The organism is Escherichia sp. KTE159 (assembly GCF_000408805.1).
Classification (GTDB): Bacteria; Pseudomonadota; Gammaproteobacteria; order Enterobacterales; family Enterobacteriaceae; genus Escherichia; species Escherichia marmotae.
Map to the genome: position 1 here is coordinate 53567 of NZ_KE137292.1, position 108993 is coordinate 162559.

At 48.3% G+C, this 108993-nt stretch carries 98 protein-coding genes, 1 tRNA gene and 8 pseudogenes; 57 read left to right on the plus strand and 50 right to left on the minus strand.

Annotated features, from left to right (window positions below; genetic code table 11):
• Both A31E_RS20920 and A31E_RS20915 read left to right on the plus strand, forming a co-directional pair.
• A partial coding sequence (locus A31E_RS20920; protein ID WP_016248339.1) for an RHS repeat-associated core domain-containing protein occupies positions 1-537 on the plus strand: 537 nt, incomplete at its 5' end.
• Between the two features lie 2 nt (positions 538-539).
• On the plus strand, positions 540-920 hold the full coding sequence (locus tag A31E_RS20915) for a hypothetical protein (RefSeq protein ID WP_001515772.1): 381 nt from the start codon (positions 540-542) through the stop codon (positions 918-920).
• 162 nt (positions 921-1082) lie between these two features.
• On the opposite strand, the pseudogene A31E_RS26350 reads toward A31E_RS20915, so the two are convergent.
• Positions 1083-1205 (minus strand): annotated as a pseudogene (locus tag A31E_RS26350) (toxin SymE, type I toxin-antitoxin system family protein); the annotation flags it as partial.
• Positions 1206-1290: 85 nt separating this feature from the next.
• On the opposite strand from A31E_RS26350, the pseudogene A31E_RS0122095 reads away from it, so the two are divergent.
• From A31E_RS0122095 to A31E_RS20900, 4 genes and pseudogenes are all read left to right on the plus strand, one after another.
• Positions 1291-1746, plus strand: a pseudogene (locus A31E_RS0122095) (RHS repeat-associated core domain-containing protein); the annotation flags it as partial.
• Positions 1747-1876: 130 nt separating this feature from the next.
• Positions 1877-2156 (plus strand): annotated as a pseudogene (locus A31E_RS20910) (hypothetical protein).
• Positions 2157-2263: 107 nt separating this feature from the next.
• A pseudogene (locus tag A31E_RS23755) lies at positions 2264-3472 on the plus strand (IS256-like element IS1414 family transposase).
• A gap of 94 nt (positions 3473-3566) precedes the next feature.
• Positions 3567-3884, plus strand: coding sequence for a hypothetical protein (locus A31E_RS20900; RefSeq protein WP_016248343.1), 318 nt, complete (start codon positions 3567-3569; stop codon positions 3882-3884).
• Positions 3885-4118: 234 nt separating this feature from the next.
• Here A31E_RS20900 and yafV read toward each other — a convergent pair whose 3' ends face one another.
• Positions 4119-4889, minus strand: a complete 771-nt coding sequence (gene yafV / locus A31E_RS20895; protein ID WP_001118059.1) for a 2-oxoglutaramate amidase — start codon at positions 4887-4889, stop codon at positions 4119-4121.
• Between the two features lie 180 nt (positions 4890-5069).
• Between yafV and ivy the strand changes: the two genes are divergently transcribed.
• Positions 5070-5516: an Ivy family C-type lysozyme inhibitor gene (ivy, locus tag A31E_RS20890; protein ID WP_016248344.1), complete on the plus strand. Its 447-nt coding sequence runs from the start codon at positions 5070-5072 to the stop codon at positions 5514-5516.
• 206 nt (positions 5517-5722) lie between these two features.
• Here the strand turns inward: ivy and fadE are convergent, their stop codons facing one another.
• Positions 5723-8167, minus strand: a complete 2445-nt coding sequence (gene fadE, locus A31E_RS20885) for an acyl-CoA dehydrogenase FadE (RefSeq protein WP_016248345.1) — start codon at positions 8165-8167, stop codon at positions 5723-5725.
• Between the two features lie 239 nt (positions 8168-8406).
• Here fadE and lpcA point away from each other — a divergent pair, with 239 nt between their 5' ends.
• Together lpcA and A31E_RS20875 are read left to right on the plus strand one after the other, a co-directional pair.
• Entirely contained in the window at positions 8407-8985 is a 579-nt protein-coding gene (gene lpcA, locus A31E_RS20880) for a D-sedoheptulose 7-phosphate isomerase (RefSeq protein WP_000284053.1), read from the plus strand.
• A 202-nt stretch (positions 8986-9187) separates the two neighbouring features.
• Positions 9188-9955 carry a class II glutamine amidotransferase gene (locus tag A31E_RS20875; protein ID WP_001515775.1) on the plus strand — a complete coding sequence of 256 codons (768 nt, stop codon included), beginning with the start codon at positions 9188-9190 and terminating at the stop codon, positions 9953-9955.
• Here A31E_RS20875 and dpaA read toward each other — a convergent pair.
• Entirely contained in the window at positions 9926-10666 is a 741-nt protein-coding gene (dpaA, locus tag A31E_RS20870; RefSeq protein ID WP_001225687.1) for a peptidoglycan meso-diaminopimelic acid protein amidase, read from the minus strand. The two genes, A31E_RS20875 and dpaA, sit on opposite strands and share 30 nt — an antisense overlap.
• A gap of 312 nt (positions 10667-10978) precedes the next feature.
• On the opposite strand from dpaA, the gene A31E_RS20865 reads away from it, so the two are divergent.
• On the plus strand, positions 10979-11731 hold the full coding sequence (locus A31E_RS20865) for a C40 family peptidase (protein WP_016248346.1): 753 nt from the start codon (positions 10979-10981) through the stop codon (positions 11729-11731).
• Between the two features lie 175 nt (positions 11732-11906).
• Positions 11907-12404: an REP-associated tyrosine transposase RayT gene (gene rayT, locus A31E_RS20860; protein WP_016248347.1), complete on the plus strand. Its 498-nt coding sequence runs from the start codon at positions 11907-11909 to the stop codon at positions 12402-12404.
• A gap of 115 nt (positions 12405-12519) precedes the next feature.
• Here the strand turns inward: rayT and A31E_RS20855 are convergent.
• Positions 12520-14238: pseudogene (locus A31E_RS20855) on the minus strand (flagellar biosynthesis protein FlhA); the annotation flags it as partial.
• On the opposite strand from A31E_RS20855, the gene lafU reads away from it, so the two are divergent.
• The 6 genes from lafU to A31E_RS20825 all read left to right on the plus strand — a co-directional run bounded on the left by lafU (position 14204) and on the right by A31E_RS20825 (position 19196).
• Positions 14204-14971, plus strand: coding sequence for a putative lateral flagellar export/assembly protein LafU (gene lafU, locus A31E_RS20850; protein WP_000207585.1), 768 nt, complete (start codon positions 14204-14206; stop codon positions 14969-14971). The pseudogene A31E_RS20855 and the gene lafU overlap by 35 nt on opposite strands.
• Positions 14972-15106: 135 nt before the next feature.
• On the plus strand, positions 15107-16162 hold the full coding sequence (dinB, locus tag A31E_RS20845) for a DNA polymerase IV (protein WP_001226159.1): 1056 nt from the start codon (positions 15107-15109) through the stop codon (positions 16160-16162).
• Positions 16159-16611 carry a GNAT family N-acetyltransferase gene (locus A31E_RS20840; protein WP_061090638.1) on the plus strand — a complete coding sequence of 151 codons (453 nt, stop codon included), beginning with the start codon at positions 16159-16161 and terminating at the stop codon, positions 16609-16611. Before dinB ends, A31E_RS20840 begins: the two co-directional genes overlap by 4 nt.
• Positions 16612-16852: 241 nt before the next feature.
• A complete protein-coding gene (locus tag A31E_RS20835; protein WP_024191835.1) occupies positions 16853-17992 on the plus strand; it encodes an RNA ligase RtcB family protein in 1140 nt (379 codons plus the stop codon).
• Positions 17989-18603 (plus strand): peptide chain release factor H, encoded by a 615-nt coding sequence (gene prfH / locus A31E_RS20830; RefSeq protein WP_016248349.1) that lies wholly within the window; start codon positions 17989-17991, stop codon positions 18601-18603. The genes A31E_RS20835 and prfH overlap by 4 nt, the downstream gene beginning before the upstream one ends.
• Before the next feature lie 62 nt (positions 18604-18665).
• Positions 18666-19196, plus strand: a complete 531-nt coding sequence (locus A31E_RS20825) for a metal-dependent hydrolase (RefSeq protein WP_016248350.1) — start codon at positions 18666-18668, stop codon at positions 19194-19196.
• Positions 19197-19198: 2 nt separating this feature from the next.
• Here the strand turns inward: A31E_RS20825 and A31E_RS20820 are convergent, their stop codons facing one another.
• Both A31E_RS20820 and pepD read right to left on the minus strand, forming a co-directional pair.
• Entirely contained in the window at positions 19199-19441 is a 243-nt protein-coding gene (locus A31E_RS20820) for a hypothetical protein (RefSeq protein WP_001515785.1), read from the minus strand.
• Positions 19442-19499: 58 nt separating this feature from the next.
• A complete protein-coding gene (gene pepD / locus A31E_RS20815) occupies positions 19500-20957 on the minus strand; it encodes a cytosol nonspecific dipeptidase (protein WP_016248351.1) in 1458 nt (485 codons plus the stop codon).
• 260 nt (positions 20958-21217) lie between these two features.
• Here pepD and gpt point away from each other — a divergent pair, with 260 nt between their 5' ends.
• The 3 genes from gpt to crl all read left to right on the plus strand — a co-directional run bounded on the left by gpt (position 21218) and on the right by crl (position 23472).
• Positions 21218-21676 carry a xanthine phosphoribosyltransferase gene (gene gpt / locus A31E_RS20810; protein ID WP_001291991.1) on the plus strand — a complete coding sequence of 153 codons (459 nt, stop codon included), beginning with the start codon at positions 21218-21220 and terminating at the stop codon, positions 21674-21676.
• A 92-nt stretch (positions 21677-21768) separates the two neighbouring features.
• Complete coding sequence (frsA, locus tag A31E_RS20805; protein ID WP_000189571.1) at positions 21769-23013, plus strand: esterase FrsA; 1245 nt, start codon at positions 21769-21771, stop codon at positions 23011-23013.
• A gap of 57 nt (positions 23014-23070) precedes the next feature.
• Entirely contained in the window at positions 23071-23472 is a 402-nt protein-coding gene (crl, locus tag A31E_RS20800; RefSeq protein ID WP_016248352.1) for a sigma factor-binding protein Crl, read from the plus strand.
• Between the two features lie 38 nt (positions 23473-23510).
• Here crl and phoE read toward each other — a convergent pair whose 3' ends face one another.
• Positions 23511-24566 (minus strand): phosphoporin PhoE, encoded by a 1056-nt coding sequence (phoE, locus tag A31E_RS20795; RefSeq protein ID WP_001515788.1) that lies wholly within the window; start codon positions 24564-24566, stop codon positions 23511-23513.
• Between the two features lie 287 nt (positions 24567-24853).
• Between phoE and proB the strand changes: the two genes are divergently transcribed.
• The 3 genes from proB (at position 24854) to A31E_RS20780 (ending at position 27413) form a co-directional block, all read left to right on the plus strand.
• Positions 24854-25957, plus strand: coding sequence for a glutamate 5-kinase (proB, locus tag A31E_RS20790; protein WP_001515789.1), 1104 nt, complete (start codon positions 24854-24856; stop codon positions 25955-25957).
• An 11-nt stretch (positions 25958-25968) separates the two neighbouring features.
• On the plus strand, positions 25969-27222 hold the full coding sequence (gene proA, locus A31E_RS20785; protein WP_000893291.1) for a glutamate-5-semialdehyde dehydrogenase: 1254 nt from the start codon (positions 25969-25971) through the stop codon (positions 27220-27222).
• 115 nt (positions 27223-27337) lie between these two features.
• A tRNA-Thr gene (locus A31E_RS20780) sits at positions 27338-27413 on the plus strand.
• A gap of 322 nt (positions 27414-27735) precedes the next feature.
• On the opposite strand, the gene A31E_RS20775 is transcribed toward A31E_RS20780, so the two are convergent.
• Entirely contained in the window at positions 27736-28938 is a 1203-nt protein-coding gene (locus A31E_RS20775) for a hypothetical protein (protein WP_016248353.1), read from the minus strand.
• Positions 28939-29458: 520 nt separating this feature from the next.
• On the opposite strand from A31E_RS20775, the gene A31E_RS20770 reads away from it, so the two are divergent.
• Complete coding sequence (locus A31E_RS20770; protein WP_016248354.1) at positions 29459-30118, plus strand: HNH endonuclease; 660 nt, start codon at positions 29459-29461, stop codon at positions 30116-30118.
• Here the strand turns inward: A31E_RS20770 and A31E_RS20765 are convergent.
• The 13 genes and pseudogenes from A31E_RS20765 to A31E_RS20710 form a co-directional block, all read right to left on the minus strand.
• Positions 30097-31167 carry a DNA cytosine methyltransferase gene (locus A31E_RS20765; RefSeq protein WP_016248355.1) on the minus strand — a complete coding sequence of 357 codons (1071 nt, stop codon included), beginning with the start codon at positions 31165-31167 and terminating at the stop codon, positions 30097-30099. The two genes, A31E_RS20770 and A31E_RS20765, sit on opposite strands and share 22 nt — an antisense overlap.
• Positions 31168-31566: 399 nt before the next feature.
• Positions 31567-31908, minus strand: coding sequence for a TA system toxin CbtA family protein (locus tag A31E_RS20760; protein ID WP_016248356.1), 342 nt, complete (start codon positions 31906-31908; stop codon positions 31567-31569).
• Positions 31909-31927: 19 nt separating this feature from the next.
• Complete coding sequence (locus A31E_RS20755) at positions 31928-32245, minus strand: type IV toxin-antitoxin system YeeU family antitoxin (RefSeq protein WP_016248357.1); 318 nt, start codon at positions 32243-32245, stop codon at positions 31928-31930.
• Positions 32246-32263: 18 nt separating this feature from the next.
• Positions 32264-32485 carry a DUF987 domain-containing protein gene (locus tag A31E_RS20750; RefSeq protein ID WP_016248358.1) on the minus strand — a complete coding sequence of 74 codons (222 nt, stop codon included), beginning with the start codon at positions 32483-32485 and terminating at the stop codon, positions 32264-32266.
• 8 nt (positions 32486-32493) lie between these two features.
• Complete coding sequence (locus A31E_RS20745) at positions 32494-32970, minus strand: JAB domain-containing protein (protein ID WP_016248359.1); 477 nt, start codon at positions 32968-32970, stop codon at positions 32494-32496.
• A 15-nt stretch (positions 32971-32985) separates the two neighbouring features.
• The gene (locus A31E_RS20740; protein ID WP_016248360.1) at positions 32986-33444 is read right to left on the minus strand and encodes an antirestriction protein; all 459 of its coding nucleotides are present in this window, start codon (positions 33442-33444) and stop codon (positions 32986-32988) included.
• Positions 33445-33529: 85 nt separating this feature from the next.
• A complete protein-coding gene (locus A31E_RS20735) occupies positions 33530-33766 on the minus strand; it encodes a DUF905 domain-containing protein (RefSeq protein ID WP_016248361.1) in 237 nt (78 codons plus the stop codon).
• A 77-nt stretch (positions 33767-33843) separates the two neighbouring features.
• Positions 33844-34254 (minus strand): annotated as a pseudogene (locus A31E_RS26550) (hypothetical protein).
• A gap of 66 nt (positions 34255-34320) precedes the next feature.
• On the minus strand, positions 34321-34758 hold the full coding sequence (locus A31E_RS20730) for a hypothetical protein (protein WP_016248364.1): 438 nt from the start codon (positions 34756-34758) through the stop codon (positions 34321-34323).
• A gap of 41 nt (positions 34759-34799) precedes the next feature.
• Positions 34800-35336 carry a DUF4339 domain-containing protein gene (locus A31E_RS20725; RefSeq protein WP_016248365.1) on the minus strand — a complete coding sequence of 179 codons (537 nt, stop codon included), beginning with the start codon at positions 35334-35336 and terminating at the stop codon, positions 34800-34802.
• A gap of 25 nt (positions 35337-35361) precedes the next feature.
• The gene (locus A31E_RS20720; protein ID WP_016248366.1) at positions 35362-36072 is read right to left on the minus strand and encodes a DeoR family transcriptional regulator; all 711 of its coding nucleotides are present in this window, start codon (positions 36070-36072) and stop codon (positions 35362-35364) included.
• 208 nt (positions 36073-36280) lie between these two features.
• On the minus strand, positions 36281-37105 hold the full coding sequence (locus A31E_RS20715; protein ID WP_016248367.1) for a DUF932 domain-containing protein: 825 nt from the start codon (positions 37103-37105) through the stop codon (positions 36281-36283).
• Between the two features lie 95 nt (positions 37106-37200).
• The gene (locus tag A31E_RS20710; RefSeq protein ID WP_016248368.1) at positions 37201-38064 is read right to left on the minus strand and encodes a GTPase family protein; all 864 of its coding nucleotides are present in this window, start codon (positions 38062-38064) and stop codon (positions 37201-37203) included.
• A gap of 249 nt (positions 38065-38313) precedes the next feature.
• Between A31E_RS20710 and A31E_RS20705 the strand changes: the two genes are divergently transcribed.
• The 3 genes from A31E_RS20705 (at position 38314) to A31E_RS20695 (ending at position 41622) form a co-directional block, all read left to right on the plus strand.
• Entirely contained in the window at positions 38314-39204 is an 891-nt protein-coding gene (locus A31E_RS20705) for a LysR family transcriptional regulator (RefSeq protein WP_024193551.1), read from the plus strand.
• Positions 39205-39353: 149 nt separating this feature from the next.
• Entirely contained in the window at positions 39354-40346 is a 993-nt protein-coding gene (locus tag A31E_RS20700) for a zinc-dependent alcohol dehydrogenase family protein (RefSeq protein WP_016248370.1), read from the plus strand.
• 313 nt (positions 40347-40659) lie between these two features.
• Positions 40660-41622, plus strand: coding sequence for a restriction endonuclease (locus A31E_RS20695; protein WP_016248371.1), 963 nt, complete (start codon positions 40660-40662; stop codon positions 41620-41622).
• Positions 41623-42213: 591 nt separating this feature from the next.
• Here the strand turns inward: A31E_RS20695 and A31E_RS0122115 are convergent.
• Positions 42214-42390, minus strand: a pseudogene (locus A31E_RS0122115) (integrase); the annotation flags it as partial.
• 678 nt (positions 42391-43068) lie between these two features.
• On the opposite strand from A31E_RS0122115, the gene A31E_RS20690 reads away from it, so the two are divergent.
• Positions 43069-43683: a YagU family protein gene (locus A31E_RS20690; protein WP_001019913.1), complete on the plus strand. Its 615-nt coding sequence runs from the start codon at positions 43069-43071 to the stop codon at positions 43681-43683.
• A 257-nt stretch (positions 43684-43940) separates the two neighbouring features.
• Here A31E_RS20690 and A31E_RS20685 read toward each other — a convergent pair whose 3' ends face one another.
• Together A31E_RS20685 and A31E_RS20680 are read right to left on the minus strand one after the other, a co-directional pair.
• Positions 43941-44633, minus strand: a complete 693-nt coding sequence (locus A31E_RS20685; protein WP_016248372.1) for a substrate-binding domain-containing protein — start codon at positions 44631-44633, stop codon at positions 43941-43943.
• Positions 44633-45685, minus strand: coding sequence for an ABC transporter substrate-binding protein (locus tag A31E_RS20680; protein WP_016248373.1), 1053 nt, complete (start codon positions 45683-45685; stop codon positions 44633-44635). Before A31E_RS20680 ends, A31E_RS20685 begins: the two co-directional genes overlap by 1 nt.
• A 209-nt stretch (positions 45686-45894) precedes the next feature.
• Between A31E_RS20680 and A31E_RS20675 the strand changes: the two genes are divergently transcribed.
• Positions 45895-46962 (plus strand): FecCD family ABC transporter permease, encoded by a 1068-nt coding sequence (locus tag A31E_RS20675; protein WP_001146466.1) that lies wholly within the window; start codon positions 45895-45897, stop codon positions 46960-46962.
• Positions 46959-47732 (plus strand): ABC transporter ATP-binding protein, encoded by a 774-nt coding sequence (locus A31E_RS20670; protein WP_016248374.1) that lies wholly within the window; start codon positions 46959-46961, stop codon positions 47730-47732. Before A31E_RS20675 ends, A31E_RS20670 begins: the two co-directional genes overlap by 4 nt.
• Positions 47733-47889: 157 nt before the next feature.
• Here A31E_RS20670 and A31E_RS20665 read toward each other — a convergent pair whose 3' ends face one another.
• The gene (locus tag A31E_RS20665) at positions 47890-48567 is read right to left on the minus strand and encodes a TetR/AcrR family transcriptional regulator (protein WP_001515802.1); all 678 of its coding nucleotides are present in this window, start codon (positions 48565-48567) and stop codon (positions 47890-47892) included.
• Between the two features lie 145 nt (positions 48568-48712).
• On the opposite strand from A31E_RS20665, the gene A31E_RS20660 reads away from it, so the two are divergent.
• From A31E_RS20660 to A31E_RS20650, 3 genes are all read left to right on the plus strand, one after another.
• The gene (locus tag A31E_RS20660) at positions 48713-49360 is read left to right on the plus strand and encodes an O-methyltransferase (protein ID WP_001515803.1); all 648 of its coding nucleotides are present in this window, start codon (positions 48713-48715) and stop codon (positions 49358-49360) included.
• An 88-nt stretch (positions 49361-49448) separates the two neighbouring features.
• Positions 49449-50744, plus strand: a complete 1296-nt coding sequence (locus A31E_RS20655; RefSeq protein WP_001143170.1) for a prolyl oligopeptidase family serine peptidase — start codon at positions 49449-49451, stop codon at positions 50742-50744.
• 59 nt (positions 50745-50803) lie between these two features.
• Positions 50804-51481: a tetratricopeptide repeat protein gene (locus tag A31E_RS20650; protein WP_016248375.1), complete on the plus strand. Its 678-nt coding sequence runs from the start codon at positions 50804-50806 to the stop codon at positions 51479-51481.
• Positions 51482-51575: 94 nt separating this feature from the next.
• Here the strand turns inward: A31E_RS20650 and ykgO are convergent, their stop codons facing one another.
• The 5 genes from ykgO to A31E_RS20625 form a co-directional block, all read right to left on the minus strand.
• On the minus strand, positions 51576-51716 hold the full coding sequence (gene ykgO, locus A31E_RS20645; protein ID WP_000866436.1) for a type B 50S ribosomal protein L36: 141 nt from the start codon (positions 51714-51716) through the stop codon (positions 51576-51578).
• Entirely contained in the window at positions 51716-51979 is a 264-nt protein-coding gene (locus A31E_RS20640) for a type B 50S ribosomal protein L31 (RefSeq protein WP_000812360.1), read from the minus strand. The genes ykgO and A31E_RS20640 overlap by 1 nt, the downstream gene beginning before the upstream one ends.
• Before the next feature lie 473 nt (positions 51980-52452).
• On the minus strand, positions 52453-52554 hold the full coding sequence (ykgR, locus tag A31E_RS20635; RefSeq protein ID WP_000662202.1) for a small membrane protein YkgR: 102 nt from the start codon (positions 52552-52554) through the stop codon (positions 52453-52455).
• Between the two features lie 317 nt (positions 52555-52871).
• Positions 52872-53123, minus strand: a complete 252-nt coding sequence (locus A31E_RS20630) for a YdgH/BhsA/McbA family protein (protein ID WP_000645741.1) — start codon at positions 53121-53123, stop codon at positions 52872-52874.
• Positions 53124-53248: 125 nt separating this feature from the next.
• Positions 53249-54031 (minus strand): SDR family oxidoreductase, encoded by a 783-nt coding sequence (locus tag A31E_RS20625; protein ID WP_000699099.1) that lies wholly within the window; start codon positions 54029-54031, stop codon positions 53249-53251.
• A 148-nt stretch (positions 54032-54179) separates the two neighbouring features.
• On the opposite strand from A31E_RS20625, the gene A31E_RS20620 reads away from it, so the two are divergent.
• On the plus strand, positions 54180-55073 hold the full coding sequence (locus tag A31E_RS20620; RefSeq protein WP_000910707.1) for a LysR family transcriptional regulator: 894 nt from the start codon (positions 54180-54182) through the stop codon (positions 55071-55073).
• Between the two features lie 34 nt (positions 55074-55107).
• On the opposite strand, the gene A31E_RS20615 is transcribed toward A31E_RS20620, so the two are convergent.
• Both A31E_RS20615 and A31E_RS20610 read right to left on the minus strand, forming a co-directional pair.
• Positions 55108-56097, minus strand: a complete 990-nt coding sequence (locus tag A31E_RS20615) for an aldo/keto reductase (protein WP_016248376.1) — start codon at positions 56095-56097, stop codon at positions 55108-55110.
• 26 nt (positions 56098-56123) lie between these two features.
• Positions 56124-56975: an aldo/keto reductase gene (locus A31E_RS20610; RefSeq protein WP_001195264.1), complete on the minus strand. Its 852-nt coding sequence runs from the start codon at positions 56973-56975 to the stop codon at positions 56124-56126.
• Positions 56976-57225: 250 nt separating this feature from the next.
• On the opposite strand from A31E_RS20610, the gene A31E_RS20605 reads away from it, so the two are divergent.
• Both A31E_RS20605 and A31E_RS20600 read left to right on the plus strand, forming a co-directional pair.
• The gene (locus tag A31E_RS20605) at positions 57226-58095 is read left to right on the plus strand and encodes an aldo/keto reductase (RefSeq protein WP_016248377.1); all 870 of its coding nucleotides are present in this window, start codon (positions 57226-57228) and stop codon (positions 58093-58095) included.
• A gap of 162 nt (positions 58096-58257) precedes the next feature.
• Entirely contained in the window at positions 58258-59304 is a 1047-nt protein-coding gene (locus tag A31E_RS20600) for an NAD(P)-dependent alcohol dehydrogenase (RefSeq protein WP_016248378.1), read from the plus strand.
• Positions 59305-59537: 233 nt separating this feature from the next.
• Here A31E_RS20600 and A31E_RS20595 read toward each other — a convergent pair whose 3' ends face one another.
• The 7 genes and pseudogenes from A31E_RS20595 to A31E_RS20570 all read right to left on the minus strand — a co-directional run bounded on the left by A31E_RS20595 (position 59538) and on the right by A31E_RS20570 (position 66350).
• Positions 59538-60602, minus strand: coding sequence for an alpha/beta hydrolase (locus A31E_RS20595; RefSeq protein WP_016248379.1), 1065 nt, complete (start codon positions 60600-60602; stop codon positions 59538-59540).
• 158 nt (positions 60603-60760) lie between these two features.
• The gene (locus A31E_RS20590; RefSeq protein WP_001515807.1) at positions 60761-61522 is read right to left on the minus strand and encodes a carboxymuconolactone decarboxylase family protein; all 762 of its coding nucleotides are present in this window, start codon (positions 61520-61522) and stop codon (positions 60761-60763) included.
• Positions 61500-61979 (minus strand): (R)-mandelonitrile lyase, encoded by a 480-nt coding sequence (locus A31E_RS20585; protein ID WP_001515808.1) that lies wholly within the window; start codon positions 61977-61979, stop codon positions 61500-61502. The genes A31E_RS20590 and A31E_RS20585 overlap by 23 nt, the downstream gene beginning before the upstream one ends.
• A 63-nt stretch (positions 61980-62042) precedes the next feature.
• A pseudogene (locus tag A31E_RS0122120) lies at positions 62043-63500 on the minus strand (heavy metal sensor histidine kinase).
• Positions 63501-63515: 15 nt separating this feature from the next.
• Positions 63516-64196, minus strand: a complete 681-nt coding sequence (locus A31E_RS20580) for a heavy metal response regulator transcription factor (RefSeq protein WP_016248382.1) — start codon at positions 64194-64196, stop codon at positions 63516-63518.
• Positions 64197-64236: 40 nt separating this feature from the next.
• Entirely contained in the window at positions 64237-65370 is a 1134-nt protein-coding gene (locus A31E_RS20575) for an alpha/beta hydrolase (RefSeq protein WP_016248383.1), read from the minus strand.
• Positions 65371-65417: 47 nt separating this feature from the next.
• Positions 65418-66350, minus strand: a complete 933-nt coding sequence (locus A31E_RS20570; RefSeq protein ID WP_016248384.1) for an AEC family transporter — start codon at positions 66348-66350, stop codon at positions 65418-65420.
• A 404-nt stretch (positions 66351-66754) separates the two neighbouring features.
• Here A31E_RS20570 and A31E_RS20565 point away from each other — a divergent pair, with 404 nt between their 5' ends.
• Positions 66755-67780 (plus strand): alpha/beta hydrolase, encoded by a 1026-nt coding sequence (locus A31E_RS20565; RefSeq protein ID WP_370567165.1) that lies wholly within the window; start codon positions 66755-66757, stop codon positions 67778-67780.
• Between the two features lie 242 nt (positions 67781-68022).
• Here the strand turns inward: A31E_RS20565 and rclC are convergent, their stop codons facing one another.
• The 3 genes from rclC to rclA form a co-directional block, all read right to left on the minus strand.
• Positions 68023-68610 carry a reactive chlorine resistance membrane protein RclC gene (gene rclC, locus A31E_RS20560; RefSeq protein ID WP_016248385.1) on the minus strand — a complete coding sequence of 196 codons (588 nt, stop codon included), beginning with the start codon at positions 68608-68610 and terminating at the stop codon, positions 68023-68025.
• Between the two features lie 11 nt (positions 68611-68621).
• Positions 68622-68858: a reactive chlorine resistance periplasmic protein RclB gene (rclB, locus tag A31E_RS0122125; RefSeq protein ID WP_000475158.1), complete on the minus strand. Its 237-nt coding sequence runs from the start codon at positions 68856-68858 to the stop codon at positions 68622-68624.
• A gap of 108 nt (positions 68859-68966) precedes the next feature.
• Complete coding sequence (rclA, locus tag A31E_RS20555) at positions 68967-70292, minus strand: reactive chlorine resistance oxidoreductase RclA (protein ID WP_016248386.1); 1326 nt, start codon at positions 70290-70292, stop codon at positions 68967-68969.
• A gap of 225 nt (positions 70293-70517) precedes the next feature.
• Between rclA and rclR the strand changes: the two genes are divergently transcribed.
• Entirely contained in the window at positions 70518-71381 is an 864-nt protein-coding gene (gene rclR, locus A31E_RS20550) for a reactive chlorine-specific transcriptional regulator RclR (protein WP_000339576.1), read from the plus strand.
• A gap of 168 nt (positions 71382-71549) precedes the next feature.
• Here the strand turns inward: rclR and A31E_RS20545 are convergent, their stop codons facing one another.
• Positions 71550-73103: an L-lactate permease gene (locus tag A31E_RS20545; RefSeq protein ID WP_024193552.1), complete on the minus strand. Its 1554-nt coding sequence runs from the start codon at positions 73101-73103 to the stop codon at positions 71550-71552.
• 493 nt (positions 73104-73596) lie between these two features.
• Here A31E_RS20545 and A31E_RS20540 point away from each other — a divergent pair, with 493 nt between their 5' ends.
• The 4 genes from A31E_RS20540 to pdeL all read left to right on the plus strand — a co-directional run bounded on the left by A31E_RS20540 (position 73597) and on the right by pdeL (position 78526).
• Positions 73597-74316 carry a (Fe-S)-binding protein gene (locus A31E_RS20540; RefSeq protein ID WP_001102096.1) on the plus strand — a complete coding sequence of 240 codons (720 nt, stop codon included), beginning with the start codon at positions 73597-73599 and terminating at the stop codon, positions 74314-74316.
• A 10-nt stretch (positions 74317-74326) separates the two neighbouring features.
• Positions 74327-75754: a LutB/LldF family L-lactate oxidation iron-sulfur protein gene (locus A31E_RS20535; protein WP_000023937.1), complete on the plus strand. Its 1428-nt coding sequence runs from the start codon at positions 74327-74329 to the stop codon at positions 75752-75754.
• The gene (locus tag A31E_RS20530; RefSeq protein ID WP_016248388.1) at positions 75747-76442 is read left to right on the plus strand and encodes a LutC/YkgG family protein; all 696 of its coding nucleotides are present in this window, start codon (positions 75747-75749) and stop codon (positions 76440-76442) included. Before A31E_RS20535 ends, A31E_RS20530 begins: the two co-directional genes overlap by 8 nt.
• A gap of 995 nt (positions 76443-77437) precedes the next feature.
• Complete coding sequence (pdeL, locus tag A31E_RS20525; RefSeq protein ID WP_010377096.1) at positions 77438-78526, plus strand: DNA-binding transcriptional activator/c-di-GMP phosphodiesterase PdeL; 1089 nt, start codon at positions 77438-77440, stop codon at positions 78524-78526.
• Positions 78527-78567: 41 nt separating this feature from the next.
• Here the strand turns inward: pdeL and A31E_RS20520 are convergent, their stop codons facing one another.
• On the minus strand, positions 78568-79500 hold the full coding sequence (locus A31E_RS20520) for a LysR substrate-binding domain-containing protein (RefSeq protein ID WP_001084382.1): 933 nt from the start codon (positions 79498-79500) through the stop codon (positions 78568-78570).
• 91 nt (positions 79501-79591) lie between these two features.
• Positions 79592-80089 carry a DUF1097 domain-containing protein gene (locus A31E_RS20515; RefSeq protein WP_001515819.1) on the minus strand — a complete coding sequence of 166 codons (498 nt, stop codon included), beginning with the start codon at positions 80087-80089 and terminating at the stop codon, positions 79592-79594.
• Between the two features lie 257 nt (positions 80090-80346).
• Here A31E_RS20515 and A31E_RS20510 point away from each other — a divergent pair, with 257 nt between their 5' ends.
• From A31E_RS20510 to A31E_RS20485, 6 genes are all read left to right on the plus strand, one after another.
• Positions 80347-80952, plus strand: a complete 606-nt coding sequence (locus tag A31E_RS20510) for an ankyrin repeat domain-containing protein (RefSeq protein ID WP_000023625.1) — start codon at positions 80347-80349, stop codon at positions 80950-80952.
• A gap of 39 nt (positions 80953-80991) precedes the next feature.
• Positions 80992-81855: an oxamate carbamoyltransferase subunit AllH family protein gene (locus A31E_RS20505; RefSeq protein WP_016248389.1), complete on the plus strand. Its 864-nt coding sequence runs from the start codon at positions 80992-80994 to the stop codon at positions 81853-81855.
• Positions 81845-83392, plus strand: coding sequence for an acyl-CoA synthetase FdrA (gene fdrA / locus A31E_RS20500; protein ID WP_016248390.1), 1548 nt, complete (start codon positions 81845-81847; stop codon positions 83390-83392). Before A31E_RS20505 ends, fdrA begins: the two co-directional genes overlap by 11 nt.
• Positions 83392-84810 carry a YlbE family protein gene (locus A31E_RS20495; protein WP_000083466.1) on the plus strand — a complete coding sequence of 473 codons (1419 nt, stop codon included), beginning with the start codon at positions 83392-83394 and terminating at the stop codon, positions 84808-84810. The genes fdrA and A31E_RS20495 overlap by 1 nt, the downstream gene beginning before the upstream one ends.
• Before the next feature lie 442 nt (positions 84811-85252).
• Complete coding sequence (locus A31E_RS20490) at positions 85253-86203, plus strand: carbamate kinase family protein (RefSeq protein WP_000661655.1); 951 nt, start codon at positions 85253-85255, stop codon at positions 86201-86203.
• 9 nt (positions 86204-86212) lie between these two features.
• On the plus strand, positions 86213-87595 hold the full coding sequence (locus tag A31E_RS20485) for an amidohydrolase family protein (protein WP_001515825.1): 1383 nt from the start codon (positions 86213-86215) through the stop codon (positions 87593-87595).
• 142 nt (positions 87596-87737) lie between these two features.
• Here A31E_RS20485 and A31E_RS23785 read toward each other — a convergent pair whose 3' ends face one another.
• Positions 87738-87905 (minus strand): hypothetical protein, encoded by a 168-nt coding sequence (locus A31E_RS23785; RefSeq protein WP_228943928.1) that lies wholly within the window; start codon positions 87903-87905, stop codon positions 87738-87740.
• 411 nt (positions 87906-88316) lie between these two features.
• Between A31E_RS23785 and zorA1 the strand changes: the two genes are divergently transcribed.
• The 4 genes from zorA1 to zorD are packed head-to-tail and all read left to right on the plus strand — an operon-like array spanning position 88317 to position 96644.
• The gene (zorA1, locus tag A31E_RS20480) at positions 88317-90872 is read left to right on the plus strand and encodes a type I Zorya anti-phage system protein ZorA1 (RefSeq protein ID WP_016248391.1); all 2556 of its coding nucleotides are present in this window, start codon (positions 88317-88319) and stop codon (positions 90870-90872) included.
• A gap of 11 nt (positions 90873-90883) precedes the next feature.
• The gene (gene zorB1, locus A31E_RS20475) at positions 90884-91621 is read left to right on the plus strand and encodes a type I Zorya anti-phage system protein ZorB1 (protein ID WP_000483326.1); all 738 of its coding nucleotides are present in this window, start codon (positions 90884-90886) and stop codon (positions 91619-91621) included.
• On the plus strand, positions 91618-93405 hold the full coding sequence (zorC, locus tag A31E_RS20470; protein WP_016248392.1) for a type I Zorya anti-phage system protein ZorC: 1788 nt from the start codon (positions 91618-91620) through the stop codon (positions 93403-93405). Before zorB1 ends, zorC begins: the two co-directional genes overlap by 4 nt.
• Positions 93405-96644, plus strand: a complete 3240-nt coding sequence (gene zorD, locus A31E_RS20465; protein ID WP_016248393.1) for a type I Zorya anti-phage system protein ZorD — start codon at positions 93405-93407, stop codon at positions 96642-96644. Before zorC ends, zorD begins: the two co-directional genes overlap by 1 nt.
• A gap of 388 nt (positions 96645-97032) precedes the next feature.
• Here zorD and A31E_RS20460 read toward each other — a convergent pair whose 3' ends face one another.
• Positions 97033-97665, minus strand: a complete 633-nt coding sequence (locus A31E_RS20460) for a LysE family transporter (protein WP_016248394.1) — start codon at positions 97663-97665, stop codon at positions 97033-97035.
• 133 nt (positions 97666-97798) lie between these two features.
• The gene (locus tag A31E_RS25150) at positions 97799-100435 is read right to left on the minus strand and encodes an autotransporter outer membrane beta-barrel domain-containing protein (RefSeq protein WP_024193553.1); all 2637 of its coding nucleotides are present in this window, start codon (positions 100433-100435) and stop codon (positions 97799-97801) included.
• A gap of 583 nt (positions 100436-101018) precedes the next feature.
• Here A31E_RS25150 and yahO point away from each other — a divergent pair.
• Positions 101019-101294 (plus strand): DUF1471 family periplasmic protein YahO, encoded by a 276-nt coding sequence (yahO, locus tag A31E_RS20455; RefSeq protein WP_000848012.1) that lies wholly within the window; start codon positions 101019-101021, stop codon positions 101292-101294.
• A gap of 110 nt (positions 101295-101404) precedes the next feature.
• Here the strand turns inward: yahO and prpR are convergent, their stop codons facing one another.
• Entirely contained in the window at positions 101405-102991 is a 1587-nt protein-coding gene (gene prpR, locus A31E_RS20450; protein ID WP_001515832.1) for a propionate catabolism operon regulatory protein PrpR, read from the minus strand.
• 236 nt (positions 102992-103227) lie between these two features.
• Here prpR and prpB point away from each other — a divergent pair, with 236 nt between their 5' ends.
• The 4 genes from prpB (at position 103228) to prpE (ending at position 108861) form a co-directional block, all read left to right on the plus strand.
• Positions 103228-104118, plus strand: a complete 891-nt coding sequence (gene prpB, locus A31E_RS20445) for a methylisocitrate lyase (protein ID WP_001515833.1) — start codon at positions 103228-103230, stop codon at positions 104116-104118.
• Positions 104119-104280: 162 nt separating this feature from the next.
• Positions 104281-105450 (plus strand): bifunctional 2-methylcitrate synthase/citrate synthase, encoded by a 1170-nt coding sequence (gene prpC, locus A31E_RS20440; RefSeq protein ID WP_001285922.1) that lies wholly within the window; start codon positions 104281-104283, stop codon positions 105448-105450.
• Positions 105451-105483: 33 nt separating this feature from the next.
• Positions 105484-106935 carry a bifunctional 2-methylcitrate dehydratase/aconitate hydratase gene (locus tag A31E_RS20435; protein ID WP_016248396.1) on the plus strand — a complete coding sequence of 484 codons (1452 nt, stop codon included), beginning with the start codon at positions 105484-105486 and terminating at the stop codon, positions 106933-106935.
• 39 nt (positions 106936-106974) lie between these two features.
• A complete protein-coding gene (gene prpE / locus A31E_RS20430) occupies positions 106975-108861 on the plus strand; it encodes a propionate--CoA ligase (RefSeq protein ID WP_016248397.1) in 1887 nt (628 codons plus the stop codon).
• Positions 108862-108993 lie beyond the last annotated feature (132 nt).

The window sequence follows — 108993 nt, forward strand, 5'->3', positions numbered from 1 at the left end:
CGACTGCCGGGGCAGTACTTTGACGAAGAAACGGGGCTGCATTACAATCTGTTCAGATATTATGCGCCGGAGTGCGGGCGGTTTATCAGCCAGGGCCCGATAGGGCTGGCGGGTGGGCTGAACCAGTATGCTTATGCGCCTAATCCTCTTAAATATATTGATCCGCTTGGATTAACTCCATGTGCTGTTAGCAACCAAAAAGCGAATCGTTTATTAGATAGTGGTGAAACCAAAGTTACTGTTAGGTCTAGAAGTGACGCTGAACAATTGTTTATGGATAGATATTTAGGTCATAACTATAAAAATATGACAGGTGAGTCAGGCCCAAGCACTAAGAACTTAATGGAATATCTTACTGGAAATAAAACAAAAGCAGGTTCATATCATTGGGATGATATAAAAGATCCTTCTGTAACAAAACCTCCATATAGAGTATCAGGTCATGGACCAGGAAATCCTGATGGTGATTTACCACATTTACAAGTTCATCAACATGATGGGAGTGTTATACATATATTTTTCCCGTGGGAGACATAATAATGAACAATCTCAATACATTGTTACGTGGAAAGGTTTTGCTCAAAGAAATTAGTCCATTAATGCCTGGATATAGAACATGGGTTGAAATTTCATTGATCGATGAATTAAAACCATCTTATCCTTTTAGATTAGATGAATATGCTATGATAGGGCATTCACCTTATGCTAATGAATGTAGTAAAGATGACGCTAAATTTAAACTACGAATATCATCATTTTTAGCTTCTGACATAGATAATGAATACGATCCATCATATGATTATGTTGGAAAATATGAAGTTATCGCTTCACTTAATGAGTTAAAAGCTAGGTTAAGTACTCTTCATGTAAACTTGGAGCAATTTATAAATTCATCGGAAGATGATGAGTATCCATTATAATAAGACAGAATAAAAAGCCGGGAAGGTTTTAAAACTTTGGACTGCACCCCAAAAGTTGGACACCCAACTGATTAAGGTGCAGTTTTTTATGGCAAAGCCAAAATATTCTCTCGAAACCAGATTCGCTGTCGTTAATCATTATCTTGTCGGCTTTTTTATTATTTAACTCTCGTTCAGCACACTAAACATCCTGTTCCGCATCCCCTTAACAGACGGTTTAACCTGATAACGTTCCTTCCTCAGTTCCTGCACTTCGTCGCTGTCAGCGATGATGGTCAGCCACCCAGTGGCATTAATGACAGGCTGCCTGGTGTTCAGCTATGACCGGAGCGGCTGGCTGACCGGTAGTATGGGGCAGAGGGAACAGCGGCGGACAACGTTTGTGTGGGAAAGATTCCGGCTGTTGCAGGAGACAACGTGGCAGGGAAAGCGGACGTACCTGTACGACGCGGAACAGTCGTACACGCTAGTGGCGGCAATCACCGGGCGTGGAGAAAGCCGGAAAATCTGGTATTACCACACGGACGTGACGGACACGGTGCAGGAGGTGAGCGCAGCGGACGGGACGCTGGTGTGGGCGGGCTACCAGGCGGGATTTGGTGAAAACCGGGGCAACATCAGCAACAGCGGGGCGTACTTTGAACAGCCGCTGCGACTGCCGGGGCAGTACTTTGACGAAGAAACGGGGCTGCATTACAATCTGTTCAGATATTATGCGCCGGAGTGCGGGCGGTTTATCAGCCAGGATCCGATAGGGCTGAAAGGTGGTTTAAACCCTTACACGTATCCATTGAATCCTATTACAGATATTGATCCTCTTGGTCTTATTACTTGTGGTGTCGATATAGGTGATCCTGGTGAGTTATTAAGGTGCAAAATGGTTGAAAATAATTGTATCAGTAAATGTTCATTTTCTTCCTTACCTACAAAAAGTAACGGATTTGCTTTCTGGAATTGTGTTAACGAATGTAAAGAAAATCAAGGTTGTTGATATTTTTTATTACAGGAGAGTGTATGGTTAGCGATAAAAATACAGCTATATTAATTAGTGAATTAATGTTGAAATTCGGTAAGGAACTTGATGAGTCCGTTGCTGTTGTTCAATCTCACTGTGATGAAGATGAATTTAAGGCATACCGGGATGCGGTTGGCTTTATAATGGGTGGAATGCTTATTAAAATAATGAATCCGTTATATGAAAAGCATCCTGAAATAAAACCAAAAGGATTAAATTAAAGCGTTTAAAAAACCGGGGAGATATTTAATCTCCCGAGCCTGTACATAGATTTGTGTAATTGCCTGATTTTGATATGTTCAATCCAGCATCAAATGAAGGTTAATTTATGGACGAAAAACAGTTACAGGCTCTGGCTAACGAACTGGCCAAAAACCTCAAAACCCCTGAAGACCTCAGTCAGTTTGATCGGCTGCTGAAAAAGCTCAGCGTTGAAGCCGCTCTCAATGCAGAGATGACACACCATCCTGGGTATGAGAAAAATCAGTCCAGACCAGGAGCTAACTCCCGCAACGGTTTTTCCACAAAGACCGTTATCACAGGCGACGGTCCACTGGAACTGCGTACTCCGCGCGATCGTGACGGTACCTTCGAACCACAACTTGTAAAGAAAAATCAGACCCGTATTACCGGGATGGATAACCAGATCCTCTCGTTGTATGCCAAAGGGATGACCACCCGTGAGATAGCTGCTGCGTTCAAAGAACTGTATGACGCAGATGTTTCACCGGCACTGATATCAAAGGTTACCGATGCCGTGATGGAGCAGGTTGTAGAATGGCAAAACCGACCACTGGATGCTGTTTACCCCATTGTTTATCTTGACTGTATCGTCCTGAAAGTTCGGCAGGACAGTCGCGTCATCAACAAATCGGTGTTCCTGGCACTGGGCATCAATATCGAAGGTCAGAAAGAACTGCCAGGTATGTGGCTGGCCGAAAATGAAGGGGCGAAGTTCTGGCTCAATGTGCTGACTGAACTGAAAAACCGCGGTCTGAACGATATCCTCATCGCCTGTGTGGATGGCCTGAAAGGCTTCCCGGATGCCATCAACACAGTATATCCGAAGGCCCGCATCCAGTTATGCATCGTGCATATGGTGCGCAACAGCCTGCGCTTCGTGTCATGGAAGGACTACAAAGCCGTCACTCGCGACCTGAAAGCGATTTATCAGGCTCCCACGGAAGAGGCAGGCCAGCAGGCACTGGAAGCGTTCGCTGCGGCCTAGGACTGTCGCTATCCTCAGATAAGCCGAAGCTGGCAGGCTAACTGGCCGAATCTTGCCACGTTCTTCGCTTATCCAACGGACATCCGCAAAGTGATCTATACGACGAATGCCATCGAGTCGCTAAACAGCGTGATCCGCCATGCGATCAAAAAGCGTAAAGTGTTCCCGACAGACGACTCGGTGAAAAAAGTGGTGTGGCTGGCAATCCAGTCTGCGTCCCAGAAATGGACGATGCCGTTGAAGGACTGGCGAATGGCAATGAGCCGCTTTATTATCGAGTTCGGTGACCGCCTGGACGGTCACTTCTGAGAAAAGGCATTTACACAGAATCTTAAACAGGCTCTATTCCAGCAGCAACTGGTAGAGTACCAAGTATAATATTGCCATAATTTGTGAGTTAACAATGAGTTACTATGATTTGTATGGATTTTCTGGAAGAGATTTAAATGAGGCTCGTGAATTACTGGAGTCGTCGCTGAATATATTTTTTATCGAAAGGGATAGTTCTTATCATGGTGTCTATTATATTTCAGGTGATAAGAAGCATGAACATTTTATCTTAAAGGAAAATATTGATTTATTAGATGACGAACCTGATGAGATGGATTATCCAGAACATAATTATCTTCTTTATATTAATGATACATCCAGACCTTCTGAATTAAAATACATCATATTGAAATCTGCAAAATTTATTTTACTTAGAAGTGAGCGAGTTTAATTTATAATGAGCCGGGATCATCTTCCCGGCTTTTTTATTATTTAACTCTCGTTCATCACACTAAACATCCCGTCCCGCATCCCCTTAACAGACTGTTTAACCTGATAAATTTCCTTCCTCAGTTCCTGTACTTCGTCGCTTTCTGCGATCAGGCTTAGGCATCCCTCCGAGATCTTCACGGTAAGGTTCGTGCCGATCTCAACTCCCGCTTCTCTCACCTATCTGGCGCTGATTTCACCACAACCTGAACTCATCCGCATCCTGCCATGCCGGGAATTTTTCGCGATACTCCCGTAACGCCACCATCGAAAGTTCAGCGTCTATACGCGTAGCCTGATGTGGTTCGGCGGTGGCGATAATCTCGCCTTGCGGATTAATCACCCGGCTGTCGCCGCGATAGTGGCAGCCGTTGCCATCGCTGCCGACGCGATTACATCCCGCGACATACGCCTGATTCTCAATCGCGCGTGCCGTCAGCAATGCTTGCCAGTGCAAAGAGCGCGGGGCAGGCCAGTTGGCAACGTAGATTGCGAGGTCATAATCATTGAGATTGCGCGACCACACCGGAAAGCGCAGGTCGTAGCACACCAGCGGCAAAATACGCCAGCCGCGCCATTGCACAATCACTCGCTCATTGCCTGCTTTATAATGCAGATGTTCATCCGCCATCCGGAACAGATGACGTTTATCATAAAAATGCACCGTGCCGCCTGGCTCTACCAGCAAAAATCGATTAACCGAACCAGCGTCCGTTTGCAATGCAACACTACCTGCAATCAGCGCATTGCACTGTTGCGCTTTAGCGGTCATCCAGTTCACAACATCATCTTGCGCTAGCGATGAAACCGCAGCTTCCATGGCAAAGCCGCTGGTAAACATCTCCGGTAGAACGATCACATCGCGCCCGGTAATACCTTCCAGTTGACGATCAAAATGGCGCAGGTTGGCAGGACCATCCATCCACACCAACGGTTGCTGCAAAAGCGTAATCTTCAAACCAGGCACGGTGTACAACTCCTTTATTTGAGGGGTTTTATAACTTTAACACTTTATCGGGTTATTACCTTACTGCGGTAGAGATTGATAACAAATGCTGATATTGGAAATATCTTATTTGCAAATTACTGTGTTATAGCCAATCTTTAGGGCGTTAATAACATGGGCAGGATAAGCTCGGGAGGAATGATGTTTAAGGCAATAACGACAGTCGCCGCTTTGGTCATCGCCACCAGTGCAATGGCGCAGGATGATTTAACCATTAGCAGCCTGGCAAAGGGTGAAGCCACCAAAGCAGCGTTTAATCAGATGGTGGAAGGGCATAAGTTGCCCGCCTGGGTGATAAAAGGCGGTACTTATACCCCCGCGCAAACAGTGACGTTGGGAGATGAGACGTATCAGGTGATGAGTGCGTGCAAACCGCATGACTGCGGCTCGCAACGTATTGCGGTGATGTGGTCCGAGAAATCTAATCAGATGACGGGGTTGTTCTCGACTATTGATGAGAAAACGTCGCAAGAGAAGCTCACCTGGCTGAATGTGAACGATGCGCTCTCGATTGATGGTAAAACGGTGCTGTTCGCCGCGTTGACCGGCAGCCTGGAAAACCATCCGGATGGCTTTAATTTTAAATAATTAGCGGATAAAGAAACGGAGCCTTTCGGCTCCGTTCTGATTGTTGACAAAGTACGCGTTGTTCATGCCGGATGCGGCGTGAACGCCTTATCCGTCCTACAAAATCGTGAAAATTCAATATATTGCATGAATCACGTAGGCCTGGTAAGCGTAGCACATCAGGCAATCTTACGTTTGTCATCAGTCTCAAATGAAACCTTTCGGCATTACGCGGCTTCAACTTTCCGTACTTTCTCCGGCAACTTTACCGGCTTCGTCGCCAGCTCTTCCGGGTCAAAGTCATCAACGTTAATACTGCGCAGACGGCTCTCTTCTGCTTTTACCAGAATGGCGGCTTCATCTTTATCAATCAGCCCCTTCGCCAGCGCGTTGTGCGCCAGTTCATCCAGACGGGTAAACGGCAGGTTTTTACCCAGCTCTTTACAGATCCGCTGATGAATCGGGTCGGCGGCAATCACATCCACCAGCGCCTCTTCCAGTAAACCAACCGGATTATGCTCGCTCGGCGTCAGGTACTGACCGCGACCAATGCGTGAACGGGTGGCGTTTGGCACTTGTAAAATCTTCGCCACTTTATGATCCAGCTTGTCAGATGGTGCCAGATAATGACGTCCGGTCGGGAAGATCACCACATTCAGCAACCCGGCAACCACGCGGTTCGGGAAGTTTTGCAGTAAATCATCCATCGCCTGTTCAGCCTGATACAGCGCATCCTGTACGCCCCAGTGCACCAGCGGCAGGTCGGCTTCATTGCGGCCTTCATCGTCATAACGCTTCAGAACGGCAGAGGCGAGGTAAAGCTGACTTAAAATATCCCCCAGACGTGCCGAGATACGCTCACGACGTTTCAGGCTGCCACCCAGCACCGCCATCGAGACATCAGAAAGCAGGGCGAGGTTGGCGCTCAGGCGGTTCAGGTGCTGATAATAACGTTTAGTCGCATCGCCGGTTGGCGTGCTGCTGGTTAAACCGCGCGTCAAACCAAGCCAGAAGCTGCGAACTTTGTTGCTACCGACGTGACCGATATGTTTGAACAGCAACTTATCAAATGCGTTAACGTCATTATTTTTCGCCGCTTCCATCTCTTCCAGCACATACGGATGGCAACGAATCGCTCCCTGACCGAAGATCATCATGCTGCGGGTCAGAATGTTGGCACCTTCAACGGTGATGGCGATCGGCGCGCCCTGGTAAGCTCGTGCCAGGAAGTTGCTCTGCCCGAGCATAATGCCTTTACCGCCGGTGATATCCATCGCATCAATAATCGACTGCTGCCCGCGATGGGTACAGTGATACTTAACGATAGCCGACAGCACGGCGGGTTTTTCACCGAGCATAATGCCGTAGGTAATCAGCGACGCCGCAGCATCCATTACGTAGGCGTTCCCGGCAATACGCGCCAGCGGCTCTTCAATCCCTTCCATCTTACCGATAGAGATTTTGAACTGACGACGAATGTGAGCATACGCACCGGTTGCCAGAGCCACCGACTTCACGCCGCCGGTTGAGTTGGAAGGCAGGGTGATGCCACGGCCCACCGAGAGACACTCCACCAGCATCCGCCAGCCTTGCCCGGCCATTTTCGGGCCGCCGATAATGTAATCGATCGGTACGAAAACATCTTTGCCGCGTGTCGGTCCGTTCTGAAATGGCACGTTCAGCGGGAAGTGGCGACGACCAATTTCCACGCCCGGCGTGGTGGTTGGGATTAGTGCACAGGTAATACCTAAATCTTCATCACCGCCGAGCAGTTTTTCTGGATCAGAGAGCTTAAACGCCAGTCCGAGCACGGTCGCAATCGGTGCCAGCGTAATGTAGCGTTTGTTCCAGGTCAGACGCATTCCCAGCACCTGCTGCCCCTGCCATTCACCCATGCAGACAATCCCGGTATCTGGAATCGCACCCGCATCGGAACCCGCTTCCGGGCTGGTCAGTGCAAAGCAAGGGATTTCCTGACCACGCGCCAGACGTGGCAGATAGTGATTTTTCTGCTCGTCAGTACCGTAATGTTGCAGCAGTTCGCCCGGACCTAATGAGTTCGGCACGCCGACGGTAATCGCCAGGATCCCGCTCACGCCGGAGAGTTTTTGCAGCACGCGAGACTGGGCATAAGCCGAGAACTCCAGTCCGCCGTACTCTTTTTTGATGATCATCGCGAAGAAACGATGCTCTTTAAGGTACGCCCACAGCTCCGGCGGCAGATCCGCCAGTTCATGGGTAATCTGGAAATCATTCGCCATCCGGCAGGCTTCTTCTACCGGACCGTCGATAAACGCTTGCTCTTCAGCAGTCAGGCGTGGTTGTGGATAGTTATGCAGCTTTTTCCAGTCCGGTTTGCCCTGGAACAAGTCACCTTCCCACCAGGTGGTGCCTGCATCAATCGCTTCTTTCTCGGTGCGCGACATCGGCGGCATCACCTTACGGAAACCACGAAACACCGGCGCAGAAATCATCGATTTACGCATAGGCGCAAAGTTAAACGGCACGAGGATAATGGCCAGAGGCACCAGTACCCACGCCGACCACAGACCTGCGACGCCGAGGGAGGCTGTCCAGGCGAGCAAAAGCAGACTGCTGAAAAATAAGCTCACGCGGTGATAAAACAACGCGCCGAGCAGGACAACCGTAGCGAGAATACTCAAAATCATCATAACGAAAAGCCCCTTACTTGTAGGAGGTCTGACCACTTGTGATGATATGGTTGTAGTAGATGTAAAAATATTTAGCAATGTATTTACAATATAATTACAACAAAGCTCACATTGTTGCTGTTTTTATCCCCACTTCAGGTCAAAAAGTCCTGGCCATTGCGCTGCCCTGGACTTCTCGCTTCTGGCGGTATCCGGTACACTGCATTTTGTCTATTTAATTTATGCTGAAGGATATCCTCATGTACCAGGATCTTATTCGTAACGAACTGAACGAAGCGGCGGAAACGCTGGCTAACTTTTTAAAAGATGACGCCAATATTCACGCCATTCAGCGCGCGGCGGTCCTGTTAGCAGACAGCTTTAAAGCCGGTGGTAAGGTGCTTTCCTGCGGCAACGGCGGCTCCCATTGCGATGCTATGCACTTTGCAGAAGAGTTGACCGGTCGTTACCGTGAAAACCGTCCGGGCTATCCGGCGATTGCCATTTCTGATGTCAGCCACATCACCTGCGTCGGTAACGATTTTGGATTTAACGATATTTTCTCCCGCTACGTTGAAGCGGTAGGTCGCGAAGGTGACGTGCTGCTGGGGATCTCCACTTCCGGTAACTCTGCAAACGTGATCAAAGCGATCGCGGCGGCGCGTGAGAAGGGGATGAAAGTGATCACCCTGACCGGTAAAGACGGCGGCAAAATGGCTGGCACAGCGGATATTGAAATTCGCGTTCCGCACTTTGGCTATGCCGACCGTATTCAGGAAATTCACATTAAAGTGATCCATATTCTGATCCAGTTAATCGAAAAAGAGATGGCTAAGTAAGTCTGGCGTAGGCCGGATAAGGCGTTTACGCCGCATCCGGCATTTGTGCGCTGATGCCTGATGCGACGCTGACGCGTCTTATCATGCCTACAAATCTGTACCCGAACTGTAGGCCGGATAAAACGTTTACGCCGCGTCCGGCCAGAAAATCCTTAAACCAATCTTCGCCGGGGGCATTCCCCTGCTGTTGTGGAGGTTACCGATGTGCGAACTGCTCGGGATGAGCGCCAACGTCCCAACCGATATCTGCTTTAGTTTCACTGGGCTTGTGCAGCGCGGTGGTGGAACCGGGCCGCATAAAGATGGCTGGGGGATCACTTTTTACGAAGGAAAAGGTTGTCGCACATTTAAAGATCCACAACCCAGCTTTAATTCCCCCATCGCCAAACTGGTTCAGGACTATCCGATAAAATCCTGCTCGGTAATCGCTCATATTCGCCAGGCGAATCGGGGTGAGGTGGCGCTGGAAAACACTCACCCGTTTACCCGTGAACTGTGGGGACGCAACTGGACGTATGCGCATAATGGGCAACTGACGGGCTATAAATCACTGGAAACCGGCAACTTTCGCCCGGTGGGCGAAACCGACAGCGAAAAAGCCTTCTGCTGGTTGTTGTATAAATTGACGCAGCGTTATCCGCGCACACCGGGCAACATGGTGGCGGTATTTAAATATATCGCCTCACTGGCGGATGAACTGCGGCAGAAGGGCGTCTTCAACATGCTGCTTTCGGACGGACGTTACGTGATGGCGTATTGTTCAACCAATCTGCACTGGATCACCCGCCGCGCGCCGTTTGGCGTGGCAACGTTGCTGGATCAGGATGTGGAAATCGACTTCAGCTCGCAGACCACACCGAATGATGTGGTCACGGTGATTGCAACTCAGCCGCTGACGGGCAATGAAACCTGGCAAAAGATTATGCCAGGCGAATGGCGCTTATTTTGCCTCGGGGAGCGTGTAGTTTGATGCCAGTTGTGGTTGCACCACTTCGTGGCTCAACGGCTTGCTGACCACGTAACGGCCATTGACGACAGAAACCGTCGGTGGCTTACGAGTCTGTTCAAAGTAGTCGTAGCCCGGCTTCAGTTGTTCCCAGAAGTCCTTAAAGTTGGAATACTTATGGCGCTTCATATTGGCGTCGGTCATGCGGAAAGGATAAATGCTCACCTGCACACTCGGCTGACCAAACACCAGTGCGCCAGTAACGAACTGGAAAATCTCATCAATACCCTGATTGGTCATCGCGTAGCAACCGATAGAAACACAATCGCCGTGAATCATCAGGTATTTCCCTTCGTAACCATGCGCGCGGTCATAGGCGTTGGGGAAACCAATATTAATTGCTTTGTAGTAACGGCTGTCTGGTTTTAATTGATTACGCTGAACGCTATAAAACCCTTCCGGACTTTTGAAATCGCCCTGACGCTGTTTGGGGCCTAACCCGCCGGAATATTTACAAATTTTGTAGCTGTCGAGTAATTGATATTGCTCGCCCATTTTGACGTAGAGATCGAGCGTGCGCTCTTCCTTGAAGATTTGGATGTAGACAGGGGATCCCATCAACTGCTGCTTATACTCTTTGCTCACTGGCGTGGTGGAACTACCGCTGCCCAGCAAACTGGCAAACGAAACGCACGGGATCAACAACATCGCAAGAATTAATGCGATTTTACGCATACTGCTTATTCCTTGATAAAACGGTTACACACGCCAGGGCGGCAAAATAGATCCCAAATCGGAATAGTCTGGATTTGGAAGGCTCACATTAGCACCAAAAGAGTTTTACGCAAGCCTGTCGGTGCTGGGTTTACAAATTTAGCATAAGGGGCGATTTTCAAAAGTCCGAAAAGCGGCTGTATAGCGGATTTATTACTTATTTCCTAAGGTTATGAAACTGCAATAGTAATATGCAAATAAGCGATTAATAATCCTATTTACCCACCCGCTCCTTTAAAATTATCACCTTCATTCAGCCAGTTTATATCCTTCATGTATTCGTTCTCTCACGGCAGATTTCTGCGCCTGGGCGTGTTTTCTTTGTCCCTTTGGCTTCCTATATTTGCCAACGCCACTCCCACATCACACACCTCCTTCAGTTACGCCGCCCGCCAGCGGATGCAAAACCGTGCGCGATTGCTAAAGCGATACCACGCGCATCTGAAAAAACAGGCCAGCTACATTGTAGAAGGGAACGCACAAAGCAGAAGGGCGCTGCGCCAGCACAACCGCGAGCAGATAAAACAGCATCCAGAATGGTTTCCTGCGCCGCTCAAGTCGAGTGACAGACGCTGGCAGGCGTTGGCAGAAAACAACCATTTCTTAAGCAGCGACCACCTGCACAATATCACCGAAGTGGCGATCAACCGCCTGGAGCAACAGCTTGGTAAGCCTTACGTCTGGGGCGGCACGCGGCCTGATAAAGGCTTCGACTGCAGCGGGTTGGTTTTTTATGCCTACAACAAAATTCTCGAGGCGAAGCTCCCGCGCACGGCCAATGAGATGTATCACTACCATCGGGCAACGATTGTGGCGAATAACGACCTGCGCCGGGGAGATTTGCTGTTTTTCCATATCCACAGCCGCGAGATAGCCGATCATATGGGCGTGTATCTGGGCGATGGGCAATTTATCGAGTCGCCACGTACCGGCGAAACCATTCGGATAAGCCGGTTAGCTGAACCTTTCTGGCAGGACCATTTTTTAGGTGCTCGGCGGATTTTGACGGAAGAGACGATTTTGTAGGACGGATAAGGCGTTTACGCCGCATCCGGCAATTGTGCTCCGATGCCTGATGCGACGCTGGCGCGTCTTATCATGCCTACAAATCTGTGCATTTTTGCGAGCCGCTTTCCCGATATAACATAACCTCATTGTCGACTTTTCCTTTTCTTCTTACCGTTGAGAAAAAGGAGTCGCTATGTCTGAATATCGTCGTTATTACATCAAGGGGGGAACCTGGTTTTTCACGGTAAATTTACGGAATCGTCGAAGCCAGCTTTTGACCACCCAGTATCAGATGCTCCGTAACGCCATTGTTAAAGTTAAGCGAGCCAGACCTTTTGAAATTAACGCCTGGGTAGTTTTGCCGGAGCATATGCACTGTATCTGGACATTACCCGAGAGCGATGATGATTTTTCTTCTCGCTGGCGGGAGATTAAAAAGCAATTCACCCATGCTTGTGGATTGCAAAATATCTGGCAACCGCGTTTTTGGGAGCACGCCATCCGCAATACCAAAGACTATCGCCATCATGTTGATTATATTTATATAAATCCAGTAAAACATGGCTGGGTAAAGCAAGTAAGTGATTGGCCATTCTCAACGTTTCATCGCGATGTCACGAAAGGGTTATATCCCATCGATTGGGCGGGAGACGTAATGGATTTTAGTGCCGGGGAGCGTATCATTTTGTAATTGTGCGCTGGTGCCGGATGCGCTTATGCTTATCCGGCCTACAAATTTGTGCCTTAACCGTAGGCCGGATAAGGCGTTCACGCCGCATCCGGCAATATGCACCGATGCCGGATTCTTACATCAACGCCCCCATAATCTTCAACTCCAGCTCATCCGGCACTTCGTTATACGACAGCACATGCAGCCCCGGCGCAAACAACCTTGCGTAGCGCGCCAGCAAAGGGCGTAACTGCGGCGGCACCAGCAGCACCGGGTCTTTCCCCGCCGCTTTCATCTGTTCCTTCACCTGCGGCATCGTACTCTGGAACTGGTTGAGCATATTCGGGTCAACCGGCACGCTGTCGAGCATCACTTTCCCGCCCTGTTGCGCCTGATTCACCACGTTGGTCAGCAGATTTTCCAGTTCATTATTCAGCGTATACACCGTCAGCTCCTGCTTGCGAACGAACGGATGGGTAATACTGCGCCGCAGCGCCAGGCGCACATCGGCCGCCAGCAGAATATGATCCTTGGTCACCGTGCTACTGGCGACCAGTACGGTGGCGATGGTGACGATATCGCGCAGGGAAACGCCTTCGGTCAACAGAGCCCGGTACACCTTCAGCAACTGGCTGTAGTTCAGCGCCGCGCTCAAATCTTCCGCCAGTCGCGGAGCCATCGACGACAGGCGGTTATGCAACTGCGTGATGTCATCATAGTTAAACAAATCAGGAATATAGCTGCGTACAATCTTGTTCACATGGGTGGCAATCACGCTGGCGCTGTCGATCACCTGATACCCCATATTCAGCGCCTTCGCTTTCTGCGCAGGCTGTATCCAGGTCACCGGCATTCCATACGCCGGGTCGTTACCCAGAACGCCATCAATCTCGCCGTAGGTTTCGCTGGAGGGCAGGGCCATCAGTTTATCCGCCGGAATATCCGCTTCATCAGCCTTAATGCCGTTGATGAAAATGGCGTACTGACTGGGCTTGAGGCGGAAGTTTTCCCGAATGCGGATCTCCGGCAACAGCACGCCGTTGCCGTCGGAAATCACCTGCCGGACGCCGCGAATACGCTGGGTGAGCGGGTTGCCCTGCGCTTTATCCACCAGCGCCACCAGCTTGTAGCCGAGGCTTAAACTGATGGGCTCAATCAGCGGAATGGTTTCCCAACTGACCTGTTGATCGCTGGTTTCGGTGATGGTGCGGGTCAGCGTTTCGAGGCTTTTCTCTTCCGCCTCCGCTGCCTGCGGGCGTTTGCTCATTCGCCAGCCGGTATAGCCAAGCAGGGCGCTGAACATCAGGAACGGCAGGTGCGGCATTCCCGGCACCACCGCCAGCACAAACATAATTCCGGTGGCGGTGTAGAGCACCGACGGGCTTGCCAGGAGCTGGTTACGCACGTCATGGGCGATATCGCCGTTATCGCTGACGCGGGTGACGATAATCGCCGCCGCCGTGGAGAGCAGCAGGGAAGGGATCTGCGCCACCAGCCCGTCACCGATGGTCATCAGCACATACTGCTGGAAAGCGGCATCGGCGCTCAGGTTATATTTGAAAATCCCGATACAGACACCGCCGATCAGGTTGATCGCCAGAATCATCATCCCGGCGATGGCATCGCCACGCACAAACTTCGACGCCCCGTCCATCGCGCCGTAGAAATCGGCCTCGCTGGCAACGTCTTTACGCCGGGTTTGCGCCTGTGCCTGGTTGATCAATCCGGCGTTAAGATCGGCGTCAATCGCCATCTGCTTGCCGGGCATCGCGTCCAGGGTAAAGCGGGCAGAAACCTCGGAAATACGCTCGGCTCCTTTGGTGACGACGATAAAGTTGATTGTCAACAGCGTCAGTAAATCTGAGCGGGAAAGCATTATCGCCGCGCTGCACGGGCAGTCGATTTTCAACGGCGGTGGATTGTCGCCGTTAAATAAAATTAGCCCGACCCACCCGCCGAAACCCGCTACCGTGGCGGTGCCGGAAGAGACGGAGAAAAAAGTGCGCGATGTGAACGAGAAAACGGCGCTGCTTAAGAAGAAATCCGCCACCGAGCTTGGCGAACTGGCGACCGATATCAACATCATCGCCCGCGATGCGCATATGGAAGCGAATCTGGAGATGGAAATTGTCCCGCAGGGATTGCGCGTGCTGATTAAAGACGACCAGAACCGCAATATGTTTGAACGCGGCAGCGCGAAGATTATGCCGTTCTTTAAAACCCTGCTGGTGGAGCTCGCGCCGGTGTTCGACTCGCTCGATAACAAAATTATTATTACCGGGCATACCGATGCGATGGCCTATAAAAACAATATCTACAACAACTGGAACCTTTCGGGCGACCGCGCGCTTTCGGCTCGTCGCGTGCTGGAAGAAGCCGGAATGCCAGAAGATAAAGTGATGCAGGTGAGTGCGATGGCTGACCAGATGTTGCTGGATACCAAAAATCCGCAAAGCGCGGGTAACCGACGTATTGAGATTATGGTGCTGACCAAAAGCGCGTCCGATACGCTGTATCAATATTTTGGCCAGCATGGCGACAAAGTGGTGCAGCCGTTGGTACAAAAGCTGGATAAACAGCACGGGTAGCAAAAACTACCTCTTGTAGTCTGGACAAGACGTGCCAGCGTCGCATCCGGCGATAAGGGGGCAGATTGCTGAATCTTTACGCATTTCTCAAACCCTGAAAACACTGTATACTTTACCAGTGTTGAGAGGTGAGCAATGCGTAAAATCATTCATGTGGATATGGACTGTTTTTTCGCAGCGGTGGAGATGCGCGACAATCCCGCCCTGCGCGATATCCCTATTGCTATTGGCGGCAGCCGCGAACGTCGGGGGGTGATCAGCACCGCTAATTATCCCGCGCGTAAATTTGGTGTACGCAGTGCAATGCCGACCGGTATGGCGCTCAAATTATGCCCACATCTTACGCTGCTTCCGGGGCGCTTTGACGCTTACAAAGAAGCCTCGAATCATATCCGCGAAATCTTCTCGCGCTACACTTCGCGCATTGAACCGCTGTCGCTGGATGAAGCCTATCTTGACGTCACCGACAGCGTACATTGCCACGGTTCTGCGACCCTCATTGCCCAGGAAATCCGCCAGACGATTTTTAACGAGTTGCAACTGACGGCGTCTGCGGGCGTCGCGCCGGTAAAGTTTCTCGCTAAAATCGCTTCTGACATGAATAAACCCAACGGTCAGTTTGTGATTACTCCGGCTGACGTTCCGGCATTTCTGCAAACCCTGCCGCTGGCGAAAATTCCCGGTGTCGGCAAAGTGTCGGCGGCAAAACTGGAAGCGATGGGGCTGCGAACCTGCGGCGATGTGCAAAAGTATGATCTGGTGATGTTGCTCAAACGTTTTGGCAAATTTGGCCACATTTTATGGGAGCGTAGTCAGGGCATCGATGAGCGCGATGTTAACAGCGAACGCCTGCGCAAATCCGTCGGCGTGGAACGCACGATGGCGGAAGATATTCATCACTGGTCTGAATGTGAAGCGATCATTGAGCGGCTATACCCGGAGCTGGAACGCCGTCTGGCGAAGGTAAAACCAGATTTGCTGATTGCTCGTCAGGGGGTGAAGTTAAAGTTCGACGATTTTCAGCAAACCACTCAGGAACATGTCTGGCCGCGATTGAATAAAGCTGACCTAATCGCCACCGCGCGTAAAACCTGGGATGAACGCCGCAGCGGGCGCGGTGTGCGGCTGGTGGGCTTGCATGTGACGTTGCTGGATCCGCAAATGGAAAGACAACTGGTGTTGGGGTTATGAATAACATATCAATAAGAGACTATCGGCCCGGAGATTTTCAGCACATATGCGCTATTTTCCTTAGAGCGGTTACGATGACGGCTAGCCAACATTATTCTCCGCAGCAAATTGCCGCTTGGGCGCAGATTGATGAAACACGCTGGAAGAAAAAAATCGCGCAATCACAAGTGCGGGTTGCGGTCATTGATGAGCAACCAGTCGGATTTATTACGCTAATTGACCGCTATATCGACTTATTATTTGTTGACCCGAAATACACCCGCCGCGGTGTCGCCAGCGCCTTGTTAAAACCATCGATTAAGTCTGAATCCGAACTTACAGTAAATGCCAGCATAACGGCGAAACCCTTTTTTGAACGTTATGGTTTTCAGGTAGTTAAGCAGCAGAACGTTGAATGCCGGGGAGAGTGGTTGACTAATTTTTATATGCGTTATCAGCAGCCAGATTAATTCCAGCTTGCAATGTAAATATTGCCTGCCTAGTATGTGCGCGTTTTCTTATTCCACAAACTGCAAGGAGGTCAATCATGACAAATTCTTTATCAATGACGCTTTGCAGACCTTTCCAGGATTAATTCTTTTTTTTGCCCTGGATTCGTCTGCCATTTTCTGATTTTTTAATTGTTACTCTTGATAATTTGAGTCGCAGCTCATGCAACTTGAAGTATGATGAGTATAAATGGAATGGTACATGGGCAAATATATTCGTCCTTTATCCGATGCGGTATTTACCATCGCATCCGATGACCTGTGGATCGAGAGTTCAGCGATCCAACAATTACACACCACAGCAAAACTTCCCGATATGCAACGCGTAGTAGGGATGCCAGATTTACACCCCGGACGCGGCTACCCGATTGGCGCAGCCTTCTTCTCCGTTGGGCGTTTTTACCCGGCGCTGGTCGGCAATGATATCGGTTGCGGCATGGCGCTATGGCAAACAGATATCCTTGCCCGCAAATACAATGCCGATAAGTTTGAAAAGCGATTGTCTGCTCTGGATGATGTTGCCGAAGAAAGCTGGCTGGAGGAAAACCTGCCGTCAGCGTTTGCACAGCATCCGTGGCGCAGCTCGCTGGGTTCCATCGGCGGCGGCAATCACTTCGCTGAACTGCAACAGATTGATCAAATCATCAACGCTGAGTTGTTTGCACTGGCTGGTATGGATGCGCGGTATTTGCAACTGCTGGTTCATAGCGGCTCGCGTGGTTTGGGGCAGTCTATTTTACAGCGACATATTGCCTCGTTTTCTCATCATGGCTTGCCAGAAGTCTGTGACGACGCGCTACGTTATATCGCGGAGCATGACGATGCGTTGGCGTTTGCGCGTATGAATCGCCAGATGATTGCTTTGCGCATGATGCAGCAGGTGAAGGCGACGGGAAGTCTGGTTCTGGATGTGGCACATAACTTTATTACCGCGAGTCAAATTGGCGATCAACAAGGCTGGTTACATCGTAAAGGGGCAACGCCAGATGATAGCGGTCTGGTGGTTATCCCCGGCTCACGCGGTGATTTCTCGTGGCTGGTTCAGCCTGTCATTTGTGAAGAAACATTACATTCGCTGGCGCATGGGGCAGGACGCAAATGGGGACGTACCGAGTGTAAAGGGCGTCTGGCGGCGAAATACACCGTGACGCAACTCTCGCGTACTGAACTTGGCAGCCGGGTAATTTGCCGCGATAAACAACTCATCTTCGAAGAAGCGCCGCAGGCCTATAAATCAGCAGAAAGCGTGGTGCAATGCCTGGTACGGGCCGGTTTAGTTAATCCAGTCGCGCGGTTGCGTCCGGTACTGACGCTCAAAAACAGTGGAGGGAAAAAAGGATGATCTTGTTGCAACTCTCCTCTGCCCAGGGGCCAGAAGAATGCTGTCTCGCCGTCAAAAAGGCGCTGGACAGGCTGATTAAAGAAGCTACCCAACAGCGCGTCGCGGTAACGGTGCTGGAAACAGAAACGGGGCGCTACTCTGACACGCTGCGTTCGGCGCTGGCCTCTTTGGATGGCGATAATGCATGGGCATTAAGTGAACGCTGGTGTGGTACGATTCAGTGGATTTGCCCAAGCCCGTATCGACCTCATCATGGACGTAAAAACTGGTTTCTGGGCATTGGGCGTTTTACCGCTGATGAGCAGGAACAATCAGATGCGATCCGTTATGAGACGTTGCGCTCGTCGGGGCCGGGCGGTCAACATGTCAATAAAACCGACTCGGCGGTGCGCGCCACGCATCTGGCAAGTGGGATTTGTGTGAAGGTACAATCGGAACGTAGCCAGCATGCTAACAGACGGCTGGCGCGATTGCTGATTGCCTGGAAGCTGGAACAACAGCAACAGGAAAATAGTGCGGCGCTGAAATCGCAGCGGCGAATGTTCCATCATCAGATTGAACGTGGTAACCCGCGACGGACGTTTACAGGGATGGCTTTTATCGCTGTGTAATTCAGGAACATGTCCCGCCGTTTTCTCCGTGAAAGCAGCGGGTGAAAACGAAAGGAATCATCATGTTTATCGGTCATCTTCCGGCTGGATATTTAATAAATTGTACTTTAGTAAAACGCTTGCCGCTGATTGCTCGTCATGCGCGGAGGGTGATGGTTATTGGCTTAGTCGGGGCAGTTGCACCCGATTTTGATCTCTTCTGGTGCTATCTGATTGATAGCGGGCAACGTCATCATCATCTTTACCCGTCTCATTGGCCATTGCTATGGTTCACACTTTTGGCTGCGACGCTATTCTGGGCTGGCGTCGCGAAGAATAAACTTCCGCCGTGGTTGGGGGTGACATTTTGCCTGAATGGTATTGTACATTTATTACTTGATACGCTGGTTGGGGATATCTGGTGGCTAATGCCTTTCGTTAATAAACCGTTTGCGCTATTTCATATTACGGCGGTACATCAGCCGTGGTGGCTAAATTTTTTATTACACTGGTCGTTTTTACTGGAGTTGATATTGGTAACGGCGGCTATTGCTGTGTGGTGCAAGCGTAATGTCAAAATGATGATTGTAAAACGCGTGAAAAAATTGTTCTGACGTCAGGCTGCGTAACATATTTCCTTGGGAAATTCTCTCGTGGTTAAATATGTTCTTCTGACTTTGCCCCAGGCTCTGAGCATAAAAAAACTCTGCTTTTCACCTTCAAGCTCTTTCACGGATTTCAGCGCGAAATTTTCTTTGGTGATCAAAAATTCCCCCCATGAAATATGGTCGCAGCTATACAAATATGCGACTTTTTCATGGGTTTCATAATGCTTTGTTATTTCAATGTAAAGCGCCATACAATTCTGCCCTTCATCCTTGAACAGTCCACGCCCGCAGGCGTGGACGTTATCGTTATTACTTCACAGGAATTTCTTTCAGCAGTTCAGTCAGCAGTGTCCAGTAATGACCAACGCTTTCGATATGAACTTGCTCATCCGGAGAGTGTGGACCAGTGATGGTTGGCCCGATAGAAACCATGTCCATTTCCGGATACGGTTTTTTGAACAGACCACATTCCAGGCCCGCGTGGATAATCTGGATGTTCGGCGTCTTGTTGAACAGACGCTGATAGGTTTCCCGTACCAGATGCATCACCGGAGAGTTAGCGTCCGGCTGCCAGCCAGGATATGCGCCTTTCGCTTCGGTCTTCGCGCCTGCCAGTTTACCCAGTGAATCCAGCATGCTCACCACGTAGTCTTTACCGCTGTCGATCAGCGAACGGATCAGACAGTGAATTTCTACGTTGTTGTCGGTCATGGTCACCACACCGACGTTCAGTGAGGTTTCAACCACGCCTTTTGCCACGTCGGAGTTACGGATAACGCCGTTCGGGGTGGCGTTCAACAGGCGAATAAAGGTATCGCGAGATTTAGCAATTAGTGCAGCTTTATCGTTCGCTACAGAGTCCAGCAACAATGCCAGGTTTTTCTCTTTCTCTGCCAGCTCGTTTTTCAGGATATCCTGATAGGTATTCACCAGAGATTTCAGTGCATCGACTTTATCGGCTGCAACAGCGATGGTCGCAAAGGCTTCACGCGGAATGGCGTTACGCAGTGTGCCACCGTTGAAATCGATAAGGCGCAGATCCAGCTCTTCTGCATGACCTGCCAGGAAGCGTACCAACAGTTTGTTGGCATTACCCAGGCCAACGTGGATTTCACCGCCGGAGTGGCCGCCTTTCAGACCTTTTAAGGTTAACTTAAAGGTTTCAAAGCCAGCCGGAACCGCTTCACGATCCAAATGCAGGTTAGAGGTGAAGTCGATACCACCCGCACAACCCATATAGATTTCACCTTCTTCTTCAGAGTCGGTGTTAATCAGAATGTCAGCCTGTAACCAGTTGCTCTGTAAGCCGAACGCGCCATCCATACCGGCTTCTTCGGTCATGGTCAGCAGCACTTCCAGCGGACCATGAACCACGTTGTCATCGGCAAGAACCGCCAGCGCAGAGGCCATACCAATACCGTTATCCGCGCCCAGCGTTGTGCCGCGTGCTTTAACCCATTCGCCATCAATATAAGGCTGGATAGGATCTTTAGTGAAGTCGTGCACGGTGTCGTTGTTTTTCTGTGGCACCATATCGAGGTGAGCCTGCAGGACGACCGGTTTACGGTTTTCCATACCTGCAGTGGCAGGTTTACGAATCAGGATATTCCCCACCTGATCGCGTTCGACATGGAAACCTTTCTCTTTTGCCCAACCTACAATGTATTCAGCAAGCTGCTCTTCGTGGTAGGACGGGTGAGGAATAGAACAGATTTTGGCAAAAATATCCCACAGCGGCTGTGGAGATAATTGAGACAGTTCAGACACGTTAAGTCTCCTTGTCGATCACCCGCAAAACAGTATTGCAGGTCACAGGGTTAGCAGAAAATGTTGTCAGCACAAGTCAGGCTTGCGAGATATGTTTGAGAATACCACTTTATCCAGCGACAGGTAGTAGCAGTGCGCAAAAAGACGCGGACTTATGTGAAATACTGGTTTTTAGTGCGTCAGATCTCTATAATCTCGCGCAACCTATTTTCCCCTCGAACACTTTTTAAGCCGTAGATAAACAGGCTGGGACACTTCACATGAGCGAAAAATACATCGTCACCTGGGACATGTTGCAGATTCATGCACGTAAACTGGCAAGCCGCCTGATGCCTTCAGAACAATGGAAAGGCATTATTGCCGTTAGCCGTGGCGGTCTGGTGCCCGGAGCCTTACTGGCGCGTGAACTGGGTATTCGTCATGTCGATACCGTATGTATTTCCAGCTACGATCACGACAACCAGCGTGAACTGAAAGTACTGAAACGCGCAGAAGGCGATGGTGAAGGCTTCATCGTCATTGATGACCTGGTAGATACCGGCGGTACTGCGGTGGCAATCCGTGAAATGTATCCAAAAGCGCACTTTGTCACCATCTTCGCTAAACCGGCTGGTCGTCCGCTGGTTGATGATTATGTTGTTGATATCCCGCAAAATACCTGGATTGAGCAGCCGTGGGATATGGGCGTGGTGTTCGTTCCGCCTATCTCTGGTCGTTAATCTTTTCAACGCCTGGCTTTGCCGGGCGTTGTTCTTTTTGACGTCAGGCAGGTTACAATAGCTTCCAGTAAGTATTCCTGGAGGCTGCATCCATGACACAGGCTAACCTGAGCGAAACCCTGTTCAAACCCCGCTTTAAACACCCTGAAACCTCGACGCTAGTCCGCCGTTTTAACCGCGGTACGCAACCGTCGGTGCAGTCGGCCCTCGATGGCAAAAATATTCCTCACTGGTATCGTATGATTAACCGCCTGATGTGGATCTGGCGTGGCGTTGATCCGCGTGAAATCCTCGATGTCCAGGCGCGTATTGTGATGAGCGATGCCGAACGCACCGACAATGATTTATACGATACGGTGATTGGCTACCGCGGTGGCAACTGGATTTATGAGTGGGCCACCCAGGCAATGCTGTGGCAACAGAAAGCCTGTGCGGAAGAAGACCCGCAAGTCAGCGGGCGTCACTGGCTGCACGCTGCTACGTTGTACAATATTGCCGCCTATCCGCACTTGAAGGGCGATGATCTGGCTGAACAGGTACAGGCGTTGTCAAATCGCGCGTATGAAGAAGCGGCGCAACGTCTGCCTGGCACCATGCGGCAGATGGAGTTTACTGTGCCGGGCGGCGCGCCCATCATTGGCTTTTTGCATATGCCAAAAGGCGATGGCCCATTCCCGACAGTATTAATGTGTGGTGGTTTGGATGCGATGCAAACAGACTATTACTCCCTTTATGAGCGCTATTTTGCACCGCGCGGCATTGCGATGCTGACTATTGATATGCCTTCGGTCGGTTTTTCCTCAAAATGGAAACTCACCCAGGATTCCAGCTTGCTGCACCAACATGTTTTAAAGGCGTTGCCAAACGTGCCGTGGGTGGATCACACACGCGTCGCAGCCTTTGGTTTCCGTTTTGGTGCTAACGTTGCCGTGCGCCTCGCATACCTTGAATCGCCGCGTCTGAAAGCCGTTGCCTGTCTTGGGCCGGTGGTTCACACCTTGTTGAGTGATTTTAAGTGCCAGCAACAGGTGCCGGAAATGTATCTTGACGTACTGGCCAGCCGTTTGGGGATGCATGATGCTTCCGACGAAGCGTTGCGCGTGGAGCTGAATCGCTATTCATTAAAAGTGCAAGGATTGTTGGGACGTCGTTGCCCAACGCCAATGTTATCAGGTTACTGGAAGAACGATCCGTTCAGCCCGGAAGAGGATTCCCGCTTAATCACTTCGTCATCTGCCGACGGTAAATTGTTAGAAATTCCATTTAATCCGGTGTATCGGAATTTTGACAAAGCGCTTCAGGAAATCACCGACTGGATCGAAAAACGATTGTGTTAAAAATTTGCTAAATTTTGTCAATTTGGTAAAACAGTTGCATCACAACAGGAGATCGCAATGACGTTACCGAGTGGACACCCGAAAAGCAGATTGATCAAAAAATTTACCGCACTTGGCCCGTATATTCGTGAAGGTAAGTGCGAAGATAATCGATTCTTTTTCGATTGTCTGGCTGTATGCGTCAACGTGAAACCCGCGCTGGAAGTGCGTGAGTTTTGGGGCTGGTGGATGGAACTGGAAGCGCAGGAGTCCCGTTTTACCTACAGTTATCAGTTCGGTCTGTTTGATAAAGCAGGTGACTGGACGAGTGTTCCGGTAAACGATGCAGAAGTGGTTGAGCGACTGGAGCATACTTTGCGTGAGTTTCATGAAAAGCTGCGTGAACTGCTGACGACGCTGAATTTTAAGCTGGAACCGGCGGATGATTTTCGCGATGAACCGGTGAAGTTAACGGCGTGAGTGAAATGTGCCGGATGCCTCGCATCCGGCAATATTAATTAAAACTGATACGTCATCCCAACCGCGACAATATCATCATTATTGATATTCAACTTATTATCGCTATCCAGTTGGTTGATTTTATAATCAACAAATGCTGACATGTTTTTGTTAAAATAATACGTGGCACCAACATCAATATAATTGACCAGATCCTCATCACCGATGCCTTCAATATCTTTCCCTTTTGATAATACGTAACCCAGGGATGGACGCAGACCAAAGTCGAACTGGTATTGTGCGACTGCTTCAAAGTTTTGCGTCTTATTGGCAAAGCCGCCAGAAATTGGTGTCATGTTACGCGTTTCAGAATAGAAGGTTGCCAGGTAAATATTATTAGCATCGTATTTAAGACCCGTAGCCCACGCTTCTGCGCGTTTACCCGTGCCACGGCTTTGCTGATTCTGCTCGTTGGTACGATCAGAGTTGGTATAGGCACCGCTGATAGCGAAATCACTGCCGCCAAAGTCATATGTCAGTGACGTACCGAAGCCATCGCCGTTCTGCTTTTTAACATCGCGGTTTTCGTTTTTTCCTTGATATTGCAAGGTCAGGTTCAGGCCATCAATAACGCCGAAGAAGTCGGTGTTACGATAAGTCGCCAGGCCGCTGGCGCGTTTAGTCATAAAGTTGTCGGTCTGGGCGGAGGAGTCGCCACCGAATTCCGGGAACATATCTGTCCAGGCTTCAACGTCATACAATGCGCCAAGGTTACGACCATAATCGAATGAACCTAAATCTTTATATTTCAATCCGGCAAAGGCGAGACGCGTTTTTTGCTGTGCGGTATCACTCTCCGCTTTATTTCCGGCAAACTCCGCTTCCCAACGACCATAACCGGTCAGTTGATCGTTAATTTGTGTTTCGCCTTTAAAACCAAAACGGATATAACTCTGATCGCCATCTTTACTCTCATTATCACTGATATAATGCATGGCTTTTACTTTGCCATAGACATCCAGTTTATTACCGTCTTTATTATATACTTCTGCAGCTTGTACGGATGCAGATGCCACAATGCCCATCACCACTAATGCCAGAGTGCTCTTTTTCATTTTCATTCCTGATTTTAATTAACGCACAAATATTCAGCGGGAGAGTCCCGTTGAAAACAGGAAAGTTTTTAACCTGAGATTGTTAAAGATATATTACAGATTAATAATATTCTTAAAATGTGGTAATTTATTAAATCTGTAATAAAAGCGTAAACAACGGCTGCTACGCTTGCTGATCCCGCGCAACAAAACGCCATGCTTTGCTCGCAGATGGTTGGCAACCGGCGACAGTCCTGCTAAAACGTTCGTTTGATATCATTTTTCCTAACATTGAATGGCAGAGAATCATGAGTGACAGCCAGACGCTGGTGGTAAAACTCGGCACCAGTGTGCTAACAGGCGGATCGCGCCGCCTGAACCGTGCCCATATTGTTGAACTTGTTCGCCAGTGCGCGCAGCTACATGCCGCCGGGCATCGGATTGTAATTGTGACGTCGGGCGCGATTGCCGCCGGACGTGAGCACCTGGGCTACCCGGAACTGCCAGCGACTATCGCCTCGAAACAACTCCTGGCGGCGGTAGGGCAGAGCCGACTGATTCAATTGTGGGAACAACTGTTTTCAATTTACGGTATTCACGTCGGGCAGATGCTGCTGACGCGTGCAGATATGGAAGATCGTGAACGCTTCCTGAACGCCCGCGATACCCTGCGTGCGTTGCTCGACAACAACATCGTTCCGGTAATTAATGAGAATGATGCTGTCGCTACGGCAGAGATTAAAGTTGGCGACAACGATAATCTCTCGGCGTTAGCGGCAATTCTGGCCGGTGCCGATAAACTGCTGCTGCTGACCGATCAAAAAGGTTTGTATACCGCAGACCCGCGCAGTAATCCTCAGGCGGAACTGATTAAAGATGTTTACGGTATTGATGATGCGCTGCGCGCGATTGCCGGTGACAGCGTTTCAGGCCTTGGAACCGGCGGCATGGGCACCAAGTTGCAGGCGGCTGATGTAGCCTGTCGTGCGGGTATCGATACCATTATTGCCGCGGGTAGCAAGCCAGGCGTCATTGGCGACGTGATGGGAGGTATCCCGGTTGGTACGTTGTTCCATGCCCAGGCTACTCCGCTTGAAAACCGCAAACGCTGGATTTTTGGCGCGCCGCCAGCGGGTGAAATTACTGTAGATGAAGGGGCGACCGCCGCTATTCTTGAACGCGGCAGTTCCCTGTTGCCGAAAGGCATTAAAAGCGTGAGTGGCAACTTCTCCCGCGGTGAAGTCATCCGCATTTGCAACCTCGAAGGTCGCGATATTGCTCACGGCGTTAGCCGCTATAACAGCGATGCATTGCGCCGTATTGCCGGACACCACTCGCAAGAAATTGATGCAATACTGGGATATGAATACGGCCCGGTTGCCGTTCACCGTGATGACATGATTACCCGTTAAGGAGCAGGCCGATGCTGGAACAAATGGGCATTGCTGCGAAGCAAGCCTCGTATAAATTAGCGCAACTCTCCAGCCGCGAAAAAAATCGCGTGCTGGAAAAGATCGCTGATGAGCTGGAAGCACAGAGCGAAAGCATCCTCGATGCTAACGCCCAGGATGTTGCTGACGCGCGTGCCAATGGCCTTAGCGAAGCGATGCTTGACCGTCTGGCGTTAACGCCCGCGCGCCTGAAAGGCATTGCCGACGATGTGCGGCAGGTGTGTAATCTTGCTGATCCGGTAGGGCAGGTGATTGATGGAGGTGTGCTGGACAGCGGCCTGCGTCTGGAGCGTCGCCGCGTGCCGCTGGGTGTTATAGGTGTAATTTATGAAGCGCGTCCGAACGTGACAGTTGATGTCGCTTCGCTGTGTCTGAAAACCGGTAACGCGGTGATCCTGCGCGGCGGCAAAGAAACCTGTCGCACTAACGCTGCAACGGTAGCGGTGATTCAGGACGCCCTGAAATCCTGCGGTTTACCGGCAGGCGCAGTGCAGGCGATTGATAATCCGGATCGCGCACTGGTGAGTGAAATGCTGCGCATGGATAAATACATCGACATGTTGATCCCGCGTGGTGGTGCTGGTTTGCATAAGCTGTGCCGCGAGCAGTCGACAATTCCGGTGATCACTGGCGGCATTGGCGTCTGCCATATTTACGTTGATGAAAGTGCTGACATTTCTGCAGCCCTGAAAGTGATCGTCAACGCGAAAACCCAGCGTCCGAGTACCTGCAATACGGTAGAAACGTTGCTGGTGAATAAAAACATCGCTGATAACTTCCTGCCTGCGTTAAGCAAGCAAATGGCGGAAAGCGGCGTGACGTTACACGCCGATGCTGCGGCACTGGCGCAGTTGCAGGCAGGATCTGCGAAAGTGGTGGCTGTTAAGGCGGAAGAGTATGACGATGAATTCCTGTCGTTAGATTTGAACGTCAAAATCGTCAGCGATCTTGACGACGCCATCGCCCATATTCGTGAACACGGGACGCAACACTCCGATGCGATCCTGACGCGTGATATGCGCAATGCCCAGCGTTTTGTCAATGAAGTGGACTCCTCTGCTGTTTACGTTAATGCGTCTACACGTTTCACCGACGGCGGCCAGTTTGGTCTTGGCGCAGAAGTGGCGGTAAGCACGCAAAAACTCCACGCACGCGGACCAATGGGGCTGGAAGCGCTGACCACCTACAAGTGGATCGGTATTGGTGATTACACCGTTCGTGCGTAAATAAAACCGGGTGATGCAAAAGTAGCCATTTGATTCACAAGGCCATTGACGCATCGCCCGGTTAGTTTTAACCTTGTCCACCGTGATTCACGTTCGTGAACATGTCCTTTTCAGGGCCGATATAGCTCAGTTGGTAGAGCAGCGCATTCGTAATGCGAAGGTCGTAGGTTCGACTCCTATTATCGGCACCATTAAATCAATTAGTTACGATTAACACCCCTCTTTGTCTGCATCATGAATTTTTTCGTGTAACTGCATGTGTAAGTAATTTTCGTAAACGTACATCAACAATAGAACATCCGTATATCTGATTGGTTCAGTCTTGTTGATTTTTTCATCTTGATGAAACGATGTTCCAGATATTGATGTCGGACATTTTTAGTGATATGCACGAAATGTTAAGCTGCTATTCTTGCTTAGGCAGCAAGAATAGCAGCTTAACAGGCCTATACAGGAGGCGGTTTGGAAACGGAAAATCTAGCACATTTAGGGTGTTATTTAACCAATCCTACATCAGAAATCCTTTTTCAATACCAACACACAGTAGTAAAGCGTTGTCTTGATCAGATGATTCAAGTTGTGAACTTCTCTAAACAAAAGCAGTGACTTACGAATGAATTCAATGAACGTAATTTCTTGTGCTTTCTCTCTGTTCATCCCTTCTTTGAAAGGGTAATACGTGATGACCTGAGTAGACTCCTTGTACTCATATTTGTAATGGGCTATCCCGTTTCTTAGTCGATTATCAATTGCCGTTTCATCAATCTTGTAGAAGCATTTATCAATAAACTGGAGTTTGGTTCCCAGGTCGGCATCGGCAAAAGCATTCAATGAAACAGCCTCCCGGCGCGGCTCATTCCTTCTCGTCACTTTCAAAGAGGGTTCAAATTCATTGTGATCACCGCGATGCAGAAGATTGTTAATCCCCGCCAATAAGATCAACTGCCTAGAAAACACTTCTGCTAAGTCTTTATAAAAGTTGTTACAGGTATCAAAATCTGTTGTTGAAATCCTTGCAGCAACCGGGTTGTACTCCCCCTCTTTAACGTAGTCATAAAAGAACGTCGCGCGAAATGGCAGATCTAACTCGATGATTTTAGGGTAAAGACTAAGGCAGTCTTGATGCAGATTTTGGAGGAAATTATTTGCCAGAATCTCATCAATATAAGCGACAGTTTTGTCATGATGATGCGCGTGAAGCCATTGATAAAGACCAGGTAGTTCATTAGAAAGCTCTTCGTTTTGCTCATGAATAGTAAAAGGGGATGACATGATTGAAGTAGCTGAGTACAACGCGGCCAATACGTCTTGTTTTTTATGAGAACGCAATGTAACCCCGGGTATCTTGTTGCAGATCCCATCTAACTTATCGATGTCGCCACGTTTGTACTGGGTAATAATGCGCTGCAAGTCTCTTTGCATCGGAAGAAGGCGATTCAATACCTCAAGGCGTTGAGCAAGATGATAATATGCGTCTTCACCAAGTTCACTGACAACCCGTATAAATGTCGTTTTCCCCATTTCGTACTTGCCAAAGTAGGCAGGGAAATCTAGATGCAAATCGACAAATGGGTTTTCCCCTTTAAATGGCCCATCAAAATCAACAATGTCCTCTGCCCCTTTTAACGTTCCATCCGGATGGCCAATAATGAAAGAAATACATTCCTCACATACCGGGCAAGCAAACTGAAATGGTTGTACTTCTCTGTTGGACATGCCAATCCTGCAATCGATCAATGTACCGCAGGTATCGCATTTGAAGCATTTGCAGATGTTCATCCTTCCTCACCTTCATCTTTCTGATTAGGCTGTAATTCTACCTTACTGCAACTATGCTTTCACGACGTGAGGCCTGACTTACCTAGGGGCGGTTTAGAGATCGAGAATTATTGTACGGTATGCCCGTTTTTGAACGGGTGGTGTTATCGCAATAGGGTGTACTCCCCCGCTATATGGCATTTGGAGTGGATTTTCCCTAACCGGATAACCTAAACGCGATGCTGCTAAGACGATAATTTAAAACCGATAGCCACTGGCGCTAAATCAATCCCTTATGGGCTGGTGTGGTTAAATAATGAGCTAAACATGCAAAATTTTCCGTTTCCCAAACTGATCCCAATACATGTCGTTTTGTTGATTGTCGCTCTATATGGCTGATTTTAAGATAGCCCTTCCCTGTCTACTTCCATGTGTGGTGTAATCCCTTGCGAGATTAAGGTTTCTTTCGAGAGATAGCATGGAATTATTCGAAAATTATTTGTCAGCGTTACCTAAAAAAAAGCGATTGAGTGAAGTCAAGTTGACTATCCTGAAGAGATTATGGGGCTCGGATGATATTGATTTTCCTAAACCTTGGGTCTCATCAATAGAACTACTGGAACTGACAGGGCAAAAGTACTTCGATAGACGAACAAGAGAATTGCGAGATGAACTAGGCTGTGATCTCGAAAGCTCGTACATTGCGGAGTTCTCGGGGCATGCTTGGCGGCTGAAATCAAGTATGATTGCCCCACCAATGGAAAGGGAATACCTGACAGAATCACAACGATCCGGTTTATTTTCTAACCACAGCAATACATGTGCAACATGTGGTAAAACTGTTGCAGGTGGGGTCAGGGGGCTACAAGCGGATCACAAAATACCTTTGTCACGTGGTGGTGGAAATGAGTTAACCAATTGGCAAGCTCTTTGCCACAATTGCAACGTAGGTAAGAGAAGAGCATGTGAGGGGTGTACTGATGATTGTTACACATGCTCATGGGCATTCCCTGAAAAGTTCGGGATTACTACAATGCTCCATCTGCCAGAAGCTGCTTTAAGAAAAGCTCAACAGCTAGCCGATGCAAATGGGATTTCATTAGACGAAATCGTTGCCTACGCAATACGCAAGCTCTGAATATCATTTGACTCGAGTGGTAACGCCAACTGTTGTTTTTTCATGATGTCAACAGCTTCGAGTGCTTTACGGATTTGCCTTCCTGTTGCCTCGGCAACAGGGGGGGGGAAAGCGTTACCGACTTGACGATAAGCAGCTGTTTTTTTACCAGAGAATTTCCACCAGTCGGGGAAACCTTGGATTCGTGCAGCCATTCTTACAGTCAAACGAGGCATATTTTCAAAACCAGCCCGAACCTTTCCGTCTCTTCCAACATACCCGATAAACCCCTTTTCAGGGCCATTATCCGCTATGGAATGTCCATTGACTCCAAGCGCTTGCCAGGATCTTTTGGCTCTTGTCGGGCCAAGATCTGGCCCCCCATGCTTATGGGAACCGCCAACAAGTGTAGGAGCTATATTATCTGCTGCCTTTCTCCAGGCTTCAGCTCCTTCCCAACCTCCCATTGACATTAAGTCAAAGAGGGCATCACCCACAGTCGGCGGTATCAACGTTTCACTCGGCCAATGAAAATGAGCTGCATATTCACCACGCAATGCGACTAAAAGAACACGTGGGCGAAGCTGAGGAACTCCGTAATCAGAAGCATTATGAAGTTTCCAAAAGGTCTTATAACCCATTGCAGAGAAAGCATGATCTAGTTCTTGCCGATATTGTTTAAACTTTGGGTCTAACAAACCTGAAACATTTTCAATCATTACTGCTTTTGGCTTAATAGTGTTCACAATTTTGAGCGCTGTCGGAAACAAATCACGTTCATCATCTTTGCCAAGTTGCTTCCCTGCTTTTGAGAATGGTGGGCAGGGCACTCCCCCTGCAACCAAGTCAACATCAGAAAAATTATATGCAGTGTGTTCAGCAAAATGCTTAACGCAACCCTCTATGATATCTCCCCAACCTAAAGAATGGAGGTTATTGTTGAGGCGAAGAGTTTCGCAGGCTGCTGGATCAATCTCGACGAGTGCGCGGTGAGCGAAGCCAGCGTTATGTAACCCTAGAGCTTGACCTCCTGCCCCTGCACAAATCTCTACAGATGTATATTGTAACATGCCATTAAACCTGTATATAAAAACAGTTGTATATTTATCTGATCAGAGACCATTACGCAACAAATTGTACAAAACAAGCAGTATCGTCGCCATTGAACCGGTCAGCTTAGTTACTTGATTACTGTATGACAAGGCAATCTACTACTTTGTTTTGGAATCCTCGATTTATCAGAGGACTAAAATTCATTAGTACTATGGGCATCATCTGGATCAGATAAGCATTGTCTAATGCTGGTTGAGTAAAATGCCTCAACTGAGCACGAAAAAAACTACTATCTGTTTACATGATGTTCTGTCCGTATGATGTATTGCGTCCACTGTAAGTAGCGGACGCATTATGCAAGGAGTAAATAAAGAAGAAAGATTGGTGATGAAGATTGGGAATGCTGCTCGTAGAATTCAGCCTCCTAGGTCACTTTGGCTTCGTCGTAACAAGCCAGTTGCCTGTCGTGCTCGCAGGATATCTACCGCTCGAAGATAGGGTGATTGTTCCCGACAGTAGAACCCTCTGCGATCGATACGAACCAGTTCGTACTTATCTACCAAGAAGTTGACTGCATCGGCCAGGGTAATTCCGGCATCAATATGTTCCTTAATAACTGTTTTATCACTGAACGGCGTGTCGTTCAGTGTCAGGCCATAGTGCTGTTCCAGCAGGCGTGTCAGTAGCATTTGCCAGACACCTACGGGCGACAGACAGGGCTTCGCCGCCCGCGAAATTGTAGCAGGTAGAGTTTTCATGCTTGCTCTCGTGAATTAGTTAGCGTTGAGTGGGATAAACAGCGATGTATGCGTAGCCGCAACTACCAAGGGCATCGGCTTCGCAGGTGAAACCATTGTGGTACAGGTTGACGCAGTGGGCATGTCGGGGATTCAGTTCACCGGTGATCAGCATCAATTCCATCTGGCTGATAAAGTGCGGGAAAGTTTCATCCAGTTTCCGGCATTCGGCGTCACTGAACTTACCGATGATGCTGGCCCGGTCAGCCAGGTAATGCAGCCGGTTCCCCTCCTGCACAAGGCGGGCTCCCAGGCGCGGCGTGATATCCCGCTGCAGGCCCCATGTGGTGTTGCTCATTTATAACCTCTTTTATTGTCAGTTCAGGGTGATACTCATCAGGCAGGCATACGGTCCGTTGCGGTCCTGGCGGCGTTGGGCGTATACCGCCAGCACACCGGGAATGTCAGGAACCACCTGACCGGTGTAATGACAGACGCTACCGTGCCACTGATATTTTCCGCTGCAGTAGCGAAAGATTCGGGACTCAGGATGCTGGCGGTATATCGTCATTGCCCGGCGTTTACTGATAATTTTCATGTAATACCTCACAGCAGACCGTGTTCTGCGAACGAATAGATTTGCCTGCCACCAACAATCAGATGGTCAGGGACACGGATATCCACCAGTTGAAGTACTTGAGTCAGTCGCTGCGTGAGGGCTTTGTCAGCCTGACTGGGCGTCGTCTCGCCGGAAGGATGGTTATGCGCCAGTATCACCGCCGCCGCATTGAAATGCAGTGCACGTTTGACCACTTCCCGGGGATGGACCTCGGTGCGGTTAATCGTGCCACTAAAGAGCGTCTCATGGGCGATAAGCTGGTTCTGATTATCCAGATACAGCACCCGGAACTCTTCCCGCTCAAGTGCGGCCATATGCAGTCGCAACCACTCTCGAACGGCGTGAGTGGAGGTGAAAGCTACTCCAGGCTCATGCAGGTGCCGCTCCAGAGCCCTGAGCGCCCGCTGAATGAGACGCCGGTCCTGTGGCGTCATCTTGCCGGGTAAAAAGGAGATCTGTTTCATCCGTTGTTCCTCCGTTCAGTCGATGATACGCAGAATGGCGTGAGCTTCAGGATGCTGCAGGGCATAGTCCCGCAAGCGATAATAGTGTGCAGTCATTGCGTCACATTCTGTACGACAGGCGTGATGGCTGTATTCAATCAGGCAGACCACGATACCTGCGGCTTCCACGCTCATTTCCGCACCATTGCCGTTCATGCTGTTGAACAGGTGCCATTTATCACCACCGTCAGCATCAGGGGCCATAAACGCGCCGCCATTACTGAGCGTGTAAAAGGACCAGATACCAGCGCTGTACTCATCACAGAAGCGGTCCATCCAGGCGAAAATACGGGGTTCCAGCGTTATCCACTGCGGGATAGCGCCAAAGTACAGCGGCCAGAAATCGAGACGCTGTTCGTCAGGTACTGGTGTTGCTGTGAGCTCAAATTGAGGTTCATTAGCAGGCATCGATTCGCGTTGAGTTTGTGTCGTCATGGATATTCTCCGTCAATAAAAACGCCAGCGAGGATGGCTGGCGTATGGGAAATAGAGGACATGCCGGGATGATTAATGGGTGTGGTCAGGAGGAGGATGCTCTGAGGGGGCCTGACTTGCGGCCATAACGGTAAAGCCCTTCACCGGCATCAGGTTCAAAGCACCACGCCCGCCAGACCATTCGACCTTCAGAGTCACGAACCACCAGGCGGAAGTGGCTACCCTGGTCATCTTCAATGCTGATGTTGTGATACCGGCGGGTAACAGCCTCAGCCTGCTGTCGGGTGAAAGGTCCCGGTGGCAGCATATGAGATTCAGACATTCGGTGTACCTTAAAAGCAAAAGCCCCTGACGCAGATGCGTCAGGGGCTATGGGAGTATGCAGGTGTGGGGTGATTATCAGAAACCCGTCTGCACCTTATATAAGCGCAAAGTTTTGCTGCCCCGGACAATCTTCACATACAGGGCATTATCTTTTGTGCCACGAACAAACCCGGCCTTTACATCTCCCTTGCAGTCACCACCGTCATAAGGGATGTTAAGTCCGGTGTTAAATACCAGGTCAATAATCCCGAAACTTAAATCTTCACAGGCTGGACCGGGCAAATCCTGAATCAGAGCAAATTTATGGTCGTCGCTGACACCGGTCAGTGAACACATGGAGGTGTTGATGTCGTTTCCCTGGCATCAGTACTCTTGTCCGGGATTGTCTTTATCCATCAGGCTTGCCGGAAGCTGAGCGGCACCGGCACTGAATGCGGCAAGTGACAGAATGAGGGCGGGTACAGCAGAGGTCAGTATTTTCAGCATGGTCTTCGTCCTGAATTAATCCAGCCCGCAGTTGGGCAAAATAAGAGTGGTTGATATCGGGTGTTATCAGAAGCGCTGGTAGCGAAACAGCTCTTTGCCCTGGTAAAGTGCCACCAGGTCGTCATATTCCGGCTTCTTCTGGTTGGGCTTAAAGGTCACTACCGTGCCCGGACGGCACAGGTCTTTTACGGTGAGACCGAATTTCTTGTCCGGAGTAATGGTGAATCCCTTCGACACATCGTTGTGCATGATAGTTATCCAGCCCCACAGGCCGCCTTCGCAGTCTTTAAAAGGTGCTGAACGCACCGTGACCATCCCGCCCTGACGGTCAACAGACATGGCTTCGCATTTTCCGGTAACCTGACGATGCGCATCACACCAGAAAATATTCCCGTTGTTGTCATTGACGACTGCAGGTAGCGTCCGGTTATAGGGCTGGGCCTGAGCCCCTGCACAAAGCAGAAGGCTGCCGGTAATGCCCAGTATTTTAATCAGTGTTTTCATTACGTTGGTCCTTAACAGAGAAAGTATCAGGTAGCGGTGATTCAGGCCCATACGGTCAGGGCTAGCATCACAAGCCATACCCAGAAGTAAGCCGGTTTCTGACCGAGGGTTTTCGCCCGACGCCACAAATAGAACGGCACCAGCCAGGCCAGTTTGCCGAACGTGGTGGTGTCCACTCCGGCCTTACGCAGGCGTCGTTCATCGAGATACCCCAGAGCGATATTGAGCAGCAGCGTGATAAACCAGTACTGCCCGCCCGAGATAGCCTCATATGCCTCGTCAAAAGACATTCCGTTCAGCCCTGCAGTCCACAGCTCAAGCGCATAACCAATGAAGGGAGCAAATGCCAGCGTCCATACCACTCCGCCCGGAATGCGACTCCCCGGCAGCGCTGGTGGTGTGGTGCTGTGGAGCAGCGCCGAAGCCAGCGGAGTAGCGGAGACTGGCTGCCACTCAGCCATTCCCTGTCGCCACACCAGAGTGGATGCAGTCAGTTCACCGCGCATAATCAGGCCAGTGATGTCGTCTTCGGTCACATTGTCGTGACGTATGCCATTTTTCTCGTAATGCCAGGTCATTGCTTTTCCTTCTTAACAGAGATAATTAAATCAGTGTGTTGCCCGGCTCCTCCTCAGAGGGCCCAGGAGACAGGACTTCACGGATACAGCTGAAGTGCGGAAGGGCCCGGATAAAGCCCGCCTGTGAGGTTAACTGGCTGAGACGTTTTAGCGGAGTGAACGTTGTGTTGAGGACTGTCACCGCATGGATGGTCGCCAGTGGATGCACGGTGATATACCCGTTAAGTTCACCAGTGAGGTACCAGCAGCCGTCGAGTGATATCAGGCGGTACGGGGCCAGCCCGTCACAGCGCTCTCCCTCGGCCAGCAGCAGTACCCGCTGGCAGGCGGTAATGGCACTAACAAGACGGTAGAACACCAGTGAGCTGGCCGGTGACACAGACTGTGGCGGCTGCCATACCAGACACGGCATCCCTCCTGCAGTGAGCAGCATGCCCGCCAGACGCCGGTCCAGCCCCGGAAAAATATCGGCCAGTCCGGCCCGGTGCGCGAAGGTCAGCGCATCCAGCTCCCCCTGTACGCCCCCACCGGTGCTGCGCAGGCGGCATTGCCCCCGTCGATACTCAAGGTCGAGGTACATCAGCCGTTCGCGAAAATCACGTCGCAGGGTACGGACTGACACACCAAACTCTGCAGCCAGCCGCGCCATGTTCAGCGTTTCACCTGCAACCAGGCGGCTGATTATCAGCGACAGCCTGACAGCCAGCCGGTCATGACGGCGCTCTGCCTGTGTCATCTTTAATCTCCGTAATAGTTAACTGACTGAATATGAAATGATTCTAAAGAGGGGGGCGGACAGGGTATGGACATGGAATGAACTATTTTTTATCTGCCACCGGAAGCAGGCCCGACGCGGCATATCGTGAAATGCGGTGAAAAAACACTCAATCCAGTGGAGGTAAAACGGACAGGGAGTGTCCTTTCCTAACATGCTGATAACAAGCTCAGGACTGAAACCCACTCAGCATCGCTTCAGCCATCACCCAGAGAGCCCGGTTGAGCTTCACATCTCCGTCGATACCACGCACGGCGCGGGTATGCGTTCGCCCGCCTTTTGCACTCCGACCACTGAGCCCGCCCTTAATCAGGTTCTCATGAATACGCTGATATGTGGTCCACAGATCATTGCTCTCATCCTGCCAGCGGCGTGGGGAGAGTATCTGAGGTGCTGTCACCGGCTGGTGGTCTTCACCGAAACGGTACGTCAGTGCAGCCTGTGCCAGAGCCTGTTGTGCAGGTGGCGGCAGCATCAGCGACTGCATGGCATCCCGCTTCTCTTCCACACGGTCAAAAATACCCAGTACTTCATACGCCCCCTCAATCACCTGACTCACGACATCTCCTTTGTGCGGCACACGCACCTCGCCAAACGACTCACCGCAGACAAGCCCGTTCTGGCATACCGCGCGGAATAATCCCGGCAGCATCTGATACGAGCTGGTGCCGTCATGAGAGTTGAGCAGAATGATTTCCGGGACTTGCTTGCCGGTAATTTGCCCCTCCCGACGCAGGCGCAGCATGTGCTTTGTGTGCTCGCGGCGACCTGGGTCACGCACTCTGGTCTGACAGGCAAAGAAGGGCTGAAAGCCTTCGCGCTGCAGACTGTCGAGGAGAGAAATCGTGGGTATATATGTGTACCGTTCACTGCGAGATTCGTGTTTGTCCTCGCTGAAAACACTGGGCACTACACGAAATAGCTCTTCGCGGGTTAACGGACGGTCACGACGGATAAGATTTGATGCGCCAAAGCGCGTAGCCAGACGGGTCATAAGCAGACTCCTCATGATGGGAAAATAAAGACAGAAAAGCCCTACCGCTCAATCGCGGCAGGGCTCAGGAAACTACGGGTTAGAAGGGTTAATGTTCAGAAGAAGAAGTTCCAGACTGCACGAGCGACCGATACCACGATGTCGCGTACAGACTGGATGACAGTCCGAACCGGGGACGGTATCAGGGGCATGGAACTTACTGTGTCCAACACCGAGCCGACCGTTTCACCAAAATCGTCACGTGCTTTTTTATTAACGGCATCGGTACGAAGTGGAGCACTAAGCTGTACCGCCACCGGACTACTGGCCTCCCGTGACAGGCTACGAATCATCCGTTCAGCCATCACCCGCAGCCCCCACTGCAAACGTACCGACACCGCACAGACAGGGTTTACAGGTTGGAACAGCTCATGCAGCAGACAGATTTTGCGGCTGATATTTTGTTTCTGCTCTGTAGACAGCTTTTCACCACCGCTGGTGGGTTCAACCTTGTCGGATTGGCTGATAACAAACAGCACTTTATGCTGGTATGCCTCACCAATCACCCGGCGATAAAAATGCTCATCCACCGCCAGTGCCCGGTCATCGGCCTTAATAAGCCACAGTACCAGGTCGAGTCGAGGAAGTTGCTTGCGATAAAGTACAGCGTATTCCGCATCTCGACTTTCGCTTTCACCTACACCAGGCAAGTCCACAATAGTCATAAAGCGCTCTCCAACCGCCAAACGAAAGCGCAGGGGGGAACGGGTACAGGCCGCCACATTACTGACCGGCGAAACCTCACCGGAAAATAGGGCATTGCACAAAGATGACTTACCTGCCCCTGTTTTGCCCATAATGCCTATCACTGGCTCATAGTGAATAAGCTGGTTTATCTGTTGCAGAATACGCTCTGATGCCCACTGTGGCAGAACGGAAAGCGACTGCTGCAACGGCTGCAAACATTCAGATTTTTTCATCACTGCTCCTCTGAAATGAAAACAAAAACGGCAGAACCATGGGGTTTTGCCGTTAATGGGGTATATTCAGTTGAATGATATATGTCTGAATATTTTTAGAATGCTGATAGGCCGTTCTGTGCCAGAAGCGGACATTGTGACAGCCAGGAAGCCCTTATCTGAACGAAAAAAATAATGTCGTTAGGATGGTTTACTTTACAATGTCAGTTTTAAACAGCCTACAAAACAGGTGATCACGTGCATGCCAACATGATTGAATACCTAAATATTTTCATACAGGTTGTTGAGCAGGGTAGCTTCACTAAAGCTGCTGATGTACTTCAGATCCATCGCCCCACCGTGAGCAAAGCAATACAGCAGATAGAGCATGATCTGGGTGTAAAACTCATTTATCGCACAACCCGAAAGCTGAGCGTTACTGCTGAAGGGGATGAGTTCTATCATCATGCCAGGCATGTCCTGGCCGAAGTTAATGACATGATGGCCAGTTTTTCACCGACTCTTCCACCGCGAGGACGCCTGAGACTTGATGTGCCCCTGGCGCTGGCGCATTCCATATTGATCCCTAATCTTAGGCATTTTCAGACACTGTATCCAGGTATTGAAGTTGTGCTGGTTTCTTCGGATAAAAAAACTGATTTGATCACGGAAGGCGTAGATTGCCTTATCCGCCTGGGTGCGCTTCAGGATTCTAGTTTTATATCCAGACGTCTTGGTGACATCCGGATGGTTACCTGTGCAGCCCCGTCTTACCTGCAGCAGCATGAGCGGCCAGAAACACTTGCGGATCTGGATAAACATCGGGCAATTAACTTTTTTAGCGACCACAGTCGTGACGTCATGGAATGGAAGTTTATCGAAAACGGGAGCATTGTTTCGCTACGTCCTGCGGGCAGCCTGCTGGTTGATAATTCCGATATTCTGCTTTCCTGTGCTCTGGCTGGTCTGGGCATTATCCAAGCTACCTATGATGCCGTTGCTCCCCATATTGCTTCCGGCGCTCTTGAAGAGATTCTGCCGCAATACCCATCGGTGTCAAAGCCCGTGTCAGTGATGTATCCCGACAGGCGCTACCTTTCTCCAAAAGTGCGCGTCTTTATCGACTGGTTCAGTGATGTTCTGGCCACGCAGATCCGCTGAAGCAGGCGGATTGTTAATGGATAATTAATACTGAAGTTCCCTCTCAGCTATTTCTGGTGTGTTTGTAACAACGTAGATTGTTCACAAATGATTCGGGCATCCCTTCGGCATTATTCTGAAGGAGTGCCTTTAACTGAAGAGAGCTGAATATGTCTAAAGTTATTACCTTTAACCGTACCGGAGGCCCGGAAGTGCTGGAATTTGTTGATGTACAGGTGCCTGCGCCGACAGCGGGTGAAGTGCAGATCCGCGTACATGCGATAGGTATCAACCGTGCAGAAATCATGTACCGCAACGGCCAGTATGTTATTGAGCCGGAATTTCCGGCACGTCTTGGTTATGAAGCGGCTGGCGTTGTGCAGGCCGTAGGTGAGAATGTTGATGAGTTTACCATTGGAGATCTGGTCAGCGTTATCCCTTCATTTATGTTTAATGAATACGGTATGTACGGTGAAGTGGTCAATGCACCTGTGCATGCTATCGTGAAGCATCCTGAAAACCTTTCTTTTGAGGAAGCCGCTGCAAGCTGGATGATGTATGTCACCGCTTATGGTGCGCTGGTTGAATATGGCAATCTTCAGGCTGGTCAGAATGTTGTGATCCGCGCAGCATCAAGCAGCGTAGGTCTGGCTGCCATACAGATAGCTAACATGCTGGGTGCAAACCCAATTGCACTCACTCGGACCTCTGAAAAAAGTGAAATGCTACTGAAAGCTGGCGCAGCTGCCGTCATTGCTACTGCAGAGCTGGATATGGTTGCTGAAATCAATCGAACAACAGATGGCGTAGGTGCCCATATTGTTTTTGATCCCGTCGGCGGGCCGGACGTGGCAAAACTGACGCAGGTGATGGCACCACAGGGCATGTTTTTCCAGTATGGCGCGCTCGATAGCCGTGACATGCTTGTGCCTGTATTTAATATTCTCGGTAAGCATCTCACTCTGCGTGGATATGAGCTGTTTGAAATCACGACTGACTCTGAAAAAATGGCGCGCGCAAAATCCTTCATCACAGAAGGCTTACGAGCTGGCAAACTGAAACCGGTCATCGATAAAACGTTCCCGTTCGAAGAGATTGCAGACGCCCAGCGCTATATGGAGGCCAATGGCCAGGTAGGCAAAATAGTCGTGACCGTTGAGTAATCCTTACCACAGCATTTTATAAATGAGCCTGGTGAAGCCTGGATATTATCCAGGCTTCGATGCAATGGCTCCGGCAGGTACTGCCTTCGATTTCCACGACTTGAAAATTAAATGTCCTTTTCTCGCTTAAAGGGGGACCTTCAGATCCAAGAGGCTGTCCGCTTGGTGCCAAAAACAGACGTCTAAATATCCTATTGTCAGTTATAAAAAGAGATGAGTGTTCTACATATTAAATTTACAGAGGCAGAAAGTCCGTGTTTAAATACGGTTCTTTCCACCCAATAAGCATTAACAACTTAAGGACCCCATAAAAATGCCAGTATTAGACTTCAAAGAAATACCAGAGGCTCATAAAGCAACAGGGCTGCAAGACACATTTGAACTTTTTTCTCGCGACTTCTTAGCTTTTCTGGGATATAAAATTATATCTGACCCAGATAGAGGGGCTGACGGTGGGGTTGATATTATAGCCGAAGAAAAAAGGACTGGTGTCGGCGGGGAAACAATTATCCGTTGGTTGGTAAGCTGTAAGCATAAAGCTCATAGTGGAAATTCAGTTAATCCAGGAGATGATGCAAATATTACTGATCGAGTAATAGCGAATAACTGCCAAGGATTTATCGGGTTCTATTCAACTCTTGCTAGTGCAGGTCTGTCTGGAATACTTGACGGGTTGAAAGGACGAATTGAATTTCAGGTTTTCGATAAAGAGAAAATAGAGAGGGAACTTTTACACTCTTCCAGAGGATTGGAAATTGCCGAAAGGTACTTCCCAAAGTCGTTATCTGAGTGGAAAACAGAAAACCCCAAACCCGCAAGAATATTTTCCGATGAACCTAGCTTAAAATGCAAAGTTTGCAAGAAAGAGCTTCTGTCTCAAGACGACAAGGGAATTATCACTATATGGCAAAGAATCCGCACCGACTACGAAAAAGAACCAGAGTATAATGAACATATTTTTTGGACGTGTCGAGGCAACTGCGACCAAGCACTCCGGCAGTATGTTAGAAAACAAACAAACAATGGCCTTATTGATGGCTGGGAAGATATAGCTGATGTAATGATGCCAACTGTGTTTATAAAATGGGTCATGACAATAATGAATGAGTTAAGATCTGGGACTCTATATTCAGATGAGGCATTTGACGAACTCAAGACATTTTTGATCAATATTTACCCATTTGCATGTCGTCATCTCACCGAAAAAGAAAAAGAAAGGGTTAAATCATTAATGATGATACCTTCGTATCTTGGCGGCATGAACTATGAAGGTTAAGAGAGGGGGCGTTAGCCATCTTCGAGAGTATTCAGTAAGGATTTGATGAGAGAATACATAAATAGACCATTTATACCTGAACAGAAGTCATATTGAGCTAGACGTTTCTGTTCAGTTTTTTAGTGTCTTCATTATCATATATCGCTCGAAAAGTCTCCCCGAAAACCAAGAGCATTTCCTTAATTGAAGTTGCTGTTGTCACCGCTGCGCATCCGTAACAGCTTACATGCTGCTTCGCTCTGTTTCAGTGCCAAAAAGCAAGGAGTTAATGTCCGCTTTTCACTCATAGCAGACATTCACTACAGTTATGGCAGAAAGGTATGCATGTTGGGTGTGGGGAAGTCGTGAAAGAAAAGAAGACTGCTGAGCCGTTTGTCGTCACGTTTATCTTCATTGGCTATGCAAGTCGTAATACAAGGTGGGACAAAACTGAGACACATAAGGCCTCGCAATGGCTTGCAAGGCTTTACATGTTTTGATGTGGTGGGACGTGTGAGCGCAGTGTTGATGGGGTAATGCTTTGAATTAGAAGCGGATTCTTATAATTCGTAATGCGAAGGTCGTAGGTTCGACTCCTATTATCGGCACCATTTAAATCAATAAATTATCTTGCTTTAAGTAAACCACGTTCTCCTCTTGTGCCGTATTTGTGTCATTGCGGCTTATAATTGCGTCGATTTTGCTCGCGTGTCCGGTGAGATGTCTGGCTGAAAGGTGAGCATATCGACGAACCATTTCGATAGACTCCCAGCCTCCCATTTCCTGCAACGAAGTCTGTTATCAATACAAATTCAACAATCAGCCTTTGTGCTTCATGAGACTCCATCCAGCGGAGCCGTTTATTCTTCGGCTGAGACACTTTTATTATTCGTGCACTATCCGGCATCCCGGCTCAGTAACAAGGATACTCGGAAAAATGCACGTCATGCATGGGGCTGATGGTTCATAATTCACCAATACTGCTTATAAAAATCACAACAAAACCGCAGCAATACCATTTTTACCACCTGCGGCAGGTTGGTGACCTTTCAGTGGTATGTGTGTTGAATGGTTAGTAATTCTTATTAATTTGCCTGTCTGTTTAAATATTAGCAGTCAGATAAAATATAACCAGAAAAGATTAACTATTGTAGTTTGTAACAGTCGGATAAGTGATAACTTACTGTTATTTTGAATTATTTTTACTGTCTGTGTAATTTTTAGACTTTGCATAAAAAAAGCCCACCGTTGAGGTGGGCAAAAGGAATGATTAATTATCTCTGAGAGAAACATCATACTCTCTTTATTATATTTAACATGAAAATGTGGAGAAATTATGGAGTATACGTTATCAGGTTATTAAATAACCTGTTATCAATACAAAACAATACAGTTCTTTACATTCTCATTATTTTTATGAATACTCCTAAAGAGGTGCTTTAACGTAATGAAATAAACAGGGTAAGTATGAATATATTTGAGCAAACTCCACCGAACCGTAGACGTTATGGTCTTGCTGCATTTATCGGGCTGATTGCTGGCGTTGTTTCAGCATTTGTTAAGTGGGGGGCAGAAGTCCCATTGCCGCCACGTAGTCCGATTGATATGTTTAATGCAGCGTGTGGTCCGGAATCATTAATCAGGGCGGCAGGACAAATTGATTGCTCCCGTAACTTTCTCAATCCTCCGTATATTTTTCTTCGGGATTGGTTGGGACTGACAGATCCAAATTCGGCGGTTTATACCTTCGCCGGGCATGTCTTTAACTGGGTTGGTGTAACGCACATAATCTTTTCGATAGTTTTTGCTGTTGGTTATTGCGTAGTAGCCGAAGTATTTCCCAAAATTAAACTTTGGCAGGGCTTGCTTGCAGGCGCTTTAGCACAACTTTTTGTTCATATGATTTCATTCCCTCTAATGGGACTTACACCACCTCTTTTTGATCTTCCGTGGTATGAGAATGTCTCTGAAATTTTTGGACATTTAGTATGGTTCTGGTCTATTGAAATTATTCGTAGAGATTTACGAAACAGAATTACTCACGAGCCTGATCCTGAGATCCCTTTAGGTTCAAACAGATAACGAATTGAATGATAAAAATGGCGCAGATATAGCGCCATTTTTATAGATCAAAGCCGTGGCTTTATTCTTCTTTTCATACGTCTACATCGCCATTTACTTTCTCCTGGACTATGCAGGTATCAATACGCATACTGGGTAAAACTGAGATTCATAAAGTTTCACATATTTTGGGACAGGGTGTGGAAATGCAGTTATGATGAATTAACTGATTTATTTATATAATGGTATTTATAGTTTGTAATGCGAAGAGTGTAGGCTCAACGTGATGACATAAACTCATGTTGCTCAAGTATCGCCCTGGCATCTGGCGAAACTAAAAAGTTGCAAAGTGGCCTGGCTTTCTCGGTCAGACAGGCAAATCCATAGATAGCAATCGGATTATAAGGTTCAGGTATTTCTATAACTTTTACTGATTCAATTGATTGTAAGCCGGGAGCGTAACTGGCATAACCTATGAACAAATCGGTATAATCATTTTCAATTAGCCACTGCGCGGCTATCACATTTTTTGGAAGAGGTAATGAATTTCTTCCCCCCACCAATGCAACCGCTCGTTGTCTTATTTTTACTCCAACACTACCCATATTTTCAAAAAGCTGGTGAGTGTAATCACCAGCGGGATCACATCCCGCGGTTGATGTCCCGATTCGCAACGTTTCCCTGTTTAATAAAGAATACCAATCGTCATTTGCATTAAGTTTATTCGCCCGAACATACAGGCACAAACGATTATAGGCAAAAGGTTTAATACACAAAGCATGTCCTGTGGCCATTAACACTTGCGGATGAGCCATATTCGCTGATGCAAAAAGATCACATCTCTCACCCGCTTCAATACGTTCCCTCAATATACCGGCTGGACCAAAGTCACAATGAACATTATCATCCTGAAATCCCAATATAAGTGATTTCCATACCTGGCGTAAACTACCCGCAGCAAGTACACGCATTATTCTTCACCTTGATAATTAGTACGGTAAAACTTTCTATACCAGTCATTGGCTATTTTATGCATATCGACATCATTGAATTTTTCAGGATACAGTTTTTTCGCCATCCACAACTCTCCAATACCCATAGCCTCGGGCATCGGATAACCCCATGCTTTTGCATACTCTGGCATCAAATAAACACGATGATTTTTGACAGCATCTATTACCTGCCATTGCGGATTTGACCGTATTTCATTCACCACGCCAGGGTAGCGATTTTGCACAAAAATTACCTGAGGATTCCATGCAATTACTTGTTCCATTGAGACTTGTTTGAACCCTTTAATGGTGGACGCGGCGACGTTTACTGCACCGGCATGTTTCATCATTAATCCTGTGTATTTTCCGGAACCATACGTTGTCAATTCTGGATTAGCCATATAGGCACGAATACGCTTTTCTTCGGGTAGATTCTGCAGCCGCTCACTCACAATATTACGACCATTTTCAGTGGCCTTGATTAACGCTTTAGCCTCTTCAGGCTTATTGATGATATTGCCTATCAGCATAATCCCTTCATATAGCCCTTTTACGTAAGCCTGTTCTTCATCAGCCATTGTTGGATTAAGTTTATTCTTCTCTCCCTCGTCATCGTGCCGCAAAGAAATTGCTACTGCTGGAATTCCAAGGCTACTGATTTTGTCGATCATTTCTTGCGGCGCATAATTGGTGACAAAAACGACCTGTGGATGCAAGGCCACCAATTTTTCAGCATCGACATGGGTTAAATCTCCTAATGATGCCTTGCTGACTAATTCTGGTGCAAGGCGTGCATAATTGCTGCCAAGTTGCTGTTTCCAGTTTGACATAACACCCACGATTTTATCGGTGGCATTCATCTGCACTAAAAGATTCAAAGTTTGATGTTGAAGTACAACAATACGATCAACTTTGTCGGGTACTTTCACCTCACGACCAATCTGATCGGTGAAAGTTCGTTCAGCTTGCGTAGTAAATGATAAAGAAAGCAAAAAAATCATTAATAAAAACAACTTATTATTTATTTTCATATTCCATCACACTAAAAATCGGTATATAAATGGTTATATATCGAAATGGTAACACCAGTCAGGCGCTGGGAAAAGTGATTCGGGGATATTTTTGATGTGGTTATATGAAGAGAATGTGATTTTTATTTGTTCAGCAGAAACTTTCAATTCAGTTATCTGTAACCCCAAAGACGTATTGCCAGAATAGCAGAGATAAAGGAGTCGTTACGTTGCCGTACCTCATCTATTCACAATCACCTGATGCGATAGAGTATCAGTACCACCAACTTGTCCGTAAACGAATTATATTGATTTCAATAATAACACTGGCGACACTTTTCTCACTATTTCTGGATATTATTCTGGGTTCTTCCAGTTTGTCAGTCAGTGAGTTATGGCACGCATTAGTGCATCCATTTAGCTCTGATACCAGCATCCAGGTCATTGTTTGGGAAATCCGATTACCCTACGCCTTAATGGCTTTGCTGGTTGGCATGGCTTTGGGACTCGCGGGCGCAGAAATGCAGACGATCCTCAACAATCCATTAGCCAGTCCCTTTACACTTGGGGTTTCCTCTGCAGCGGCATTTGGTGCAGCTCTGGCTATTGTCCTGGGGATCGGTATTCCTGGTATATCGGCAACATGGTTTGTTCCAGCAAACGCTTTTATATTTTCTCTTCTGTCAGCTTTATTACTCGATAGCATGTCTCGTTGGCTAAGAATAGCAACTTCGGGAGTGATTCTTCTGGGTATCGCATTGGTATTCACATTCAATGCACTTGTGGCAATGATGCAGTTTATTGCGGATGAGGATACTCTCCAGGGGCTGGTATTCTGGACAATGGGCAGTCTGGCTCGTGCATCCTGGAGCAGACTGGGCGTTTTATTAGGCGTGTTTATCATTGTTTTTCTATGGTCATTTTCTCGCTCATGGCAACTTACAGCATTGCGCATGGGAGAAGAGAGGGCTATGGGGTTTGGTATCAATGCTTATCAACTGCGTCTTTCTTCCCTGTTACGTATAAGTTTACTTGCTGCATTGTCGGTAGCCTTCGTTGGTCCGATTGGTTTTATTGGTCTTGTCTCTCCGCATATTTCCCGAATGCTATTTGGTGAGGAACATCGTTTTTATCTGACGGGAAGCACATTAACTGGAGGTCTGGTGCTCTCTCTGGCTTCAATTGCCTCGAAAAGTATTATTCCTGGTGTCATTATCCCGATTGGTATTGTCACATCACTTGTTGGTGTTCCATTATTTATTAGTATTATTCTGCGTTATCGCAGGAGTTTGTTATGAAAGGCCTTTCACTGTATAAATTAAACGCGGGTTATCAGAAAAAAAACGTAATATGTGATCTTAGTTTATCTGAACTTCCTCGCGGAAAAATAACCATCATTCTGGGGCCAAATGGTTGTGGAAAGTCGACGTTGCTACGTGCCCTGGCGGGGCTGAATAAGGTTAGCGGTAATATATTTCTTGATGGGGTCAACCTTATGCAGATGCCATTTTCAGCCCGTGCCGACAGTACAATATTTCTACCACAGTTCTTACCGCATGACGTGCATTTGAATGTGCTGGAATCTATTTTTGTTGCTCTGCGTGCTTCAAAGATAGGGAGCATAGATGAAAAAACACAATCAATAGCTATTCTCAGACAACTAGGAATAGAACATCTGGCCTTTTGTTATCTGGATCAATTATCCGGAGGTCAGCGGCAACTGGTTGGGCTGGCACAATCATTGGCCCGAAATCCATCTATATTACTACTGGATGAGCCACTGAGTGCATTGGACTTAAACCACCAGTTTCATGTTATGGATTTAGTCAGAAGCGAGACAAGGAGTCGCAATATAGTCACAGTTATGGTAGTTCATGATATAAATATCGCATTACGATACGGTGATTATGTCGTCATGCTAAAAAAAGGTAAACTTATTGCCAGCGGAAATCCAGAAGAGGTCATTACGCCAGAGAATCTGGCTAGTGTATATCATATTCGTGGACGGATAGAGCATTGTTCTCAGGGCTTGTTACAACTTATTGTCGATGGTGTTATTCCGGATTAGCAACGCGTATTAAATATTTTTCATCCTGCGCCTTCCGGCGCTTTTCGACACTTTCATCAGTCAGATTGAGTAAGCCGGTTTCATCTTTGATGGCAAGATTATTTGTATAAAGTATGAGTGCTACCTCGTAATTTGCATAAAAAACGTCCATCAAATGCTATGGATGAGCAGGCTCAGTTTTGATCCCTTGTATAACGGTTTCGATACGCTCTTTTATTTCCTCAAGTTGCTGCTGACGACCTTCAGGTGTTAGTGTCTGATCTTCGTTAACGTCCAAAACCCATCGACGAGGAATTAATGCGCCAAAAACAATATCCATTAGCATCCCCGCGCAATTACCCGTGTTTTTAACAGCAATACGCCCTTGAGCTTGTTGAATATCCAGCCATTCTATTAACAGTTCTCTTGAATGAAGCGTTTTAGTGGCATATAAATAGTCTGAAAGCTCTGGAAAAAGAATTGATTCACGTGTCATTAATTTTAAGAGTGCTTCTCTCTCTTTAGCTTCTTCCTGACCTATATCTAATCGGAATATGCGAAACAGAGTTTCATTAATAGGAAGCATCTCGTTTTCCGGTCTTGGAAGATCGAGGAACAGGGTTTTATATTCTTTAATTACTTCAGAAAAAATTTCCTTTTTATTACTGAATACTTCATAAATTGTTCTTTTTGATACTTTTGCCCGACGAGCAATTTCTGTGGTTGAGGTTTGGGCAAAACCAAGCTCAATGAAGGCACTATACGCACCAATAACTATTGCTTTCTTACGCTCATCAAGTCCCGCACTTTTGGGTCTTCCCCGTCGCACCGGTGTACTCACTTCGCTCTTGTTCATCAAAGACATTTACTCCTGTATTCATTTTTGGTACTTGACCAGTACCAAAAATGGTATCACTATACCAACAACATAAGCAATGATCATAACATGGTGTATGAAAACAACCAGGTAACATCACTTCATAAAATACAGGTCCTTATTTATGAGTCGATTAAATAATAGCATCAGCCCCATTCGTGATCCCCAGGTTATACGTGTTCTGGAACGCATGAATAATGAACGTAAACATCCCCCGCAGGAGATGTTTCGCGAAGCTCCTGTACTTGATCCTGAAAAATTTTCCGGTTATGGCTTTTCCATAGCCCCAGAGCAGGGGGAACTTATCTACTTACTGTGCCGGGCAATGAAAGCCACTCGTGTTGTGGACTTTGCAACTTCTGTAGGTATGTCAGCACTCTATTTTGCCGCTGCGATGAAAGATAATGGTGGCGGACTGGTGATTGGTTCTGAAATGGTTCGGGAAAAGGCTGAAGTCGCGTCCCGAAATCTGGCAGAGGCTGGTCTTACGTCTTTTGTTGATATTCGTGTCGGTGATGCGAGAGAAACGCTGAAAGATCTCGGTGGTCCTGTCGATTTTATTCTTATTGATGGTTTCCCTCTTGCTGATGGCCCAAGTCTTGCTCGTCAGGTTACTGAGATTGTTGCGCCGCAGCTACGAGTGGGAGGATATATATTAAATGATAACGCAGAACCAGATTTTTTATCTTATGTTCGTGATCCACAGAATGGTTTTATTTCTATAACATTACCGATAAAACGAGGTACAGAGTTAGCACTGAAGATAAGTTAAATATAAGTACGAATGATAAAGTTGAAAAATCATAGTCCTTGTTCATACTGATACTCATCTACTTTTTATCAGAAGTAAAGGGGCATTTATGCCGACGCGCAGAGAGTTTTTAATTAAAAGTGTTGCGGGTGCTTTAATTGTTTCAATGCCTCGCATTGTATTTGCAAACACAAATAACAAAGCAATAAATGCTACAGCTATTACACAAGTTTTTGGTGACGGAGTTCGACTTATTGCGATCGCTGTAGAATTTGAAAAACCTATAAACAAGGAAGAACTTTCAACAATAGAGTTTAGTGTAAAAAATTATCACATCAATAAAACATTTGTCAGCCAGTCAACAGCTTTGGTTGAAGCAAAATCAGGTAAGTACGCGATACTTGAACTGGAACACAGCAAACCACAAAATGAATGGCAAGAAACTATAACGGACCCAACAATACAAAAAGCAGCGCCCAAACAAGGGCAAGGTAAACCTACCTGGGTTGCAGGAGAAAAACTAAACCAAACAATTAAATATAAAGATGCTTCTGCTGTTGTCGTCACACAAAATACCACACTGGAAACTAACGCCGTTTCAAATCTGGTAGTGGATAGTTTTAGACAAGATGAATATAAAGATAAAGAAAGCGGGAAAATACTAAAATATAATTTCTTTATTCCTGAAGAACAAAATAAACCATTACCACTGGTTCTTTTTATGCATGATGCAGGGGCTACCAGTGCACAAGTTACAACGACTCTGTTTCAGGGGTTAGGCGCAGTAATTTGGGCAGAACCTGAAGAGCAAATGAAACGCCCCTGTTATGTTTTAGCTCCTCAATATAATGAAATCATTGCTGATGATGACTGGCGTACCTCAACATTGCTTGATACAACAATAAATCTTGTTCAGTATTTGGTAAAAGAATATAAAATAGATCCTGAGCGTATTTATGTTACTGGTCAGTCAGGGGGATGTATGCTGGCCATCGCCATGAATATTAAATATCCTGATTTTTTCACAGCAAGTTACCTGGTTGCAGGAAAGTGGGATGCGGAACAGGTTGCTCCAATAGCTAAAAACAAATTATGGTTTATGGCCTCAGAGGATGATTCAGGAGCTTTTCCCAGCTTCAACGCGATTACTGAACGTCTTGAGCAATTTGGCGGAAAGGTTTCTCGCGCGGCATGGAATGGCCAGTGGGAGCCTGAGCAATATCGATTTGCTGCCGACACTTTGTTTGAAGAACAAACTAATATCCGTTATACCGTTTTTATAAAAGACAGTGTATTTGATGAATACTCTTCGCGAGAAGGGGCAAGTGGGCATCGTAACACATGGCGTATTGCTTACAGCATAGAACCTATTCGCGAATGGTTATTTAACCAACGTAAACAATAAAAAATAGACCAGACTGTCATCAGGTAACGTGTTGGCAGTCATTTTTGCCGAGAGACAGAATGAAGACATTATTATTTGTAATTCTATTTTTTTCTGCATCTGTATATGCAGATACGGCATCAAAAATGAATTTTGATGAAATACTTACACGCTCTGCTCAAGGAGATGCAGAAGCACAAGCCAGATTGGGGGAAGCATACCTAAATGGAAACTACAATCAAACGGTGAATTACGCTCAGTCTTTTAAATGGTTGACGAAATCAGCAGCCAGCGGAAATCCCCGAGCGAAACTGGATTTAGGGATTTTATATCTTAATGGGTATGGCGTACCGTTTGATTATGCCAAAGCCTTAAGCCTTTTTGAGCAAGCTGACTTAGCGGGAGAAATGAAAGCTGCACGTTATCTTGGGATTATTTATGAAAGAGGATTAGGCGTTTCTCAGGACTATAAAAAAGCAGCGGAATATTATAAGAACGGCGATAAACATAATGATATTACGGCGCAGTATCGTCTGGCGAAACTTTATGAGCAAGGTTATGGTGTAGAGCGCGATTACCAAAAAGCGATAAACCTTTATCTTAAACATATCAACAGAATGGATCATATCACTGCCCCCAGTTTTGTGGCTTTAGGTGATATTTATTTACTGGGATTGGGCGTCGAGAAAAATCCCCAACTGGCTGAAAAGTGGTATCAAAAAGCGATTGATGCAGCTAATACACAGCGTCAGCAGTAGATGAGTTAATGCTGGCGTACTGAATACACCAGCATTAATCAGGCATGATTATGCGACCAGCCAGACAAGTATTGTTGAACCTTCGAACTCAGAGTTAACGCTTTTTCTTGCGCCCCTGAACAGCCTTAAAACGGGGATTAGATTTACAAATAACATATAGCCGTCCTTTTCGCTTCACAATCTGACAGTCTGGGTGGCGTTCTTTTGCTGTGCGCAGAGAGTTAAGGACTTTCATCATGCCCCCTTTTTCGTGCTAACAAAACGACCAAAACGCTGGGTAAATCGCGCCACATTTCCTTCTGATGAAACGGATCTCAGTTTCCCGGTATAGAACGGGTGTGATTTTGAAGAGACATCAATCGTTACATACGGATACGTTACGCCATCCAGTTCAATCTCACGGTCTGTTTTGATAGTGGAGCCAATTTTAAAGTACTCATCAGCACTGGTGTCGTGGAACACCACGGTACGATATTCAGGATGGATATTTTGTTTCATTACTTCTTCCTGTTACGTTATAACATAACAATAAAGATACATTCTCGTCCAGATAATTTCAACAAAATCCTATGACCACCTGGATATGCGGGATTCCTGCAGCTAACCGAACGTGCCGGAAGTGAGAGATGTTGTTGGCTATCGTTGGTAACGGCACTATTCAGCAGCCGAACTGCTGATTTACGACGCGACCCGCGGAGCAGTATGAAAGCATTTGAGAATGTGGGTAAGCTCTGCTTTACCGGCTGATTATTTATCACACAGCCAAAGTAGCAATTTAGTGAACCAACATGCGCATTGGGTAACTAAAATGCTGACTCAATGCGCAATCTCTTTCAGTGCGGCACAAATACGGTTTTTTTAAGCTTCCCTTTGAAACAGTACAAATACCTCTCCCACAGGCATAGCTATTATGAAGGAGGTAGAAGATACATATATTAAATATCACCTAAGGGAATTGTTTTTTGATGTAATTAATAGAAGTGGAGGAATAAATAGGCATATTCTACAATTGCAACAAAAACAACAATATTAATCAGTTTATTACTGATTTCCTGTATCTTATTCTCTTTCATTGGTATTTCCTCGCTTTAAAAAGAGCGCACCTCATAAGCGCCTTGTATATAGATAGCGAGTTTGGTCAACCAATTTTTTGAGGTGTATCACAAATTTGAAAAGATGTATTACATCAATTATTACTAATCGCACAAAAGTGATCCATATTCGACACCTGAAATTGGCCCTGAGGATTACTCTGCTCTTCTTGTAAGATCCCCGCGTAATTGTGCTATTCACATTTAGAGAGCACCGTATTTACAGCCCGCAGAGGCTGTATTTTCGCCGTAAGGGCAAGTCATGGAATCGATGCTCATGATAAACAGTCAGTTACTATTTACTTATAGATTTCAGCAACACCATGCAGTTTGTTATTCCCAGTCGTAGACAGGATTTTGAACGACGTTGCTCCTTGCTCATCAGCTTTACGAGAAAGCGCATTTGATACCTCATCAAGCGTCAGGGCATTACTGACTGAAACTACACCAATCTTTTCTTTGCCATCTGCATGACGAATCTCCTCAGCAGCAGATGCGGTATTTACCGAAATGAATCCCATGAATAATGCAGTAATTAGTAGTGCTTTCATATCTGATACCTGTTTTGAACGATATATTTGGAAGTTGACGAATATCAGGAGGAGCCTCCTCCTTCTTGATATGTAAATATACAGTTCTAAACTGTCATAAGACTGACTGTCATATGACAACGTTGTCAGATTTTTGAATTTTTTGAATACAGATTCAGGTCGTTAATAATGCATTCCGGTTCTTCAGTAAGGGGCATATTGTTTATATCGAAAACCCCATCATTTTTTTGTGGATTATCACTTTGCAACTCTGCAAACAGAGGGGTGAGATCCTGCTGTGCTTCTCCTCGCTCTGCGACCAGTTCGAACGTTTTATTTTTTGCTGCATCGTTGCTCAGAGCAGTTACCAGAACCTGGGCGATTTGTTCCCGGGAGATAACACCATCTTCCGGTGTTCCCGCATGGCGTCTATCCCCCTGAAGCATAACGATTCTGTGCTCATCATCATTGTTGTAATCAAACCAGCCGGGTCTGACGATAGTGTAGGTATGCCCACTGGCTCTGACCAGGCGTTCAGCTCGTCTTTTCCAGTCATGAACTTCAGTACGTTGATTCCAGCTACTGAGGCGCTCAGTAACGCCAATTGTTGTCATCAGGGCGATGCGAACAGGTGTAGCCATGAATCTTCGCAAAATGTTACGTACACCGCCGTAATCTATCGCTCTGGCACCAATACGTCCCTGACCATCGGAGCCAAGTGTAAAAATGATGGCATCAATATCTTTCGGTAAATCGGTGAGTGTTTCAGGTATTGAAACATCGCCATAGAAAATATCTGTTCCACGAGGGAGTAATTTGATTTTCCGCCGATTCCTGACCAGAGCCACGGGCTGATGGCCCATTGCAATAGCAGTATTCACAACATGAATGCCAATGCTTCCTGTCGCTCCTGCAACGAGTATTTTCATGATAAACCTTCTGATAATTCAGCCTTATTTTCGATACAGCCAGAATATCAATTATCATTATTGTCAATAATGGGGCTAAAATGATTGTGTCTATGAACACCCTTCATGAGTGCGTTTTGAAGGGAATGCTTCTACAAGGAAATTGCCAATGCTCAAAGAAAACTTCAACGAATTGCAAATATTTCTTGTGGTGGCAAGGGAGCGAAGTTTTACCAAAGCCGCGGGCAAACTCGGTGTTTCTCAGTCTGCTCTCAGCCATGCGATTAAGGCGCTGGAGGAAAGGCTAAATATCCGCCTCTTAACCCGAACTACCCGCAGCGTGGCTCCCACGGAAGCAGGGGAGAGAATAATTGCCTGTCTTGAGCCTCGTATTGACGAGCTTGAACAGGAGCTGGAATCACTTATTCAACTGAACGGCACGCCCTCCGGGAATATTCGTTTATCTGCCGGGGAACATGCTGCGCGCAGTCTGGTCTGGCCGAAGCTAAAACCGTTCCTCAGGGAGTATCCCGAAATCAATGTTGAACTGGTGGTAGATAACGGTTTTGTCGATATTGTTGAAGGCCGCTTTGATGCCGGGATCCGTCTGGGTGAAAGTGTGGATAAAGATATGATTGCCGTGAAGATTGGACCTGATATGCGGATGGCCGTGGTGGGAGCACCGGCGTATTTTGCGGCTAATTCCTTACCAGAAACGCCTCACGATCTACAAAATCATCAGTGTATCAATATGCGTTTGCCAACTGCCGGTGGAATTTATCACTGGGAGTTTGAGCGAGAAGGCAAACCGTTACGGGTCAGAGTTGATGGGCAACTGACGTTTAATCTGCTGCCAGAAAGAATTGATGCAGCATTATCAGGATTTGGTATCGCCTGTGTTCCCGAAAACTCGGTTCAGGATTATGTAAAGTCAGGCGAACTTATTCAGGTTTTACAGGAGTGGTGTCCTTCTTTCCCTGGATATTATCTTTACTATCCCAGCCGTAAGCAGCACCCGCCTGCTTTTGCGCTGTTGATCGATGCACTTCGCTACTCGGAATAACGGGTCCGCATTTTGCTGTGGACCCGTTTGGGCATCAACGACCTACGCGTGCCTGGTGCTCAGGCGAGTAACGTTCACCGACGATTTTAATTGTTTCCAGTGCCTGGGTTATCTGCTGTGTATCTTTCTGCGAAAGAATAATGTCGACAGCGCCCAGGTTTTCTTCCAGCCGGTGCAGTTTAGTGGTGCCCGGGATGGGAACAATCCACGGTTTTTGTGCTAACAGCCAGGCCAGTGCAATTTGGGCAGACGTTACCCCTTTCTCTGCAGCCAGCTCACCCAACAACGTGACCAATTTTTCATTGGCTTCAATGGCTTGTGCAGCGAAACGCGGTACGGTGCTGCGGTAATCATCCTTACTAAAAGTTGTCCCTGGTTTAATTGACCCCGTCAGAAAACCTTTACCTAATGGGCTGAATGGCACAAAACCAATTCCCAGCTCCTCCAGCAACGGCAGAATTTCCTGCTCAGGCTCACGCCACCACATGGAGTATTCGCTTTGCAGAGCGGTGACAGGTTGTACTGCATGTGCACGACGAATGGTTTGCGCACCCGCTTCGGACAGACCGAAATGTTTGACTTTACCTTCTGCGATAAGGTCTTTCACCGTTCCAGCAACGTCTTCAATCGGGACATCTGGATCGACACGGTGTTGATACAACAGGTCAATAACATCTGTCTTCAGACGGCGTAATGATCCTTCAACGGCTTCACGGATATGTTCCGGGCGGCTGTTTAAAATCTGCTGCTTATTATCATCACCGAAGGTAAAGCCAAATTTAGTGGCAATCACCACGCGGTCACGAAACGGTTTTAAGGCTTCGCCAACAACGTCTTCATTCAGATACGGACCATACACTTCGGCGGTATCGAAGAAGGTAACGCCACGTTCAACGGCAGCGCGAATGAGTTCGATAGCCTGACGGGTATTTGTTGCCGGACCGTAGCCGTAGCTCAAGCCCATGCAACCGAGTCCAAGGGCGGAGACTTCGAGTCCGGATTTACCCAGATAACGTTTTTGCATTGAATGAATACCTCTTTTATCGCGGCTTAAACATCAAGTTTGCGGCCAGTCAGCCATTCCACCATTGCGGGATCGCGGTGAGAGAAGAACGCGCTGGTTGCAGTATCAAGGGCAGTAATCTGCAGCATATCTTCAGGACTGAGTTCAAAATCAAGAATGTTAATGTTTTCTTCCATGCGTTCTTTTCGTACTGATTTCGCCAGCGAAACGATGCCTCGTTGGTAGATCCAGCGCAAAACAACCTGACCCACGCTTTTGCCGTATTTCTTGCCTATTGCCGCCAATACAGGATGCTGGAACAGACCATTTTTACCTTCCGCAAACGGTGCCCAGGCTTCTGGCTGAATACCACGACTTTGCATCCACGGAACGGCCTGTAATTGCTGGTTGAAGGGGTTAACTTCAATCTGGTTCACCGCCGGAACGACTTTATTAAAGGCGATAAGGTCAGCCAGTCGGTCAGGGTGGAAGTTACTGACGCCAATAGCGCGGATCTTGCCTGCCTGTTGCAGTTCTTCCATGGCGCGCCAGGCACCGTGGACATCGCCGTATGGCTGGTGAATCAAATACAGGTCAACGTAATCAAGTTGCAGTCGATTCAGTGAGCGTTCGAACTGGGCTTTGGCACCTTCGTAATTCGTATCCTGCAACCAGAGTTTAGTGGTGACAAAGAGTTCGTTACGCGCAATACCACTTTGTTTTAGCGCATTCCCAACCTGGGTTTCATTCTGATATGAAGCGGCGGTATCAATCAGGCGATAACCGGTGTCAATAGCGTCAATAACCGCTCTTTCGCATTCGGCGGCATCTGTCATCTGAAATACACCAAAACCCAGCAAGGGCATTTCAATACCGTTGTTCAGTTTTACAGTTTGCATGGAGTTACCTCCCGTTATTGTTCACGGGAAGCATAACGTAAAGGGAGTGATGAGATTAGACGGAAGGATTTGTCAGGGGCTATGAACAAAATTCATTAATCCGCCAGAATGCAGATTTGAGTGGCCTCGTAACCAGGTGGGTCTATTTTATTAATGAATTATCTGCATAAGTGAAATCACAATTTGCATACTAATCGGGAGTTGTATTTTAACTTAGAATAATGATCCATACGTGATGGAGGTGCTTACCGTGGAATTTTCTGTATTAAGCAACAATCTTAAAATGCCGATGGTCGGTTTTGGGGTTTTTCAGGTTACCGATAAAGAAGAGTGTAAACAGTCGGTGTTGAGTGCTATCCGGACAGGTTATCGTCTTATCGATACTGCTGCGGTATACGGTAATGAAGATGCTGTCGGTGAAGCGGTTCGTGAGGCCATTTCGGAAGGTCTTTGTACCCGAGAGGAATTATTTATTACCTCAAAACTTTGGGTACAGGACATGGTCGATCGCGATACAGCAAAAGCAGGAATTGAAGCATCGTTAAAAAAATCGGGCCTTGAATACTTTGATCTCTATTTATTGCACCAGGCAATGCGCGATTATTTCAGTGCGTGGCGCGCCCTGGAAGAGGCTTATGATGAGGGGAAACTGAAAGCGATTGGTGTTTCCAACTTCTATCCTCATGTATTAGCAAATTTTTGTGAAACTGTCAGAGTAAAACCAATGGTAAACCAGGTGGAACTGCATCCCTATTTTGCTCAACCTGAGGCGCTGGCAACGATGAAGTACTATAATGTGCAGCCTGAAGCCTGGGCTCCATTAGGCGGTGGAAGACATAAGCCATTTGAAAACAAAATGCTTCAGAGTATTGCAAATACTCACCAGAAATCGATTTCTCAGGTAATCCTGCGCTGGAATATTCAACGAGGCGTAGTTGTTATACCGAAATCGACTCATCAACACCGTATTGAGGAAAATTTCGCCATCTGGGATTTTTCCCTGACAGATGAAGAAATGGAACAAATTAGTTCACTCGATTTAGGCTATGTTGGCGAATCCGTAAAACATTTTAATCCTGAGTTTATTCGTGGTTGTCTTGGCGTAAAAATACATGACTGATTTTAGTATTTGTTGAGCTATATCATTTGGATGAGGATGTTTTATCTGAGCGTACAGGCTTTATTTTATAAAGTAGTCACATTCAGACAATATGGCTTTTAGCCAGTGCTTTAAGGATATGATCCTTAAATTATTAATCATTTCACAATGAAGAGGCACGTTATGAAAACTATTGGTTATGCTGCACTCTCTGCCGACGCAAAGCTGGTTCCTTATCATTTTAAACGTCGTGAGTTACGTGACAATGATATTGCCATTGAAATTCTTTATTGTGGCGTTTGTCACTCAGATTTACATACAGTTAATGGCGACTGGGGGCCTCAACCTTATCCGTTAATTCCGGGGCACGAAATTGTTGGTGTCGTGAGATCAGTGGGGCAGGGGGTTAAAAAATATCAGGTAGGTGATCATGTTGCCGTTGGCTGTATGGTCGATAGCTGTATGCACTGCGACCAGTGTGAGCAGGGCGAAGAGCAGTATTGCCGCCACGGGATGACGCCAACTTATGGTGCTAAGGATCGGATTAGCGGCAAAATCACTCAGGGAGGCTACTCCAAACATATTGTGGTACGTGAGGAATTTGTCCTGCGGATCCCTGAAAATATGGATTTAGCGAAAACCGCGCCGATTCTCTGTGCAGGTATCACCACGTTCTCACCATTACGTACCTGGAATGTTGGCCCTGGCAGCCGTGTTGGTGTTATTGGGTTAGGCGGATTAGGCCATATGGCGGTAAAACTGGCCGTTGCGATGGGGGCTGACGTTACTGTGATTAGCCGGACGAAAAGCAAAGAGGATGAGGCAAAATCGCTCGGTGCAAAAGGCATTCTCCCGTCTTCAGACCCCGAGGCATTACAAAGCTCAGCCTGCGCATTCGATTTGATTATCGATACAGTTCCCGTTAAACACGACCTGAATATCTACACCCCATTATTAGATATTGATGGTTCATTAGTTATTGTTGGCCAGGTTGGTCCTGTGGAAGAACCTTCAACGATCCCTCTGATTATGGGGCGTCGCCGTGTTGCAGGTTCACTCATCGGTGGTATTGCAGAAACACAGGAAGTGCTGGATTTCTGCGCGAAGCATAATGTCTATCCCGAATGTGAAATGATCAATATTGATCAGATAAACGATGCTTTTGCCCGCCTTGCAAAAGGGGATATGGCGCATCGTTTTGTCATTGACATGGCTTCACTGAATGGCTGAGTAACGGAGTAATTCAGAGCAGCGATTCTTTATATTTACCAATAAATCACAAAATTGAACCGCTGCTCTGGTGAAACTCCTTTTACGCACAACAACGATGAATGCCATCAAATCATGAAGATTCTTTCGTGCCTCTCATTGCGGAAAGGAAAGAGTATCAGTTTGTATCCTGATGTGACGGAATATGGGAAGTCCCAACATAAAGGGAGCGCGAGTCAGCCCCCTTTGCTTAATTAATCAAGTTTTTTGTCATGAATGAATTTACTGACCAAATCAGCGATTTGCACATTATTCAGGTCAGAGAACGGGAAGTGGGTATTACCTTTTATCCCTACTTCAGGCAGATGCGTCACCGTCACATCCCCACCATGCTTGTTAACCACGTCACGCCACGTACGCGCCATTGCCAGGCGTACTCGCCAACTGTCCTGCGCGGGCATGGCTACAGGCTTATCCGGTATGTTATCGCCGTAAATAATCAGAATCGGGATTTTAGTCAGCGCCATAAACTGCTCCATTGGCACTGGTTCACCCTTCAGCGTGTCGAACGCACTTGGCATAGGGGGTGGGAGTTCTTTTTCCGGGAACACAAAGCCACTTCCTGGCTCGAAGGCGACAATGGCTTTTACCTTGTTGTTTTTTATCGCGGTATACCAGCCTGGACCACCACCCTGAGAGTGAGTGAAGAGGATTGCCGGACCTGATTTATCTACTACGGCAGACATCGCATCAGAGATGACATTGACATCAAACGGCCCTGTATTCGGGGTCATCTGGCGGAAATACTGATTCAGTGCCTCTTTGTCGTGGGAAAACTGAACGCCTTTAAAATACGCTGGCCACACGCCAACACGGAACTGGTTAAACCACATCTGCTCATCGGGTTTTGGTGTAACCGTACTTTCTACAGTGGTACGTCCGGCATCACCCCGACGCGGCTGATCGACAATATACGTGGAGAATCCGCGACGCAGGAATATGTTCTGGAATCCTTCACGACCATCCGGCGTACTTTCCCAGGTACGGGAAGATTGACCTGCGCCGTGTAGCATAACGATGGGATATTTATGCGGATTCTCCGGGATTTGGTAGAACACTGACGCATGATCGCCATGATAAGTTTGCCCCGCCGAGTCCAGCGGCTTTTTCGCATCAAATGTTCCTGGCTCGGTGATGATGGTGCCCCCGGCAGAAAAGCTTCCTTGTTCCTGAATGACCAATGGTTCGGCAGAGACCGACTGCGCCGCCAGACCTCCTGCCATCATGCAGATAGCCAGCGTTTTTAAGACAGTTTTCAAGATTACATCCTCTGTTATGGTTGCCGTTCAATCATATCTGAGTTACCAGCGTTAATTATTTTGCCCCCTTGATTGCCTTTATTTGGCAGATTCATGAATGCGGATGATGAATCACATATGTTCTCTGATCAGGGGGCCAGTCTGCATGGCGACCTTCTCTATTTGCTTTCAATCGCTTTTTGCAGTGCCTCTTCAGCTCTTGTGGCCGCATCATGGTCACCATGTTCACGCAGAACCTGTGCCAACTGCCGTAACTGCGCTGCTGTCAGGCCAACTCTCATGCTTGCTCGCGTATGTGACAACAATTGGGCTTCAATGCCTGGCGTGGCTGCTAATGCGCCAACTGTTGCCAGTTCACGGCTTTGCCAGTCGAGGTTATCGCGGGCGAAAATGTCCCCGAACAGATGCGTTTGCAGGAATTGATTTATCGTGGGCGCAAAATCAAACAGTGGCCCCTGGACAGGCGCTCCTGCGATTTTAGTCTGGTTTGCGATACCGACACGGCGAAGCTCATCCCCGACGGGAACCGGGGCGATTGGCTCTTTACCTTCAATGTCTTCGATGCCACGTTGTTTACGTGCTTCGACGACTTTCATCAGCTCATTCAGAGCATTCAGGCTGCGGGGGAATCCGGTATAGGCATAGAGCTGGATGAGAATTTCTTTAGCTTCGTTTATCGTGAGTCCTGCATCAAGTCCCTGATTAAGTGCTGCATTCAGCTTATCCATCTGACTGCTGGCCATTGAGGCGGCAATCAACGGGATGGCCTGCTGGCGAGCTGAAAGCGTATCTGAAACCGTGTATTCATGATTCATTTTGGTAGCTCCTTTATTGATGAGCGCAGCATTTGCGGTAAGCGCAAAACCAAAGGTTAGCAGTACCGCTGCCGTTAATATCTTAATGGGCGTGGTATTGTTCATCTGTCACTAACTCCTTCCAGTTAACGCTTTTGCCATCCACCACGCCGGTTATTGCCAGATGTGTCATCGCGCTACCGGGGGCTGCGCCATGCCAGTGTTTGACGCCCGCCGGGCAAGAGACAACATCGCCAGCACGGATCACCTGTACCGGCTGGCCTTCTTGTTGGGTGAGCCCAACACCAGCGGTCACAATCAGCCGCTGACCAGCCGGATGAGTATGCCAGGCGGAGCGAGCGCCTGGTTCAAAGGTGACATAAGCCGCGGAAACACGGATGTCGTTGTCTGCGTTGAACAGCGGATCAACCCGGACACGACCGGTAAAGTTCTCCGCTGATCCGTACACCGCATTCTGGCTTCCGGCGGGAGCAATATGGACAGCGGAATTTTGCTCCACTGCCCAGGATGAAGCGGTGAAGAGTGGCAGTAGTAACCCGAGATAACGTAACTGTCTGATCATGCAAAGCGTCCTTATCTACGATGATGGAGGGGATGCAATGATTCTAATCAGCGTGACATGTCGTCAGGCTGACGCCTCCCTGACAATTTTGTCAGTTAACGCTGCACCAGACTCAGTGCCTGAAGGCGAATTGCCCGCTGTTTTATTTGCTTGCATCGCAAAGGTGAGGCCAAATGTATTGATGCCACCTTCACTACGGGCAAAGGCATCTCCCCGGTGCATAATAGCGACGGCGCGCACAATCGACAGACCCAACCCATGATGGGCATCACTTCTTGCCCGGGAGGTGTCGATGCGATAAAACCGCTCAAAAAGCCGGTGTAAGTGCTCAGGTGCTATCGGATCGCCCGGATTGGAAACTTCAACACAGGCCTGATTATCTCTTTCGCTTAACCGCACGGTAATCGTGCTATTGGAGGGGGAATGTCTTGCGCTATTTTCCAGTAAATTGGCCAGTGAGCGGTGGAACAGCCGCCGATCGATAAGCGCAGTGACATCGCCTTCAACATCCAGCGAAAGCTGTTTTTCTGTAAAAGAAGGCTCGACATATTCTGCTGTCTTAAGGGTTTCTTCTCGCAAGGAGACTTGTTTAAGCTGAGACGCATGTTCCCCCGCGTGGGCATGAGACAGGAACAGCATGTCATTGACAATAGACGTCATACGTTCAAGCTCTTCCAGATTCGAGCCCAATAATTCTTCCAGTTCTTCATAAGATCGTCGGCGTGATAGCCCCAGTTGCGTTTGGCCAATCAGGTTAGTCAGCGGCGTGCGAAGTTCATGAGCAACATCAGCATTAAAACTTTCAAGTTGCCGCCAGGCGATTTCCTAGCGCTCCAGCACGCCATTAAATGATGAGGCCAGTTGCTGCAACTCTTCGGGCAAGGCTCTGGCATCCAGTCGCTGACTATGATCCCCTGGTGCGAGATGTTGCGCCTGCTTACTGAGCATTCCCACCGGACGCAGGCCAATCTTTGAAACAACGTAGCCCAGCAGGGCGACGATCGCTACGCCCAGAGCAGTAATGATCAACAGTGTCCGCGTAAAGGCATTGAGCGTGCCCATGTACGGCGTGGAGTCAATGGCGACCACATAACGTAACTCAGGTCTTTCACCGTTTGCCGGAATCGTTTTCACTAACAGAAACAGCGAGCATGCGCCCTCTGATGCGCCGGGTACTTTATTAAATCCTTCCCGCAAAGAAGACCACTGAACTCCCACTGGCGGTATTCCTCCCACGCTGAAACGCGGGTTATCGCTGACTATCCAGTAGCGCACGCGCTCACCTTCGGAATTGGCTAATACGGTGAATTTATTGGCAAGCGTGGACCAACCGTCGGCTGAGGTTCGAGCGGTGATCCACGGACTCATCAATGATTCCCTGAACAACAGTTCGTTGTGCATCTGTTTTTGTAAGGAATCATGCAAAGAGCTTCTGAGCAGGATGCCAATAACGGAAACAATCAGCAGCGCGGATAAGGCAAACATCAGCGCCAGGTGGACAGAGATGGAACGCTTGAGCATGCTTATCCCCTTTATTTACTCAGGCCGGACTTCGAGGACATACCCCATGCCGCGAACGGTATGAAGCAACTTAACGTCGAATGGGGCATCAACTTTGGCGCGTAAACGTTTAATAGCGACTTCAACCACATTGGCATCACTATCAAAATTCATGTCCCAGACTTGTTCGGCAATCATCATCTTTGACAGGATCTCCCCTTGATGGCGAGCGAGCAAACTCAACAGGGAAAACTCTTTCGCGGTTAGTTCCAGTCTCGTTCCTCCGCGAAATACCCTGCGCGCCAGTAAGTCGAGATGCAGATCCTGAATATGAAGCTGAGTGATGTCTGCGCCATCCGTAGGGCGGCGACGCACCAACGCCTGAATACGCGCCACCAATTCAATGAGTGAAAAGGGCTTAGGGAGATAATCATCTGCTCCCAGACGCAGCCCTTTGACGCGTTCGTCGACCGATCCCCGTGCTGACAGCATCAGCACGGGGGTCTGTTTCCTGATCCGGACGCCTTCCAGCACCTGATAACCATCCATTCCGGGTAGCATCACATCAAGAATTATCGCGTCGTAGTCTAATTCCAGCGCATAATGAAGCCCTTCAGCGCCATTGGCAGAAATATCAACGATGAACCCTGATTCTTTTAATGCACGGCTGATATATGTCGAGGCTTTCTCTTCATCTTCTATAAGTAAAAGGCGCATAATATTTATCCCGCTCCATTAATGATTTTAGGGCACTGGTTTATTTATCGAGTCCTTTATCGTGTAACCACGATGCCATTATCCCGGCAATCTCCTGATTATTCTTTTCCGCCATCAGGAAATGAGAATTGCCTTTGATGCCAATATCAGGGAGATGGACAAGGGTAGCATCTCCACCGTGACGGTTGATGGCCATAACAAATTGTTTTGCCATTTCATATTCACTTCTCCATTTATCCGGGCCAACGGCCGTATCCGGTTTTTCAGCAATAAAATCGCCATAATAAATAACGATTGGGATCCGCGTGAGTTTGAGAAACTCGTTCATGGGAACTCCTATCGCGGAAGCGCTCAAGGGGGCAAATGTGGTTTTCACCGGGGATGGCATCTCATTTTCCGGGAAGATAAATGGTGTTCCACCTGGCTCATAAGCAACAATAGCTTTTACATTGTCGGTATAAAAGGGGGTTCTCCAGCCAATAGTGCCGCCCATCGAGTGAGTGATTAAAATACCCTGGCCAATTTTTTCAAATAACTGAGCAAGTGTTTTCGCATTCAGCTCATTATCAAGTTCTCCTGAGTAGGGATTCCAGGAACGCTGGAATGCTTCAATACTTTCAGGATTGTCAGGAAACTGCGAATTTTTAAATACGCCCTGTTCATTGCCAACACGGGACAACAGAAAAAATGTCTTGTCGGCATACATAGGATTGCCCGCCCAGGGATTTTTACCCGTATCATCTTTGGTTGATAAACCGGCTTCACCCATACGGGGTTGGTCAACGAGATAAACACTATAGTTTTTTTTCAGGAAAATATTCTGGAATCCATCGCGTCCATCTGGTGTACTTTCCCATGTTCTTTTGGTTTGTGCCCCGCCATGCTGGAAGACCAGAGGATATTTATGTGTATTTACCGGAATTTGGTAGAAGACGTAAGCATGATCGCCATAAGCTGTCAGACCATCAGGAGACAGAAAATTTTGTTCTGAAAATGTGCCTGAATGTTTTACCGTTGTACCACCTACAGTAAAGCTTCCCTGGGTTTGTAATACAATATGCGGTTCTGCACTTTGGCTCTGAATGTTGTGCATTGCGCAACCAGAAACAGAAAATATCAGTCCGGATAACAAAACATTACCGACCGTTTTTTTGAAGGAAGTTTTATGGCTCATATATTATCTCTGATATTTTATTATGGCTTCAAATAGTGCTCCAGGTATTATCCAATACCTGTCATCATTGCTACGAGAGGCATCGTAATAAGTGACACCAGTGTGGTTAACGTTGCACCTTTAAGAGCTAACGGATAAACTTTTTTATTTAACATCTGAGCTAATAAGGGAGTTCCGGCACCAGCCGGTGTCGCTACCGCAGCCTGCAGGACACCCAGTAATAGCCCATTTGTAATGAATAACTTCATTATTAATATAATGACAAGCGGAATAATGACCATTTTAAAAAAAGTGAATACCCATACTTTTACATCCTTAAAAACAGATTTCCATTCGATGTCTAACAGGAATGAGCCAATCAGTAGCATTGAAACCGGGCCAGTTATTGCGCCCAGCATTTTGATTGGTTGTGCAATGACGTAAGGAATGTGTATATTTGAAATATATAAAATCAAAGCAAGGATACAGGCAATAATCCCTGGGTTGATGACGTTTAACATATTTCTCAAGCTAAGCGCTTCAGCATTTCCACTCTGGTCTTTCATGCAGTAATAGCCATATGAAAAGAATAATAAGTTATATGGGAGTAAAAACACAGTGATATAAATCATGGCTTCAGCGCCATACAATGAATATATCATTGGGATCCCCATCATGGAAATATTGGTAAATGTTGTCATAACAGTAACCACACCATGATATTCTCTTTCATATCGTAAAACTCTTGCCAGTATACGGCTGCAAATAATCAGTAAAATAAGCGCAGTAAATGCAGATGCAAGCACGATGGAAAGTTCTTTTCCGGAAATATGTGGTTGGTCAGTGGTTATTCCGGAAAGTATAATGGCTGGCATCGCAAAGTTAAAAACAAGAGATGTGAGTTGGGGAGTGTTTCCTGGTGTAATGACTCCCACTTTACGAGCTATAACGCCAACGCCAATAAGAAGAAAGAAAATGATAAGTTGCTCAAGTGTCGCCATATTAATATCCTTGCCATGGTATATATAATAATTATTAACCCGGAAGCTGTGAATTTTATTTGTTGAACTGTTATAAGTGACTTATTTTATACGGGGTATATCACAACCGCTTAAGTCAGGTTGAGTATAGCAACATATTTATGTGCATTTGAGAGAGCTTTACCGATAGGGTTAATCAGCCTGATTCATAAATCAGGTCAGGGAAAGGGTCTGCGTTCTCTCATTTCAACCACCGACAACAGAAAACGCGATTGTCAGGGGCGTTTCCTGACAAAAATGTTATTTAGCGGTCATGATGCTGACAGTTTTTTCTCTCTACCCTGTGTCTGAATGTTCCATCTCGCTTGCCTTATGAACACGCATTTTTATCGGGAGAAACCATGAAATTGACTCTTTTAAGTGCAATGCTGATGACGGCGGTAGTCGGTATCACCTCAGCCAATGCAGCAGATTACAAAAAGAACCCATTTACTCTCGTTTATGACGGGGCTATCACCGAGAATGTCGCAGGTAAGGTCAATATCCATCCGGTGAAATATGATCTCCATGGCATTCAAATTGCAGCAAATGTGTATACACCGGCTAACTATGATCCTGCGAAAAAATATCCGGCAATCGTGGTGGCTCACCCTAATGGTGGCGTAAAAGAGCAGGTTGCCGGGTTATATGCCCAACGCCTGGCAGAACACGGATATATTACCATCGCCGCCGATGCTGCTTATCAGGGGGCCAGCGGAGGTCTGCCGCGTAACGTAGACAAGCCCGCAAATCGTATTGAAGATATCCACGGCATGGCTGACTTCATCAGTCAGTATCCCGGTGTTGATAGCACCCGTATTGGCTTGCTGGGGATTTGTGGAGGAGGCGGCTATTCACTTGTTGCCGCTGAGACGGATAAACGCTTCAAATCGATTGCCACCATCAGCATGTTTAATTCAGGTCTTGTGCGGCGTAATGGTTTTCAGAATTCACAGTTGGATACTATCCAGCAGCGGCTCCAGCAGGCTTCTGACGCACGCGCTCAGGAAGCAGCCGGAGGTGAAGTGCTTTACTCCGGTGATGCCAACCTGACTGATGAACAGATCGCTAAATTGCCATTTGCTTTGTACCGACAGGGCTATGAGTATTACTGGAAAACGCACGCACATCCAAATTCAACGTTTAAATACACCACAAGCAGTTTGCTGGATCTGATGAGCTTTGACGTGACAGACCATATCGATCTCATCAATCAACCACTGCTGATGATTGCCGGTACAAAAGCGGATACGTTGTACATGACTGAAGATGCATTCGCTAAAGCCACAGGTACGAAAAACAAAGAACTCTTCCTGATCGATGGCGCTACCCATATTGAGACATATTGGGTGCCTGAATACGTTGACCAGGCGACGCAAAAATTAGACGTTTTCTTTGATAAGAATATTTAATTAACCTCCGATGCTCTCCAGCAGGCTGGGGAGCATTCGCGCACTCTTCGTCGCTGGGAATAAGGACACAGGTACTGAATTTTCCAATACAGGCTAATGTGAATAATGTCGATGCTTTATATCAGGAAGTTTATATACTCAACAAAGAAACATTGAGCATCAAAAAGCGTCAGCCTCGCCTGTACAAAGAGAAGACCGACGCCTGAATAATGAGAAACAAATTCTGTTCTGATTATAAGAATTTAAACTTTAAAATCTGAACATGATTCATGACTTCGTTGGTTGAGGATATCCCGTGCTGAATCGGCCATTATCATGACTGCGCCAGCCAGCATCAGGGTATCCTTCAACACCAGACGACCGGCACCGGATAAATAAGGAAAACCATGATGAGCATCCCCCAGTGCGGGCACCCAGGCTTCAGGTGTGGTGATTAAAAATGAGAGTGTTACCAGAGGTGTGGCAAATGACATCAGTCCTCCCAATAAACCCAACCACCGGTTAACAGGGTTAGCCAAAACCAGTAGCGCAATCATCACCTCCACGACGCCAAGGCCATTGGAAAAACCATAGGTATTATTGGTAATTTGCCATGCCCGGGCTTCTGGCTTGTATTCGCCTTCGTGAGTCAGATACTGTTTGTAGTCTTCCGGATGTTCATAGAAGAACGACATTAACGGACTGTTCGCGACGAATGGTGTAATGCTGTCTGCCTCGTAAGGGACAAACTTTAATAACCCAATCCACATAAAAACAATCGCAATACTCAGTCGAATCAATGTCAGGCCGACTTTATCCCCCCGACTTAACAGGTGCAGGTATTTTTCCATTGTAAACATCCTTATTTATACAATACTGCCGTTGCGGTTGAGTTATTATCAATTCGCATTGAGGTGACTTTCCATGATGAAGCATCGTATTTTCTGGCAATATCGGCAATGGCATCCTCCAGAACTGTTGGTGAGGCTGATATTGACGAGACGCTGACATGTTTCAGAACTATTTTGTCATCTGCATTGGTGGAAAAAGCCATAACGCCAGATAATAGCGTTGCAAATAAAACAGTTTTTTTAAACATATAAAATACCATCAATGAAGTGATTAAGAAGTTATAGAATAAGCAAAAGCTAATAAAATGCTTTTCTCTGAGACGCCAGAATATTTGTCCTGGCGTCTGATTTTTGGGTTATTTGACTAATGAAAATAGATCATTGAGCGATTCGCTCATCGACGGGTGAGTAAAAATCTGATCGCGTAATACGCTATAAGGCATTCCGGCATCCATCACCATTTTCACTATATTGATCATCTCGTGGGAATCAACACACAGCAGTGATGCCCCTAATATGCGTTGGGTTTTATTATCGACAATCGCTTTTAATACCCCACGGGTATCGTTCATCACTCTGGCGCGCGGAATTGCTGTTACAGGTAATGTTGCCACCTGAATATCCGCGCCGCTTTCCCTGGCCTGCTCTTCCGTTATACCAACCCGGGACAGCGGTGGAGTCATGAATACGGAATAAGACACATTTTTCCGATCGTCTGTGCTACGTTTGCCTTCTCCCAGTAACTCATCGCGCACGATGCGGAAGTCATCCAGTGAAATATAGGTAAACTGTAGCCCGCCGGTAACATCTCCCATCGCCCAAATATTGTCCGCTGTGGTATGTAATTGCTTGTCAACGACAATTGCTCCGCGCTCGTTTACCGCGACACCGGCATTTCCTGGCTTTAACGAAGCAGTAGCCGGTTGACGGCCGGAAGCTATTAACAATGCATTCACCGCCAGTTGGGCGTGCCCGGTATGCACTTGCACTTTATTTTCATCGTGGCTGATTCGCTCCACATGGGCATTGAGAATAATATCGACGCCCTGTTCGCGTAAAATAGTCGCGATATTATCAGCAATATCCCGATCCTCACGAGGCAAAAACAGAGGCGCGGCTTCGAAAATAGTAACCTTACTGCCAAAATTGGCGAACATAGAGGCGAACTCAACGCCAATATATCCCCCGCCCAAAATACCTAAATGCTCGGGTAATTCCTTCAGATTCAGTAATCCGGTACTGTCATAGACGCCAGGCGTTGTGGTTATTCCGGGAATTGGCGGAATCACGGTTTGCGCACCGGTATTAATAAAAATTTTCTCGCCACTAATCTCCAGATTTCCCTCAGGTCGATGAATGCGCAGAATATGGTTATCGATAAACTCCGCTTGTCCGTCGATCACGTCGATATTGGTCATATCTGCAAGATTATGGAAATTCTTATCGCGTAATAAACTGACGACCTCATCTTTACGCTGCATGGCACTGGCAAAATCTACGTGCTGTTGTGCATCATGAACCAACGTTTTGGTCGGGATGCAGCCGATATTAATACAAGTCCCGCCATACATTGCGTTCGATTGTTCGATGAGGGCCACACGCCAACCCGCTTTAGCCAGCGTGACGGCTAATGTTTTTCCTGCCTTACCAAAACCAATAATAACTGCCTGATATTTATTCATGATAATTTCCTGTCGAAACGTATTCATTTGACATAATGACTATAGACGTAAAGGCAAAAATAATATTTCTTCACAACGCTTAAAATTTTGTCTTATCGTCTTGTGTTTATTGTTTTTTAATCAGGGTCACAATATGACGATGATGATTAACTAGTTGATGATATTAGATTAATGCTTATATAAGATTGCTGCTGTCTGTAATCAATAACTACTCAGGAGTCTGATATGGATGCCCTTAGCCGTTTGTTGATGCTTAACGCTCCACAAGGAACGATCGATAAAAATTGCGAGTTAGGAAGCGACTGGCAGCTTCCACATGGCGCAGGAGAACTGTCGGTTATTCGTTGGCATGCGCTAACACAAGGTGCGGCGAAACTGGAAATACCGACGGGGCAGACCTTTACGTTACGCTCAGGGAGTGTGGTTCTGTTACCACACAATTCAGCGCATCGCCTGAGTCACGTCGAAAATGAATCGACCTGTATTGTCTGCGGCACTCTTCGACTGCAACGTTCGGCGCGTTATTTTTTAACCTCTTTGCCGGAAGTGCTGGTTTTGGCACCGGAAAGCGACAGTGTGGAATTTCACTGGCTGAGGGAAGCGATTCCTTTTTTACAACAGGAATCCAGATCGGCAATGCCGGGAGCGGATGCACTGTGTAGCCAGGTCTGCGCGACACTATTTACACTCGCGGTACGTGAATGGATTGCACAGGCTAATACAGAGAAAAACATTCTCAGTTTGCTACTGCATCCGCGTCTTGGTGCGGTGATCCAGCAAATGCTGGAAATGCCCGGACACGCCTGGACCGTCGAATCACTGGCCAGCATCGCTCACATGTCCAGGGCAAGTTTTGCCCAACTTTTCCGTGATGTTTCCGGAACTACGCCACTGGCTGTATTAACAAAGTTACGCCTACAAATAGCGGCCCAGATGTTTTCCCGGGAAACGCTCCCTGTTGTGGTGATTGCTGAGTCGGTAGGCTATGCCAGTGAATCATCTTTTCACAAGGCTTTTGTCCGCGAGTTTGCTTGTACTCCGGGAGAATATCGGGAAAGAGTCAGACAACTTCAGGAGGTTATCTTGTAAGCTAAGTATGAATAAGATTACCGGGCATAAAAATAGAGTCTGTCATACTTAGCGTAGTGGAGGAAAACAGCAGGATGTTCTGGAAGATATAAAGAACATCCTGGCATTCTGGAGATAAGATTTTTGTTACTTAGCCTTTATTTGTGTTCTGACAAATATAAAAGCATATTATCGCATAAACCAGAAATAAAAGAGGCCAACTTTTAAGCCAAGTATCGCGATGTAGGCACAGCAATATTTCATGGTGCCAGACATTATTTGATTAGCCTGTCCTTCCATTTTCGTGGCTGAAACGGCAATGGCGATACTTTGTGGCGAAATCATTTTTCCTCCCGTTGCACCGGAGGTATTTGCCGCCGCCAGCCAGTTGGGATCGATATGTAACTTACTGGCTGCAATAGTTTGCAGTTTGCCAAACAAAATATTCGAGTTAGTGTCGCTACCAGTGACGAAAGTACCCAGAGCACCAATGACCGGGGCGAGGAAGACATATGAACTTCCTGTGAGGTCGACAATTGACTGTGCCAGCGTAGAAATAATGCCGCTGAGATCCATAACTGTTGCCATAGCGACAATAGCCATAATTGCAATAATAGAATTTTTAAGTTGGAGCACGGTTTTGACAAAAACTTCCAGCATACCGCGTGCTGAAGCCCCCTGAATAAAACCGCCGAGAATAGTCGCAAAGATAATCAGCATTCCTGGCGTCGTGAGCCATTCGATTTTTAACACCAATGTTCCACCATCGACCAGTGAAAAATGCAGTGCTGAAGCTAACTGAGATGCTGCCGCCTTTATCGTTGGGAATAACGGTGAGCACAACAGAATAAAGATAAAAATGAACAGGTAAATAGAGCCGACCCGAAACAGCACCTTTACTGAGCGTGGTGCCATTTCACGGGTATGGCTGGCTTCAATACGCCACTCGGGATCTACGTCTCTTTTGCGTAAACGGCTGGCAATTGCGACAGTGAAAAGGCTAACCAGGCTGCCAGCAAAAGCGGGTAATTCGGCACCGAGATGTATGGCAACAAAATACTGCGGAACAAGTGTCGCAATGCCACATAGCAGCGTGATAAGGAATACGCCGCGAATTGCTTTCACACCGCCGCCAATAATACCAATAATGACAAAGGGCAGCAGGAGATTAAAAATCGCCAATTGCAGAATAATTGTGCCACCTAAGGTGTAAACCGACAGGTTAACCTGTTCGGCCAGAATCGAAACCGGAATACCCACTGCCCCAAACGCTGTAGGTACGGTATTAGCAACCAGTGAAGCAATTGCGGCTTTCAGTGGGTTGAATCCCAGCGCGATGAGGATACCGATAGGGATTGCGACCGCTGTACCGTAACCGGCGGCAGCTTCAAGAAAACCACCAAAACACCACGAAATAAGGAGTACCTGGATACGCTTATCTTCGCTAATACTGGCGAGAATATCGCGGAGAATATCCAGCGCTTTGGTTGCCTGCATCACGTTATAACTGAATATCGCGCCGAGGATCACAATCACTATCGGCCATAACCCTTTGAGTGCGCCATAACTCACGGAGGCTTTAAGATTTTGTACTGGCATGTCCCAGAACAGGACAGATAAAACAGCAGTGAATACCAGTGATATCAGAACTGAATAATGAATAGGCATCTTCAGTTTCAGAATCAGAAATACCATAAGGAGCAAAGGTGAGAGTGCTATAGCAAACATTAAATATCCGTGCATTTCTATTTCCAACTATATTGCTTGACCTTGTTTATATATTTTTCCGAAGAAGGCTATCTCATTGTGAAAATAAAAAATGCAAACTGAATCGCTTCAGTAAAATAAAATTATGGCTGTTGATGATTGTATGTTTATTGTTGATTACTCGACGTATAAAACAATGAATGTATATTTTCACAGCTCCAAAATGAGTAGCTCAAAATAGGTATGGGAGTTCATGGCTATGAACTTTATGGCCTTCTTAAATCAAATTCATGATCCCGTGTTGATAGTGTGTGTCATTATAAAAATGTGAGCGATGCCGAAAGAAATAAAATTAGTTATTGCATCCCGGAATTGAATGACGGATTATCTGTTTTGTCATACAAATGAGTTTGAAATTGTATTTTGCTACCTGATTAAAAAAGAGCCCCTATTTTTGCTGATGATTGATAACCCATAAGGGGTGGTTGCCATCGGGCATAAACAGAAATGAAGTAATGGAGTATTGGTTGTGAATGTAAATTTCTTTGTTACCTGTATTGGTGATGCACTGAAATCAAGGATGGCACGAGACTCCGTGTTGCTACTGGAAAAGCTCGGCTGTCACGTAAATTTCCCGGAGAAACAGGGATGCTGCGGTCAGCCAGCGATCAATAGTGGTTATATCAAAGAAGCGATTCCAGGGATGAAAAATCTGATCGCCGCACTGGAGGAAAACGACGATCCCATTATTTCTCCTGCCGGTTCCTGCACCTATGCCGTAAAAAGTTACCCGACCTATCTGGCTGAGGAGCCTGAATGGGCATTACGTGCCGAAAAGGTCGCTGCGCGTATGCAGGATCTCACCTCTTTTATTGTTAATAAATTAGGGGTAGTTGATGTAGGAGCCAGCTTGCAAGGGAGGGCTGTGTATCACCCGTCTTGCAGTCTGGCCCGTAAGTTGGGGGTGAAGGATGAGCCACTTACGCTCCTGAAAAATGTGCGCGGGCTGGAGTTGTTGCCCTTTGCCGAACAGGACACCTGCTGCGGATTTGGCGGCACATTCTCGGTCAAAATGGCCGAAATATCCGGCGAGATGGTGAAAGAAAAGGTTTCACATCTGATGGAGGTTCGTCCTGAGTATCTCATTGGTGCTGACGTGAGTTGCCTGCTGAACATTAGTGGGCGGTTACAACGGGAAGGGCAGAAAGTCAAAGTGATGCATATTGCTGAAGTGCTGATGAGTCGCTGAGGATATAAAGATGTCGATCAAAACCAGTAATACAGAATTTAAAACACGCATCCGTCAGCAAATTGAAGATCCGATCATGCGCAAAGCGGTGGCAAACGCGCAGCAGCGTATTGGTGCAAATCGGCAAAAAATGGTTGATGAATTAGGGCACTGGGAGGAGTGGCGTGATCGTGCCGCCCAGATTCGTGATCATGTTCTGAGTAATCTTGACGCTTATCTGTACCAGCTCTCAGAAAAAGTGACGCAAAACGGCGGCCACGTCTATTTCGCAAAAACCAAAGAAGACGCTACCCGCTATATTTTACAGGTTGCCCAACGTAAAAACGCGCGGAAGGTGGTGAAGTCCAAATCAATGGTGACCGAAGAGATTGGTGTCAACCATGTGTTGCAGGATGCGGGCATTCAGGTGATTGAAACTGATTTGGGTGAATATATTCTCCAGTTGGATCAAGATCCGCCATCTCATGTCGTGGTTCCGGCTATCCATAAAGATCGCCACCAGATCCGCCGGGTGCTACATGAATGCCTGGGCTATGACGGCCCGGAAACGCCTGAAGCAATGACCTTATTCATCCGGCAAAAAATCCGCGAAGATTTCCTCAGTGCTGAAATCGGTATTACCGGCTGTAATTTCGCGGTGGCAGAGACGGGTTCGGTATGCCTGGTGACCAATGAAGGCAATGCGCGGATGTGTACCACGTTACCTAAAACGCACATTGCGGTAATGGGGATGGAGCGTATTGCCCCCACTTTTGCCGAGGTTGATGTATTGATTACCATGCTGGCGCGCAGTGCTGTTGGCGCGCGTTTGACGGGATACAACACCTGGCTGACAGGGCCGCGCGAAGCCGGACACGTTGATGGCCCTGAAGAGTTTCATCTGGTTATTGTCGACAACGGGCGCTCTGAGGTGCTGGCCTCTGAATTTCGGGATGTGCTGCGTTGTATTCGCTGCGGGGCCTGTATGAATACTTGTCCGGCATATCGCCATATTGGCGGCCACGGATATGGTTCTATTTACCCAGGGCCAATCGGCGCAGTGATTTCGCCACTGCTTGGCGGCTATAAAGATTTTAAAGATCTCCCCTACGCCTGTTCTTTATGTACAGCCTGTGACAGCGTTTGTCCGGTACGTATTCCTCTGTCGAAACTGATTTTGCGTCATCGTCGGGTGATGGCTGAAAAAGGGATCACAGCAAAAGCAGAGCAACGAGCGATAAAAATGTTCGCTTATGCCAATAGTCATCCGGGATTGTGGAAAGTCGGAATGATGGCAGGCGCTCATGCGGCGAGCTGGTTTATCAATGGCGGCAAAACACCGCTCAGGATTGGCGCGATTAGTGACTGGATGGAAGCACGCGATCTTCCTGAAGCTGACGGCGAGAGTTTCCGTAGCTGGTTTAAGAAACATCAGGCGCAGGAGAAAAAGAATGGATAATCGTAGCGAATTTTTGAACAACATTGCTCAGGCTCTGGGTCGCCCGTTGCGACTCGAACCGCAAGCAGAAGATGTGCCGCTTAACAACTATGCTAACGAGCGGCTTACTGAACTTAATCAGCAGCAGCACTGTGATGCGTTCATCCAGTTTGCCAGCGATGTCATGTTGACGCGTTGTGAACTGACCAGCGAGGCGCAGGCTGCAGAAGCCGCATTACGCCTGTGTAAAGAGTTGGGAGATCAGTCTGTTGTGATTAGCGGTGACTCGCGACTGGAGGAACTGGGGATCAGCGAACGTTTACAGCAGGAATGTAATGCCATTGTTTGGGACCCGGCGAAAGGTGTAGAGAATATCTCCCAGGCGGAGCAGGCGAAAGTTGGCGTTGTGTATGCTGAATATGGCTTAACAGAGTCGGGAGGCGTGGTACTTTTTTCCGCTGCCGAGCGCGGGCGTTCGTTGAGCCTGCTACCGGAGTCCTCTATTTTTATTCTGCGTAAAAGCACCATCTTGCCGCGAGTGGCACAACTTGCAGAAAAATTGCATCAGAAAGCGCAGGCCGGTGAACGTATGCCATCCTGCATTAACATCATCAGTGGCCCCAGTTCAACAGCGGACATTGAGCTTATCAAAGTCGTTGGAGTTCATGGCCCGGTGAAAGCGGTATACCTGATTATTGAGGATTGCTGAGAGAAATATTGATAGCCATTCTGCTATTCAGTAGCAAGAAAGACAGCGACTATACCGCTATTACCGATTTACACAGTGGGACACAAGTCTGCGCCATGTCCTGTATATGGCGCACTTTCTTATACCTTTAGCGTATCATCACCGTTGTAGATAATCGTGTATCCTCTCGCAGAGGTTATATCTATACAGCGAAGCCATTAGTTTAGACTGATGGTCTGCCAGACAGTGAATAATAAAAACATAAAAAGAAACATTGATGCCCAAAATCACCACCGGGTCGAAACCATTGTTCAATAAGTTTATTCTTATTTGAGGTAATTGTAATTACATATTCGAATTGGGGTCTTATTCATGCAAGGCGTGTGGAGTTAATGCGTCAGAATTATTGTAACTACATGTTAATTAAGGTTTAATTGTCTGTGTATGATATTTTATTGGATGTTTTAAATATTATTTATTCCTAATCTATTATTAATATTTCAATATAAGCTGAATGGATTCAGCCTTAAAGTTGATGCTATGAAAGTATGTGCATAGTATGAATAATTTGTGTGTTTAAGACACATCTTTACTCATTTTGTAATCGGATGTTGACGCCATGTTCATATCAGTTGGGATATTTTAAGTTGATTTGGATTGTTAAATTCATATAATGCGCCTTCGCTCGTGAATGAAGGTCAGTACTTAGTGGTAAATTATAAATATAGAAATAGTCGAACTACTTCTATAGTACCCCAAATGCGTGACTGAGATTGTTGGCTTTTAATATTAAACTTGCGTTATTATCTACTGAGATTCACTTGTGATTACATTTCTGAGGTATTTAGCGTAAACATTATTGAGCAAACATTAGAGGTAACGATAAACTGATTGATAGTGATGTTTGTTGTTATCGATACGGCATTGTTGATGTTTATGGTTACCCCTTATGCGTGCTCGGGAATCCACCAGTAGTAACTCATACTGAACAGCGATAAAAGATAAAAGGTGTGTTCATGGATTCATGTGATTTTCGTGTTTTTCTGCAAGAGTTCGGTACAACGGTTCATTTGTCATTGCCCGGTAACGTATCCGAGAAAGAGCGACTGCTACTCAAGCTGCTGATGCAGGGGATGTCGGTTACAGAAATATCACAATATAGAAATCGCAGCGCAAAGACAATTTCACATCAAAAGAAACAGCTCTTTGAGAAACTGGGGATCCAAAGCGATATTACTTTCTGGCGCGATATTTTCTTCCAGTACAATCCGGAGATCATATCCGCCAGTGGTAATAACAGTCACAGATATATCTCTGACAACCACTATCACCATATTGTCACACCTGAGGCAATCAGTCTGGCGCTGGAAAACCATGAATTCAAACCGTGGATCCAACCTGTTTTCTGCGCACAGACAGGGGTACTGACTGGCTGTGAAGTGCTGGTTCGCTGGGAGCATCCGCAAACGGGAATTATTCCTCCGGATCAGTTTATTCCTCTGGCGGAATCATCCGGCTTGATTGTGATAATGACCCGTCAGTTGATGAAACAAACCGCGGATATTCTGGCACCAGTAAAACATTTGCTGCCGGATAATTTCCATATTGGTATTAACGTGTCCGCGGGTTGTTTCCTGGCATCCGGGTTTGAAAAGGAGTGTCTGAACCTGGTTAAGAAATTAGGCAACGATAAAATCAAACTGGTTCTCGAGTTGACGGAACGTAACCCAATTCCGGTAACGCCAGAAGCCAGAGCGATTTTTGACAGCCTGCATCGCCATAACATCACATTTGCTCTGGACGATTTTGGTACTGGTTATGCGACCTATCGTTACTTGCAGGCGTTCCCGGTCGATTTTATTAAGATCGATAAGTCGTTTGTGCAAATGGCCAGTGTGGACGAAATCTCCGGCCATATTGTGGATAATATTGTCGAACTGGCACGTAAGCCTGGTCTTAATATTGTGGCGGAAGGGGTTGAAACTCAGGAGCAGGCGGATTTAATGATCGGCAAAGGCGTTCACTTTTTGCAGGGCTATTTGTTCTCCCCGCCAGTACCGGGTGATAAATTTATCTCTGAATGGGTAATGAAAGCGGGTGGTTGATATAAGCCGCAGTTCAGAGTGCATCGGGAGAGTGCCGGGTATTAATTCTCCCGATGCAGTAAATCCTGATAGATCCTTGTTAATATGCCATTTGGCGCAAATTGTTTTTTAATCCACTGCGTCACCTGACCCGTTGCGGAGTGCTGGGTTGCCAGTAACATGCGCGAATCCTGGCGCGGGTTATGAATTTGGCGGGTAACCAGCAGTGATTGCGCCATCGCTTCGCGAACCATGTAATCCGGCAAAAAACCAATCCCTTCGCCCAGAATCTGGCACTGACATTTGGTGTTGAAATCTGGCACCAGAATCGATTCCTGACCGTGTAGCAACCAGCCCACTTTTTTATTAATCGTATGTGCGGTGTCTTCCACCATGATATTGGGATAGAGACGTAACTGACTTTCAGCGATTGGCTCCGGCATGAAGGCTAACGGATGAGCCGGGGCGATGGCAAAGGCCCAGCGAATCGCACCAATCTCGGTGTAATCAATACCGCCACCGTCCAGTAGCGTATCGGGCGCGCCAATGGCGATATTCGCCTGGTTATTGATAATCGCGTCCCAGACACCGTTATACACTTCGGTGGTGACGGTAATCTGGCAGGTGGGAAATTGCTTTTTCAGTACCTGCAATAAGCGTGCGGTGTGTTTGGGTGTATAAAGTAGCTGATTAATACAAATGCGTACCCGCGCTTCTATGCCTTGCGAAATAGTATCGATACTGCGTTTAATAGCGTGAAAATCATTCAGCAGGTCGGTGGCCTTGCGGAAAAAATAGCGCCCGGATTCCGTTAGCTCAATGCTGCGGGTGTTGCGGGTAAACAGCACCACATCTAACCCCGTTTCCATTCGCTTGATGGTGTAGCTAATGGCGGAAGTCGTTAAACCCAACTCTTCTGCGGCTTTACTGAAGCTGCCAAAACGTGCAGCGGTAGTAAACGCCAGCAGATTTTCTTCGGTAAAAATTGAGTTCATTAAACCATTCCCGCCATTTTCTAATATGAATTTCTCCAGCCATGACTGTAGAGGTATCTATTAAAGATAGATAATCATTTTTGAATAACTTTTAACACCCGCCGCTTTTGGTTGTCGCTTCGCTTAATTTTTGTCCGCTATATTCTGAAATTATCCCCACGCAATTACCCGCCAGAAAACCCAGTAGCGTTACTGTCCAGTTCATCCCGCTGGCAAAAAACAGCGTCATGCCAAGAAATCCACCGGGAATGAATGACAGTAACCAGAAACGCCCTTGCCAGACCACCACCGCCGAGAAGGGAATGGTGGTAATCACGCTTGCCCAGAATCCGGAAAGCCCACTCACAGAGGCCAGCCAGCCGGAAGCCAGTGCAGCGAAAAATGCCCACACCATCCCGGAATAATTGACTGCCAGACTCTTGATAAACCCCGATTTACCGCCGCCTGCGGCATAAAAACTGCAAAAGGCGACGAAGCCTGTTGTTCCTAATAAATCCCATCCTTGAGAAAGCCCGACATGTGAAGACACTAACTGCCAAAGCCCTGCACAAATACCGACGGTAATACCCGTTGCAGTGAGTCCGTTCATCTTGTTCTCCTCTGGTTAGACGTGGACGGAAGCTGTTAATACATATGCAGACTATAGAGAAATAAAACCTGATTGAGTGAAAGGGTATGGGGAGAAAAAGATAAATATTGCACTGGCGCACACTGCTAAAAGATTGTTGAGCATCATTCAACAAAAAGACGGAATACAGCGAATTAAATTTAAGCGGGTTCTTTTGGTTGAGTTTCGTTGCTATTCTCAATTCATCGAAAACAGCCACAAAAACCAGGGGAATGTGAATGAGTATAAAAAATCTACCTGCCGACTATTTATTGGCTGCCCTACAAGGTGATATCGATAAATTAAAAACCTGCCTTGCGCTGGGTGTCGATATTAATACCTGCGATCGCCAGGGGAAAACGGCAATTACGCTGGCAAGTTTATATCAGCAATATGCATGTGTGCAGGCGTTAATTGATGCCGGTGCAGATATTAACAAACAAGATCATACCTGCTTAAATCCTTTTTTAATGAGTTGCCTGAACGATGATTTAACGCTACTACGAATTATTTTACCGGCTAAACCCGATCTTAATTGCGTCACCCGTTTTGGCGGTGTCGGCCTGACGCCAGCCTGTGAAAAAGGCCATTTAAGTATTGTGAAAGAGCTTTTGACGCATACGGATATTAACGTCAACCAGACCAATCATGTTGGCTGGACGCCGCTACTGGAAGCGATTGTGCTTAATGATGGCGGGATTAAACAACAGGCGATTGTCCAGTTATTACTGGAACACGGTGCCAGCCCGCATCTGACGGATAAATATGGCAAAACACCGCTGGAACTGGCGCGGGAACGCGGTTTTGAAGAGATTGCGCAGTTGCTGATTGCCGCAGGCGCATAAACCGGGAGGCTTGCTATCGACACACCAGAAAGACGGTGTGTGTGGGCGCTAACTGCGGATGCGGATTTTCTGGCGCAGCGGGGAGAAGGTCAGGTTGAACAGGTCTTTGCCAGAGCGGTAAACATTGCACTCCCGGCTCACCAACAGTTGCTGACGCTACTTTGTGAAGAGTACGACAATGCGCCAAACAGTTGTCGGTTGGCACTCACTCACTTTGATGGTCTGTTCCGTCATGGCGATAAGGTTCAGTTTGACGATCACGGGATTACGGTTGGTCAACATATTCATATAGATAAGCGTCGTTGCCAGCGTTGGCTGTCTCCAGCACTGCAATTGACCACTGAGAATTTCCACTTTATCGCCTGGCAACAGTGGCACGACATTATTCATCAGCATCTGGGGGAAAATGAAACCCTGTTTAATTATTGCGGTGATAATCCGTTTTATCAGGCGTTAAATAAAGAGTTACAGATTAAAAGACGTCGTGTAATTCAGGCATTAAGCGATAAACAAAATATCGCATCAGCGGTCGCTAACATGATGGGGTTAGGGATTGGTCTGACACCTTCAGCCGATGATTATTTAACAGGTCTGGCGCTTGTTTTATTTATTTCCGGACATCCGGCAGAAAAATACAAAGGGGGCTTTTATCGCGGCCTGCAATGCGGCAGAAATAACACTACGTTATTAAGTGCCATAACGTTAGAAGCGGCATTGCAACAACGTTGTCGGGAAAATATTCATTATTTTATTTACGACATTATTTATGGCGTCCCTGGGAACTCAACTCAGGCAATAGAAAAGATTAAACATATTGGCTCCAGTTCCGGCTGCGACATGCTGTATGGCATGGCCGATGGTTGTGCGCTGAGCCAAACCTACGGAGGGAATTATGTCAGTTAAAATAGTCATTAAACCGAATACCTATTTTGATTCTGTCTCGCTGATGTCCATCTCCACGCGCGCAAATAAACTCGACGGCGTCGAGCAGGCATTTGTGGCGATGGCGACCGAAATGAACAAAGGCGTGTTGAAAAATTTAGGGCTGCTGACGCCGGAGCTGGAACAGGCCAAAAACGGCGACCTGATGATTGTCATCAACGGCAAACCAGACGCAGACAACGAGCAGTTGCTGGCGGAGATTGAAGAACTGTTCAACAGCAAAGCGCAAAGCGGCTCGCATGAGGCGCGTTACGCCACCCTTGCCAGCGCCAAAAAGCATATCCCGGAAAGTAACCTGGCAGTGATTTCTGTCAATGGCCTGTTTGCCGCGCGCGAAGCGCGTCAGGCGCTGCAAAACGACCTCAACGTGATGCTGTTCTCCGATAACGTCTCAATTGAAGATGAACTGGCGCTCAAGCAACTCGCTCACGAAAAAGGGCTGCTGATGATGGGGCCGGACTGCGGCACGGCGATTATCAACGGCGCGGCGCTCTGTTTTGGTAACGCCGTGCGTCGCGGCAACATCGGTATTGTTGGTGCATCCGGCACCGGCAGCCAGGAACTGAGCGTCCGTATCCATGAATTTGGCGGCGGCGTTTCGCAACTGATCGGCACCGGTGGGCGCGACCTGAGCGAGAAAATTGGCGGTCTGATGATGCTCGATGCCATCGGAATGCTGGAAAACGATCCGCAAACTGAAATCATCGCGCTGATCTCCAAACCGCCTGCGCCTGCGGTGGCTCGCAAAGTGCTGGAACGTGCGCGCGCCTGCCGCAAGCCGGTGGTGGTTTGCTTCCTCGGTCGTGGTGAAACACCAGTGGATGAGCAGGGGCTACAGTTTGCCCGCGGCAGCAAAGAGGCGGCGCTGAAAGCGGTAATGCTCTCCGGCGTGAAACAAGAACATCTCGACCTGCATACGCTGAACCAGCCGTTGATTGCTGATGTCCGTGCGCGTCTGCAACCACAACAGAAATACATTCGTGGACTGTTCTGCGGCGGCACGCTGTGTGACGAAACCATGTTCGCGGTGATGGAAAAACATGGCGATGTTTATAGCAACATCCAGCCCGATCCGGAATTCCGCCTGCAAGATATCAACCGCAGCATCAAACACACCTTCCTCGACTTTGGCGATGACGACTTCACCAACGGCAAGCCGCACCCGATGATTGACCCGACTAACCGTATCAGCCGCTTGATCGAAGAAGCGCGCGATCCAGAAGTGGCGGTGATCGTGATGGATTTCGTGCTCGGATTTGGATCGCATGAAGATCCGGTCGGCTCCACCCTCGATGCGATCAAAGAAGCGAAAGCGATCGCCGCAGCCGAAGGCCGTGAGTTGATCATTCTCGCCTATGTACTGGGCACCGATCTTGATACGCCATCGTTAGCACAACAGAGCCAGATGCTGCTTGATGCCGGGGTAATTCTGGCCAGCAGCAGCACCAATACCGGATTGCTGGCGCGTGAATTTATCTGCAAAGGAGAGGAAGCCTGATGAGCCAGTCACTGTTTAGCCAACCGTTGAACGTTATTAACGTCGGCATCGCCATGTTTAGCGATGATCTGAAAAAGCAGCATGTAGAAGTGACCCAGCTCGACTGGACGCCGCCGGGACAGGGCAATATGCAGGTGGTACAGGCGCTGGACAACATTGCTGATTCGCCGCTGGCGGACAAAATCGCTGCCGCTAACCAGCAGGCGCTGGAGCGCATTACCCAGTCGCATCCGGTGCTGATTGGTTTTGATCAGGCGATTAACGTGGTGCCGGGCATGACGGCGAAAACCATTCTTCACGCCGGGCCGCCGGTTACCTGGGAAAAAATGTGCGGCGCGATGAAAGGTGCGGTCACCGGTGCGCTGGTGTTTGAAGGGCTGGCGAAAGATCTCGATGAGGCGGCTGAACTGGCGGCTTCCGGGGAGATCACATTCTCGCCGTGCCACGAACACGACTGTGTGGGATCGATGGCGGGCGTTACCTCTGCCTCGATGTTTATGCACATCGTGAAAAACAAAACCTACGGCAACATCGCTTACACCAACATGAGCGAGCAGATGGCGAAGATTTTGCGTATGGGCGCTAACGACCAGAGCGTGATTGACCGCCTCAACTGGATGCGCGATGTGCAGGGGCCAATGCTGCGCGACGCGATGAAAATTATCGGTGAGATCGATCTGCGCTTAATGCTGGCGCAAGCGCTGCATATGGGCGATGAGTGCCATAACCGCAATAACGCCGGGACGACTCTGCTGATTCAGGCGCTGACGCCGGGGATTATTCAGGCAGGCTATTCCGTCGAACAACAGCGCGAAGTGTTTGAGTTTGTCGCCAGCAGCGATTATTTCTCCGGCCCGACGTGGATGGCAATGTGTAAAGCGGCGATGGATGCGGCGCACGGCATTGAATACAGCACCGTAGTGACCACGATGGCGCGTAACGGCGTCGAGTTCGGCCTGCGGGTCAGCGGATTACCGGGGCAATGGTTTACCGGCCCGGCGCAGCAGGTCATCGGGCCGATGTTTGCCGGTTATAAGCCGGAAGATTCGGGGCTGGATATTGGAGACAGTGCTATTACCGAAACTTATGGCATTGGTGGATTTGCTATGGCGACCGCACCTGCAATCGTCGCGCTGGTGGGCGGCACGGTGGAAGAGGCTATCGATTTCTCCCGTCAGATGCGTGAAATCACCCTCGGTGAAAACCCTAACGTCACCATTCCGCTGCTGGGTTTTATGGGCGTGCCATCGGCTATCGACATCACCCGTGTGGGTAGCAGCGGCATTCTGCCGGTGATCAACACCGCCATCGCTCATAAAGATGCAGGCGTCGGTATGATTGGCGCGGGCATTGTGCATCCACCATTCGCCTGCTTCGAGAAAGCCATTCTTGGCTGGTGCGAACGTTACGGCGTTTGACTTACATGTTTATGCCGGATGCGGCGTGAACGTCTTATCCGGCCTGCGAATGGCGCAAGAATCTGTAGGCCTGATAAGACGCGCGAGCGTCGCATCAGGCATTTGTCACCATTGCCGGATGCGGCGAGAACGCCTTATCCGGCCTACGAATGGCGCAAGAATCTGTAGGCCTGATAAGACGCGCGAGCGTCGCATCAGGCATTTGTCACCATTGCCGGATGCGGCGAGAACGCCTTATCCGGCCTACGAATGGTGCAAGAATCTGTAGGCCTGATAAGACGCGCGAGCGTGGCATCAGGCATTTGTCACCATTGCCGGATGCGGCGAGAACGCCTTATCCGGCCTGCGAATGGCACGAGAATTGTAGGCCTGATAAGCGTAGCGCATCAGGCAGTCTGGCGTTGGTCATAACCCCATCATCCTCTGTAGCGGACATAACAACATGAAAGAACTTGTGGTCGTTGCCATTGGTGGCAACAGCATTATCAAAGATAACGCCAGCCAGTCGATTGAGCATCAGGCGGAGGCGGTGAAAGCCGTCGCCGATACGGTGCTGGAAATGCTGGCTTCCGATTACGACATTGTGCTGACCCACGGCAATGGGCCGCAGGTCGGTCTGGATTTACGCCGCGCGGAGATTGCCCATGAGCGAGAAGGGCTGCCCCTAACGCCGCTGGCGAACTGTGTGGCAGATACGCAAGGCGGCATTGGCTACCTGATCCAACAGGCGCTGAATAACCGGCTTGCCCGCCACGGCGAGAAAAAAGCCGTCACCGTGGTGACTCAGGTGGAAGTGGATAAAAACGATCCGGGTTTTGCTCATCCCACCAAACCTATTGGCGCATTCTTCAGTGAAACCCAGCGTGACGCATTACAAAAGGCAAACCCTGACTGGCGTTTTGTAGAAGATGCCGGACGGGGCTATCGCCGCGTTGTCGCCTCGCCGGAACCGAAACGTATTGTCGAAGCACCTGCTATTAAGGCGCTGATCCAACAGGGCTTTGTGGTGATTGGCGCGGGCGGCGGCGGCATTCCGGTGGTACGCAGCGAAGCGGGGGATTACCAAAGCGTGGACGCGGTTATCGACAAAGATCTCTCTACCGCGCTACTGGCGCGTGAAATTCACGCCGACATTCTGGTGATCACCACCGGTGTGGAAAAAGTGTGTATCCACTTTGGCAAACCGCAGCAGCAGGCGCTGGATCGCGTAGATATTGCCACTATGACCCGTTATATGCAGGAAGGGCATTTCCCGCCCGGCAGCATGTTGCCAAAAATCATCGCCAGCCTGACGTTCCTGGAACAGGGCGGCAAAGAAGTGATTATCACCACGCCGGAATGCCTGCCCGCGGCGCTGCGCGGTGAAACGGGCACTCATATTATTAAAACGTAAGGACGTAAGATGAAAGAAAGCAATAGCCGCCGTGAGTTTCTGAGCCAGAGCGGTAAGATGGTCACCGCCGCCGCGCTGTTTGGTACGTCTGTGCCGCTTGCCCATGCGGCAGCCTCTGACACAATCCATTGCGAAGCGAACAACACCATGAAAATCACTGACCCGCATTACTATCTCGACAACGTGCTGCTGGAAAACGGTTTTGACTACGAAAACGGCGTGGCGGTGCAGACCCGCACGGCGCGCCAGACCGTGGAGATTCAGGACGGCAAAATTGTTGCGCTGCGCGAGAACAAGCAGCATCCGGACGCCACGCTGCCGCACTATGACGCTGGCGGTAAGTTGATGTTGCCCACCACCCGCGACATGCATATTCATCTCGACAAAACCTTTTACGGCGGGCCGTGGCGTTCACTCAATCGCCCGGCAGGCACCACCATCCAGGACATGATCAAGCTCGAGCAGAAAATGCTGCCGGAGCTGCAACCGTACACTCAGGAGCGGGCGGAAAAACTGATCGATTTATTGCAGTCGAAAGGCACCACCATTGCCCGCAGCCACTGCAATATCGAACCGGTTTCCGGCCTGAAAAATCTGCAAAATTTGCAGGCGGTGTTGGCACGACGTCAGGCGGGCTTCGAGTGTGAAATTGTCGCCTTTCCGCAGCACGGTTTGCTGCTGTCGAAATCGGAACCCTTAATGCGCGAAGCGATGCAGGCAGGCGCGCATTACGTCGGCGGCCTGGACCCGACCAGTGTTGATGGTGCGATGGAAAAATCTCTCGACACCATGTTCCAGATTGCGCTGGACTATGACAAAGGCGTCGATATTCACCTGCACGAAACCACTCCGGCGGGCGTGGCGGCCATCAATTATATGGTTGAAACGGTAGAGAAAACGCCGCAACTAAAAGGCAAGCTGACCATCAGCCACGCCTTTGCGCTGGCCATGCTCAACGAGCAACAGGTAGATGAACTGGCGCACCGGATGGCGGCGCAGCAAATTTCTATCGCCTCGACGGTGCCGATTGGCACGTTGCATATGCCGCTCAAGCAGCTACACGACAAGGGCGTAAAAGTGATGACCGGCACCGACAGCGTTATTGATCACTGGTCGCCTTACGGCCTGGGCGACATGCTGGAGAAAGCCAATTTGTACGCGCAGCTTTATATTCGCCCTAACGAACAAAACCTGTCCCGTTCGCTGTTTTTAGCCACTGGTGACGTTTTGCCGCTGAATGAAAAAGGCGAGCGCGTCTGGCCAAAAGCGCAGGATGACGCCAGTTTTGTGCTGGTGGATGCCTCCTGTTCCGCCGAGGCGGTGGCGCGTATCTCGCCGCGCACGGCGACGTTCCATAAAGGACAACTGGTATGGGGGAGTGTGACAGGGTGATGTGCATTTGACGCGTTTGTAACGGCGAGCAGTAACCCCAGGGATGGGGTCGCCTGAATATGGCTTTGTTGGCTTTGATTCTCCTGAACATGAGAAATAGTGTGTGGTTCCACTAACCACACAGCAAATCTTACGAGTCGCCTTAAGCATTCGGCAACGCATAACACTTCACCGGTTTACCATCTTTCATTTCCATCAACATGCGGCTGGTCTGTAACGGTTTATCCAGCATATTTTGCTGGAATTGGCCGAACGCCCGACGGGCGTCCTTAATTGCGACTTTTGCGGCATTAAGCGATTGTTGTGCCATTTTCGCAAAATGACTTTATTGGCGTTGGTGGTATTCGTTTTTGTCGGCGTTCAGTAGCAGAGCAACCAGCGTTTCATCGCCCTTAATGTCAATCTCACTCATTTAATTGTCTCGTTGAATAGTGACTGGACGTTATTAGAAGCCGCGCACTCCATGAAAAAGTTTCATCCGTAAGCCCGGCGGCAAAAAATAAAATCCACAATCTTTGTGTCAAAAAGCATAAATTCTGTGAATTATTCCCATCAAGCGATTTAAATTTCTTACGCATGTGTTTGATCAATGTTTTTATGAGATATATAACGTTTTGTAGATGTAAAAATCGAGACTTTTCCTATAATGAGCGGGCGGTTTTTTTCCTTGCTGGTGATGTTCTGCCCTGCAAATTTCTTTTCCTTCACTCAAGGTATTTAGATGTTTTCGCTGACTTCGTTCCTCGACACGTTAACCTCTGTTAATCCAGAAAATGTGCCGATTTATGTCGCTATTGTGGTTGGGGTTTTGTTGTTGGGTTTCATTGTCCGTTACGCTATTCCTTCATTTAGGGTTTCAGCACGCTTTAAACAAAAAGCGAAAGCAATTCGGCTACTTGGCAATGAAAAACCGGCACAACAACTCGAAAAATTAGACGCGTTATTCTCTGATAAATTTTTTGCGCACCCCTGGAGCGAATTTAAAGAGTCTCTACATCGCCAGTTTGAGTTTGATGAAAACAGCGGGCAAAAAAAAATTAGCGCCATCCGCTCAACGGCTCCGTCGTCAGCATGGTTTACGGAACCATTATTAGTCGAAATTCCTCTCTATACAGAAGCGTTTAAACATCTCCCTGGCATCCTGACCGGAATTGGGATTATCGGCACCTTTTCGGGGCTGATGATTGGTTTGCACCATTTTGACCCCAGCACGCCAGAGCAGGTCAGCGCCAGTGTCGCTAACCTTTTACGCGACGTTCTGTATGCGTTTTTAGGTTCGGCATTTGCTATTACGTTCTCTATTCTGGTCACCATGTTTGAAAAATGGCGACTGGCGCAATGTTATAAAAATCTTGAACTCCTTACCGCCAGCATTGACCAGCTTTTTGAAGGCGGCGTCGGTGAAGATTACCTTTCGCAACTTCTTTCCAGTACTAAAGAAAACACCACCCATGCGAGGCAACTTAAGGATGGTCTGGTCACTGACCTGCGTGAAATGCTGCAAAACCTGGTAGATAGCCAGATGCGGGAAAATCAAAAGCTGGCAGAGACATTATCAACGACATATCGCGAGTCAGGCCAACAGTTTGCTGAACAGGTCAGTGGCGCTATTGAAACCAGTCTGAAAAATCCGCTGGATAAAATTGCTGGTGTGGTGCAAACCGCTTCCGGCGATCAGAGCCATCGTGTGCAGTCGATGCTGGAGAACGTCCTGACAGCCTTTATGAGCAAAATGGATAACACCTTTGGTCAGCAGTTCACCACCATGCAGGAGATGATGGGGCGTTCTGTGGAAGCCATTCAGTCGATGCAAAGCGGTTTTTCTACGTTGTTGCAGGATATGCGTCAGGCCGGGGATGACTCACGTCAGGGCAGCGCGCAACTGATCTCTCAACTGTTAAGCGAAATGAAAAGCGGTCAGCAGGAGATGCAGGCAGGGATGAATGAGATGCTGCGTAGTTTGCAGGAGTCCGTTGCCCGTATTGGCGCAGAAGGTGAGGGGGCGGGCGAACGGATGGCACAACAACTGGAAAAAATCTTTGCCGACAGTGAAGCGCGTGAAAAAGCGATGGCGGAACAGATGCGCGCTTTTATTGAGGCTATCCAGTCCAGTGTTCAGCAAGGGCAAAATGAAACCATGGAAAAAATGGCGGCTTCTGTGGATACGCTTGGCAGTCATATGGCAACGCTTTTCGCACAACTGGAAAATGGCCAGCAGCAACTTAATCAGCAGCAAAATCAGGCGCAAAATCTGCTGATAGGCAATATGAGCAAAGGGGTGGAAGCGCTGACGCAAAACCTGGCGGGTGTATTCAGCCAACTGGAGTCCGGGCAAAAACAGATGAGCCAGACTCAGGAACAAGGGCAACGCGTGCTGCATGAAGAGACTCAGCAGCTCCTGGCACGTAGCGAAGCGCGTGAGCAGGCGGCGGCCGAGCAACAACAACAGTTTATGACGTCGTTACAGCAAACCATGCATTCCAGCCAGGATGCCCTGCGAGAGAAAATGACCAGCGGTATTGATCAATTGGGTAGCCAACTTGGCAGCCTGTTTGGACAACTGGAAGACGGTCAGAAGTCGCTCAGTCAGCAACAGCAATCAGCGCAGAGTGCGTTGCAACAGGAAGCGCAGCGAATCATTGGTCAGCTTGAAAGTCAGGTTGAGTCGCTGATGCAGATGCTACGTGAACAGCAATCAGCCTCTGGCGAGTTGCTGCAACGGATGGCGCAAAACACCACGCGCCATCTGGAAGAGATACAAACAGGAGCCGACAAAATGCGCGTGGCCGCCGACCGCTTTGAAGCCGCGGGCGATCGCGTTGCCGAGGCTAATCAATTGACCGCCGAGGTGCTGAATAGCACGCAACAGGCAGGGCGCACGCTTTCCGGTGCCAGCGCGGAGTTGGGGGCATTGATTGCTGATTATCGTAATACCCGTGAAGTCGTGGCGAATGCCATAACCGCACTCGAAACGCTGATTAACCGTAGCCATGATGAACAATCATCCCGCAGCCGTTTTGTTGACGATCTGAAGGCGTATTCCGAACGCCTGCAACAATATAACCGCGAGGCTCAGGAGTTCCTGCATAACATTGCCGAGGTGATGGGAACCAGTTTTGAATCCTTTACGACCGGGGTGGAAAACGGCCTGAATCGTTCACTACAGGAGATGGATACGCAACTGACTAAAGCGGCAGGAGCCTTAAGTTCTTCGGTTGAGATTATCGGTGAAAGCGTGGATACGCTGGAAACGGTACTCCGTCATCGTCGCGCGTAAGGAACAGGCTGATGTTTAACCGGGTATTTAATGGCAGGCAACGGCGCAGCGATGAAGCGGAAAAACCTTTCTGGATCTCCTATGCAGATCTGATGACTGCCATGATGGTGTTGTTTCTGGTGGTGATGGTGGCGTCGCTTAGCTCTGTTACGCAGCGAATTCAGCAGGCGGAAGCCGGGGAGAAATCGCGCGGGCATGATATCGCTCGCCTGTGTGAAAAACTTGAACTTCAGGCAAAAAATCTCAACAAGACGATTCAGGTTGACTGCCATGATAACCGTATCAGCTTTGGTGAAGCAGGGCGTTTTGAGCACAATCGCTTCGCGCTTAACGCCGAAGGATTACAGGCGCTACAGGATGTGGTGCCGTTAGTGCTGGAGGCGGCAAATAGCGATGAAGGCAAAAAATGGTTTAAGCAAATTGTTATAGAAGGTTTTACGGATACCGATGGTTCTTATCTCTATAACTTGCATCTTTCGTTGCAACGCTCGGAGTGGGTGATGTGCAGTTTGCTGGATAGCAGAAGCGCGCTACAGCAAAAAATAACCCCGGAACAGCAAGTCCAGATCCGCAAATTATTTCTGGCGGGTGGGGTTTCGTTCAACAATGCGAAAGAGAGCAAAGAGGCCAGCCGTCGCGTAGAACTGCGGATGCAATTCTTTGGCCTGAAAGACAAAAAGCACGATGAAAGCATGGATGTTGTTCCAGGCATTAGCCAGGAAACCTGTCAGCTAGGAATCATGCAATGACTTCCGCTATTGAAAAACTGAAAACCCGCTTACTTCCCTACAGAGAGCAGAACGCGCAGCCGACGGTAAGTCACGCTTTTAACTATCTTCAGCGCGTTATCGCGCAACTTGAGAGAAAGGTAGATGCTCGCGCGGTGAAGATGGTTCCCCCTCTGGAGAAACGCCGACAGGCCATTGCCCGACTGCGTGCGGGGGAGATGCCAAAGCCCTTCGAATGGAAGATGATTTTTTTTGGCCTCAATGATGTAGCAGAAGGCGATCTGTTTGAAATTGCATTGATGGATGATGCAACAAACTTTGCGAGAATTATCGCTGAAATTGAACAAAAAATTGCGCAGCGGCGGTTAACGCGGCGGGAATGGCTGGCGTTATGTACCAGCTATTTTGGTCATGCCAGCGATACGCCAGAAAAGAATCCGCAGTGGCTGCAGCTACGCACGCAGATTGCCCACGGTTTTCAAAAACTTAAGGAGAGCGCGCCGCGTCAGATGTCCTGGATGTCGGTCATTGACACCTATAGCGATATTTTTACCGATAATGCAGGGTTTCTTCTCGGACAACAGCTCGGGCGCGGAGAAATAACGGATATTTCGGTGCTGGAGAAAGTTGCGCAAATTCCGCAAACCAGTTGGTTATGGCGCAAAATTGTTAACCACCTGGTCAATGAGATTTTTCGCCAGAATGACGATGATTTTCAGCAGAAAATTAATTCGCTTATCGCGTTAAGCCGCCAGCTTACGCGGTTTAAAGATAATATTCTGGCAGCCACTTTGACCCGTTATTATCAGTCGGCTTTTAAACATCAAACACATTTCGAACTCAAGCAATTGGCCCTGGAATATTGGGGAAATCCGCAGTTAACCAGTCGTAATAAAAGCTGGCAGGTTCACGTTGAAAATCCCGTATTACTGATGGTGCAAGGGTGGTTCGCCAAAGACGACCTGAAACTGTTCTTTGAGTTGCTGAAAGGCAATCGGGATGTTGACCATGCGCGCCTGTTCTACTGGCTACGTTTTGCCAATCAGATGAGCTATACGCGCATTGTGCTGGGCGAAGAGGCGCTGCGATCCAAAGATGCCGATTATGTTGAGTTCAGGGCGAAAAACGCAGGGCGATTAAGCCGCCTGCAAGGCTCTGGTTCACGCGATAACAATGCCATGATTATGCGCATTGGCGATTATCTGTTTGTCGAATTTTCGAAAGTGGGGGCGATGTATGCCTACCATATGGGGAATGCGCCCTTTAATCCGGAAACCGGCATTCTTGATATTGATTATGATCTGAAAGATAAGCGGAATAACCGGCGCAAAGTCCGGTTGCGTTTACCGCATTTGTCGCCGGTATTTCGCTACTCACTCAACCGAATTGAAGGTTGGATGAGCCGATATGACGAAGAACTTCGTAAGTTGGGTATTGATTACGTTGCGGAAGATGTAAATCAGCCCTCTGTCACTTTGGATGCCTCCCGCTTCAATGCGTCAAAGACCGTGAGTCGGCCAGAGCCTGCATCGTTGCCTGAACATGAAGTCAGTGATGCAAAGTCAGACCGGGAAGAGCAAACCAACATCATCGCCTCAGCGTTAAAAGCCAAAAAAGAGCTACCTGGCCGGGAACAGCAAATCCGGGAGGTTATTCGTTCGGTCGATTGTAAAGTGATGGATAAACGAGGGCTGGGGGGCGCAATCCACATTCAGTTCAATGAGCCTGACCATGAAGCGGCGCAAAAATTACTCAGCCTCGGGTTTAAACCGGTGCTGGGTAAATTTACTTACTGGAGCAAATAGTGTTCAAAAAATTGTTGGGTAAATTTATTAAAGAGAATACCTCACTACCCGCTTCATTTGTGCCGCTGTATGTAATGAAAGAGGAGGGCTTTGCTTTCCCCTTTAGTCTTGCTGATAGTGAAGATAACTGGCCTGTCGCCTCATGTCTGGAACAGCTTCATGAGGAAGATTATGTTTCACACTGGTCTGATTGCTGGTTTCTTAGCTGGGATGATTTTTATCGCATCCGGAAAAATGATGACTATGCCAGCAGCCTGGCGATTTTCGCTTTTCCTCCACAGCGCAATCTGACGGCTCATCTTGCTGCAACGGGAAGTATTAGCGATGATACTTTTCGCGTTTTCATTGATAAATGGACGCAGCCCGACGACTATCGCCCCGTCGGAATAACTTGCACGGGAGCCAGCTTTTCCTCTGCGGAAGGCACCTTTGTGTTAAGCGAAGAGAACTGGCAGCTTCTGGACGCACTACAGCAACTCAGAGTGCAGCAGCGACAGACGCCGGGCGAAACGGTCAACCAAACCAGTTGGGCTAAAATACGGCGGCAGGCCAAAAAAGCAGGGGCAAAACTGGATGACTATCTCGCAAAAACGATCGTTATCAGGCCAGAATCGTTACAGTTAAAACTGCGAAAATCGCTGGTGGTAGATACTCCGGTACTGGAAATTGAACCGGTTTTTGATGAGCAGCCTGCAAACTGGTTACAGATTTTTGACCGTACGCAACAGGTGCAGGATCGTTACCGTGTTTTAGGGGATGATGGTGTCTTAAATCATGTCATTCTTTCTCCTGAAGTCAAAGACGTCCTGACCTCCGTGCACGCTATTACCGGGCGTCGAGTGGCGGGGGATGATGCGCTCTCATTTGTTCGCAATCCCTACACCTGGATTGGTGAAGAGGCGAGCCAGGTGCTCGATCCTGACGTTTACGAGCAGAATTTACAGGACGCCGGGATCTACTTTTATGATTTTCGTCTGGAGCCGCAGATCGATGAAAACAGGCAAATTGCATCTGTAACGCTTTTTCTCAGCCCCAGAACTGAACAATCCGTGCCGGATGAAACCTATATCTTTAAACGCCCAGGTGAACTGGCGGCGTTGCTCTCTGAACTGGAACAAAAGTTAGCGGCACAACTGCCCGCCGGAGTCTGGCAGGGTTACGATCTGGAGCTTTCCAGATTCAGCCAGGAAGAACTGCAAGGTTATCAGGCGTTGCTTGAAAACTGGCAGCAACAGGCGGCGGGAATGAATTTTACCCACGTTCTCGATCTCAACAAATACAGTGACCGGGTTATCGGGATCGGTGAATTTGAAAAAATCAGTTCGCCTTATCTGGTCAAAAGTGAAAGTGAAAAATGGCTTCCGGAGAACCTTGCGCAAGAGATGTGCGAGGTCATGTTCTCTGGCTGGGATCTCGATAATCATCAACATTTTCAGGAACTGGAAGAGCGGCTGGAAGAGGCAAAAGCCACGGATGCGCCGGAAGTTGCCATGCCCTGGAACGACAACCTTTTGCCTCGCGAAGAAGCAGAAATTTTCCACGATAAATGGAAAAAGAAAATCGATGGCGAAACAAATGATGGCGTAAGCAGTGAACCGGTTAGTCGTGCCGTTCTGCTGATAGAACAAAATATTGAGCAGGCGCTGTATGTTAAACAACGGCGGGATTCCTTGCTCGGCGCACATCAGGCAGAAGTCGAACTGCCGATGATCCTCAAAACGTCCATTCAGCTACGTGAACATCAGCGTAAAGGGGTGGCGTGGCTCCAACAGTTGTATCTAAAGTCGCCAACCGAGACGGCGGGATGTTTACTGGCGGACGATATGGGGTTGGGTAAAACCTTACAGATTTTAACCTTTCTCATCTGGCATCGAGAACGTTTCCCGGATGCGCCCCCCTCGCTGATTGTTGCTCCGGTATCGTTACTCGATAACTGGGAACGTGAGGTCGGGAATTTCTTCCTGCGCGAGCAGGTGTCGATTTTAAAACTCTATGGTAATGAGCTTAAGGCGAAGAAGTGCGCGAAAGAGAGCATTCCTCAGGCACTTAAAAGCAAGGGCATTAAGAACTTACTGCAAAATGACTGGGTGGGTGACGCGCATATTGTTCTTACTACCTACGAGACGTTGCGCGATCAGGAATTTTCCCTGGCTCGTCAGCCCTGGTCCATAATGGTGTGCGACGAAGCGCAGAAAATCAAAAATCCGGCGGCATTAATAACCCAATCGGCAAAAGCCATTCAGGCGCAATTTAAAGTCGCATGTACCGGAACACCAGTCGAAAACACCCTTGTCGATCTGTGGTGTTTATTTGACTTCGTTCAGCCGGGGTTGTTGGGGGCTTTAAATAATTTTGGTAAAGATTATCTGCGCCCCATTGAGCAACAGAATGATAATGCTGTCCTCGAATCGCTACGCAAATTAATAGAACCGCAGACACTGCGCCGCACCAAAGAAGAAGTAGCGAAAGATCTGCCGGATAAGATTGAAGATCAGTACTGTAAACAGTTGAATATGCTGCCATTGCAACGGGATCTCTATACCCACTCGGTTGTAAGCTGGCAAAACCAACAGGAGATCAGCGAAGGGCTGGATCAACGAGGCTCAGGTATGCTGGGGTTGCTGCATCGGTTGAAACTTATTTGCGCATGGCCTTATTCCGTAAGTGCAGATTTGCGCTTACGTAACGATGCTCCGAAAGTAAAATGGCTGCTGGAGACGTTAAACACCATTCGCCAGTCATCTGATGACAAAGTGATTATTTTTACGGAACTGCGCGATATTCAACGAGAGCTGCAACATCTGATTGCGCAGCATTTTGGCTTTAAGCCTTTTATTATTAATGGTGATACCAGCACCAAATCTGGCAGTGACCAAAATCGTCAGAGCCTGATCGATGCATTTCAATCAACGCCAGGTTTTAACGTTATTATTTTATCCACCATCGCCGTTGGGTTTGGCGTCAATGTCCAAAAAGCGAATCATGTCATCCACTTTACCCGCTGTTGGAATCCGGCGAAGGAAGATCAGGCGACTGACAGAGCCTACCGCATTGGGCAGCAGAAAGATGTTTACGTCTATTATCCGACAGTGCGTGATAGCCAGTTAATGACTTTTGAAGAAACGCTGGATGAATTACTGAACCGACGCAGAGCGTTGGCCAGAGATATGCTCAAAGGGGCAAGCGATCTGACCGCCGCAGATTTTGAAGCGGTGCTGGCGGGCGCTCCCCCGACATAGGGAACGCAATGGTTGATGACAAGACTTAAAAGAGCGCGAAGTTGCCCCCTTCTATAACCCTGAATATGCCGGGGCAGGGCAAGTCAACCGACAGGGATTCGGTGTTGCTTGGTTTATGAATAATAAATATATTTTGTGAATGTATGAGTTGACATTTATATGAAAAAAATCATAATTCCATCAAGTTTGCATGGGGCGCTTTCTGTATCTTATGCATCGCACCAAAGCCTGACAGCGAATAATACTGTAAGGCTCATATCAAAAACCGCCATTAGCTCATCAGGAAGAGCAGACGACAACCAGGATTGTTGTATGGTACGGGGTTCGAGGCCTCGATGGCGGTCCAACTTCTCAATTAAGTTGATGACCTGGATATACCATTATCAGCTCATCGCTGTGTTATCCCTTCATAAATCAGACGTAGCGCGAAGACACCGATAATCGCACCAATAATCCGACTGGCGACATGCTGCATACGCCCGTATGCGCGACGCACGGTCGGTAAAGAAAACGCCTGGCTAAGAAATACACGCCAGATAACAGACGCGAGCACAATTCCTGCCCAGGCCATTAAACGCGCCCAGGTCGGCGTTTCTGCATTTAACGTCACTGAGAAGATACTGATAAAAAATAAAACTGTTTGTGGATTAGAGAGATCGGTAATTAATCCACGGCGGAAAAATACATACCACGGGGCACTAAGGGGCTGTTGTAGCGCGCTCATCTGTGGTGTTGATTGTCGGCGCATACTGTTCCAGGCAAACCATAAGAGATAAGTGCCGCCGACGATTTTAATGAGTGAGAAAATCTCTTCACACTGGGTAATGAGCGTTGCCATTCCAAACAACCCCAGCCCGGAATAGATGGCATCGCCCAACGCGACACCAAGCCCGGTGAGTACGCCCGCGCGACGGCCTGAAGCCAGACTGGTTTGAACCACGACAAAGAGATTTGCCCCGGGATTAAAAAAGGTGATAACGAACAGTCCAACGGTCAGGTAAACGGCGTGCAAAGGAACCATAGTGATTTCACTCATAAATAAGCTGAATTAACTTCATCATATTTATAGTAAAAATGACTGAATGCGAGCGCGATCACAAAGAACGCGGATCTAAAAAGAGTGCCACCTGTACGCGACAGGTGGCAAAGTGGCATTAAAAGAGATATTTCATGCCCAGCATTCCCTGGGTATCGCTGTAACCGTTGTCACCCAACTGCTGGGCGACGTTGCCCCATAGTTGCAGACGCGGATTAAGCTGACCTTCCACCCCGACTTTTAACTCACCGATGTTACGCGCACCGATGATTTCATCGCTGATGCCATCCATCTTCACACTGTAATTGCGGGAGTTATAAATCCAGTTGGCTTCCACAAAAGGCTGGAAGGAACGCTCTTTATGATCATCAAGAGCATTATGGCCTTGCAGATACGCTTTCACCCCCAGACGCGTTTGCAGGTTGCCTTCGGTGCTGTCCTCAACCAGAGTGCCATTGTCTTCAGTATGATTGTCTGCCTTCACATCCATCCACGTCAGTTGCATTTTTGGCTGCAACCAGTAGCTGGTACGCGCATCGGCGCTTTCACCAAGACGGAAGGTATAACCCGCTTCAATGGCGGCGGTGATGCCGTCAGAGTGATATTTCTCACCCGGCAGGTACTCGCCGGAGACGGTGTTATCAAACCAGTTATAGAGCAACCAGCTATCAACATAAGTCCCGGTTTTGTCCGCTTCGTTAGCGTACCAGGTGCCATACACCCCCACACTGTAGCCGTCGATTTGCCCACGTGAGCTGTACCCGGTCAGGTTGGAATGGGTGTGACTCTTGCTGTTGGCATAGCCAGCCATTAAGCCGAGATGCCAGCGATCAAGGTCATTACTGCTCCATTGTGCGAGGTCGCCGCCCAGTTGCAGAACATAACGGTTGCTCTGGGTGCTCAATTCATCCGAACGATCTTTAAAGCGATTATGCCCGCCAATGTTACGCATCCACAGGCTGGTCACTTTCTGCTCGCCGGTCAGCAGGTCGGTGTATTGTGTTTCCCCCAGACGGTCATGCAGTCGGGTATTAAACAGCGTATTTGCCGCCTGAATATTGGCCAGATAGCTGCCAATTTCCGGGCGATACAGATGTTTTCGTTCTGGTTGTGGAACAGATGGCGTAACAGGTGGCTCCGGTGTCACAGGCGGTTCTGGTGTTACAGGGGGTTCTGGTGTTACAGGTGGCTCAGGATCTGGTTCCGGAATGACGGGCAGTTCCGGTGGGGTATACGGTCCTGCGGGAATTTCACTGGTTAAAAACCAGTTCTGGTTGTCGCTTTTTACCACGTTGTAGTCATAGGGACCGGCAACAATACGACCTTCTTTACTGAAAACGCCCTCTGACAGGCCGTCAACCTCCACAATTTTTATCCCTTCCAGAGTATCCGCGCCCAGACCGCCCGCATTGTTGACCATGACGCGGGTACTACCGGAAGTATCACCTTTTACGATGAGTTTATCCGTTACGGAATTATCATCGCCTAATACCGTATGCATGACTAACAAACCATCATTGGCAGTATAGTTACCGTTAATGGTCAGTGTGGTCGGCGTGAACTCGTGGCCATTTTCATACGCAGACAACGTTGCTGTTCCAGCCAGTGCCAGCGTTTTTAACGTTTGTGAATAACCGTTTAAATCGAGATCTCCACCGCTGTCGACAATATAATCGGAGTTGGGGCTGAAGGTATCTACTTTACCAGCGCGTAGGCTGCCTTTAGTTATATAGGTATCACCAGTATAGATATTCGAGCCGGATAATGTGGTTGTTCCGGAACCTACCTGGTTAACCTGGCCTTTACCGTCTATGTATGAGGTCAGAACAAAATCAGCGTTGGTGTGATTAAAGTTTAATATTGAAGTGGTTGACGCATTTGTCCCCCCTAAATAAATTCGGGGTGTATTAATTGAACCAGCAGGCTGCGCAGCCTCACCTTGCGCACCTCCAATATTTAACATTCCTGTTCCGTTAGAGGAGACACCAACCCAGATATATGAATTCGCATTGATTACACCATCGTTGCTGACAGTGAGAATTCCGGTAGTATCAGAAACGGAAGATGTATTATATCCGCCAAGAAGTATATATGGGGCATTTACTGTTGAATTTTTGTCGGCAACCAGAACTTCTCCATAGCTACTCTGGTTAGCTGACAGAGAAGAATGGGCGTCAACATACCCAATATTCATTTGAGTCAGGGAAGTGAGTGTTCCGCCATTAGTAACAGATACTTTCCCTGTTCCCTGATCGCCAACAATAGCAATTTTAGAGGTGACTGATGAGCTTTCCCCATCAATAACCAACGTCCCCCTGGCATCACCATAAAACTCACCAACTCTTATTGATTGCAGGCCACTTATCTTACTACCTTCTAACACGTATAACGTACCGGAGCCTTCGTTAGTGCCTAAAAAAATATTGGAGGAAGGTGTGTCGAACTGCCAGTTGGTATGGTTTGTTAAAGTGATGGAGCCTTCAGCATTATTACCAATGCTGGCTGCTGAAGTGGTAAGTGAAAGATTATCAATGAGTAATGAACCATTAGAGTCTTCACCTACTTTCAATGAGTTAAAATGCTCCCATCCGGGATCGTAGCCTTCTGACGCAATGAGTTTTATCTCTTCATTATTATTAATGACAACATTACTATCTGAATTTACAGGTGGGGTGATAGCCAAGGATACTGGCGTAAATAATATGGTATAAATGGCTATCGCCCGTGTCGATAAGCTTTTTTTTGCTGATTTCATATCACTCACTTTTATCCTTAAAAATTAAATGGCGAAATGCTTTTCTATTGCACATCTTTTCTTCCTGAAACCTTGTAAGGCGTAAGCATGCAATTCTCTAAATAAGAATATCTGTAACAGAGGCTGCAATAAATATATTAAAGTGTTAGTTATTTATTGCATTGATAGCTTTTTGTGGTTTGTCATCGATGTCAATATGTTAACATGGTATTTTTGAAAAAAATAATAATAAATCGTCTTAAGAACTATAAAAGTGCAATAAGTAAAGCTTATATAAATCAATTAAATAGATGGTTAAAGTTTTTTTATTAAGAAAAATGATGTGGACTTCATGATTTTTACATTGAGTTTCTGGCAGGGTGAAAATTTGAGATTATTATAAAAAATAATTCAAATGATACCAGCGACAACTGCAGGAAGAGTTATTAACTGGCAGGAGAAGTGGGATTCACATTAAGAATAATACAAATATATTCTCTTTTGCTATAGATTTTTCTTAATCGCTGAACTACTTATTAATCAACCCTGATGATGACTGTTAGCTTCAGGGTATTAGCCTAATCACACATCATGGAGTTCACCGATGAAAACTGGAACTAAGCTCTTAGTTGGTGCGTTAGCTTTTGTTGTCACAAACGTCTATGCAGCGGAATTGATGACCAAAGCGGAATTTGAAAAGGTTGAATCGCAATATGAAAAAATAGGTGATATTTCAACCAGTAATGAAATGTCGACCGCAGATGCGAAAGAAGATTTGATCAAAAAAGCGGATGAAAAAGGGGCTGATGTGTTAGTGCTGACCTCCGGTCAGACTGACAATAAGATCCACGGCACGGCAAATATTTATAAGAAGAAGTAATTCTTAAGTCCATGTAAACATGCCTAATGCGCACGTTTATCAGTAAATGCAACATATTGATATTCATAGTTTTGCAGGCCGGATGAGGCGTTCACGCCGCGTCCGGCAATTTAATTTTTTAATCGCCGCCAGAACGTCGTGCGGCTGATGCCTAAATAATTCGCTGCTGCTGTTTTATCGCCGTTAAATTTCTCCAGCGCCTGCCGTGGTGTCAGCACGGTGGCGGCGATAACGTTAACCGATTCTTTGGCCAGTTCTGGCAATAATCGCTGCAGAAATTGCAGCGTTAAATCTGGCATCGGTTCCACGCTTAAAAATAGCGCCAGTCGTTCCATCATATTGCGTAGTTCGCGAATATTCCCCGGCCACTTATAGTGCAATAACACCGCCTGGCAGGTATTTAACCCCTCGCGTAACGCAGCAGAATACGGGGCGGCAAGTGCTGCCAGTGACACTTTCAAAAAGCTTTCCGCCAGCGGCAGAATATCCGCAACCCGCTCGCGTAGTGGGGGTAACTGCAGGCGCAAAATACTCAGCCGATAAAACAGATCACGGCGAAACCGCCCTTGCTGCATATCCTCTTGCAGATTGCAGTGGGTGGCGCTGATAACTCGCACATTCACCGGAATCGGTTGATGCCCGCCGACGCGGGTGACCTCTTTTTCTTCCAATACCCGCAGCAGGCGAGTCTGCAACGGCAGCGGCATTTCGCCTATCTCATCCAGAAACAGCGTGCCGCCGTGGGCAATTTCGAACAGCCCGGCGCGGCCTCCGCGTCGCGAGCCGGTAAATGCCCCTTCCTCATAGCCAAACAACTCCGCTTCCAGCAGTGATTCAGCAATCGCCCCGCAGTTAACGGCAACAAACGGATGCGATTTTTTCCCCTGTCGCGCATCGTGGCGGGCAACGTATTCCCGATGAATTGCCTGCGCTGCCAGCTCTTTGCCGGTTCCTGTTTCTCCCTCAATCAGCACCGCAGCATTTGAGCGGGCATACAGCAAAATGGTTTGCCGCACCTGTTCCATCTGTGGCGATTGACCGAGCATATCGCCCAGAACGTAGCGAGTACGCAGCGCGTTGCGGGTCGCATCGTGGGCGTTATGGCGTAGCGTCATGCGCGTCATATCCAGCGCATCGCTGAATGCCTGGCGCACGGTGGCGGCAGAATAGATAAAAACACCGGTCATCCCGGCTTCTTCTGCCAGATCGGTAATTAGCCCAGCACCAACTACCGCTTCGGCGCCGTTGGCTTTCAGTTCGTTGATCTGCCCACGTGCGTCTTCTTCGGTGATGTAGCAGCGTTGGTCGAGGCGCAAATGAAACGTTTTTTGAAAAGCCACCAGCGCCGGGATAGTTTCCTGATAGGTGACGACGCCGATAGACGAGGTGAGTTTTCCCGCTTTTGCCAGTGCCTGTAATACGTCAAAGCCGCTGGGTTTAATCAGAATCACCGGCACCGACAGGCGGCTTTTCAGGTACGCGCCGTTAGAGCCTGCGGCGATGATGGCGTCGCAGCGTTCGCTTGCCAGTTTCTTACGGATGTAGGCCACCGCTTTCTCAAAGCCAAGCTGGATAGGGGTAATGTTCGCCAGGTGATCAAACTCGAGGCTGATATCGCGAAACAGCTCGAACAAGCGCGTCACCGATACTGTCCAGATAACCGGTTTGTCGTCGTTAAGTCGAGGTGGATGTGCCATTGCGCGCCATAAATCAAGAAACCGAATATTGGGTTTAGACTTGTTTCATCATTGTTGCAATGAAACGCAGTGAAACATTGTCTGAAACGTTAACTGAAACGCATATTTGCGGATTAATTAAGCGTGATTTTAATAACTCATTGAAATTTAATACTTAGTTTGATTTGAGTAATTGTGGCACAGCCCTTGCTTTGTGTTTATCAACGAAATAACAAGTTGATAACAAAGGATGGGCTATGTCTCTACACTCTCCAGGTAAAGCGTTTCGCGCCGCACTCACCAAAGAAACCCCGTTGCAAATTGTCGGCACCATTAACGCTAACCATGCGTTGCTGGCACAGCGTGCCGGATATCAGGCAATTTATCTCTCCGGCGGCGGTGTGGCGGCCGGTTCGCTGGGGTTGCCCGATCTCGGTATTTCTACCCTTGATGATGTACTGACCGATATTCGCCGTATTACCGACGTTTGCTCGCTGCCGTTGCTGGTCGATGCTGATATTGGTTTTGGCTCTTCGGCCTTTAACGTCGCTCGTACCGTTAAATCGATGATTAAGGCCGGTGCGGCGGGGCTGCATATTGAAGATCAGGTTGGTGCGAAACGCTGCGGTCATCGTCCGAATAAAGCGATCGTCTCGAAAGAGGAGATGGTGGATCGGATCCGTGCGGCGGTGGATGCGAAAACCGATCCTGATTTTGTGATCATGGCGCGCACCGATGCGCTGGCGGTTGAAGGGCTGGACGCGGCGATTGAGCGTGCGCAGGCTTACGTTGAAGCCGGTGCCGAGATGTTGTTCCCGGAGGCGATTACCGAACTCGCCATGTACCGCCAGTTTGCCGATGCGGTGCAGGTGCCGATCCTTGCCAACATTACCGAATTTGGCGCTACGCCGCTGTTTACCACCGATGAATTACGCAGCGCTCATGTCGCAATGGCGCTGTACCCTCTGTCAGCGTTCCGCGCCATGAACCGCGCTGCCGAACATGTCTACAACGTCCTGCGTCAGGAAGGCACGCAGAAAAGCGTCATCGACACCATGCAAACCCGCAACGAGCTGTACGAAAGCATCAACTACTACCAGTACGAAGAGAAGCTCGACGATCTGTTTGCCCGTAGTCAGGCGAAATAAAACAAACGCCCGTTGGTTGTATCCGACAACCAATGCCTGATGCGCCGCTGACGCGACTTATCAGGCCTACGGGATGCACTGAACTGTAGGTCGGATAAGACGCATGGCGTCGCATCCGACAACAATCCCGACCCTACAAATGATAACAATGACGAGGACAACATGAGCGACACAACGATCCTGCAAAACAGTACCCATGTCATTAAACCGAAAAAATCTGTGGCACTTTCCGGCGTTCCGGCGGGCAATACGGCGCTCTGCACGGTGGGTAAAAGCGGCAATGACCTGCACTACCGTGGTTACGATATTCTCGACCTCGCAGAACATTGCGAATTTGAAGAAGTGGCGCATCTGCTGATCCACGGCAAGCTGCCGACCCGTGACGAACTCGCCGCCTACAAAACGAAACTGAAAGCCCTGCGTGGTTTACCGGCTAACGTGCGTACCGTGCTGGAGGCCTTACCTGCGGCGTCGCACCCGATGGATGTCATGCGCACAGGCGTTTCTGCGCTTGGCTGTACGCTGCCGGAAAAAGAGGGGCACACCGTCTCAGGCGCGCGGGATATTGCTGACAAATTATTGGCGTCGCTGAGTTCGATTCTTCTCTATTGGTATCACTACAGCCACAACGGCGAACGCATCCAGCCGGAAACCGATGACGACTCCATCGGCGGCCACTTCCTGCATCTGCTGCATGGCGAAAAGCCGTCGCAAAGTTGGGAAAAGGCGATGCAAATTTCGCTGGTGCTGTACGCCGAGCACGAGTTTAACGCCTCCACCTTCACCAGCCGGGTTATTGCGGGCACCGGTTCTGACATGTATTCAGCCATTATCGGCGCAATCGGCGCACTGCGTGGGCCGAAACACGGCGGGGCGAATGAAGTTTCGCTGGAGATCCAACAACGCTACGAAACGCCGGATGAAGCCGAAGCGGATATTCGTAAACGCGTGGAAAACAAAGAAGTGGTCATTGGTTTCGGGCACCCGGTTTATACCATTGCCGATCCGCGCCATCAGGTGATCAAACGTGTGGCGAAGCAGCTCTCGCAGGAAGGCGGTTCACTGAAGATGTACAACATCGCCGATCGTCTGGAAACGGTGATGTGGGAGACGAAAAAGATGTTCCCCAATCTCGACTGGTTCTCTGCCGTTTCCTACAACATGATGGGCGTCCCCACTGAGATGTTCACTCCGCTGTTTGTCATCGCTCGCGTTACCGGCTGGGCGGCGCACATTATTGAACAACGTCAGGACAACAAAATTATCCGTCCTTCCGCGAATTACGTTGGACCGGAAGACCGTCAGTTTGTTGCGCTGGATAAGCGCCAGTAAACCTCTACGAATAACAATAAGGAAACGTACCCAATGTCAGCTCAAATCAACAACATCCGCCCGGAATTCGACCGTGAAATCGTTGATATCGTCGATTACGTCATGAATTACGAAATCAGTTCCAGAGTGGCCTACGACACCGCCCATTACTGCCTGCTCGATACCCTCGGCTGTGGTCTGGAAGCGCTGGAATATCCAGCCTGTAAAAAACTGCTGGGGCCAATTGTCCCCGGCACCGTCGTACCTAACGGCGTGCGTGTCCCCGGAACTCAGTTCCAGCTCGACCCTGTCCAGGCTGCGTTTAACATCGGTGCGATGATCCGCTGGCTCGATTTCAACGATACCTGGCTGGCAGCGGAGTGGGGCCATCCTTCCGACAACCTCGGCGGTATTCTCGCCACGGCGGACTGGTTATCCCGCAACGCGGTCGCCAGCGGCAAAGCGCCATTGACCATGAAGCACGTGCTGACCGCAATGATCAAAGCCCACGAAATTCAGGGCTGCATCGCGCTGGAAAACGCCTTTAATCGCGTCGGCCTCGACCACGTTTTGTTAGTGAAAGTGGCTTCCACCGCCGTGGTGGCCGAAATGCTCGGCCTGACCCGCGAGGAAATTCTCAACGCTGTTTCGCTGGCGTGGGTGGACGGTCAGTCGCTGCGTACCTATCGTCATGCGCCGAACACCGGCACGCGTAAATCCTGGGCGGCGGGCGATGCCACATCCCGCGCGGTACGTTTGGCGCTGATGGCGAAAACCGGCGAAATGGGTTATCCGTCAGCCCTGACTGCGCCGGTGTGGGGCTTCTACGACGTCTCCTTCAAAGGTGAGTCGTTCCGCTTCCAGCGTCCGTACGGTTCCTACGTTATGGAAAATGTGCTGTTCAAAATCTCCTTCCCGGCGGAGTTCCACTCCCAGACGGCAGTTGAAGCGGCGATGACGCTTTATGAACAGATGCAGGCTGCAGGTAAAACAGCGGCGGATATCGAAAAAGTGACCATCCGCACCCACGAAGCCTGTATTCGCATCATCGACAAAAAAGGGCCGCTCAATAACCCGGCTGACCGCGACCACTGCATTCAGTACATGGTGGCGATCCCGCTGCTGTTTGGGCGCTTAACGGCGGCAGATTACGAAGACAAGGTTGCGCAAGATAAACGCATCGACGCCCTGCGCGAGAAGATCACTTGCTTTGAAGATCCGGCGTTTACTGCCGACTACCACGACCCGGAAAAACGCGCTATTGCCAACGCCATTACCCTTGAGTTCACCGACGGTACGCGCTTTGAAGAAGTGGTGGTGGAGTACCCAATTGGTCATGCCCGCCGCCGTCAGGATGGCATTCCGAAGCTGGTCGATAAATTCAAAATCAACCTTGCGCGCCAGTTCCCGACTCGCCAGCAGCGGCACATTCTGGCGGTTTCTCTCGACAGAACTCGCCTCGAGCAGATGCCGGTCAATGAGTATCTCGACCTGTACGTGATTTAAGCAAACGGCGGTAAGGCGTAAGTTCAACAGGAGAGCATTATGTCTTTTAGCGAATTTTATCAGCGTTCGATTAACGAACCGGAGCAGTTCTGGGCCGAGCAGGCCCTGCGTATCGACTGGCAGACGCCCTTTACGCAAACGCTCGATCACAGCAATCCGCCGTTTGCCCGTTGGTTTTGTGAAGGCCGAACCAATTTGTGCCACAACGCCGTCGACCGCTGGCTGGAGAAACAGCCAGAGGCGCTGGCGCTGATTGCCGTCTCTTCGGAAACAGAAGAAGAGCGCACGTTTACCTTTCGCCAGTTATATGACGAAGTGAACGCGGTGGCGTCAATGTTGCGCTCATTGGGCGTGCAGCGCGGCGATCGGGTGCTGGTGTATATGCCGATGATTGCCGAAGCGCACATTACCCTGCTGGCCTGCGCGCGGATTGGTGCTATTCACTCGGTGGTATTTGGTGGATTTGCTTCGCACAGCGTGGCGGCGCGAATCGACGACGCCAAACCGGTGCTGATTGTCTCGGCAGATGCCGGGGCGCGTGGCGGCAAAATCATTCCCTATAAAAAATTGCTCGATGATGCGATAAAGCAGGCGCAGCACCAACCACGCCACGTTTTGCTGGTGGATCGCGGGCTGGCGAAAATGGCGCGCGTCAGCGGGCGGGATGTTGATTTCGCTTCGTTGCGTCATCAGCACATCGGCGCGCGGGTGCCGGTCGCCTGGCTGGAATCTAACGAAACTTCCTGCATTCTCTACACCTCCGGCACGACCGGAAAACCTAAAGGCGTGCAGCGTGACGTCGGCGGTTATGCGGTGGCGCTGGCAACCTCAATGGAAACCATTTTTGGTGGCAAAGCGGGCGGTGTGTTCTTTTGCGCGTCGGATATCGGCTGGGTGGTGGGGCATTCTTATATTGTCTACGCACCGCTGCTGGCGGGGATGGCGACCATTGTTTACGAAGGGTTGCCGACCTGGCCGGACTGTGGCGTGTGGTGGAAAATTGTCGAGAAATATCAGGTGAGCCGAATGTTCTCAGCGCCGACCGCTATTCGCGTGCTGAAAAAATTTCCTACTGCTGAAATTCGTAAACACGATCTCTCGTCGCTGGAAGTGCTCTATCTGGCAGGAGAACCGCTGGATGAACCGACCGCCAGTTGGGTGAGCAATACGCTGGATGTGCCGGTCATCGACAACTACTGGCAGACCGAATCCGGCTGGCCGATTATGGCGATTGCTCGAGGCCTGGACGACAGGCCGACGCGTCTGGGAAGCCCCGGCGTGCCGATGTATGGCTACAATGTGCAGTTGCTCAACGAAGCTACTGGCGAACCGTGCGGCGTGAATGAGAAAGGGATGCTGGTGGTGGAAGGGCCGCTGCCGCCGGGCTGTATTCAGACTATCTGGGGTGACGACGACCGCTTTGTGAAGACATACTGGTCGCTGTTTTCCCGTCCGGTATATGCCACCTTTGACTGGGGTATCCGCGATGCTGACGGCTATCACTTTATTCTCGGGCGCACTGATGATGTGATTAACGTTGCCGGGCATCGGCTGGGCACGCGCGAGATTGAAGAGAGTATCTCCAGTCATCCTGGCGTTGCCGAAGTGGCGGTGGTAGGGGTGAAAGATGCGTTGAAAGGGCAGGTGGCGGTGGCGTTTGTTATTCCGAAAGAGAGCGACAGTCTGGAAGACCGCGAGGTGGCACACTCCGAAGAAAAGGCAATTATGGCGCTGGTGGACAGCCAGATTGGCAACTTTGGCCGCCCGGCGCACGTTTGGTTTGTCTCGCAGTTGCCGAAAACGCGATCCGGAAAAATGTTGCGCCGCACGATCCAGGCTATTTGCGAAGGACGCGATCCGGGGGATCTGACGACCATTGATGATCCCGCGTCGTTGGATCAGATCCGCCAGGCGATGGAAGAGTAAGGTATTGTCGGACGCGTCGCGCGCCGCATCCGACAACTGTGCTGTGATGCCTGATGCGACGCTGGCGCGTCTTATCAGGCCTACAGGTCTGAACCGTAGGTCGGATAAGGCGCTCGCGCCGCATCCGACAAC

Excerpts from the sequence above, each read along its gene's own strand:
- A31E_RS20520 (WP_001084382.1), bottom strand. The coding sequence starts at position 79,500 with ATGAACTCAATTTTTACCGAAGAAAATCTGCTGGCGTTTACTACCGCT.
- A31E_RS20630 (WP_000645741.1), bottom strand. The coding sequence starts at position 53,123 with ATGAAAGCACTACTAATTACTGCATTATTCATGGGATTCATTTCGGTA.
- A31E_RS20640 (WP_000812360.1), bottom strand. The coding sequence starts at position 51,979 with ATGAAACAAAATATCCATCCTGAATATCGTACCGTGGTGTTCCACGAC.
- A31E_RS20625 (WP_000699099.1), bottom strand. The coding sequence starts at position 54,031 with ATGAAAATACTCGTTGCAGGAGCGACAGGAAGCATTGGCATTCATGTT.
- A31E_RS20760 (WP_016248356.1), bottom strand. The coding sequence starts at position 31,908 with ATGAAAACTCTACCTGCTACAATTTCGCGGGCGGCGAAGCCCTGTCTG.
- A31E_RS20775 (WP_016248353.1), bottom strand. The coding sequence starts at position 28,938 with ATGTCCAACAGAGAAGTACAACCATTTCAGTTTGCTTGCCCGGTATGT.
- A31E_RS20745 (WP_016248359.1), bottom strand. The coding sequence starts at position 32,970 with ATGAAACAGATCTCCTTTTTACCCGGCAAGATGACGCCACAGGACCGG.
- A31E_RS20710 (WP_016248368.1), bottom strand. The coding sequence starts at position 38,064 with ATGAAAAAATCTGAATGTTTGCAGCCGTTGCAGCAGTCGCTTTCCGTT.
- frsA (WP_000189571.1), top strand. The coding sequence starts at position 21,769 with ATGACACAGGCTAACCTGAGCGAAACCCTGTTCAAACCCCGCTTTAAA.
- pdeL (WP_010377096.1), top strand. The coding sequence starts at position 77,438 with ATGGATTCATGTGATTTTCGTGTTTTTCTGCAAGAGTTCGGTACAACG.
- rclC (WP_016248385.1), bottom strand. The coding sequence starts at position 68,610 with ATGGAAAAATACCTGCACCTGTTAAGTCGGGGGGATAAAGTCGGCCTG.
- A31E_RS20615 (WP_016248376.1), bottom strand. The coding sequence starts at position 56,097 with ATGCAAAAACGTTATCTGGGTAAATCCGGACTCGAAGTCTCCGCCCTT.
- A31E_RS20460 (WP_016248394.1), bottom strand. The coding sequence starts at position 97,665 with ATGGTTCCTTTGCACGCCGTTTACCTGACCGTTGGACTGTTCGTTATC.
- A31E_RS20820 (WP_001515785.1), bottom strand. The coding sequence starts at position 19,441 with ATGGCGCTTTACATTGAAATAACAAAGCATTATGAAACCCATGAAAAA.
- rclR (WP_000339576.1), top strand. The coding sequence starts at position 70,518 with ATGGATGCCCTTAGCCGTTTGTTGATGCTTAACGCTCCACAAGGAACG.
- A31E_RS20535 (WP_000023937.1), top strand. The coding sequence starts at position 74,327 with ATGTCGATCAAAACCAGTAATACAGAATTTAAAACACGCATCCGTCAG.
- A31E_RS20720 (WP_016248366.1), bottom strand. The coding sequence starts at position 36,072 with ATGACACAGGCAGAGCGCCGTCATGACCGGCTGGCTGTCAGGCTGTCG.
- A31E_RS20685 (WP_016248372.1), bottom strand. The coding sequence starts at position 44,633 with ATGCGTGTACTTGCTGCGGGTAGTTTACGCCAGGTATGGAAATCACTT.
- A31E_RS20840 (WP_061090638.1), top strand. The coding sequence starts at position 16,159 with ATGAATAACATATCAATAAGAGACTATCGGCCCGGAGATTTTCAGCAC.
- yahO (WP_000848012.1), top strand. The coding sequence starts at position 101,019 with ATGAAAACTGGAACTAAGCTCTTAGTTGGTGCGTTAGCTTTTGTTGTC.
- A31E_RS20670 (WP_016248374.1), top strand. The coding sequence starts at position 46,959 with ATGAAAGGCCTTTCACTGTATAAATTAAACGCGGGTTATCAGAAAAAA.
- prfH (WP_016248349.1), top strand. The coding sequence starts at position 17,989 with ATGATCTTGTTGCAACTCTCCTCTGCCCAGGGGCCAGAAGAATGCTGT.
- rclB (WP_000475158.1), bottom strand. The coding sequence starts at position 68,858 with ATGTTTAAAAAAACTGTTTTATTTGCAACGCTATTATCTGGCGTTATG.
- prpC (WP_001285922.1), top strand. The coding sequence starts at position 104,281 with ATGAGCGACACAACGATCCTGCAAAACAGTACCCATGTCATTAAACCG.
- ykgR (WP_000662202.1), bottom strand. The coding sequence starts at position 52,554 with ATGAAAGAGAATAAGATACAGGAAATCAGTAATAAACTGATTAATATT.
- A31E_RS20590 (WP_001515807.1), bottom strand. The coding sequence starts at position 61,522 with ATGAACAATACCACGCCCATTAAGATATTAACGGCAGCGGTACTGCTA.
- A31E_RS20765 (WP_016248355.1), bottom strand. The coding sequence starts at position 31,167 with ATGTTACAATATACATCTGTAGAGATTTGTGCAGGGGCAGGAGGTCAA.
- rayT (WP_016248347.1), top strand. The coding sequence starts at position 11,907 with ATGTCTGAATATCGTCGTTATTACATCAAGGGGGGAACCTGGTTTTTC.
- A31E_RS20485 (WP_001515825.1), top strand. The coding sequence starts at position 86,213 with ATGAAAGAAAGCAATAGCCGCCGTGAGTTTCTGAGCCAGAGCGGTAAG.
- A31E_RS20715 (WP_016248367.1), bottom strand. The coding sequence starts at position 37,105 with ATGACCCGTCTGGCTACGCGCTTTGGCGCATCAAATCTTATCCGTCGT.
- zorC (WP_016248392.1), top strand. The coding sequence starts at position 91,618 with ATGACTTCCGCTATTGAAAAACTGAAAACCCGCTTACTTCCCTACAGA.
- A31E_RS20770 (WP_016248354.1), top strand. The coding sequence starts at position 29,459 with ATGGAATTATTCGAAAATTATTTGTCAGCGTTACCTAAAAAAAAGCGA.
- ivy (WP_016248344.1), top strand. The coding sequence starts at position 5,070 with ATGTTTAAGGCAATAACGACAGTCGCCGCTTTGGTCATCGCCACCAGT.
- A31E_RS20490 (WP_000661655.1), top strand. The coding sequence starts at position 85,253 with ATGAAAGAACTTGTGGTCGTTGCCATTGGTGGCAACAGCATTATCAAA.
- A31E_RS20510 (WP_000023625.1), top strand. The coding sequence starts at position 80,347 with ATGAGTATAAAAAATCTACCTGCCGACTATTTATTGGCTGCCCTACAA.
- A31E_RS20900 (WP_016248343.1), top strand. The coding sequence starts at position 3,567 with ATGAGTTACTATGATTTGTATGGATTTTCTGGAAGAGATTTAAATGAG.
- phoE (WP_001515788.1), bottom strand. The coding sequence starts at position 24,566 with ATGAAAAAGAGCACTCTGGCATTAGTGGTGATGGGCATTGTGGCATCT.
- A31E_RS20655 (WP_001143170.1), top strand. The coding sequence starts at position 49,449 with ATGCCGACGCGCAGAGAGTTTTTAATTAAAAGTGTTGCGGGTGCTTTA.
- proA (WP_000893291.1), top strand. The coding sequence starts at position 25,969 with ATGCTGGAACAAATGGGCATTGCTGCGAAGCAAGCCTCGTATAAATTA.
- lpcA (WP_000284053.1), top strand. The coding sequence starts at position 8,407 with ATGTACCAGGATCTTATTCGTAACGAACTGAACGAAGCGGCGGAAACG.
- A31E_RS20825 (WP_016248350.1), top strand. The coding sequence starts at position 18,666 with ATGTTTATCGGTCATCTTCCGGCTGGATATTTAATAAATTGTACTTTA.
- proB (WP_001515789.1), top strand. The coding sequence starts at position 24,854 with ATGAGTGACAGCCAGACGCTGGTGGTAAAACTCGGCACCAGTGTGCTA.
- A31E_RS20650 (WP_016248375.1), top strand. The coding sequence starts at position 50,804 with ATGAAGACATTATTATTTGTAATTCTATTTTTTTCTGCATCTGTATAT.
- zorB1 (WP_000483326.1), top strand. The coding sequence starts at position 90,884 with ATGTTTAACCGGGTATTTAATGGCAGGCAACGGCGCAGCGATGAAGCG.
- A31E_RS20545 (WP_024193552.1), bottom strand. The coding sequence starts at position 73,103 with ATGCACGGATATTTAATGTTTGCTATAGCACTCTCACCTTTGCTCCTT.
- prpR (WP_001515832.1), bottom strand. The coding sequence starts at position 102,991 with ATGGCACATCCACCTCGACTTAACGACGACAAACCGGTTATCTGGACA.
- A31E_RS20865 (WP_016248346.1), top strand. The coding sequence starts at position 10,979 with ATGTATTCGTTCTCTCACGGCAGATTTCTGCGCCTGGGCGTGTTTTCT.
- prpE (WP_016248397.1), top strand. The coding sequence starts at position 106,975 with ATGTCTTTTAGCGAATTTTATCAGCGTTCGATTAACGAACCGGAGCAG.
- A31E_RS20665 (WP_001515802.1), bottom strand. The coding sequence starts at position 48,567 with ATGAACAAGAGCGAAGTGAGTACACCGGTGCGACGGGGAAGACCCAAA.
- A31E_RS20915 (WP_001515772.1), top strand. The coding sequence starts at position 540 with ATGAACAATCTCAATACATTGTTACGTGGAAAGGTTTTGCTCAAAGAA.
- A31E_RS20725 (WP_016248365.1), bottom strand. The coding sequence starts at position 35,336 with ATGACCTGGCATTACGAGAAAAATGGCATACGTCACGACAATGTGACC.
- dinB (WP_001226159.1), top strand. The coding sequence starts at position 15,107 with ATGCGTAAAATCATTCATGTGGATATGGACTGTTTTTTCGCAGCGGTG.
- A31E_RS20750 (WP_016248358.1), bottom strand. The coding sequence starts at position 32,485 with ATGAAAATTATCAGTAAACGCCGGGCAATGACGATATACCGCCAGCAT.
- A31E_RS20580 (WP_016248382.1), bottom strand. The coding sequence starts at position 64,196 with ATGCGCCTTTTACTTATAGAAGATGAAGAGAAAGCCTCGACATATATC.
- zorA1 (WP_016248391.1), top strand. The coding sequence starts at position 88,317 with ATGTTTTCGCTGACTTCGTTCCTCGACACGTTAACCTCTGTTAATCCA.
- A31E_RS23785 (WP_228943928.1), bottom strand. The coding sequence starts at position 87,905 with ATGGCACAACAATCGCTTAATGCCGCAAAAGTCGCAATTAAGGACGCC.
- A31E_RS20435 (WP_016248396.1), top strand. The coding sequence starts at position 105,484 with ATGTCAGCTCAAATCAACAACATCCGCCCGGAATTCGACCGTGAAATC.
- A31E_RS20730 (WP_016248364.1), bottom strand. The coding sequence starts at position 34,758 with ATGAAAACACTGATTAAAATACTGGGCATTACCGGCAGCCTTCTGCTT.
- ykgO (WP_000866436.1), bottom strand. The coding sequence starts at position 51,716 with ATGAAAGTCCTTAACTCTCTGCGCACAGCAAAAGAACGCCACCCAGAC.
- A31E_RS20585 (WP_001515808.1), bottom strand. The coding sequence starts at position 61,979 with ATGATCAGACAGTTACGTTATCTCGGGTTACTACTGCCACTCTTCACC.
- A31E_RS20570 (WP_016248384.1), bottom strand. The coding sequence starts at position 66,350 with ATGGCGACACTTGAGCAACTTATCATTTTCTTTCTTCTTATTGGCGTT.
- A31E_RS20735 (WP_016248361.1), bottom strand. The coding sequence starts at position 33,766 with ATGTCTGAATCTCATATGCTGCCACCGGGACCTTTCACCCGACAGCAG.
- crl (WP_016248352.1), top strand. The coding sequence starts at position 23,071 with ATGACGTTACCGAGTGGACACCCGAAAAGCAGATTGATCAAAAAATTT.
- A31E_RS20705 (WP_024193551.1), top strand. The coding sequence starts at position 38,314 with ATGATTGAATACCTAAATATTTTCATACAGGTTGTTGAGCAGGGTAGC.
- A31E_RS20740 (WP_016248360.1), bottom strand. The coding sequence starts at position 33,444 with ATGACGACACAAACTCAACGCGAATCGATGCCTGCTAATGAACCTCAA.
- dpaA (WP_001225687.1), bottom strand. The coding sequence starts at position 10,666 with ATGCGTAAAATCGCATTAATTCTTGCGATGTTGTTGATCCCGTGCGTT.
- A31E_RS20600 (WP_016248378.1), top strand. The coding sequence starts at position 58,258 with ATGAAAACTATTGGTTATGCTGCACTCTCTGCCGACGCAAAGCTGGTT.
- prpB (WP_001515833.1), top strand. The coding sequence starts at position 103,228 with ATGTCTCTACACTCTCCAGGTAAAGCGTTTCGCGCCGCACTCACCAAA.
- A31E_RS20680 (WP_016248373.1), bottom strand. The coding sequence starts at position 45,685 with ATGAAAATAAATAATAAGTTGTTTTTATTAATGATTTTTTTGCTTTCT.
- A31E_RS20515 (WP_001515819.1), bottom strand. The coding sequence starts at position 80,089 with ATGAACGGACTCACTGCAACGGGTATTACCGTCGGTATTTGTGCAGGG.
- A31E_RS20700 (WP_016248370.1), top strand. The coding sequence starts at position 39,354 with ATGTCTAAAGTTATTACCTTTAACCGTACCGGAGGCCCGGAAGTGCTG.
- A31E_RS20565 (WP_370567165.1), top strand. The coding sequence starts at position 66,755 with ATGCTGATGACGGCGGTAGTCGGTATCACCTCAGCCAATGCAGCAGAT.
- A31E_RS20575 (WP_016248383.1), bottom strand. The coding sequence starts at position 65,370 with ATGAGCCATAAAACTTCCTTCAAAAAAACGGTCGGTAATGTTTTGTTA.
- A31E_RS20620 (WP_000910707.1), top strand. The coding sequence starts at position 54,180 with ATGCTCAAAGAAAACTTCAACGAATTGCAAATATTTCTTGTGGTGGCA.
- A31E_RS20690 (WP_001019913.1), top strand. The coding sequence starts at position 43,069 with ATGAATATATTTGAGCAAACTCCACCGAACCGTAGACGTTATGGTCTT.
- A31E_RS20755 (WP_016248357.1), bottom strand. The coding sequence starts at position 32,245 with ATGAGCAACACCACATGGGGCCTGCAGCGGGATATCACGCCGCGCCTG.
- A31E_RS20530 (WP_016248388.1), top strand. The coding sequence starts at position 75,747 with ATGGATAATCGTAGCGAATTTTTGAACAACATTGCTCAGGCTCTGGGT.
- fdrA (WP_016248390.1), top strand. The coding sequence starts at position 81,845 with ATGTCAGTTAAAATAGTCATTAAACCGAATACCTATTTTGATTCTGTC.
- A31E_RS20835 (WP_024191835.1), top strand. The coding sequence starts at position 16,853 with ATGGGCAAATATATTCGTCCTTTATCCGATGCGGTATTTACCATCGCA.
- A31E_RS20495 (WP_000083466.1), top strand. The coding sequence starts at position 83,392 with ATGAGCCAGTCACTGTTTAGCCAACCGTTGAACGTTATTAACGTCGGC.
- A31E_RS20610 (WP_001195264.1), bottom strand. The coding sequence starts at position 56,975 with ATGCAAACTGTAAAACTGAACAACGGTATTGAAATGCCCTTGCTGGGT.
- A31E_RS25150 (WP_024193553.1), bottom strand. The coding sequence starts at position 100,435 with ATGAAATCAGCAAAAAAAAGCTTATCGACACGGGCGATAGCCATTTAT.
- A31E_RS20660 (WP_001515803.1), top strand. The coding sequence starts at position 48,713 with ATGAGTCGATTAAATAATAGCATCAGCCCCATTCGTGATCCCCAGGTT.
- rclA (WP_016248386.1), bottom strand. The coding sequence starts at position 70,292 with ATGAATAAATATCAGGCAGTTATTATTGGTTTTGGTAAGGCAGGAAAA.
- A31E_RS20695 (WP_016248371.1), top strand. The coding sequence starts at position 40,660 with ATGCCAGTATTAGACTTCAAAGAAATACCAGAGGCTCATAAAGCAACA.
- A31E_RS20875 (WP_001515775.1), top strand. The coding sequence starts at position 9,188 with ATGTGCGAACTGCTCGGGATGAGCGCCAACGTCCCAACCGATATCTGC.
- gpt (WP_001291991.1), top strand. The coding sequence starts at position 21,218 with ATGAGCGAAAAATACATCGTCACCTGGGACATGTTGCAGATTCATGCA.
- fadE (WP_016248345.1), bottom strand. The coding sequence starts at position 8,167 with ATGATGATTTTGAGTATTCTCGCTACGGTTGTCCTGCTCGGCGCGTTG.